This window comes from Pseudovibrio denitrificans JCM 12308 (genome assembly GCF_001310815.1).
In the GTDB taxonomy this organism is placed as follows: domain Bacteria; phylum Pseudomonadota; class Alphaproteobacteria; order Rhizobiales; family Stappiaceae; genus Pseudovibrio; species Pseudovibrio denitrificans.
Genome location: NZ_BAZK01000017.1, coordinates 1 through 109,738, shown reverse-complemented (window position 1 = coordinate 109,738; position 109,738 = coordinate 1). Strand labels below are relative to the sequence as shown.

Below are 109,738 nucleotides of genomic sequence, written 5' to 3'. Positions count from 1 at the left end.
AAAATTTTCACGGTAATTTACACAGATAAATCCAAATAAAAAAACGGCTCCGAACAGAACCGTTTAATCGCACAAATTACAAAAAGAAAAATACAGAGAAATTCTGCTTTGAATTGCTAATATTGAATGGTCATTCAATAAAAATATAAGAGAGAAACTTATAAGAAAAAAGGAAGTTGGCAGCACATGCACACCAACTTCCTTTGCTAAGCCTGCTTAGCTTTGCGTGGCTTCCATAACATCCTCAAGAGACCGCAAACCGGTCTTAGGGGAACATACCAAAACCGACATATTTCCTGGGGCGTGCTGGTTCTTCCACATTTTCATATGAGCCTGCGGAATCTGCTCCCATGAGAATACTTCACTCATGCAGGGGTCGATACGGCGATCAATCACGAACTTGTTCGCCTCACTCGCCTGCTTCAGGTGCGCAAAGTGAGAACCCTGAATACGCTTCTGACGCATCCATACGTAACGCGCATCAAAAGTGATGTTAAAGCCGGTCGTCCCCGCACAGAACACCACCATGCCGCCACGCTTAACCACTAGCGCGGATACTGGGAAGGTCGCCTCACCTGGGTGCTCAAACACCATATCGACGTCATTGCCCTTGCCGGTAATCTCCCAGATGGCCTTACCAAACTTACGGGCTTCCTTCGTCCAGGCATCAAACTCAGGCGAGTTCACCTTCGGCAACTGGCCCCAGCAATTGAAGTCCTTACGGTTGATCACGGCCTTAGCGCCAAGCGACATCACATACTCGCGCTTGCTCTCATCCGATATCACCCCGATCGCATTTGCTCCTGCAGCTGCAATCAGCTGCACCGCAAACACACCAAGACCGCCGGAAGCGCCCCAAACCAGTACATTCTGGCCCGGCTTCAGCTCATGCGGTGCATGGCCAAACAGCATGCGGAAAGCAGTCGCCAGTGTCAGCGTGTAACAAGCACTTTCTTCCCAGGTCAGATGCTTCGGACGATGCATCAACTGCTGAGACTGAACGCGTGCAAACTGCGCGAATGATCCATCAGGTGTCTCATAACCCCAGATCCGCTGGGAGCTGGAGAACATAGGATCACCACCGTTACATTCCTCATCGTCGCCGTTGTCCTGGTTACAGTGAACAACAACTTCATCGCCGACTTTCCAGCGCGTTACCTTGGAACCCACGGCCCATACGATGCCAGAAGCATCAGATCCCGCAATGTGATACGGCGTTTTGTGAACGTTCAACGGAGAAATCGGCTCACCAAGAGCAGCCCAAACGCCGTTGTAGTTCACACCAGCAGCCATCACCAGAATGAGTACTTCATGGCTGTCCAACTCCCATGTTGGCACCACTTCTTTGACCATTGCTGTATCAGGGGAACCATGGCGATCCTGGCGAATGGCCCACGCCCACATGTTCTTTGGAACATGTCCCAGCGGTGGAATTTCACCAATCTCATAAAGGTCCTTGAACTCAGAGCCTCCCTCTGACCCAGCTTCGACAACCCGTGCAACGGAACTCATGATATTCTCCTCCAAGTTTGCGTTGCGCCCTTCCCTCATGAGAGTGAAAGCATGTCCTTCTGCTAACGCTTCCAATCCACTATTTGCTGCAACGCAAAACAATACAACCTGTCAATATCGGCTATTTGAGAATTATCATTACAAAGAACTCACAAAATATATACAACTATTGCTTAACTTGCGAAGAATACTTCTTCTAATGTTGCATTGCACCAACCACTAAAACCTATGCAAAGGTGTGGGCAGAATAGAGATCTTGTCCCTTATAAAATGCTGACAGGATCAGGGAGGCAATAGACTATGAGTACCGGTTCACCTAAAGGTGCAATTAAAGACCGTCCGTGGATGTTCCGCACATACGCAGGGCACTCAAACGCTGCAGACAGCAACCGGCTCTACCGCACGAACCTGGCGAAAGGGCAGACGGGCCTTTCTGTCGCGTTCGATCTGCCGACACAGACAGGTTACGACCCAGACCACCCGCTTTCACGCGGTGAAGTTGGTAAAGTAGGCGTGCCAGTCTCGCACCTAGGCGACATGCGCACGCTCTTCAACGAGATCCCATTGGAGCGCATGAACACCTCCATGACGATCAATGCGACGGCACCGTGGCTGCTGGCGCTCTATGCCGCTGCCGCAGATGAGCAGGGCGCAGACCGTTCTTTGCTTGCAGGCACCACGCAAAATGATCTGATCAAAGAGTACCTCTCCCGCGGCACTTACGTCTTCCCACCTGCCCCGTCCATGCGTCTCACAACCGATGTGATTTCATGGACATACACAAATATGCCCAAATGGAACCCGATGAACGTGTGTTCCTACCATCTTCAGGAAGCTGGAGCGACGCCAGTACAGGAACTCTCCTTCGCCCTCGCCACAGCAATCGCCATTCTGGATAATGTCCGTGCCTCTGGCGTGGTGTCCGAAAGCGATTTCCCTAAACTCGTGGGTCGCATCTCCTTCTTCGTCAACGCAGGCATGCGCTTCATCACCGAGATGTGTAAAATGCGTGCGTTTACAGAGCTTTGGGACGAAATCTGTCGCGAACGCTACGGCGTTGAAGAAGAGCGTTACCGCCGCTTCCGCTATGGCGTTCAGGTCAACTCACTGGGCCTGACAGAGCAGCAGCCGGAAAACAACGTCTACCGCATCCTCGTGGAGATGCTCGCTGTTGTGCTTTCCAAGAATGCCCGTGCCCGCGCTGTCCAGCTTCCAGCATGGAACGAAGCCCTCGGCCTGCCGCGCCCATTCGACCAGCAATGGTCCCTGCGCATGCAGCAGATCATGGCCTACGAGACCGACCTGCTGGAATATGCAGACATCTTCGATGGCTCCAAAGAAATTGAAGCCAAAGTCGAACTGCTCAAAGAACAAGCCCGGGAAGAACTTGCCCGCATCGCAGAGATGGGCGGAGCTGTTGCAGCTGTCGAATCCAGCTACATGAAACAGAAGCTTGTGGAGTCCAACTCCAAACGTCTGGCAGGCATCGAGTCTGGCGACCAGATCGTTGTTGGCGTCAACAAATGGACTGAAACCGAACCTTCGCCACTTGCTTCAGACGAAGACGGCGGCATCCTCACCGTGCCTGAGCATGTGGAAGAAGAAGCAATCCAGCGCATTCAGGCATGGCGTAAAGAACGTGATGACAACGCGGTTCAGGCCGCGCTTCAGGAGCTGCGCGCTGCTGCTTCATCCGACGACAACATCATGGAAGCCTCCATCAAAGCGGCTAAAGCTGGAGCGACCACAGGTGAATGGGGTGCAGCCCTGCGCGAAGTCTTCGGCGAGTACCGCGCACCAACCGGCGTCGGCAAAGCAGCACCTGATGACAACGAAAACCTCGCAGACGTTCAGCAGAAAGTCTCTGCTCTCTCAGAAAAGCTAGGCCGCCGCCTCAAGTTCCTTGTTGGCAAACCGGGTCTGGACGGCCACTCCAACGGCGCTGAGCAAATCGCGGTCCGCGCCCGTGATTGCGGCATGGAAGTTGTCTATGAGGCATCCGCCTCACACCAGCACAAATCGTCAACGCTGCTCTGGAAGAAGGCGTCCACGTCATTGGCCTGTCCATCCTGTCCGGTTCACATCTGGCACTGGTTCATGATGTGCTCGACAAGATGAAGGAAAACGGCCTGGAAGACATCCCGATCATTTTGGGCGGCATCATTCCTTCCGAAGATGCGGAAGAGCTGAAAAAGGCAGGTGTTGCAGCTGTTTACACACCAAAAGACTTCCACCTGACGGAAATCATGTCAGACATCGTCCGCATCGTGGATGAGCAGGTCAACGAAACCGTCTAATCCCAAACGTAGTTACGCAGGTTGGGCAAGCTGAACAGGCTTTTGCCCAACCAACCGGATGCCAGCCGCATCCTTGAACCGCTCTATCATCGCTTCAATAAAAATCTCTGCCTTCCGCGTCATCGCCTCGCGGGATGGATAAACGAGATAGACCGGCTTTTCCTCGCATTGATAATCTGGAAGCAACCGCTGCAATTGGCCGGTTTCCTCATAATCCTGCATCATAAACAATGGCATACGTGTGAAACCAACGGAGTTCAAAAGCGCCTGCACCATCACCTGCGGATGCCCAGCGACAAACTCAGAATTCACCCTCACCTCATGCCGCTTGCCATGCCTGAAAAGGTCGAGTGAATCGATAAGTTTTTCGTTCCGATACTGAATGTAATTGAGTGCAGAAAGAGCCTCTGGAGTTTGCGGCACACCATGCCTGGCAAGATAATCCGGGCTTGCCGCCAAACAGGTCTCAACAATCGCAATCTTTCGGGAAACACCGGAGGTATCCCCTGTTGCGCCAGTGCGAATGGCCAGATCAATGCCATCCTCGACCACATCAATAAACTGGTCTTCCATCCTGATTGAGACCGTAAGATCCGGATACTGCTTTCGCAGATCAAAAATGAGCGGTGTAATTATATCGCCACCCATGGGTTGCGAAACAGAAACAACCAGTGATCCACTCTCAGCAGCCACCTGTTCCTGAACAGCCTCAAACATCAGAGCACTCTGACGCAGCATCTTCTGGGCATGCTCATAAACGATCTTGCCCGCCACTGTTGGCTTCACACCCTTGTTCGTTCGGAAAACCAGCTCCTGCCCCACCTGCGCTTCCAGCAAGTTCAACTGCTGGCTCATGGCAGGCTGGCTGATGTGGCGTTGACGCGCACCGCCGCTCAGCGATCCACTGTCGATAACGCGAACAAAACTCTCCAGTAAATTCAGAAGATCCATGATCTGCCCCATAAGCACTGCTTATATCCAAGATAAGGCTTGGCCCTCTGCACTTCCAGCATCAACCCAACAATATTGCTCCCATCGCTTGTAGATGAGGAGCCTTTCATGACACTTTCACGCCGATCTTTTTTATCCGCAGCCGCCTCTGTTGCAGGCGCAGGCGCAATTGCCCCTGCAATGTCGAGCATCGCATTGGCAGCAGCACCCAAAATTGGCGCACAAGTTCCTGGCATCTATCGTTTCTCGGTAGGTGACATTGAAGTAACGGCAATTCTTGACGGACACTTGGGATTAGATCCGTCATTGGTCGTGGGGTTTGACCAGAAGGTAGCGGAAGAAACTCTAAAGCAGAACTTTCGTAGCCCCAATACAGGGGACATGTCTATCTCTGTAAACGGATATCTCATTAATACGGGGGAACATCTTGTCGTTGTCGATACCGGCACCGCAGACCTGATGGGCCCAACTCTGGGCCGCTTCCACCAAAACCTGAAGAACGCCGGGTATAACGCCGCTGACGTCGACGCAGTCGTTCTGACACACCTGCACATCGACCATATCGGCGGTCTTGTCTCCAAATCAGGAGAGAAACTCTTCCCCAACGCAGAGTTCATTGTTCACGAGGTTGAGCATACGTTCTGGAATGACGAAAACACACGCGCACGCTTCCCCAAAGACCTACAGAATTTCGTAGATCTCGCACAGAACGCCTCAAAGCCTTACGACAATAACAAAACACTCATCAGCAAGGACGGTGAGTTCATCAAAGGGCTGGATGCCGTTCTTCTCCCCGGCCATACACCGGGCCACATGGGCATCCGCATTCACTCCAACAATGAGGAAGTACTGATCTGGGGCGATACAATCCACTCCTCGGCCCTCCAGTTCGCCAATCCGGACTGGACCATCGCCTTCGACATCGATCAGGACATGGCCCGAAAAACACGCCGGACGATACTGGATCGCGTCTCAGCCGACAGAACTCCAGTAATTGGCATCCACCACGACTTCCCCGGCCTTGGTCACGTCCGCAGAGATGGTGATGCCTTCGCCTATGTGGAAACCAGCTGGCAGCATAAGCTCTAAAAACAAAAGCTCACGAGGCACCTCGTGAGCTTTTTCTCATTGAGCAGGCGATAATGGCGTTGCCGGTACAGATGGCGGCGCGATTGGCTGTGCCGGCGTCAGCGGAATAGACGGTGTAACCGGCGGAGCGATCGGCTGCGCTGGCGTCAGGGGGATAGCTGGCACCGTAATTGGCCGTGAGGGCTGCAACGGATAAGCCGGAATCTCACGCCGCGGATGTGGGTAAGGACGCCAATGCGGATAGCGTGGGTAGATCGGATACCGCCGATAGATAAATGGCAGTCCCACATAAGGCGCAACATATGGAAGTGTTCGTGAGTAATGCGGTCCCTCTACGCCATAACGGATATACCGAGCAGAAACCCACCCCGGAGCACCACGGAAGGTCAGATCACACCATGAGCCATTCTTGGTGCAGTAGTTGATGAACACCACACCACCTGCCGGAATGGTCGTAATCACAGGATATTTGGTTCCCGGCCCTGTCCTCATGTTCACACCAGTTGTCGTGTAACCAGCATGACCACTCTGCGCAAAAGCGGCGTTGGAATAGATGATAACGGCCAGAAGAACGAGGCCAGCCAGCACCCAGGCTATAATCTTCATGATGACCCCTTCCTGTTGCTCTGAACAATCAACGGCCATAAGCCGGACCTCCATAAGAAGGCCCTCCAAATCCCGGCCCAGCGGGGGCACCACCAGCAGGTGGCAAACCAGTTATCGGCGGAGCGGGAGGCAGCGGACCGGATGGCCCCGGTATTGGCGGTGGCAATGAGCCCGGACGCGCAGAACCCGCAGGATAAGCACCGGGAGGTGGGTTGAAGGAAGGATAATCAGCATCCCGATCCGTTGGCAGATACGGCTGCGCCTGCCCCGGCCTCAGGCTATCACCCGGCTCAACAGGCCGATCCAAAGGTTTGATGGGTGGGATGATGTTGCTGCGCTCACTGAACTGAACCTGCCGGAATCCCGGATAATCAACGGAACCTGAGCGTGTCGACAAACTGCTGGCACTCACAGATTGAGCCACCATACCCGCTGCAAGACAACAGCCTACAAACATTGCGTATTTCATTTGACCCTGATCCTAACTGCAGGCTGGCCAAAACTTACAGCCAGCATAATTAGGAGAAGAGTGCCACCAAGGGGCTAACAACGTGGCCTGACAAAACATCGGGTTTTAAAAGCAATTTATGTCTTGCCTTGAAGAATATAACGTGAACAAAATCGCAGTTCATATCAGTTTTTCTGGCCAGAACCGCGCCTAACCCTTAGGTTTAGGCCATGATTCTCCAAAGCAGGTAAGAACGCCCCCATGACGAAGCGCCTCAAAATTGTAACGTGGAACATTAACTCAGTCCGTCTCCGTCTTCCGATCGTCGAGAAAATGTTACTGGACCACGCCCCGGATGTGTTGTGCCTGCAGGAAACAAAATGCCCGGATGGCAGCTTCCCGACAGCCGCGATCAACAAACTGGGTTACCGCCATGTAGAGGTGCACGGCCAAAAGGGTTACCACGGTGTTGCCCTGCTCTCACGCGTACCGCTGGAAAACGTTGAACGCAAAGAGTTCTGCGAAATGGGCGACACCCGCCACATCGCAGCTGATGTTGCATTCAATGGCGGCAAAGTCCGCATCCATAACTTCTACGTCCCAGCAGGCGGTGATGTGCCGGACCCAAATGTCAACGACAAGTTCGCCCACAAGCTCAAGTTCCTTGACGAGATGGAAAGCTGGTTCAAAGGCTTCGACGGCCAGTCCATCGTTGTTGGCGACCTGAACATCGCCCCTTATGAAAACGACGTATGGTCCCACAAGCAGCTCATCAAAGTGGTGTCCCATACCCCGCTGGAATGTCAGCGACTTGAAGACGTGCGTGAAGCTGGCAACTACGTCGACACCATGCGCAAGCACATGCCGATGGATCAGAAGATCTACACCTGGTGGAGCTACCGTGCCAAAGACTGGTCTGCATCTGACAAAGGCCGCCGCCTTGATCACGTCTGGATGACACCGGAAACAGCGCAGCACACCAAAGACGTCCAGATCATGCGTGATGCCCGCGGCTGGGAAAAACCATCCGACCACGCCCCAGTCATGGCTGTGCTGGAAGCTTAATCTTCCAGCATGCAATACGATGTGAGTAAGAAGCGGGAGCACCCTCCCGCTTTTTCTGTATCTACGCCTTACGGAATAAGCAGAACTTTGCCCTTGGCTCTGCGGCTGGAGATCTCCTCCAGTCCAAGAGCGATATCCTCAAACGGATACTCAGCGTGGATATGCGGCTTCAATTTGCCCTCAGCCACCCATTGGAACAACTGCTCACAATCCTTGTGATGCTCCTCAGGTTCACGAACCACCGCATCTCCCCAGAACACACCGAGGATGTCACAACCCTTCAGCAGCGCCAGATTAGCCGGGATCCTCTGAATAGTGCCGGACGCGAACCCGACAACCAGATAGCGTCCGCGCCAGCCAGTGGCCCGCAAAGCATCATCTGCATAGTCACCGCCAATCACATCATAAACGACCTCTAACCCTTTGCCGTCTGTCAGATCCTTCAGCTTCTGCTTCAACCCACCTTGGGAGTAATCAACCAGCTCATCAGCACCACAAGCTTTTGCATGGGCCAGCTTATCTTCAGAAGAAGCACAGGCAATCACGCGCGCGCCCATCAACTTGGCAACCTCAACAGCCGCCTGCCCGGCTCCACCGGATGCACCCAGCACAGCAACACTTTCACCCGGCTGCAAATGCGCTCTGCTTCGCAGCCCATGGATCGCCGTACCATACGTGATCAAAAGACCAGCGGCATGTTTGAGCGAAACGGCTTCAGGCACCAGAACCACTTCATCCTCAGGAGCAACATAAAGCTCTCGTGCTGCGCCCCATTTCGCATAGGACGCCACACGATCCCCAACCTTGAAGCGGGTCACACCTTCCCCCACAGCTTCAACAATACCGGCCATCTCACCTGATGGAGAAAACGGAAGCTCTGGCTTGAACTGGTATTTGCCCTGAATGATCAGCGTATCAAAATAGTTGAGTGCCGCTGCCTTCACGCGAACCAACACCTCTCCCGGCCCAGCACTCGGATCTTCCAGTTCCCGGACAACCAGATCACTCGGCCCACCAAGTTTTTCGCAGATAACAGCTTTCATGAAATACAGCCCTCTCTCTTACCCGCAAAATTACACGCGCTTCCGCCAAAGCTCAAAACCGCCATTGGTGTCACTTTACGTTTAAAACACTCAAGGCCACCCGCAGGCTTGCAGGAACACCGCAGTTGGAGGTATGAAGCGCACAACATCAACAACGAGAACAACTGGGCATGCGCGGTTATTTTGCTATTGGCTCTGAAGGGCTTTCCAAATCCATGAATGTTGGCACGCTGATGCGTACAGGTCATGCATTCGGAGCAAGTTACTTTTTTACAGTCGATGCGCACATCAAAGGGCTTGGATCAGCCATGAAGGCCGACACCTCCAAAAGCCCGGACCACTTGCCATACTTCGCCTGGAACTCGGTTGATGAAATGCAGTTTCCACGCGGCTGTAAACTCGTTGGTGTCGAACTCACCGACGATGCGATTGAGCTGCCAAGCTTCGGTCATCCTCTGCAAGCAGCTTACATCCTTGGCCCTGAGCGCGGCTCCCTCTCCAAAGAGATGCAGGAACGCTGCGACTACATCGTCAAAATCCCAACCAAGTTCTGTTTGAACGTTGGCGTCGCTGCCGCTCTGGTTTTGTATGATCGCTACATGGCGCACGGAAAATACGCCGAACGCTCTATAACCGCAGGGGCACCTAAAGACCCGCTATTGGAACACGTTCATGGCGCTCCTATCTTCCGAACAGGTCGAAAAGTTCCGGGCTTCGACAGCAACTCTTGAGTGATTCGAGATCAGGTTGCCATTTCTGATATGCATCCTCAAATGGCAATCTTTAATTCTCACCATGGCAAATGCCTTGCGTAAATTTTTAAATGATCGCGCTTGGCCCGACACAGCCTCTTAGCATTACAAATTCGTAATTCTAAACGGCCCTTTGCTTCGCATTTTCTCTCAATCTGTGAACACTATGTGGAAAGACGCCCATATTTTTTACTGGGCGAAATGCTGCCAATTAATTTGAAAAGACATCGGAAAATCTGAGCTTTTAAAGGCAATTAGCTCTTATTTACTAGCGCGTTAAATACAGCAAATAATCAACTTGCATATCTACTGTCTTCCATCACTTAAAACGGAAATTCATTAGTGGCTTTACGCTTGATATTATGGCTGTGCGTGCCACACTCCCGCCAGATTTCTGTTGCCAGCATTCATAGAGCGGTTCAAAGGCAAATAATTTTTTGCCTCTGTAAAAACAGGGTATCAACCCTTTTGTAACCATCTTTAAAGTAACCCTAACATTAAGTTTTATGGGTTTTCGCACAGAATCTCAGATTTTGTCGTACGCAACGCGGTTTGGAGAAGATGCAAGCACGTATCCTGATAACTGCCTTAATGGCTCTTGGTATCTCGGGCGCGACTGCAAATGCGCAGTCTCCTGCCCTCTTGAAAGAAAACAAGGATTGGGCAACCTACACCTTCAACACCCAGAGCGGTGGCAAGGTGTGTTATGCTATTTCCGCACCAACACAATCACTGCCGACTGATAGAAACCACGGTGAAGTCTTCTTCTTCGTTTCTACCCGTCCAAGTGAAGGCGTATCCAATGAGCCAAGCTTTATAGTGGGTTATCCATTTAAAGAAGGCTCTCTGGTCACGACCAATGTTGATGGTCAGCAGTTCACCATGTTCACCAAAGGTGACGGCGCATGGGTTCAGAACGCAGCGGAAGAGAAGCGTTTGGTTGACGCCATGAAAGCAGGCAGTTCCATGTCTATTTCTGGCGAGTCCGCTCGCGGCACCAAAACTTCCTACAAGTTTTCCTTGAGCGGCATCACTGCTGCTGTAAGGGATGCTACCAGCGCCTGCCAGTAAGGCGCTGACACTCAGAATTGTTTGAAAGCATAGAGATCTCTTGCCTGCGCCAGCTTGCCGCCACGCAATTTGAGATCTGGGATTTTCAAACTACGCGATTTCGGCTATAAGCGTGCCGAATACGTAGGCGGTTGCTGCTGGCGACCGCCTCTTCGCATTTTTAGCAGCGAGCAATGGGCACTCATTTCCCGCTTTTTCCTGCTAAACCGTATTGCTGAAGAGTGAGGCACATTCTTCGGGCTTGAATACGCAAAGAACATAAGCTTAAAGCCGAGCATCTAAGAACAACTGGTGAATGACCATGGCGGTATCGTTAGACATCGCGCACAAATCCGCTGATCCGGCGGCGACCAGCGCAGCAAATTCCACTCCTGCAACAGATCCTGTGCAGGAAGAAAAGCCATCCCTTATCGGCCTCAGCCGTGAAGAGTTGGGCAATGCCCTTGCTGCAGTAGGTGTCCCAGAACGTCAGATCCGCATGCGCGTGAACCAGCTGTGGCACTGGCTCTACGTTCGCGGCATCTCTGACTTTAGCAAGATGAGCAACGTTTCCAAAGATCTGCGCACCAAGCTGGACTTCGCATTCACCATCGCCCGTCCGGAAATCGTCACCGAACAGATCTCCGTAGACGGCACCCGCAAATGGCTGTTCCGCTTCCCGTCCCGCGGCGCTGGTAAACCGGTTGAGGTAGAAACCGTCTACATCCCGGAAGAAGACCGTGGAACGCTCTGCATTTCCTCTCAGGTTGGCTGTACCCTCACCTGCACCTTCTGCCACACCGGCACGCAGAAAATGGTTCGCAACCTGACCGCTGAAGAGATCCTCGCACAGCTGATGCTCGCAAAGGATCGTCTCAACGACTTCCCGGATGCAGATGCACCGGAAGGTGGCTTGGACGCATCCACATCCAACCGTCGCCGCATCACCAACATCGTGATGATGGGCATGGGCGAGCCGCTTTACAATTTCGAGAACGTCAAGAAAGCACTACTGATCGCCTCTGACGGCGATGGCCTGTCCCTTTCCAAGCGCCGCATCACTCTGTCAACATCTGGCGTAACTCCAGAAATTGCACGCACCGGTGACGAAATCGGCTGTATGCTGGCAATCTCCCTGCACGCAGTGAATGACGAGCTCCGTAACGTACTTGTTCCAATCAACAAGAAGTACAATCTGGAAACATTGCTTCAGGCATGCCGTGACTATCCGGGCTTGTCCAACGCAAAGCGCATCACCTTCGAATACGTGATGCTGAAAGGCGTTAATGACAGTCTGGAAGATGCGAAGAAACTGGTACAGCTGCTCAAAGGCATTCCGGCAAAGATCAACCTTCTGCCGTTCAACCCATGGCCGGGCTCTCCATATGAATGCTCCGATTGGGAGCAGATCGAAGAGTTCGCAGATGTTGTGAACCGCGCAGGTTACGCTTCTCCAATCCGTACCCCACGTGGCCGCGATATCTTCGCTGCCTGTGGTCAGCTAAAGTCCGCTTCCGAGCGTCTCCGCAAATCAGAGCGTGAAGCTCTTGAAAAAGCGCAGACCCAGGGCGACGCCTAACCAAGGCTCAGCAATAATTATTCAAAAGGCCGGTGCTTGAGACAAGCGCTGGCCTTTTTCTTTGCGTTCACTCCATGTGCACGGACTTCAGATATCGTGACCGTCAGGACAGATGCGATAACTGGACATCACCCCCATGACAGACAAAGCACATCCCTCACAAAAGAACGCCACAACCACTGGCATGAAGGCCAAAGGGTTCTACAACAAGAACTCTGCTCCCCAACAAGCCACCATTGCCTACGTGTACCCATGGCTTCACGAAGCCGTCGGCAACCTGCCTATGCCAACAAATAGATCACCACTCCGGTTTGTCGATTACGGATGTTCTGAGGGGGCCAACTCCATACAGATCATGGCTCAGCTCACTGAGGCCACCAGACAACATGGCACCAATCCAGTTCAGACGATCCATAGCGATCTGCCCAGCAACGATTACTCTACCCTGCTCCACACCATAGGAAACCGAACCCAACCGCCGTACACCGATCCATCTGTCTTCGGCAGCATCGTCGGCGGCTCCATGTTCAACCAGTTGCTACCTCCCGGCTCTGTGCATCTGGCAACATCATTCAATGCCACGGTATTTCTCTCAGAACGCCCTCTGGAACGCCTACCCGACTACGTTATGCCCAACGGCCCAAGTCTCTCAGATGAAAGAGGCTCTATCTCAGATCAGGATCGGGAAGTCTGCGAGAAACAAGCCGCCCATGATCTGGAAACATTTCTCAAAGCCCGCGCAAACGAACTCGCCCCCGGTGGCAAACTCATGCTGCAAACTGTCGGCAGAAATGAACATGTCTCAACCGCAGATGGGATCGTAAACCTATTCAACCTGTCTCTGCTCGACCACGTCGCCGACGGCTCAATCTCTCAAGACACCTATGAGCGCTACTATCATCCCGTTTACATACGCAGCCTGGAACAGCTCACAGCACCCGTAAAACCTGAGAGTGGGTCTTTGTCTCATCTGTTCACCATCGACAAAGCAGAATGCTACGAAACACCTGTCCCCTTCGTTGAGCAGTACAAGCAAGACAATGATGCTTCTGCCTATGCTCGGCAAATGGTGAACTTCTATAGGGCCTTCACCGAAGCTCCCCTGAGAGCAGCCCTTTCACACCTCCCAAACACCACCGAGCTCCTCGACAGCATCTACGCCCGCGGCGAACACCGCGTCCGCGAAGCCCCTCACCTCTACGACTTCCACTTCATCAGCGTCGCCATGCTACTGACGAGGAGGGAGAATGGGTAAAGTGATCGGTTGATTGCAAAGCACAGAGCAAACATGTGAGCACTGCTAACTCTCGCCATAGTCATGATGAATGGTTCTGACCACTCTCATATCCTGTTGGCTCCAATCATGTTTATTGCTCACTTGCCCGCTGGCTACCTGCTTGGAAAAGCAGCCACCAAACAGCTGAACCTGAGGTCCCGGCAACTCGTCCTCTGGACCTCAATCGGCGGTATTCTTCCTGATGCTGACATGCTCTACTTCTATCTTGTAGACAGCCAGAGCACCCATCACAGGCACTACCTTTCTCATTGGCCGATAACCTGGCTCGCGCTCCTTGCGTTAGCAACCATTCTGTTGTCGAAGAAATCCCGCTTAGGCGTTGCTTTGTTCGGTATCAGCATCGGCGGCCTACTACACATGATTTTAGATAGTGTCGCAGCACCTATCTTCTGGCTTGCTCCGTTCTCCAAACTCCAAGTCGAACTTATAGAAATCCCGGCTATCTACGAGAATTACATCTGGAGCTTCGTCCTGCACTGGACATTTGCAATTGAAATCCTCATTTGCTCAATAGCTATTGGTGTATTCTTGAAAAGCAGAAGACCACCGCATCAGATACAGACATAAAGGATTGTACAATGATCGACGGAACCAAGCTCTTTTTTCAGCTGCTCCGTATCGCCTTAGGCTTCTCATTGGCAATCATCGCAGCCGGTCTATTTTTGTCCTGGGGCTTCTTCAGAACACTCAGCGTGCATGGAGGACCTGAGGCCGATATCATTCAGCTCATTGCGATCACGTGGAGCACCATTATCTCCGCAAGCGTGATTGGAGCTCTGTCGCTCATCCCAAGCGGTTTCGCCATCGGCTTTGCTGAACTGATGAAGTGGCGAGGCGTCATCTACCACGTTTCCGCAGGCGGCCTCATCGCCTCGTACTCTGGGGCATCGGCGGCGCTCTCCCCGCTGACTTGTTCTACGCTTCAAACGAAGCAGGCAGCATCATCGCTTACTCCGCACCTGGAACCCCAACGCCACCAACCGAAGGCCTCCGCCCCGGCTCATCCGTAGCAGCCTCCGCAGGCTTCATCGCCGGTTTCATCTACTGGCTCATCGCCGGTAAAGCATCCGGCAGCTGGTGGATGAGCAAGCGATCTTCAAACGAAGATATGAGATAAAGAAAAAGCCGAGGCACTGACCTCGGCTTTTCTTTTGCTATTCTGCGCGATCTTTCAGCAATCGCAGGGCGTTGGTCACCACGATCAGCGTTGCCCCCACGTCCCCGAGGATCGCGGCCCAGAGGCTGGCGAAGCCCAGGGCGGTCAGGATCACCAGCAGGCCTTTCACGATAAACGCAAAAGCAATGTTCTGATGGATGATCTGAAGCGTCCGCTTTGAATGGTGGATGAGCCACGGCAGACGGGAAAGGTCATCTTTCATCAACGCGATGTCAGCCGTCTCAATCGCGGCATCTGAGCCAATCGCGCCCATTGCCACGCCGAAGCTCGCCCGGGCCATCGCAGGTGCATCGTTCACACCATCACCGATCATCGCCACAGTCTCATATTCATGAGAGAGCTGCTCAACAGCGGCTACCTTATCTTCCGGCAGCAACTCAGCGCGCACCTCGTCGATCCCAACAGAAGCCGCAACCCGCTCCGCCGTTGCCTTGTTATCACCCGTCAGCATCACCAGCTTCTCAACACCAGCCTTATGCAGCTGAGAAACCAACTCCTCTGCGGTGTCGCGAACGGTATCGGCCAGCGCAATCAGACCACAGACGTGAGCATCGGTGCCGACCGCAACCACCGTCTTGCCTTCAGCTTCCAGCTCACGAGCCTTGGCATCTGCTTCGCCAATGTCGAAGTCTTTTTCATTCAGGAACCGGCGAGACCCAAGCCAATAGCTCTTGCCATTACGCTGACCGGAAAGGCCACGCCCTGGCAACAGCTCAACATTCTCAGCGGCTGATACGCAACGCCACCTTCCTTCGCACGTGTCAGGATCGCTTCTGCCAGAGGGTGAGAACTGCGGGCTTCCAGAGAAGCTGCACGCACAAGAAGCTCTTCCACGCTATGGCCGGACAGCGGGTAAACATCCGTCACTGTTGGCAGGCCGTTGGTGATAGTGCCGGTCTTATCAAAAGCCAATGCCTTCAAACGAGCTGGCAGTTCAAGGAACACACCGCCTTTGATCAGTACGCCATTGCGAGCGGCAGAGGTCAAACCAGCAACAATGGAGACAGGCGTGGAGATCACCAGCGCACAGGGGCAGGCGATAACCAGCAGAACCAGAGCTCGATAGAACCAATCCATCCAGGCTGCCCCAAACAGCAGCGGCGGGATAACAGCCAGCAACACAGCCAGAACCATCACAGCTGGCGTGTAAACACGAGCGAACTTCTCAACCCACTGCTCAGCAGCGGCTCGACGCGCCTGTGCTTCGCTCACCATTCGGATGATACGGGCCAGCATGGTGTCATCAGCGCCCTTGGTCGCCTCTACCTCAAAGCTGCCTTCGCCATTGATGGTACCAGCATAAACGTCATCACCAGCCTCCTTCATCACGGGAACGCTTTCACCCGTAATCGGGGCTTGATCGACACTGCCGACACCTTTGCGCACCACGCCATCCAGCGGAATGCGATCACCGCCACGTACAACGAACACTGCACCCGGCTTCACGCTGTTGGCAGCAACTTCCTCTTCGCCGCCATCGGGCTTGAGCAAGCGCACGACAGTTGGTGCAATATCCATAAGCGCGGCCACAGCCTTGCGAGCGCGCCCAACACTCCAGCTTTCCAGATAAAGCGAGAGAGAAAACAGGAAGGCAACGGTCGCCCCTTCAAACCATTCACTAATGCCAATCGCGCCAGCAACGGCCACCAGCATCAGCAGGTTCATATCAGGTCGCAACGTCTTCAGGGCATACCAGCCCTTTGGAGCCACCAAACGCAGACCAGCAACAATGGCCAGCATGTACAGCACTTCAACCGGCCCGGAAGGAACGGAGTCAAAGACGCTGAACACATCTGTAGAGCTGGTGCTTGAGAAGAACAGAGTTGCCTGAACAATAATGGCAGCCGCCCAGAACAAGCCGCTGGCAATGGTAAAAGTGCCCAACCGCCGGTGCTGTTTAGCCCGCGCATCAGCCGCTTCCTGCTCAATGAACAGAGCAGCTTTCATCCCCGTGCTATCAACCGCCTTCATAATCTGCTCGTCTGTGACATCACGAGCAACGGGAGAAACAATCATCTTCCCGTTCAGCACATCAAACGCCAGATACTCGGGATCACCAACAACAGGGCCAACCACACGGCGAAGAATACCCATCTCCTCCGCACAGCACAGCCCTTCAACGCGGAACGAACGCGCACCTTTCCAGTTGGTTACATCGGGGATAGCAACTTCATTTTCGCTGGCACAGCCACATCCGGTATGAGCGTGAACATGCGTGTGCTTGTGCTCGTGGGCCGAACCACAGCACTCATCTGCAGAAGCTTCAGGCTTGGAAGAACAGCAAGAGCTCTCTTTCTCTTGCGCATCGCCTTGACCAGAACAACAGGAACTCTCTGCCTTTTGAGGCTGCTCAGCCTTATTGGAGCAGCAGCTTTTTGTAGCGTGATCCTGTGGCTCTTCTGGAGAGATATTTTGGCTTCGATCTTCCGCGTTGGACATGATCTGCTCCATGCAATTTTGTCATTGCAAGAGAAGATAAGACCTCTAGTCGCTGTAGCTTCAAGGGCAAAAATGCGATTTCTATGAATTTTCTTTTTGAAGACACGATCGGTTTTGATCAAGCCGAATAGCTAAGGCTTCAGATCTCATGGCTTTCCATGTTTTGTCTGAACGCTCTGCAGCATGCGTTCCAGCATCGGAAGCAGCATCTTCTGCTCTTCCTCAGTCAGGTCAGTCAGCAAAATCCCGTTCACATACCTATACATATCAATAAGGTGAGAAAGCCCCTGCCCTTTTTCCGTCAGGTGGATTTTCACTGAGCGCTTATCATCTTCAACTGCTGACCGTCGCACCAGTCCTTTGCTTTCCATCCGATCAAGCAAACGCGAAAGCGCAGCAGTTTTCTTGCCAGAGTAATCAGAAAGCTCCGAAACGCTCAGCCCGTCATGACGCCACAACGCAGAAAGCACCACCCATTGTGCCAGAGAAAGGTCATGGGGACGCAGATAGTCTTCAGCCAGGCTACAGGCCGCCTCAGACAAGGTGTTCAGCAGTCTACCCATAGACGGCAGGTATGAAATCGTCTCGGTCATCGAATTCCTGAAATTATTGCTTCTATTATATTATTGACATCTAATTTACATGTAAACTAAAATCAGATCATTCCTATCGCCAAAGGTAATTCTAATGTCTTCGCCACAAAAATATAGTCGCCCGACAATCATCCTGCACTGGCTGTTTGCCGCCACCATCATTGCTGTTTTCATTCTGGGCAAAGTCCTTGAAGGAACGGCTGTCTCACCTGAAAAACTCAACATCTTCATGGCTCATGCAGGCCTTGGAGCTCTCACAGGGCTGTTTCTGATCTATCGCATCGTGCTGCTCATCAAACACACACGACCAAAACCAGATCCGGATTGGGGTATTGTGATGATCAGCCTGTCAAAGCTGGTTCACCTGCTGCTCTACCTAGCCCCGTTGGCCCTCGTCATCTCAGGCATGGGCATGTCGCTGTTTGCTGGTCTGATGGAACTGGCAATCGCTGGTGACTGGCAGGCATGGCCGGAGAACATCACAATCCCACCAGCTGCACTTCATGGCTTCGCAGCACCTGTTCTGCTCGCCTCATTCGCATTGCACGTTATCGCAGCGCTCTATCATCAGTTTGTGCTGAAGGATAATCTGGTCGCCAGAATGAAGACGGCTTAAGCAGATCACTGCGTATCGCCGAAAAGTGGGAACCGGTTTTCGGATAAAGATACTCAAAGTTAAAGCCTAAAGCAGTCCATGTGTTTCAACGAAACCAAGGACTGCTTTACGGCATCTACAGCTTGTAGATGCCTTCCTTATCAGCGCAGGTTTCCAGCGCTTCAGCTGCAGTACGTCCATCCAGCAAAGGTGCTTCCGGCCAGATCTCAGTCAGCGGAATAAGCACGAACGCACGCTCGCCCATGCGTGGATGCGGAACCTGAAGTCCCTCTTCCTCAACGCTTGCGTGATCATAGATGAGCAGGTCGATATCGATCGTCCGCGGCCCCCAGCGCACATCACGCACACGGCCAAGCTGCTTTTCGACATCCAGCCCCGCATTCAGCAAGTCGCGCGGAGACAAAATCGTCTCCACCGTAATGCAACAGTTGCGGTAGTCATCCTGTGGCACTGGCCCCCACGGCGGTGTGCGATAGTCGGACGACTTCTTTAAAACAGATATTCCCTCGACAGCATTCAATGCGGCCACTGCACCGTCGATATTCGCTTTGGTATCGCCAAGATTTGAGCCCAAACCAAGTGCTGCAACAATCTTTTCTTGTGTCATTATTGGCTGCTGCCTAGTTCTTTCATTGCTTGGAAGATCCGCACAGCATCAGCATGCGGCTTCACATCGTGCACTCGCAGAATTTGCGCTCCGTTTTGTAGCGAAAGCGTGTGGACTGCAAGCGATCCAGCCATACGCTCTGGCGCTTCATTATTCAACACATATCCAATCATACGTTTGCGAGATGCCCCCGCAAGGATTGGCCGGTTAAACTTACGAAGCTCGGAAAGCCGGTTCAGGATCTGATAGTTCTGCTGAAGGGTTTTGCCAAAGCCAAAGCCCGGATCGAGGATCTGATGCTCTTCCGGAATGCCAGCATCAGAGGCCAGCTTGAGTGACTTTTCAAAGAAGCGCTCGATGTCAGCCATGATATCCAGCTGCTCATCAACCTCGGTGCGGTTATGCATCATGATGACAGGCACACCAGCATCAGCCACAACACCAGCCATGTCAGGGTCTTTCTGCAAACCCCAAACATCATTGACGATGTGCGCGCCAGCCTTGCAGGCGGCGGCGGCAACCTTGGCCTTATAGGTATCGATGGAAATCAGAACCGGTAGCTCTTTGATGAGATCCAGCACCGGCAGAACCCGCTCCAGCTCATCCAGCTCTTCAACCACTGTCGCACCGGGCCGCGTGCTTTCGCCGCCAACATCGATGATATCCGCCCCTTCGGCGATCATCTCAATCGCATGCGCAAGCGCAGCAGCGGGCGCATCAAACTGCCCACCATCAGAAAAGCTATCCGGGGTCACGTTCAAGATGCCCATGACAAGCGGCCGCTGAGAGCTTTCCAGCACTCGATGATCAAACTCTGCCATAAGGGTCCCTCCCACTTTCTGGTCCCTCATAGCCTCCCACTGCGCACGTTTCCAGCAAAAATCGAGAGATCCGAGAACAGTTCACCATCCTCAGACCAATCGTTAGCCAGCAAAAGCGAAGAGTGATCGTTACCCCACCACTCAGTTCAGTGCTTTTTACAGAACTTCACGCCCGTAATAAGTGATCACTGGCGCATCCTGCATGAAGGAGAGCAACTGGCTCATGACGCCGTTCTCCGAGATGAACTGAATGTAGGACTGGTGGTGCTCTTTAGACAGCCATTCTTCAAAGAGCATCAAATCCTGCTGCTCAGCATTATAAAAAACACCAACGCTCAGAGCACCGGCAAACCCGCGTACATTGGGAAGGTTGGCCTGCAGAAATTGCTGCAGCTCCGCATAGCGTGCCTCTTTAACCTTCATTTGCAATGTAACAGTGATAGACATGTTTTTCTCCTTTAAAAACAAGGAGAAATTATCCATTCATCTCATTCGCCTATACGCCCAAAACACCAAAAATGCCGTTTTCAGCTCACGAATTATTCGGCAAAACTATCTTGGTAGGAAAGCCGCGCCTGCTTCGGCGTCTCATCATATCGCCCTTTGAAGGCTTTGATAAAATGAGAAGTGTTGGCAAAGCAATCTGCATCGCGATCTCTGTCACGCTAAGCTTACTCTCAAAAACAAGCTCCCGTGCCTTCTCTAAACGAGTATCCAGCAGCCACTTGCTCGGCGTCACTCCGTTAAGCCGCTTGAAGTCCCGGTTAAAGCTGGAAACTGAACGTCCCGATAATCTGGCAAAGTCTTTCACTGAGAGATTGTAGGCGCTCCCGTTCCGCATCAGATGCTTGATGTTGCGACGTTTCCCGGCAGCGCTTGCCCCGATCAAAAAACTGAGCAAACGTTGCTCGTGCCCCAGCAAATCCACCAGATACAGCAGTTCAAGCAGCTTCATGCGCACCAGATCCGAAGGTGCCTTATTGAGATCCTTATAGATAGATTTCAGGCCCACCACATATTCGCTTATGGAAGCATTGGCCGCCACTTTAAACGGCTGATGTGCTGCTGCCTTATCACCTTCTGCGATGCGCTTGCGCCTCAAGAACTCTGCAATAACAGCAGTATCAAAGAAAAAGAGAACAGCTTCCAAAGGCCCATCTTCATTGGTGAAGTCTGAAATCATATGAAGATCGCGGCCCATAAAGAGCATCTCACCGTCATTCAGAACAAACTCTTCATGCTCAGCTGAAGAAAAACTCTCCCGCCCTGAGATCACGAAAGCTAGACAAGGTGTGCTCGTAAAGAACTCGATATCGCGCATGTCCTTGCGGATAAACTTATGAAAAACAGAGGCCTTCCCGCCTGACATGATCAAACGCGCATCAGCCATATCATGAAGCGATTCCGGAATGAGCAAAGTGTTGGCGGAGCAATATTCGGCGATCAGCTGGTTCATAATCATCTCATAAATTCTGCCCGTTAGGAACTGACAGGCTCTTCCACGCCTCGTTTCTTAACCGGCAAAATCAGCAAGAACAGCGCGATGAAGGCCATTCCCGGCATGACAACACCAAGCGCCGTCACAGGATCAGGCACCACAACAGCCGTGACAAGACTGCCAAAGAACCCACCCGCCATCTGAATGAAACCCATCAGAGCAGATGCAGCACCGGCAATCTCAGGAAACGGTTCCATCCCCCGCATGGAAAGCGCGGGCATCGCCATGGACGCCCCAAAAGCAAACACCCCAATCGGATCATGATGCTCAGGAAGCTCAAAAACTCAAGCTGAGTGACAACAAACAACGCCAGACCACCCAAACCGCAACAGATCAAAGCAGGCGCAAGCAGCACTTCTGTGCTGAACCGCCGAAGCAGCAGCCGCGTCACCACTCCACCCATAAAGAACGAGCCCGACTGCAGAACCATCCCCATGCCAAACTGCAAGGGCGTCAAGCCAATCCGCTCAATCAAAACAAACGGCAGCACCGTGGAGAGCGTATAGATCACCCCAATCGTGAACCCGAGGATCAGCGAGGGCTGCATAAACTCAAAAGAGCGCAGCAGCCTCCAATAAGACGCAAGGATCTGCTTCGGCCGAATAAGGCGGGCATCCCGATAGGCGTTCGTCTCCGGCAAAATAGTCAGCGTCAGCAACAGGATGAAACCGGCATACGCCACCATCAAAACAAAGATTGCCTGCCACCCAAACGCACTCAGCGTCAAAGCGCCGATGGTGGGCGAGATCGCTGGCCCGATGCCCAACATCACCGCCAGCAGGTTCATAATCCGCGCCCCTGCCTCGCCGGAGAACTGGTCCCGAACAATCGCCCGCGCCACAGCAATCCCGCTGGACGCGCCGATCCCCTGAATCAATCGCCCCAGCAACAGCATCTCAATATTAGGAGCCAACCAGGCAAGAAGACTGCCCAGCAGATAACAACTGAAGAACCCGAGAATGATAGGCCGACGTCCAAACGCATCCGAGAGCGGTCCGCAGAGCAGCTGAGCAAGCGTAAAGCCAGCGAAGTAAACCGTGAGCGTAAGCTTGGCGACGGCTTCCGTTGTTCCAAACACCTCGGCCAGCGTCGGCAAGGCAGGCGTATACAGCGCCATGGAAAGCGGACCGATTGTAACCAGCAATGCCCCGAAAACCGCAGTCCGTCCTGCAGAGAGCTGCAGCTCTGTGGGTGTACCCGTTGCCTTTTTCATTCCCAAACCCCAAGGCAAGGCACGTTGCTAACCCGAATGCGCTTCACCAGTTTTCTTGAAAATCACGTGTTGAGCGGCAACTCTAGGGAAATTGCTTAGAACGCACAATGAAAAACAGGTGCCCGATTATCCACCGGACACCTGTTCAAAATCAAAGAGCAGTGACGCTAGGCCTTAGCCCACAACGCGAAACTTCGCTGCTTCCTGCGTTGGAGAGCTGCCGAAGAAGCGCTTGAACTCGCGGCTGAACTGAGACGGGCTTGCATAACCAACCCGGTAAGCAGCCTGACTGGCGCTCATGTTCTGACTCAGCATCATGGAGCGTGCCTTATGCAGGCGGATCGACTTCACATACTGCAGCGGAGACAGGCCAGTTGCGCCCTTAAAGCCGGCATGGAAAGCAGAAATGCTCATGCATGCCATCTTCGCCATTTGGTCCACGCTCAGATTTGTTGAGAAATCCTCGTGCAAAACTTGAAGAACTCGCGCAATACCCTGGGACTTCTCACTGTTCTGGAAAAGCACGCGCAGGCTTGCACCGTACTCGGACTTGAGCACATGATACAGAAACTCTCGATAATATCCATCAGCGAGAATTTTCGTTTGTTCTTCGCTATTTAGCGTCTGCATCAGACGACATACGGAAAACAACGCTTCTTCAGAAAGGTGCGCTGGACGACCAAGCGTTTCGCCATACTCAAACTCGAGTGGCTCTTGCTCGATCAGCAGCATCAGTTCTGCCAATACGTTGATATCAATCGCTAAATTGACCGCGTAGAGAGGTTTCTCAGGCGAAGCTTCGACGATCTCGATCTCAAGTGGAATCGGAGACACAAGTGCCGCATAGCTCTGCTGGGAATAAAGGAAACTCTGGCTACCCAAATGGCCTCTGACCAGACCCTGAAAAACGATACGAATGCTTGGTGAATACATAACAGCGCGAGGCTTTGTCGCGGTTGTCATGCGAATCACTTCTACACATTCATGTCTGGTTGCACTCACGCCCTCGCTTGGGGCGAGAGGGGCAAACCATTCTTCTAACCACTGTTGGGTTGCAAATTGCATTGGTTTTCCAACAACTTTTGGGATTACGCGCACAGGGGGTATTCTATTGTCTTATAATCACCCACCACGAATAAGTTGGTGTAAATATTGGGGATTGCAATACCCAATATTGCGATATTGAATGGTATTAGATTGCCATATTCCTTTTTGTAGTCAAGCGACTGTCTACTGATGGTCCCGACCCATAATTTATTAGTTAGCCGAAGGTCTAAATTAAAGGAGCACTGCTTGCTTTTACCTGAACTGTCTAACCTTGAACAACAGAAACAGGAGCTTCAAGCAAGCTTTCGCGAACGTGGATACGCATTTCACCACCAAATTGACACGCCCGGACGGATCTGGAGAAATCTCTTTGCGGAGGCAGAAGAGATTTTCGTCGCCCTGACACCTGGCATGTCTATAGGGATCAATGGTCAGTTTATCAATTTAGAGCCCTTCGAAGAATTCTATATTCCTGCAGGCAAGAGCTTCGATATCGTAGGCCGTTGCCCGGATGAGTGCCAATGGATGCACGCGTATGACCTTGCTGAGATCGATGTGCGCTCAAGATTGGTGAGAAAATCCGGCCTGCTTTCTATCGACGATTACAACTTCCTCAATGAAGAGTAAGTGATCTGGCACACTTTTGCGCCGAAAGCCGCAATAAACCTCATTTTTTGATGCCTCAGTGAGAACTTGTCAGCTTATCGGAAGCTGAATTGCGTTCTTTTTCCGGCAAAATCTATCAAACCAGCCAATCTGACCTAGAAAAAAGCGTGCTCGACTAAATACTTAGCAGTTTTTTGGCGAGATGGTTTGAAATGACACAAAAATAGGATAGAAGAGCGCATCTTTCATTAGAGAAAAACCAGATTGAAGGAATGGCGTGGATCGGGCACCTCATGATCCTCCCACACGCCGCGACTTCCTATGGCCAGACGGAGCTCCATGAAACTTCGCAATATTGCGATCATCGCCCACGTTGACCACGGCAAGACAACCCTGATCGACGTCCTGTTGAAGCAGTCCGGCGTCTTCCGCGACAACCAGCGCACCGAAGAACGCATGATGGACTCCAACGATATCGAGCGTGAGCGCGGCATCACCATTCTGGCGAAGAACACTTCGCTTGTATGGAAAGACACCCGCATCAACATCGTTGACACCCCAGGCCACGCCGACTTCGGCGGTGAAGTTGAGCGTATCCTTCACATGGTTGATGGTGTTGTCCTGCTCGTTGACGCAGCTGAAGGCCCAATGCCGCAGACCAAGTTCGTGCTTGGTAAAGCGCTGAAGCTTGGCCTCAAACCAATCGTCGCGATCAACAAGATCGACAAGCCTGAGCAGCGTGCTGACGAAGTTCTGGACGAAGTGTTCGACCTCTTCGCATCTCTGGATGCAAACGAAGAGCAGCTCGACTTCCCAGTCGTCTACGGTTCTGCAAAGCAGGAATGGATGTCACTTGAACCAGCTGGTCCTCAAGACTCCATGGCTCCACTGTTCGACATGATCCTCGACAAAGTGTCCGAGCCACAGGCTGAAGAAGGTGAATTCCGCCTCCTGGCAACCACCATCGAATCCGATCCGTTCCTCGGTCGCATCCTCACAGGCCGCATCGCTTCCGGCGTTGCCAAGCCAAACATGGCTGTTAAAGCCCTGTCCCGTGATGGCAAGCTGATCGAAACCGGTCGTATCTCCAAGGTTCTCGCATTCCGTGGCCTTGAGCGTCAGGCAATTGACGAAGGTGAGGCAGGTGACATTGTTTCCGTAGCAGGCCTCACAAAGGCAACTGTTGCTGACACCATTGTTGACCCGCAGGTCACTGAGCCAATTCAGGCACAGCCAATCGATCCGCCAACCCTGTCCATGATGTTCCGTGTGAACGATGGTCCTCTGGCAGGCACCGAAGGCTCCAAGGTTCAGTCCCGCGTTATCCGCGAGCGCCTGCTGAAGGAAGCTGAAGGTAACGTTGCACTGCGCGTTGAAGAAACCGACGAACCAGATGCATTCATCGTTTCTGGCCGCGGCGAACTTCTGCTCGCAATCCTGATCGAAAACATGCGTCGTGAAGGCTTCGAGCTTTGCGTTGGTCGTCCACGCGTTGTTTATCAGGAAGACGAAGCAGGCAACCGCCTTGAGCCAATCGAAGAAGTTATCATCGACGTTGATGACGAGTTCTCCGGTGCTGTTGTTCAGAAGCTGACCGAGCGCAAAGCAGAACTGCTTGAAATGCGTCCGTCCGGCGGTGGTCGTACACGTCTCGTGTTCAACGCACCAACCCGTGGCCTCATCGGTTATCAGGCAGAACTGATGTCTGACACCCGTGGTTCAGCAATCTTCAACCGCGTGTTCCACGAATACGCACCGTACAAAGGTCAGATCCAGGGCCGCCACACCGGCGTTCTGCTGTCCAACGGTCAGGGCGAAGCAGTTGCATACGCGCTGTTCAACCTGGAAGATCGCGGTCCAATGATGATCGATCCGGGCACCAAGGTGTATCAGGGCATGATCGTGGGTGAGCACACCCGCGGCAACGACCTTGAAGTGAACGTTCTGAAGGGCAAGCAGCTCACCAACATCCGTTCTGCAGGTAAGGACGATGCGGTTAAGCTGACCACCCCAATGAAGCTGAGCCTTGAAGGCGCGCTCTCTTACATCTCAGAGGATGAACTGGTGGAAGTTACCCCAGAGTCCATCCGTCTGCGTAAAGCGCTGCTCTGCCCGCATGAGCGCAAACGCGCTGAGCGTGCTGCAAAAGCAAGCTAATCAGCTCGCATTTAGAATTTCAAAGGGAGGGCCTCGGCTCTCCCTTTTTTTGTTGCGCTTTAACAGCTCACTCAGCTGGCTCAACAGCTTTGGCAGCCGGATCATCCTCTCCGCTCGGAGACACGCTCTCCTGCGCCTTCAAACGCTCCTGCTTACGCTTCCAGTTCGCCTTCGCCTTCTTCGTGGTCATGCGAGACCCATCCGGCGTCCAGCCCGGCGTGCGGAACATATAGCCATACACATCTCTCAATGAGCGCGCGGTCTTCAGATCCTTCACCATCGCAATCCATTCATGGAATGCAACAATCAGCAGGTTGTTGGTTTCAAGGTTCTTGCCAATCCCATACCGCGGAGGATCTTCAGCGACTTCCGGGCTGAACGTGCCAAACATCCGGTCCCAGATGATCAACGTGCCTGCATAATTGGAATCCAGATACCGCGGGTTCGTCGCATGATGCACGCGGTGATGGCTCGGCGTGTTGAAGATCCATTCCAACGGCCCCATCCGATCCACCAGTTCCGTATGAATCCAGAACTGATAAAGCAGGTTCCACGCTGCAACGAAGAAGATCATTTCCGGCGGAAACCCAAACAGCGCAATCGGCAGGCCAAAGATGAAGGTAAGCGCAATGGTTCCCGTCCATGTCTGCCGTAAAGCAGTCGAGAGATTGTAACGCTGCGAAGAATGGTGGTTCACGTGGCTCGCCCAGAACCAGCGATACTCATGCCCAAACCGATGCTGCCAGTAGTAGGCGAGATCATAAAGCACAAAGCAGATCAGGATCGTCCACCAGTTGACCGGCACGTTTTCAATAAGGCGATGGCTGTAAACCCAGCTATGCGCCGCATAAGAAACAGCCGCCCCAAACACGATCTTTACGACAAGGCTCCCAATCCCCATCGCCAGACTGAAAAACGTGTCTTTGACGTCATACCCATCAATACCGCGCAGCTTCAAAGCCACGCCTTCGGCAATCATCAGAATAATAAAAAACGGCACCGCATACGAAATCGGATCAAAAAACTCCATTGAGATGGCCCTCCCCAACCAAACTCAATTGCCCGCAGCACTCCCAACACACACGAGCAACTTACCTTAACGGTAACATACTCCTGTATGTGTCATCAAACCCCGGCTAACGATCCCATAAAACGCCCGGAACACGCCCTTTGCAGCCCCTCTTCAAAAAACTTATTCCCCCTGGCAAAAACCTCCGTAAGCTTGTTCTCGTGCCCACGCATTCGGGCAGGAGCGGACCGTCCGCTCCGTGGCGTGGGCGGGGTTGGGCTACCGGTATGAGGTAACGTATCGTGTCGGGAGGTCCGGTGAAGCGCCATACCCTATTGAGACCACAGTGGTAGTAGGGAGCTTGGGGTCGTTCCGGAGGGCGTCCGGTGGTGACAGGAAACTGTCAAAGGCATGGAAGCGTATCTGTGATGCGCAAACGTGTCTGTCGTGTCTGTCCGAGAGGGAGCCCGCGTGTTCATGAGAAAAGGCCCGGGCGAGGCGAGCAGCCAATGCCGAAGAAACATATCTAACAAGTAGCGCAGGCAGAGCCTGTTCGCCTTGCTCCACCCGTGAAAAACGGGAACCTTCAGCACCAACACCGCATGGAAACCCACGCGGTGCTAAAACTACTTGGTGTCGCTTACTGGCTCTTCAGGATAGCTCTGGAAGCCATCTGCATTTTGCGTCACAGGCACAATCACCCCACAGGCAATCCGTCCACCTGCATCACCCGTTGGCTGACTGTGATAGTCATCAGGGTCCGCATGCACAATCAGCGCCCTGCCCGGTCCGCCAATCAGACTGTCCGGATCATCAGGTGCAAGGTCGAGCCTCTCCGTAAAGTACTCCACCACCAGCTTCCCGTTTTCCGGCACATGCAAGTTCGGCAAATCACCCGCATGCGGTCCACCAGCAACGCCGACGCCATGCTCATTCCCTTCTGGCGCGAAGTGTCCACCAGCGGCTGAGAAGGTTGGCTCACAAAGGCCGGTCTCATGCACATGAAAGCCATGCACCCCAGGAGGAAGCTCATTAAACGAAGCAGTGATATGAAGAATGCCGCTCGGTGTTTCATTCAAAACAACCCGGCCAACCTGCTTGCCATCCACGTCTTTCATAACAGCAACAGCAGTGGGACCAGCGGGAACCTGATCCTCTTTCGAAGCCATCGCAGCAAAACTTGCAACAGCAAAACCAGCAGCAACAACGGCTGCCAATCCATTCAGTTTCATCAGATGAAAACTCCTGAAAGCGCTCTATTCACGCTCAGAGTATTCAGCGCAGTGACCACCTCAAAATCACTCTTGAAACCTCGGTAAACCAACACCGCCTGCCTGATGAGAAGTTGATTGGTCTTGGTTACAACTCCAAAAGAAAACCCGGATCAAAAGCACTCTGACCCGGGTTGAATTCTCATAGATCTGGCAAAGCTTACTCTGCTGGCTCACCCTGTTCATTCTCACGGCCAAAGTTCGGAGCCGCAGATTCCTGACCTGCTTCAACCAGCTGATGGCGAATGCCTTTGGTGCGGGTGAACAGCTTGAACAGCGCATCCCCATCACTCCAGCGGATCGCACGCTGCAACGCAGACAAGTCCTCGGAGAAACGGGAAAGCATCTCCAGAATGGCCTCTTTGTTGTTCAGGCAAACATCACGCCACATGGTCGGGTCAGAAGACGCCAGACGGGTGAAGTCACGGAAACCAGAAGCGGAGTACTTGATCACCTCAGACTTAGTCACAGTCTCCAGATCATCAGCCGTTCCAACAATGTTGTAAGCGATGATGTGCGGAAGGTGAGACACAACAGCCAGCACCAGATCGTGATGCTCAGCATCCATGGTCTCGACCTGAGAGCCACACGCTTCCCAGAACGCAGTCAGGCGCTCTGTAGCACCCTGATCAGAGTTCGGCACAGGCGTCAGAATGCACCAGCGGTTCTCAAAGAGAGAGGCAAAGCCCGCATCAGGACCAGAATATTCGGTACCCGCAATCGGGTGGCCCGGAACAAAATGCACATTATCCGGCAGATGCGGCTGCATAGCAGAAATAACGGAGGCCTTAACAGAACCCACATCCGTCACGATCGCACCATCCGCCAGATGCGGCGCAATGGTTTTCGCAACAGCTCCACATGCACCAACTGGCACACAAACGATGACAAGGTCTGCCCCTTTTACGGCTTCTGCTGCGTCCAGATAATATCGGTCCCCAAGCTTCAACTCTTCCGCACGCTTCAGAGTAACTTCTGAGCGCGTGGATACAACAATTTCACCCGCCAGCTTTTCGCGGCGCATGACATGCGAAAGAGAGGAGCCGATCAGACCGATACCAATCAGTGCGATCCGGCCAAACAAGGGTTCAGACATGGAGACCTTCTATTAGAACTACTTCAGAAATTCAGTGAGAGCAGCAACAACATCCTTGTTCGCTTCCTCACTGCCGATTGACATGCGTAGCGCATTATCAAATCCATAGGCTTTCACCTGCCGCAACACACACCCGCGTTCCAGCAGGAAGGCATCAGCATCAACAGCCCGTTTGCCCTGTTCTTCAGGGAAATGGATCAAAATGAAATTGCCGACACTTGGCGTTACGTCAAGGCCTAGTTTGGTCAGTTCGTTAACTACCCACGGCAACCATTCGTTATTGTGGCTAACCGCCTGCTCAATGAAAGCCTGGTCCCGCACAGCAGCTGCACCAGCTGCAATCGCAGCAGCATTCATATTGAAAGGACCACGAATACGGTTCAGCGCATCAATAATGTGCTCAGGACCATACGCCCAGCCAACACGCAGCGCTGGCAAACCGTAAGCCTTGGAGAACGTCCGTGTCATCACCACGTTCTCGGAGTTCGCAACCAGCTCAATACCGGACTGGTAATCGTTACGACGAACATACTCAGCATACGCTGCATCAAGAACCAGAATGCAGTCCTTTGGCAGTCCGGCATGCAGGCGCTTCACTTCGTCAAACGGAATGTAAGTGCCAGTCGGGTTGTTCGGGTTCGCCACAAAGACCATTTTGGTCTTCTCAGTCACGCGCTCCAGAATAGCGTCCACATCAGTGGTCAGATCTTTTTCTGGCGCGATAACAGGCGTTGCACCCGCAGCGTGGATTGCAATCTTATAAACAAGGAAGCCATGCGTGGTATAAATAGCTTCATCACCTTCGCCCAGATAAGCATAGGCCAGCAAGCTCAGCACTTCATCAGAACCACAGCCGCAAATGATGTGATCTGGGTTCAGTCCATAGACCTCACCAATCGCAGTGCGCAGCTCACCGGCACTTCCGTCTGGATAAAACTGGAGCTCGGAGATGGTGCGATACGCTTCCAATGCTTTCGGGCTCGCACCTAAAGGAGATTCATTGGAGGAGAGCTTATGCAGTTTATGCCCACCGTTTGCCTTCGCCTTACCGGGTACATACGGATCAATCGCCAACACACCAGCACGAGGGACAGGGCGTACTACCTGCTCTTCCATCAACTCATTCCTTCATTCAAAAAACACGCAGTTTAACGGACTGCGTCTGCTTCACTATCAAATTCATCATCTAGGTCAAGCGGCGCGGGGTATCCACCGACATATCTAAGTTTATCCGGCGTCGCCTCAGCAGTTTCAAAGAAAGTCGCCAGCTCTTGCTCGGATATATTCCCCGGAACAGCTAATAGCGCATCTACGCCCTCAAAACTGCGATAAAAACTCAACACTTCTATACCTTTGTGCATCAATGAGCCCGGTATAGCCCCGGTCCAGCGCACATCGTAAACGCAGATATCCGGTTTCTCCGTCTCTGCGGTCTGCGCAGCAACAACAACAGCTGGCAAATCTGCCGGACGATCCTGAACCACCAAAAATGGGAGCCGTGCAATAATCGATGGACCGTTTGAACCATCCTCACGCAATCCCAGACCACGCCACCAAGGCGTTTCCGCACGCTCATCCAGCGCGATCACACCAAGATCGACCTGTGAATAATCAACCTCAGCAAGCACAGCAGAAGGGTCAATCTCGCGCCGCTGCTCAACCGCATATCCAAAATAGAACCGCGCCAGCTCACTCATAGCGACTCGATCTGCGCTTCCATCAAGATGAACACGATAAGTTGTCTGGGCTTTGGTCAGCGAAGAGATTATCTCACGCCAGATATGTTCCAATGACATAATTGGCAGAACACCCCGGTGGTTCTCAACCAGCCGCCGCATAATGTCTGCTTCACGAGACGGACGAAAAACAGCATGCATAGAACCTTGTTCAGCTTTTGCCGCAACAATATGCTCAATCAGATCCGCCCGTTCCATAAGCAGGGCATGGAGTTTGTCATCAACTTCATCCAGTTTATCGCGGACTTGAGACAAGCTCATTTTAGTATCCGTAACTGATGAAGACCCAGACATTGCACTAACCCACTCGAATTATTGAACAGAACCTATGTAAATTCATAGGAAACAACGCGGATGAAAGCAAAAGAAAACGTTGACACACTGCCAATAGACACCTAGCAAAAACTCTCTTGCAATCCCTTAGAGGAACACCCAATTCGCTTTCACGTACCTTGGAAGAAAACATGACTGAGACTGCCAAGCGCACAGCCGGAGAAAACTCCGATTACCTCGCCCTCAACACAAGCCAGTGTTGCAGCGGAGCAGATGGATATGCCTGCCAGCAAGCTCATGCGATTTGGACCTGAAAATCCTCTTCGACTGGATGAAGGCACAGAACTTGCGCCTTGGCAGATCGCCTACGAAACATATGGCGAGCTCAACGCTGACAAAACCAACGCCATCCTCGTCTGCCACGCTCTCACCGGCGACCAGTACGTTGCCTCCGAAAATCCGGTAACAGGCAAGCCCGGCTGGTGGTCTATGATGGTTGGTCCGGGCCAACCAGTAGACACCGACAAGTACTTCGTCATTTGCGCGAACGTGCTCGGAGGCTGCCTCGGCACCACAGGCCCTGCATGTACCAATCCGGAAACTGATGAAGTCTACGGGCTGGACCTTCCCGTCGTCACAATCGGTGACATGGTGCGCTCTCAGGCAAAACTGGTTGAAGCACTCGGCATTGAAACCCTGTTTGCAGTGGTCGGCGGCTCCATGGGTGGCATGCAGGTGCTACAATGGGCTTCTGCTTATCCGGAAAAGGTGTTCGCAGCTGTTCCAATTGCAACTGGCCCACGCCATTCCAGTCAGAACATCGCTTTCCATGAAGTCGGTCGTCAGGCTGTGATGGCAGATCCGGACTGGTGCCACGGTCAGTACGCCAAAGAAGGCAAACGTCCTCTGAAGGGCCTGTCCGTTGCCCGCATGGCAGCGCACATCACCTACATGTCTGACGAAAGCCTGCACAACAAGTTTGGCCGCAATCTGCAAGACCGCTCTGCCATCACCTTTGGCTTTGACGCGGACTTCCAGATCGAGAGTTATCTGCGGCATCAGGGTATGACCTTCGTGGACCGCTTTGATGCAAACTCATACCTCTATGTGACCCGCGCGATGGACTACTTCGACCTAGCAGCAGCACATGGCGGCAAGCTGGCCAACGCGTTCTTGCACAGCGACACACGTTTCTGCGTCATGTCCTTCACCACCGACTGGCTTTTCCCAACCTCGGAAAGCAAGGATATTGTACGCGCCCTCAACGCAGCCGGAGCAAACGTCTCCTTCGTCGAGATCGAAAGCTCTCGCGGACACGATGCATTCCTTCTTGATGAACCTGAACTGTTCAAAACAATGCGTGGCTTCCTGACCGGAGCTGCCAAAGCCAGAGGCATCCCTGCCCCCGGCAATGGTGACTGATCGTAGTCTTGAACAACCAGCTTCATCAGAAAGCAGATCTATTATGACAAAACTTGATTTGAGCGATGTACGCGGCGACCACCGAATTCTCTGCGATTTTGTAGCACCGGGATCTCGCGTACTGGATATTGGCTGCGGCACAGGCAACCTGCTAGAGCTGCTGATCAACACTCGCGGTGTCGATGGACGTGGCTTTGATACATCCCAGAAAGGCGTGAACGAAGCCGTTGCTCGCGGTCTTTCTGTTGTTCAGGGCGATGCAGACAACGACCTTGCAGCCTACCCGGACGATGCGTTTGATTATGCAATCCTGAGCCATACCCTTCAGGCCACAATGGACCCGAAACAGGTTCTGGAGCAGCTGCTACGTATCGGCAAAAAAGTCGTTGTGTCCTTCCCGAATTTCGGCCACTGGCGCAACCGCATGCAGTTGCTCTTCAAAGGCAGAATGCCGGTGACCGACTACCTACCGTATCAGTGGTACGACACCCCAAACATCCACTTCTGCACCATCCGAGACTTCGTGGCACTTTCAGAAGAAGTCCACGCAAAAGTCATCAAGGCAGAGGCACTGGACGCTAGAGGCAAGCGAATAGCCTTCAACGCGCCATGGTGGGTCTGGAACCTGATCGGCGATCAGGCCGTCTTCCTACTTGAACGGAAGTAATTGAGTAAATCTTATTGCCGGAAAGTGGAAACCGGTTTTCGGATAAGGATTGCAACAAGCAAAAGATTACAGCAATTTAAGTGAGCCGGATTAATGGCAGGCTGCTTTAAGTAACCAGAGATCAATTGGGGGGCGTCATGCTGCGTTTTGTTACAGGTGCACCTTTGTGGGTTTGGCCCCTACTCGCTCTTTTGGTTTATTGGGGCATAAAATCTTCGAAGCAACGAACGATCTCGCTAACTCAGCGTATCTACTGCCTTTCTTCGGTCTTATAACAATCAATGGAATTATTGCCCTGCCAAACCCTTCTCTCAGCTGGTCTGCATTTTTTATATTGTATGCACTCATAGCTGGGGCAACTTTCCAACTGCAAAAGCGCTGGATCATTGCAAGAGACGGAGATCAAGTCACACTTGCAGGCGAATGGTTCACTTTCTCTGTCCTCATGACCCAGTTCGTAATCAACTACATTGGCAGTGCAACACAGATAGCAAACCCTAACCTTTATGCGAGCCCGATATTCTTAACTCTCTTTGCATCTGTAATTGGAGCAACGTCAGGCACATTTCTGGGCCGGGCTTTGTGCATTATTCGCAGCTAGAGCGCGCCTGAGCCCCTGCTGTCTTGCCATTTGGTAGGAACACTGGACGCAGTACCCGTGTCACATGGCTCGCTTTGAGCGGAATACCACGATAAATCTGCTTCTCAGCTTCAGTGACCAAAAGCCCCGCAAACGCAGGCCAGGCCACAGCACCTAATCGCTCAAAGCTGCGCGCATTCTTCAGCACCAGCTTTGAGTTCGTCGGGGGAACGAACAAGGCTTCCTCCCGCGAAACGACCGAAAGATGATGATTACTCAGGAAGTTATCCAGTTGAGGCCGTGAGTAAGGCCGTCCATAACCAAACGGAGACACCTCAGACCGCGCCCAAGCCCCACGGCGATTAGGCACAATCACAATCACCCGGCCACCGGGCGATAAAACCCGATAGACCTCATCCAGCAACGCTCCTGGCTGCCCTGCCATCTCAAGCGAGTGCACAAGCAAAATGCGGTCGATGCAGGAATCCGGAAACGGCAGTTGCCCATCTTCCATCAGGAAGGCCTTGTTCGGTACTTCCACTTCCCGTGGCCACTTCACCACACCTTGCGCAGCGGGCATGCCAGCAAACACACGATTGGTCTTTTTCAGATAACCGCAGATAAGGAGCAGCATAACCAATCCCCAGCAAGCTCTGGCCACGCATTTCCGGCCACAGCATTTTCACGCGGCTTCCCACCAACACCCGGAGCATTCGTCCGAGTGGCAGATCGTAGAACTCTTTTAAGTGAGTAACATCAAGATACAACTGGTTCTCCGCGCGTTGCCTACTCTTATCATGGGGTGCCAAAGGCCCGGACGCAACGCTTCTTCAAGATGATTTGCAAGCTTAAATCAACCACTCCCAGAGTTTTGTGAGTTTGCAGTTGAATTTGACAGCGTGTCCTCCCATGATCCCACTAGGATTTATTGTGCGCTTGGGAGCTGGTTGATGATTGAAGTTGAAGTTCGGCAGTTTGTTTGTCTGAAAGATAATTTCGGCGTTCTCGTCCACCACCCAGACAGCGGCTGCACAGTTGCGATCGACGTTCCCGAAGCAGCACCCTACTTACAGGTTCTTGAAGAAACTGGCTGGAACCTAACCGACATCCTGATAACCCACCACCACTGGGATCACGTCGGCGGCCTTGCGGAGCTCGTTGAGAAAACTGGAGCCAAGGTCACCGGGCCTGAACGCTCTCGCCAACACATCACCACCATGACCCGTTTCGTGGAAGACGGTGACGACATCCTCATTGGCCCAATAGCCGTCAAAGCCATCGGCACACCGGGTCACACACTTGATCATATCTCCTGGTGGTTCCAGGAAGCAGGTATCGCCCACACCGGCGACACCCTCTTCGCCCTCGGCTGTGGCCGTGTGTTTGAAGGGGATGCGGAAATGATGTGGGCCTCCCTCAGCCATCTGGCCAACACGCTTCCTCCAGAGACAACAATCTACTGCGGTCACGAGTACACACTTTCAAACGCCAAGTTCGCATTGACAATTGACCCAAACAACCAGGCTCTTCAGGAACGCACCAAACGCATCGAAGCTCTTCGCGAAGTCGGACGTCCAACCCTGCCAACCTCCATGGCAGCTGAACTTTCAACCAACCCGTTCCTGCGCGTTCGCGATCCAGAAGTTCAGAAGAACCTCAACATGGTCAACGCAGAACCTGCTGACATCTTTGCCGAAATCCGCCGTCGCAAGGATAATTTCTGATGGCATTGGATCAGGTTACCACGGCAACAACAGCCGATGAGATCATCGCCGAACTGCAGATGAAAGAGCATCCGGAAGGTGGCTACTACACCGAAACCTTCCGCGATACAGAAGGCCCGGAAGGTCGCGGATACTCCACTGCGATTTACTATCTGCTCAAGAGGGGCCAGAGATCCCACTGGCACCGCATCGATGCAATCGAGACCTGGCACTACTACGGCGGCGCTCCTCTCAAGCTGTCCATCAGCACCGCAGAAAGCGAGCGAACCGACATCATCCTCGGCATGGATGTGCTAAGTGGCCAACGCCCTCAAGGCATTGTTCCACGTGAAGCATGGCAGTCTGCACAAAGCCTCGGTGAGTGGACACTGGTTGGCTGCACCGTTGCCCCCGGCTTCCTGTTTGACGGCTTCGAACTCGCCCCACCCGATTGGAATCCTTGAGCCCAAATCATCGAATCGAGCCTGTTTCGCACGACTAAGATTGACCAAAACTCAAAGAGAACCCCGCGCAAGTTTAGACAAAAGGCGCATAAGTCCTGCCGGGAAATCCTCGTAGATACAGGCACTTGTTGGTTAACAACGAAAGCCCGTTAAAATTTTCTGCGCATAAACTCTACGGTTTTTCCGCAGAAACAGTTGAGAGATAATGCAGTTTAGCAAGACCTAATACGCACCCAAAACGTGCAGATTTTGGAATATCAGGACATACCGTAGAGATCATTATCCTCGCGTTTTCAAAATCTTACCTACCTAACTGTTGAGCTGAGCAGTAGCTTTCACCCACAGCACTACTCAAGACACCTGTAAGTAGCTCAACTATCCCGATTAATAACTCATCACTCAATCCTGAATCACCACTTGCGTTGCGCGCTCTGCCCGGTAGATTGCCCAGCGTAGGCGCTTTTATGCGCCCGAACACACATTTGGAAACTAATCTATGGCCCAAGGCGACATCAAAAAAGTTGTGCTTGCCTATTCTGGCGGGCTCGACACCTCGATTATTCTCAAGTGGTTGCAGGCGGAATACGGCTGCGAAGTTGTGACTTTCACTGCTGACTTAGGTCAGGGTGAAGAGTTGGAGCCAGCACGACGAAAAGCTGAACTGCTTGGTATTCGAGAAATCTACATTGATGATCTCCGCGAAGAATTCATTCGGGACTTCGTTTTCCCGATGTTCCGGGCCAACGCAGTTTACGAAGGCGTTTACCTTCTCGGCACCTCTATCGCACGTCCGCTCATTTCCAAGCGTCTCATCGAGATCGCTGAAGAAACTGGCGCTGACGCAGTTGCACATGGCGCAACCGGTAAAGGCAACGACCAGGTACGCTTTGAGCTTGCTTGCTACGCACTGAACCCAGACATCAAGGTGATCGCACCTTGGCGTGACTGGACTCTGAAGTCCCGTACCGACCTGATCGAGTTCGCAGAACAGCATCAGATTCCAGTACCAAAGGACAAGCGCGGCGAAGCTCCATTCTCCGTTGACGCAAACATGCTGCATTCCTCTTCCGAAGGTAAAGTTCTGGAAGATCCGAATGAAGAAGCACCAGACTACGTCTTCCAGCGCACAGTTGATCCAATCAACGCGCCGGACGAAGTCACCGAGATCGAAATCGGCTTTGAAAAAGGCGATGCGTGCTCCATCAATGGCGTACACATGTCTCCGGCAACTCTGTTTGCCAAGCTGAACGACCTTGGCCGTGACAACGGCATCGGTCGTCTCGATCTGGTAGAAAACCGCTTCGTCGGCATGAAGTCTCGCGGCATCTACGAAACACCAGGCGGCACCATCCTCCTGTCAGCACACCGTGCGATGGAATCCATCACACTGGACCGTGACGCAGCTCACCTCAAAGACGAGTTGATGCCGCGTTACGCAAAGCTGATCTACAACGGCTTCTGGTTCTCCCCTGAGCGCGAAATGCTTCAGGCGATGATCGACAAGTCTCAGGAGTTTGTAACCGGTACGGTTAAGCTGAAGCTCTATAAAGGCAACGTGATCGTTGTTGGTCGTGCGTCTCCTTACTCTCTCTATTCAGAAGAGCTGGTGACCTTCGAAGACGACCACGGCGCTTACGACCAGAAAGACGCTGCAGGCTTTATCCGCCTCAACGCTCTTCGTCTGCGTACGCTTGCAAAGCGTGACCAGATGAACAAAGCGAAAGAACTGACAGACGCCTGAAAGGGTAAAAGCTCTTAGGCTTTACTACAGGTTACCAACCCGCAGTGGAGACACTGCGGGTTTTCTACATCCGCACAGATATAACTCATAAAAATCAGATAATTACTATAGCTGCATCCTTTTTGCTGCTAACAGAATGACTCACCGTTCCTTAATTTTTTCATGGCTCAATTATCCCAGTATTCAACGCTAAGGATACTGGCAGTCATGGATAACGATAAGAACGAAGAACAAACCAATCCACTCGAAGATATCCTCCGCCACTTCAAACTGTATGATCAGGCACTTGATCTGAAAGGGAGCAAGGAGTTCAACGCTGCCGCAGACCATCTGCTGAAAAGGCTGGAGCAAGACTCAGGAGAGGTTTCGGAGAATGAACCAGAACTCTCTCTTTATGACGCGCAGGCTGCAACATCTGAGAGTTTACCAACCGATTATGTCTCAGCCTTGTTTGATCAAAAAGCGGAGCTCTTTGACCTCAAGCTCATGGAGATATTGAAGTACAGTGTCCCGCGCAAAATACATCAGTCACTTCAGTCCAATAATCTTGGCCCCTTCAAGCGCCTCCTCGATCTAGGCTGCGGAACCGGCCTCGCCGCAGAAGCCCTACAAGAGCAAGTTTCTTACAAAACGGGTGTCGATATATCGAAGGAAATGCTCAAGCTTGCACAAGACAAGCACATCTACGATGAGTATCATCTGAGCGAAATCAACGCATTTCTCTATCAAAATCACGCGTATAAATGGGACTTGGTCGTCGCGGCAGAGCTGTTTCCCTACTTCGGTGCACTTGAAGAAGTCTTTGAAGGTATCAAGCGTAACATAGAAGAAGACGGTATCTTCGTGTTCTCCGCAGAAGCACTGCTGGAGCACACAGAGGAAGCGCCTGACTTTCGCATGAGTGATACCCATCGCTTCTCTCATACAGAACATTACCTGCACAACGTACTGAAGCAATTTGGGTTCACACCCGTAGAGTTCAGCCAGATCAACTTGCGCAATGAACAGGAAACCCCTGTTTCTGGGTACTTCGTCATTGCTCGCTATAAACCAACATAGTCCAAACAACAGGCGGGGCTCAAAGTCCCGCCATCAACGTGATCAGCACCACCACCAGCATGAAGATCGTGGGATAGAACGTCAGTGCAAAGCCCGTTCCGCGCCATGGAGCGCCTTTTTCATAACTGGCGAAAAACAAAACGCGCCCTAATGCGAAGAGCAATGCAGCCAGAAGCGGTACGGACATGGTAGAGCCCGGCATGATGGCCACCCAGCTACATAGACAAACCCAGCCAGAACAGCCTGCTCCAATGTATTTTGGAGGATGCTTTGCAGCATCTTAGCTTCCTCACTGCCATGGGTCAGTCCTCCGCCATCAATATCATCAGCATGATAAAACCGGCGCATTGCCAAGCGGCCTATAGAGACCATCAGCAACAAGGCTGGCGAGAGGATTGAGACGGCAGCAACCCAAAGCCGCTCTGAGGCATTCCAGTCCACGGCAAAGCCAAATGGATTAAGAAGCGCACCGAACAACAGAACGATTGCGGTCACCAAAGCACCAACGATCATCCGCTGAAACACACCCCGCTGTTTTTCTGCAAAGTCCAATACAACCTCCACTCAGAGAACATAATAGGAACAAACCCACAACTATCTGCTGCTAGTTGCTTGCGGCAAGGCGTTTGCTCTCCTAGCCTACGCACATCAGACGAAGCAGGAGAAGCTGATGACTATGGAAGCGCAGTTAGTTTTAAAAGTTGATAACACCGCTGCGCGCCGCTTGTTTCTGAGCAAACACGCCCTTCTGGAAACACCAACAGGCTCCTCAAAAGGCAGTGATCTCCTCAACCTCATTCACCGGATCGGCTTCGTGCAGGTGGACAGCATCAACACGGTTGAACGCGCCCACCACATGATCCTCTGGTCACGCCGTCAGAGTTATCGCCCCAAGCATCTGAAGAAACTCCTTGAGACTGACAGAAGCCTCTTTGAGCACTGGACACACGATGCTTCAATAATTCCCACCGAGTTCTTCCCCTATTGGAACTATCGCTTCCAGAAAAGCGCAGAGAGCCTCCAGTCACGCTGGAAGGTCTGGCGCGGTGCGGAGTATCAGGAGAAGCTCAACCTCATACTGCGCCATATCGAAGAAAACGGCCCTGCTGGCACCTCTGATGTCGGCAAGGATGAAAAACGCAGCAAAGGCGGTTGGTGGGAGTGGAACCCGTCCAAGACAGCCCTTGAGTATCTCTGGCGCACCGGACAAATCTCCGTTTCTCGCCGCGAAAACTTCCAGAAACTCTATGACCTGACCGAACGCGTTATTCCGTCCCAGCATCGCTCCTCCAAACCGTCAAAAGCCGAAACCATCGAGTGGGCCTGCAACTCTGCAATCGACCGCCTCGGGTTCGCAACGCCCAGCGAAATCGCAGCCTATTGGGACAAACTCGATCTTGCCGACGTGAAAGCATGGTGCGAGCGAGCCCGACAACGAGGTGAGCTGATCTCCGTTGAAATTGAAGCAGCCAATGATGGCAAACCCAAACTCTGTCTGGCGCGCCCACAAATCGAAGATGAGCTTGCATCGCTCGACACCCCTTCCCAACGCGTACGCATCCTCAGCCCGTTTGATCCGGCGCTGAGAGATCGTAAACGCGCTGAGTTCCTCTTTGACTTCAATTACCGCATTGAAATTTTCGTTCCAGAACCAAAGAGGCTCTACGGCTATTATGTCTTCCCAGTGATGGAGGGGGACAAACTGATTGGCCGGATCGATATGAAACGCGAGAAAGCTTCCAATGCACTTGCAGTAAAGCGCTTCTGGCCTGAAGCCGGCATGCGTATGGGCAAAGGCCGCCAGCAGCGGCTGGAAGCAGAGCTGGAACGCTGCGCCCTCTTTGCTGGTTGCTCAGACCTTCAGTATCTTAAAGCTTGGCAAGGATAGCCCGCTGGATGGCAGGGCTATCAGAAACACCAGCAAGCCCTAATACTGCTGTCAAGTTTCGCTTCTTCGTCAGCTTTATGAGAGCAAATGAGCCAACTCTCTCGAACTTTACTGCGTGTTCTGTTCTGCCTGTTGGCAATGCCCACTTCCACAAGCGTGGCTCAATCTCTTCCTGATCAGGACGACCGCTTCACCTTCAATCCTCAAGGAAAGTACCAGCCGCGCCTTATCGGTCTGTTTGAGACAGATCGGAACAACACATCTGGTGCAGCTGAAGTCATCACTCCCGTCTTTCAGGACAGTCAGAGCATGGCCTTCGCGGATGTCCGCGTGGGTAACTCATCTGAAGCAGTCTATCTCCTGAGTGCTGGCGGTGGCCTACGCCACTTCGTAAGCCCCAACCTGATCGGCAGCACCTACATCTTCATGAACTACAAGGAAGATTACAAACGCGGCCCGGAATCCGCGATTACCACAGGCATAGAGTTTCTCGCTCACGGCTATGAAGCCCGCTTCAACGCCCAATTCCCAACAAGCAAGGTTCGCATTCTGGAACCAAAGCCTGGGAGCACAGAACAACGAGAGAGCGTTCCACTTCTCAACCTCTCTGGAGAAATCGGTTACGACCTGCCGGGAACCGAAGACTTAGGCTTTGGCTTGCGCATCTACGCAGGAGGCTTTTACAGAACGGCAAACAACGTAGAAGAGATCAGCGGTGCGCAAGGACGCTTCGAAATCTCCCGGGCTGGCTGGTTCGGAGTACCCGGCCTGAAAACCACCTTTGTCGGACAAATCCGATATCACAGCGACATCAACTATCCCCTTGGCGTCTTTCAACTCCGCATCGGCCTGCCTCTCGTGAAGTACTGGAAAGGGATCGCAGTCGATAACTACAACACTCTCAGCCCCATCGAACGCCGCATGACAGAGCGTGTACGCCGCCCCCTCACCATTCACAATCTCACGCGTCCTATTCCCTAGAACACTGCTGAAAATGAAGGCACTAGAGCCCAAACCACTCGAAGCGTTACCCCTCCCGGTTTCAGGGCATCACAGACACCCAGCATTAGTGTTAATCTTTTCAGATAGGATACCGCTTCCAGCTCATCCGGGGACAACCACATGAGGACTATTCCACTCACGCTCATTCCATTCCTACTGTACAACGCAGTGGCTTTTCGATGGTTTGAAGATCTGGAGCCAGTGCTCGACCAAGGCTACAATGTTACGCCGTGGGCCGCCGTCCTCATCAACATCCCGCTCCCATCAGGCCTCGTGGTTCCGCTGGATGTCGCAACCGTCCTGCTTGCAGCTTCTCTCGTCCTGCTTTTCATCGAGATTATCAAAGCCACTCGCACCAGCACGCTCTCTCTGGTCGATCATAGCTTATCCCTGCTCATCCTCGTGGCTTATCTCATCGAGTTCCTCTCCGTTCAGGAAGCAGCCACCCCACTCTTCCTCTTGCTCATGACCATCACGTTTCTGGATGTCATTGCAGGCTTCATCATCACCTTGTCCGGTGCACGAAGAGATGTGGTCGTCGCCTCAGGCAACAGCTAATACTCAAGCCCCTGACGGAATACCGAAGAGAACCACCAGAGCGCACAGCAAACCAGTTGCGCCTGTAAACCAGAACATCCCCACCCGGTTTCGCATCCCCTTCAGTTGCCAAAGCGCTGTTAGAGCCACACAGCATTGAAGCATATAGAACAACGCAAAGGCTCTGGAAGACAGAGTGATGATATGCAGAATATCAGTACTCCAGATGAGGGTAACAGATACGAAGGTGATAAACGGATAGGCATGCCTTATCTTCACCCGCCTGTTGGTTACATCCTCCAGTAAACCAGCTGAGCCAATGGAATCCGCAACAGAGGCCCCAAACTGGCTGGCAACCGCTCCCAGTGTCAGCAGCAGTGGCAACACAATCGCCACATGCCCCACCAGCGTAATGATGCCAGAAACACTCTCGTCATTCTTCAGCAGCGGAAACAGCACTGTCAGCAATGCGAAGAAGCAGAGGTAAATCACGGCGGAGTACAGCTGCGCATTCCTCATCGTTTCAGCACGCATCTTGGGTGAGTACTCATCACCGATGAACTTCGAGGTCTCAAACCCCTGCACTACAATCAGCAGCCCCAGCATGATCTGAACCTTCTCCAGCCCAACAGCCTTCAGACCATCCGTCACTTCCCACTGCCCACTAAAAGCAAGCTCACCATTGTAAAACAGCAGCCCCACCAGCAGACCGAAGATCACCGTCAGGTTCAGAGAAACCGCATATTTCTCCACCCGCTCCACCAGATGCAAGCCACCGGAGAAGCCCACTAGCCCGATGAAGACCGTAAGCACAGTCCCAATCCAATTGGCTATCTCCCGATGTTCATACCCAAAGCCCTTGAGCAGAAAGTTCCCGAGTAGCACGAGGTAATAGGCAATCGAGATGAAATAAGCGAACGCCAGAGTTAGCTGCGAAAGCTTCTCCAGAGACGTGGTCAGACGAATACGCCCTTCCTGTTGCTGCTGCTCCACAATCTGCTCGGTGTACAGAATGTTGAACCGGATCACCGCCCCCACGCAGTACGCCGCCAGAATAAGGCCGCTTATGCCGATAATCGCCCAGTGCCCAATCTCCTTGGCGATAATCGGCACCGAGACCAGAAATCCGCTCCCGATAATCGAAGCCAGCGGCGTCACAGTTGCCTGCCATTTCTCCGAGGCCCGGACACGATGCGAGAACAGCACCAGCATTCCAAGCAGCATGGCAACAAACACGACAACGGAGTTGAGCATGGTTCTCTCGCAGGCAGAGGCACAGCACCCAACAGCCAAAAGCAAAAAGGGCACCAATTCAGGCACCCTTTCTAAGTTCAGAAGCAAAATTTGCTCTTAAGCCGTCTGTTAGCCCTTTAAGCTTTCCAGCGCACGAGCAACATCTTCCAGCAGATCATCCGGATCTTCCAGACCAACAGAAAGACGAAGCGTCTTGTCTGTGATGCCCAGCTCCAGGCGCGCATCTTCCGCAACACTCTGGTGCGTTGTGGTCGCCGGATGGGTAATCAGGCTCTTCGCATCACCCAGGTTGTTGGAAAGGCTGACAATATCCAGCGCGTTGGAGAACTTGAACGCAGCCTCTTTGCCGCCTGCCAGATCAAACGCCAGCATGGTGGACCCACCACGCATCTGCTTCGCTACAATATCCGCCTGCGGGTGATCCGCACGGCCCGGATAGATCAGGCGAGACACTGCAGAATGATCCGCAAGGAACTCCGCCAGTTTACCGGCTGTCGCAGTCTGACGCTCCACGCGCAGAGACAGCGTCTCCAGACCTTTCAGCAAAACCCATGCATTGAACGGGCTCATTGCAGGACCGGTATGCTTGAACGGATCATGGAACTCTTCCACGATCCACTTCTCATCGGAAAGCACGATACCACCCAGACATCGTCCCTGGCCATCAATGTGCTTGGTCGCAGAATAGATCACCACATCCGCACCCAACTCCAGCGGGCTCTGCCAGATGGCAGTCGCAAACACGTTATCTACGATAAGCCGTCCACCCGCTTCGTGAATAATATCCGCCACAGCCGGAATATCGATCACTTCAAGCGTCGGGTTGGTTGGGCTCTCAAGAAACGCCGCTGTCGTGTTCGGACGAACCGCAGCTTTCCATTGCTCAATGTCGGTGCCATCAATCAGCGTGGATTCTACGCCGTAGCGTGGCAGCAACTTTTCGATGATGTAGCGGCAGGAGCCAAACAGCGCCTTTGGTGCAATCACATGATCACCCGCTTTCACGCAGGCCATGATCGCAGAATTAACAGCCGCCATACCGGAAGCAGTGCCGCGTGCAGCCTCAGCACCTTCCAGCTCGCACATTCGCTGCTCGAACATTCCAACAGTCGGGTTTGCATACCGGGAATAAATATAGCCCGGATTCTCGCCAAGAAAGCGTGCTTCTGCCGCTTCTGAGCTGTCGTAAACATACCCTTGTGTAAGGAAGATAGCTTCGGATGTTTCACCAAAGCTGGAGCGCGTTGTGCCTCCATGAACAAGCCGAGTTGCTGGCTTCCAGTTCTTTGCGTCTGTCATCGCTCATTCCTGCCCGAAGAGATATTGCTCTACCCCTTCATTAAAAAACCCCGGCGCGGGCCGAGGTCTATACAAGAACCCGACCCTTTAGCTACTTGTTTTACGTGGTTGCAAGCCGGTCGACCAAATCACCACGGAATAGGCAGCGGTTTTACCGCGAAAATTCCATAGGGTCAATCAATCAGCTCTGGTTGCAGACTTGGCGTAGGATCAAACTTACGTTAATCAGTGTCAGAACGATTTGAGTACGAGTGGGGCGGGACCAACAATGACAGGCATTCTTCCGGCAAAAGCGATTGAAGCTATGTTTGCCAACAATGCAATTAAAGCAGACAGAGCGCCTGACGAGGACCAGATTCAGCCAGCAAGCCTCGACCTGCGATTGGGCGCAAAAGCATGGCGTGTTCGCGCCTCCTTCCTGCCCGGCCCGGATGCCAGGTTGAAGAGAAGCTGGACAAGCTGATCCTGCACGAAATCGACCTCAGCAAAAGCGCCGTTCTGGAAACCAACTGCGTTTACATCGTCCAGCTTCAGGAAGCTCTCAACCTGCCAGACGACCTGTCGGCTACAGCAAACCCGAAGAGTTCCACGGGCCGCATCGACGTTTTCACCCGTGTCATCACCGATCAGGGCAAAGCCTTCGACCGCGTTGAGGCAGGATACAACGGCCCGCTCTACGCAGAGATTTCGCCAAAGACCTTCCCGGTTCTGGTCCGCGAAGGCTCCCGTTTGTGCCAGATCCGCTTCCGTAATGGCGGTGGCTTCATTCCGGATGAACACCTGCTGCACATCCACAAGGAGCACACTCTTGTCTCCGGCGGCAATGATGAGCACGCCATCAGCAACGGCGTTCAGGTCTCTATCGACCTGAAAGGCAACGGCAAAGACAGCCTCATCGGCTACCGTGCCAAGCGCCACACCGGCGTGATCGATGTGGACCGCAAGGACGCACAGGACCCGGCAGACTTCTGGGAGCCAATCTACAATCGCGGTGACGCAACCTTGATCCTCGATCCAAACGAGTTTTACATCCTCGTCTCACAGGAAGCTGTTCACGTCCCGCCAAATTACGCCGCAGAGATGGTCCCGTTTGACCCGCTCGTCGGTGAGTTCCGCGTCCACTACGCTGGTTTCTTCGACCCCGGCTTCGGTCACTCCACCGTAGGCGGCACCGGCTCCCGCGCTGTTCTGGAAGTCCGCTCTCACGACGTGCCGTTCATCGTCGAACATGGCCAGACCGTTGGCCGACTTGTCTATGAACACATGCAGGAAGTGCCGGAAACCCTCTACGGCGAAGGCATCGGTTCCAACTATCAGGGCCAGGCTCTCAAGCTCTCCAAGCACTTCAGAGCGACACAGACGGAAGAGGCATAAGATCCATGCCTCTCTTCACCGTAGAGCGCGAGTTTTATGCAGAGCTGGAGGAGAAGAAGTCTCGCTTCCTCGCCTTTCTGCTCCCGCATGCTGACTTTGCTGAGCGCCTCGCGCAGCTACGGGATGAGCACAAAAAAGCCAATCACCACGTCACCGCTTTCCGCCGCATGCTTCCGGAAGGGCGCATCGATGAAGGCGGTAAAGATGATGGCGAACCTGCCGGCACCTCCGGCATGCCGACGCTGAAAACCCTCATCGGCGCAGATCTGGTGGATGTGGGCGTCATCATCGTGCGCTACTTCGGCGGCACCAAGCTGGGGACTGGTGGTCTGGCACGGGCCTACTCCGGTGCCTCAAACCTCGCTATTCAGGAAGCTGAGCTTGTGCCATGGCTGCGCACCAAAACCCGCTCAGTCTCCGCAAGCTTCGCCAGCAGTGCCGAACTGGAACGCCAGGTCATTCTGCTACAGCTGGAAATTCTCGAACGCACCTTCACAGAAGATGGTGTAACCCTTCTGGTGAGCGGACCTGAAGACCAGGTCGATCAGCTCTAACCCACTGCTGTTATAAAGCTTTCAGCTCTCTTAACCTCTTCTCCTGCAGTCAGATAATTAAAATCCTAATAAAAACTTAAGCGTTGGCACGCGCCTTGCGATGTGAATGTCAGGAAACGGCATTCGTCTCATTTTGAGACAGTCGGGGGAGTAAAGTCATGCGTGTCACCCGCACTGGAAAAGCGATTAACACTGGAACAGACGCTGATCGTCGCTATCACGACATCGGTTCCCGCCGTCACGCCAAAATCACCGAGCAGCGGGCAGAAAACGTCTCAAGACGAAACACCTACGGCAAAGCAGGTAAAGAGCTGCAAACCGCCGAAGATGTTACTAGCACACACACGCCCCACGATAACGACGCACAGTTTTACGATCTGCCGAAGCGCATCAACGTCTTCCGCTGCAATTCCGCTTTCCTCGCCCACCTCATCGGTATCAAGGAAAACGCCGCCCACCTGCGCGAACGCCGCCGCGTAGAACCCCAGGAAGGCGCCATCAGCTACACCACCACCGAAAAAGCCCCCCGCCTCATCGGCGAAGGCCGCATCATCGAATACAACGCGTAAGCTGACACCTCTTCACAAACACCAATAGCACCGCATGGCATCCCATGCAGTGGTGGAGCTGGAGTTCCCGATGATCGGGATGAGCAAGGCGGCAGGCAATACCTGCGCTACTTGTTAGATATGTTTCTTCGGCATTGGCTACTCGCCTTGCCCAGGCTTTCTTGGGATGAACAACGTCGCCTCTTTTGCCTATAAGGCACGATAGCCGGTTTCCCGGAAAGACAGTGGCTTATCCAGTCAAGTTTCCCTAGCCGGACAGTTCCTCCGTCTTTGACTGATACATTCGCAAAAGCAAGTCTCCTTGCCGGTGCTCGTGTATCCGTCACCGCGTGATACCCTATATTCCTGGGCCCTTCCCCTCAAACCATGCGGCCACGTTTGAAGTTCGGTTCACCGGACCACCGAAAGCTGCGTTACCTCTCCCGATAGCCCCGCCCAGCCTACGACACACTGACGGTCGCTCCGCCAGCAGCCCATTACGTAGGCATGCGATTAGTATGGGCATGGTTTCAGGCCAGGGGGATAAGTTATTTGAGACAAGAAGCCATCGCCCTCGGTGTCATCCCGGGCGAAGACCCGGGACCCATAACCCCAGTATCAAAGATTAATTGAACGCCTCAGCACAACAGAGAGGTAATGACACCATGGTGCGCCATTACCCCCTACCCCAATCAAACACCAGCGCTTAATAGCCCAGCGCGCAGCCGTCTTTGCGGGGATCGGAGCCACCAATCAGACCGCCGCCATTGGCACGGTCGAACATGATGGCCTGACCGCCGCCGATTGGAGAGGCTACGATAGCTACCTCATGACCCAGCGCTTTCAGGCTTCGACAGTTTCCGCCGGAACACTGGTTTCCGCCTGCAATGACAGGGACTTCTCGTCGATAAACATACGCGGACAATCAATCGCTTCCTGCATGTTCATGCCGTAGTCCAGATGGTTGGAAAGCACGTGGGCATGGCCGCATGGCTGATAGCCGCCCCCCATCACGCCAAAGCTCATGTAAGGCAGTCCATCTTTCAGCGCCATGGCCGGAATGATGGTGTGCATTGGCCGCTTGCCACCAGCAATCTGGTTGGGATGATCCGCTTCCAACGTGAAGCATGCCCCGCGGTTCTGAAGCAGAACACCAGACTTTGGCGCAGCAATGCCAGAACCAAACCCGTGATAGATGGAGTTGATGAAGGAAACGGCCAGACCATTCTCATCAACCACACTCAGATAAACCGTATCGGACTTTGGCGAGAGCACGTCTTCTGGCTGACGCGGCAAGATAGCATCCGTGCGGATTAGTTTTGCCAAACCATCAATGTAATCAGGATCAAGGAAGGCCTGCGGATCATGCTCCATGAACTCTGGATCAGCCAGAAAACGATCCCGGCCTGAGTAGGCAAGCTTGGCAATCTCCATCTGAAGATGGAAGCGCTCTGGCCCCATTGGATCCAGATCAGTCCAGTCAAATCGCTTCATCAGCTCCAGCATAACAAGCGCGATGATGCCCTGCCCGTTCGGCGGCAACTCAGCAACCGTCACACCGCGGTAATCCGTGGTCACCGGTGTCAGATCAACAGCTTCATGTGCAGCAAGGTCTTCAGCGGTCAAATATCCGCCTTTGGACTGCACAACTGCTGCAATCTCTTCAGCAATCGGACCGTGATAGAACGCATCTGCACCACCTTTGGCGATTGCTTCCAGCGTTTCTGCCAGTTGCGGGTTCCGCATCACCTCACCAGCAACAGGGGCATGTCCATCCTTCAGGAACAGCTCCGTCGCGCCCTCATCGCGCTTAAGAAAATCAACCGCCTCTTTCCAGTCAAAGGCCGCACGCGGGCTGACGGCATATCCATCACGTGCATAACCAATGGCGCGCTGAAGCACCTGCTCGAAGGAGAACTTCCCGTGATCCTTGAGCATCTTCTCCCAGCCACGCAGAGCGCCAGGAACGGTGATGGCATGGACAGAATGTGGTTCAATATCCAACAGACCATCTGCTATCAGTTTGTCAGCGCTTACGTTTTTAGGAGCACGGCCAGAAGAGTTCATGCCCGACAGCGTTCCATCCGGCTGCGCGACAATGGCAAAGCAATCTCCGCCAATACCCGTCATATGCGGCTCAGCCACAGCATACACTGCCATCGCAGCAACTGCAGCATCAGCAGCGGTACCGCCCTCCCTTAAAATTTCGAGCGCTGCATTAGTAGCCAATGGATGGGATGTCGCTGCCATTGCATGCGGAGCATAAACAGCAGAGCGACCTGGAGCATGAAAATCTCTAAACACGAAAAATCCCTCTTTGTATTTTGGCAGAGTATTTCCGCTCCTCCAACGAAGAATACCCCGCATCATCATCCTCTGCTAAAACAGGGTGATTCAGCAAAAACTATCAGGAAATACTTATGACGCAATTCAATCTTGAGCATGCCCGCACAATCATCTCCGCAGCGCAGACAAAAGGAAGTGAGCTTGGCCTCAAACCCCTTACCGTGGCTGTACTGGATGCTGGCGGCCATCTGGTTGCTCTCGAACGTCAGGATGGTTCATCCATTTTGCGTCCACAAATCGCAATGGGCAAAGCCTACGGCGCAGTTGCTGTTGGTGCAGGGTCCCGTTGGCTCAACGAAAACGCCCAGAGCCGCCCTCACTTCGTGCAGGCTCTCAACGGTGTAGCAGGCGGCGGCATTGTGCCAGTTCCAGGCGGTGTGCTGGTGCGCAATGCTGAAGGCGACATCCTCGGCGCAGTCGGCATCACCGGTGATACTTCCGAGAATGACGAAGCATCAGCATTGCAGGCATCGAAGCAGCAGCTTCACCGCCGACGCAGGCTGACACAACATTACCGCAGTTGCTGGATTATATTGCCCCGGCAACTGCTCACGCTCTTAGGTTCACTTCTTTTCAGGTTGGTTCCCATGCCCATTCGCTTTGTTATTTTTGATATGGACAATGTCCTTTACGATTACGACCATCCCTACCGTCTCAACATCCTTTCCAAGATGACCGGCAAACCTGCGGAAGAAATTGATGCCATCGTCTTCAAAGGGCCAGAAGAGAATGCAGCCGAGGCAGGCACACCTGACACTCCAGAGGAATATCTCTCGCAGTATCAAAAGCTTCTGGGCCATCCTATTTCACGTGAAACGTGGGTCAAAATCCGCCGCGATATGATGACCGAATGGCCGGATATGCTCTCTCACGTTGAGGCCATCAAGCAGAACCATGAAGTCGCCCTGCTGACCAACAACGGCATGATGCTCAAGGATGCTCTCTACGAAGTCGCCCCGGCACTAGAGCCAATCTTCGGCAACCGCGGCCATGCCTCCGCAGAATTCGGCACCCGCAAGCCTGACCCGAATATCTACCTCACAGTCTGCGAAAAGTATGGCTTCCAACCGGAAGAAAGCCTCTTCGTGGATGACCGCCTCGACAACGTGGAAGGCGCCCGCGAAGCCGGCCTCACGGCGTATCAGTTCACCACAGAACCAGCTTTCGCCAGCTACATTCGCACTCTGGGCCTGATCAACTAGTCTTGTTCTGCAAATTCGAAATATCCCACTAACCGGGTATTCAGCAGCCGAACAATCAGTTCGCCTCAAAGACGATTTCTCTCCTTAAGCTTGCAGATGTTGCGACACGCGCAAACCAAGTTGGAGAGAAATCTGTACCTGCGTTTGATCATAAGCTCAGCGGTTCTGGCCATATTCGTAGCACTGGCGATCATCCCATCCATCGCCTTCGCAGGCTCAACCCTGGCTTGGCCGCGTGGCTGGATGATTGTGGCGCTGGTCTATTTCGCTCAGGTCGGCGTCGGCCTTTGGCTCGCCCGCATCAATCCGTGGCTGTTCAAAGAACGCACCACACTGCCCACCAAAAAGCTCAGAGCAGACAAACGCGCCACCGGCATTCTCTTCGGCGCCGTCTTCATCTACTTCTTCCTGGCAGCTTTGGATGCCCACGTCTGGCAGATCCTGCCGCAAACAGGAGACGTGAAGCCAATCCTGAGAGGCCTGTTCCTCTTCCTCTGCGGTGTCGCCCTCATCGTCTGGACCTTCAGCAAAAGCCCATTCGCACAGCCCACACCACATATCGAGATCAACAAACAGCAATGCTTTGACAGTTGCGGCCCTTACGCGCTGGTCCGCCACCCCATGTATCTCGGCATCATGTTCTGCATCGCAGGGCTCTCCATGATACTGGCTCAAAGCTCTTCGCCCTACTGGCCATCCCACTGGTCATCCTTGGCTTCCTGCCCCTGATGAGACATGAAGAGAAAGCCCTCGCCGAAAACGTCGACGGCTACACCACCTACTCAGAAAATGTCCGCTGCCGCCTGTTCCCATGGATCTACTAAAAAAGCCGAAGGGTACCCTCCGGCTTCTGTAATCTCGCAATGATGTCAGCAGATCAGGCGTCTTTTTTGGCCTCTGCAAGCGCTGCAATCTGCTTCTGCATTTCCGCCAGCTGCTCTTTCAGATCAGAGATATCGCCGCTGCTTGGCTGAGGTTCAGCCGGTTTCGGCGCTGGCTCTGGTTCAGGAGCCTTCTGCTGTGCTGCACCTTCTGCACCCGCCGTCCCGTCAAACGGCAGAAACATCTTCATCGCACGATCAAACATATCCGCATTACGCTTCACCTGATCTTCCAGCACTTCAAACGCAGAGGTACCAAAGTTCTGGCTCATCTGCGAACGCAGCTTCTCCTGCTCACGGGTGAGCGAAGACATGGAAAATTCCAGATAGCTCGGCACAAGGTTCTGCATGCTGTCGCCATAAAAGCGGATCAGCTGCCGTAAGAAAGTGATTGGCAGCAGGTTCTGGCCCTTGCTTTCCTGCTCAAAGATAATCTGCGTCAGCACGGAACGAGTGATATCATCCCCCGACTTGGCGTCGATGACGACGAAGTCCTCTTCATCCTTCACCATCACCGCCAGATCCTCAAGAGTCACGTAAGTGCTGGTTCCAGTATTATAGAGCCGCCTGTTGGCGTACTTCTTGATGATAGTGGCTTCGCTTGTCTTAGCCATCAGATTTGAGTACCTCAATGCGCTATTACGGCTGATCAGGAACACTATCCCAAATTGCTCCAACCAGCTCCCCCCTTATCCCATATTTTTTACATACGGGATTAACTAGTAAGCCGCAGAGTAAGCCATATCCCACCTTTCACGCCAGCAGTTTCATAGGTGAACTATGGTCTTAATTGGATTTATCGAATTCATCTGGCTTTACCCCCTACAAATTGAATAGTCTGCCCATTAGGTATTCTACGAGTTCGAAGGACGTCTTATGCTGCAATGCACCAGCATGGCTGCCCGCCCTGGTGATTTGCGTGAGAACAAGAAGTCCCGCATTGCACAAATATTGGAGAATTGCTCATGACCTCGCCTAATGATGTTGTAATTGTAAGCGCAACACGTACCCCAATCGGGTCCTTCAACGGTTCCTTCGCCAACACCCCAGCTCAGGATCTTGGCACCGCAGTTATCAAGTCAGCTCTTGATCAGGCAAAAGTGGAAGCAAACGACGTCAACGAAGTGATCTTCGGTCATGTGCTCACGTCTGGTCTTGGTCAGAACCCGGCACGTCAGGCAGCACTCAACGCTGGCATGGCAGATGATTCGACTGCAATCGTCATCAACCAGGTTTGTGGCTCAGGCCTGCGCGCAGTCGCCATGGGCATGCAGCAGATCCAGTCCGGCGATGCAGACATCATCGTTGCAGGCGGTCAGGAAAACATGACCCTGTCCCCACACTGCCAGAGCCTGCGGGCAGGCGTGAAAATGGGCGACTATTCCATGACCGACACCATGCTCAAAGACGGCCTGATCGACGCGTTCCAGGGCTATCACATGGGTATCACTGCAGAAAACATCGCAGAAAAGTACCAGATCACCCGTGAAGCACAGGACGAGTTCGCTGTTTCATCTCAGAACAAAGCAGAAGCTGCGCTGAAGGCTGGCAAGTTCAAAGACGAAATCACTCCAATCACCGTGAAAGAGCGCAGAGCTGAGCGTGTGGTGGAAGATGATGAATACATCCGCGTAGGCGCCAACATTGAATCCATGCAGAAACTGCGTCCGGCATTCAAAAAGGAAGGCACCGTAACCGCAGCAAACGCATCCGGCATCAACGATGGTGCAGCAGCTCTGGTTCTGATGAGCGCAGAAGCAGCTGAAAAGCGTGGCCTCACCCCGCTGGCAACCATCAAGTCCTGGGCAACCGCTGGTGTTGACCCTGCATACATGGGTCTCGGTCCAATCCCAGCTTCCAAGAAAGCACTCGAAAAAGCTGGCTGGTCCATTGAAGATCTGGATCTGGTGGAAGCAAACGAAGCATTCGCTGCACAGGCACTGGCAGTTGGTCAGGAGTTGGGAATCGACTCAGACAAGCTCAACGTCAACGGCGGCGCAATCGCTCTGGGTCATCCTATCGGAGCATCCGGCGCACGTGTACTTGTTACTCTGCTGCACGAAATGAAGCGTGAAGAGAAGAAAAAGGGCCTTGCAACTCTTTGCATTGGTGGTGGCATGGGTATCGCACTGTGTGTTGAGAGAAAATAACCTCAACATAGGTAGTATTGTCACCCAATTGGAATAATTGAGCTTTATGGTCCCTGCGTAAAGTTCAAGTCAATTCCCTAACTAATGACGGAGTTGTCTTTGCTCCGTCATTATTATTACCTGTAGAGGTGGGTTCCAATATTTTATTCCTAAGGCGGGGAGTATATCGATGAGCAGGGTAGCGATTGTAACCGGAGGAACGCGTGGCATCGGCGCAGCAATTTCCAAAGGGTTGAAGGATGCAGGTTACACAGTTGCAGCAACTTATGCAGGCAACACGGAAGCAGCTGAAAAATTCAGCGCAGAAACCGGCATCAGTGTTTTCAAATGGGATGTAGCGGACCCTAAAGCCTGCGAAGCAGGTATTGCTCAGGTGACAGAAGAACTCGGCCCGGTCGAGGTTCTTGTAAACAACGCGGGCATCACCCGTGATGGCTGGTTCCACAAAATGGATTACGACCAGTGGTCCGCAGTGATGAAAACCAATCTAGACTCCATGTTCACCATGAGCCGTCCGGTTCTGGATGGTATGCGCGAGCGTGGCGCAGGCCGCATCATCAACATTTCTTCCATCAATGGACAGAAAGGCCAGATCGGCCAGACCAACTATTCCGCAGCAAAAGCAGGCGTGATCGGCTTCACCAAAGCATTAGCGCAGGAAACCGCACGCAAGGGCATCACAGTGAACTGCATCTGCCCGGGTTACATCGACACCGACATGGTGGCAGCTGTGCCTGAGAAGGTTCTGGAAAGCATTATTGGTCAGATCCCGGTTGGCCGCCTCGGCAAGGCAGAAGAGATCGCAGGCATGGTCTGCTACCTCGCCTCCTCCGCCGCAGCCTTCGTCACCGGCTCCGTCATGACCATCAACGGCGCCCAATACGTCGCCAACGGCTAAAACGGCGTGTTGTCGTGATGTAAGCTTTAAAGCCGCAGTTCTTTAGCTGCGGCTTTTTACTGCGTGCTGCCTTATCAATATTGATAATTCATTGTTTCTTGAGTGCTACCGCAGCCCACCAACTTCCCCTGCCAGATTCAACCGGATGTTCCATCCCTCATCCTCATACTTGCCTCGTCCATATCAACGTCAAGCGAGACGAAGCAATGAAACCTCTACACTTCTTCGCTGCCGTCGCCCTAATCGGCCTCGGGTGCAGCGCACTACCCCCAAATACAGCAGCTGCTGAGTACTGTGTGCCACTAGAGAACGGCGGATCAATTTGCGGAGAGACGCAATCTGAGGGCGGCAAAAACTACAGCGTCTTCAAAGGCATTGAGTACGCAACACAAAAGCGCTGGGAGCCCTCAATTCTCGTACCAAGTTATGCCCCCAAAACACCGGCAACCGACTTTGGCAAGTCATGTATTCAAATGGGATATGACTCGAGCAAAGATCCTGATCAAAGCGAAGATTGCTTATTCCTGAACATCTGGACGCCTCAAACAGAGGACAAAGCCAAAAAAGACCGCCCAGTCATGGTGTTCATCCACGGCGGCGCTTTCATCGCAGGTAAGAGCAACGACACATATCCGCCAAAAAAGAAAGGCTTCTCGCCACCGAAAGAAGAATTTCTACTCTACAATGGTGCTACTTTCGCAGCTGAGCACGATGTTATCCTCGTCACCTTTAATTACCGGCTAGGCGCTCTAGGATTTATGCAACTAACTTTTTCCGAGCAAGGCGATATTCCATACGGCGGCAACTACGGCCTTCAAGATCAGATGAATGCACTAAAGTGGGTGCAGGAGAATATCGACAAATTTGGCGGAAATCCGAACAAGGTCACCCTTTTTGGAGAAAGTGCCGGGGCAATGTCTGCCGGGCTTCACCTTTGGGGCACTACAGAGACCCAAGACCTTTTCAATGCTGTAATTATGGAAAGCAACCCTATCGGCTATCGCTATCGTAGCAATGAGGATGGCGCTAAACAGGCAAAAATGTTCGTTGGTTGTCTGGCTGCTGTAAAATCAAAAATAAAAGTCAACAAAGACTGCAACCCTGTTCTCACAACCGAAAATGTAGACCTGAATAACTACACTCTGGATGAAATCAGCAACGCACAATCACTGTACGCGACATACAACTCCATCCATTTGGATACAGGCATAGTGGGACTACCGGGTGCACTCCCTTTCACACCAATCATTGACGGGAAATTCTTAACGCAGCAGCCAGCAAATCAGCTGAAAGACGGCAGTAAAAAGCCGCTTATTTTCGGCTTCAATCAAAACGAAGGCATCTATTTTGCTCAGGCAGCTGAGCCTCAAACCAAGAAAATCCTTTATAAGCACATGGTTAAAGGCCTGTTCACGTGCGCATCTACAAAAGACAAAGGGTGTACAGCAACTGTTCTGGGAACTCCCGAATACAACCCCCAAACCGCTTTTACAGATGAGCAAAGAAGAGGACTGGCAAATGACAAGGTGACGGCCTTGTCAAACCTGATAAATGACTTCGCCTTCTCATGCGCGAACATGAGCGTCAAACCAAATGCTGACCAGACGAACATCTGGGCTTACTTCTTCAATCAACCAGATCAGGTTCAGATTTTGCCAGGTACAGGCAGCAATGCATGCGGCCCACAAAACCAATGGGACAACTCCTGTCATGCAGCTGAGCTTCCCTTCGTCTTCAACTCCCTGCCTCCAACAACCTCAGATGCCAACAAAAAGCTGGCCATGAGCATGAATACCATCTGGGCAACATTTGCCAAAAACTACGACACAACAGGCCCCGAACACGGCTGGGACAAATGGCAAGCTCAAACCAGCGCTCAACAGATGCGCCACCGCTGAATGTGCTGAACGACGATAACACAAAAATTTCGGAGAATATCTTCGAAACAAGGCACTGCACAAACTGGCTAAACGACTGGCCTGTCAAAGTACGCAACTACAACGCCGCAATGCAGATCATTCACGAAACCACTCAATAACTGCATCAATGCTAAAACGACAAAACCGCCTCACTTTGGGGCGGTTTTCACTTCATTGGAAAGCCCTAGGTTTTCTTGGAACACATATTCAAGAAAGGGAACAAACTGATCGCTTAACTCACTCATTCTATCGACCTGCCTGCACTCAGGATAAAGTCCTTTCAAACTGTGCTGTATTCCTACGCCATAAAGCCCTATCTTTTTTTCTTTCTGCATCTCTGAAATCACTTCTTTCAAGTGCTCATAAAGATAAGAAAGAGAGTTAATCGACAAAGTTGCATCATCAACTGGGGCCATCAGAAATAACCAACAACAACTGGCGTTTCTTGCCTAAGCATACCGACCTCGATACAGCCCATTCAATTGCCTCTCCATCAACATTCTCTTTAAAGATAGAGGGCAAGAACATTGCCGATATATCGGGCTTTTTCTGATCTTCAAAACTACTATAAACGATATGCCTCAAAGCACATACTCTACCTGGTGATCGAGGTTTCCCTGCACGGAGCCATTCTTCTCGTATCGGCTTCCCTTTCCACTCACGAGTAGTGAAACCCAAAACTTCAAATGGGATTCCAAGTTTCAGTGAAAGCTGAGAAAATGCTAGCATCATACAGGCCGCAATATGCGCTTTCTCACCCTTCATTGATCCAGAATGATCAATAAGCAAACTGACAGAGATATTTGAGAGGCCATCTTCGCCGTATTTCTTCAGAAGATTATCAGAAACACCAATTACTTCTGCAGTTAACCGAGTTAACTGAGGTGCATACGCATTCTCAAATGCTTCATATGCCTCCCAAGCTAAATCAATTGTTGCAATTTCTGGATTCGGGCTTTTGATTTTCTTCAAAAGCTTCACTGCATCAATAACTTGATCAGCAGCTTTCGAAAAAACTCGATAGCTTGTAGTTCGTTCATTAGTCCCTGAAGAGAGATTGTTCTTTTTCCAAAGGGCCTTTTTAAAAAACGACAACATTCGCGAAATTTACCAAATTAAGAAATATTGCCTATCTATAAGTGCTTATCTCTCACGAGTTCAAGTTAAAGCAACTACTTTCTCGACGCACCTGTTCAAGCTTAATCTCTACCACAAAAAGAAAAAGCCGCCCCAAGGGACGGCCTGATCTTTAAATCGCGATGATCGCTTCAGTCTTAGACGTCGTCTTTAGCCTGAAGGATCTGACGACCCCGGTACATACCAGTTTTCAGGTCAACATGGTGCGGGCGACGCAGTTCGCCGGAATCCTTGTCTTCCACGTATGTTGGTTGTGCCAGAGCGTCAGCAGAACGGCGGAAGCCGCGCTTCATACGCGTAACCTTTTTCTTAGGAACAGCCATCGTAGCTCTCTCTCTCGTCACATACGCACGCGCCACTCAAGCGCGGCGTCAACGTGCGAAATACACAATCTGTCAGAATGGCGGGGGTTATACAGGCAAACCGAAGGATTTGCCAGTCATAAAACGAAAATAATTTCGCACTACCTCTCCGTCGCCGAAATACAGCTAAGTACATCGCCGGCCACCTGAGCTCGGCTACGGTTTATACCGGCCAGCCTGCGATGTCCAGAGCTAGGTTTTGCGGGATTTCTGGCGATCGGATTCGGAAGCGCTGTCGCCAGCAAAGAGGCCTGAGTCGCAGAAAGTTTTGCAGCACTTTTCCCAAAGAAAGTTCGCGATGCTGCTTCCGCTCCAAAAATCCCCGGGCCCCATTCAGCCACGTTCAGATAGATCTCCAGCACCCGCCGCTTTGACAACACCGTGTCGAGCAGCATAGCCAGCGGAACCTCCAGCACCTTGCGCACATAATCACGGTCGTTCCAGAGAAACAGGTTCTTCGCAACCTGCATGGTGATCGTGCTGGCACCGCGCGGGCGCTTGCCCTCAAACAGTTTGCCCACCTGCCCACGCACCGCAGACCAGTCCACACCGCCATGTTTGCAAAAGGTAGCATCCTCCGACACAACTACAGATCGTTGTAAATTAACGGAAATTTCTTCCAGAGGAACCCACTCACGCCAAACGGGCTGTCCAGTCACAGTACGAAGCAGCATGAGACTGGAGTAAGGAGGAACCACCGTATACAGCAGTGTCAGCACCACTGGCAAAGCCACCAGCACCCCTAAAGTACGAAGCGCCCAACGCTTTATTCTGCGCTTGAGTGGCTCTGGTTTCTCCTTTGATCGCGCTTTCTTCAAGCACTCTTCTCCGATACATCTTGAGGAACCGAGACGTCTCTTTGAGTTTCAACCATAAAGCGTTCCAGAGCCTTGCAAAGTAATTTTGCATTTCCTTCAAAAGAAGATTTGCGCCTCCAGACCATTCCAATGGTCCGGCGCGCTTTGGGATCGGCAATCTTGATCAGCTTCAAAGAGGTCCCGCGGTCGATATCTGCATCTACTGCAATACGTGGCACCAAAGTGACGCCGATACCGTTATCCACCATTTGCACAAGTGTTGATAAAGATGTGGCTTGTACATCTTCATTTGCGGTCAACATGCGCCCTCCCGCTGCGGCAAGCACATGGTTTCGCAAACAGTGGCCATCTTCCAGCAGCAACAACACCTCATTCGCAAGATCTTCCATCAGCACTTCACCCAAGTCCGCCAGAGGATGCGCACCCGGCACAGCCAGATAGAAAGCATCGCTTCCGATCTCCGCAGATTCAAACCCCGTAGTGTCATAGGGCAGCGCCATCAGGGCCGCATCAATACGCCCTTCCCGCAAAGCAATCATCAGATTGCGGGAGATATCCTCACGCAGAAACAACTGCAACTCTGGATAGAGATCCCGCAACTGCGGCAAAAACCGCGGTAGCAGGAACGGAGCAACCGACGGGATCACCCCAAGCCTGAACCGACCACACAACGGCTTGTTCTGCGCCTGCACACCCTGAACGAGATCCTCCGCATCTCGCAAAAGCAGCGATGCCTTCTCCAGCACGCTCTCGCCAGCCTCGGTCAGCACCAGCGTGCGCCCGGAGCGATCCAGCAGCTCACATCCAAGAATGCCTTCCAACTGCTTGATCGAGGCAGAAAGCGTTGATTGCGTGATGAAACAAGCCTCCGCCGCCTTTGAAAAAGACAGGTGTTTGGCCAGCGTTTTGAAGTACTGAAGCTGTTTTAATGTGGGTAACATCGTGCGACCAGATGACACAGATCAAAGCCTGTAGATTAGAATTTCTCTAAGTTTTGGCGGAATTCGGCCAATCCCGATAGAACTTAGCATGCCCATCGAAAAAATCGATCGACTTCTTCGTTATTATCGTTTTGACCGATCAAATCAAGAGTTGCATAAAGACCCCAACGAAGACGTGTTTTTCTAGGTCTTCATGAGAATCACTAATCGACGCGCTCTGGCGTCATTCTATATTTAGGAGAGTACCATGCTCGGTATCGGCGAAAAGCTTCCAGAATTTGAAGTAGTTGGCGTTAAGCTGGTTTCAACAACCACGAAGAAAACGGCGAAAGCGCATTTGAAGCAATCACTGAAAAGAGCTTCGAAGGTAAGTGGAAAGTAATCTTCTTCTACCCAAAAGACTTCACTTTCGTTTGCCCAACTGAAATCGCTGAATTTGCTCGCCTCGCTGGTGAGTTCGAAGACCGTGACGCAGTTGTTCTCGGCGGTTCCTCCGACAACGAATTCTGTAAGCTGGCATGGCGCCGTGATCACCCAGATCTCGACAAGCTGCCAATCTGGGCATTCGCTGACACCAACGGTTCCCTGATCGACGGCCTCGGCGTTCGCGCTCCAGAAGGCGTTGCTTACCGCTACACCTTCATCGTCGACAACGAGAACACCATCCAGCACGTTTACGCAACCAACCTGAACGTTGGCCGTAACCCGAAAGACACCCTGCGTGTTCTCGACGCTCTGCAGACCGACGAACTCTGCCCTTGTAACCGTGAAGTAGGCGGCGACGTAATCGCAGCTTAAGTCCGGAAGGATCAGGGCCGGAGCATATAAAGCGAAAAATCGCAGGCTCCGGCTCCTCTAACGTATTCCCGAAAAACATAAAAACAGACCTCGGAAAAGAATACGCGCCAAATAAGTCAAAACATCACTTTGCACGTGGCCCATTGCCAAAATCATTAGGAGAAGCATCATGTCCATCGATACCTTGAAATCCCGCCTTGGCGACTTCGCTAAAGACGTACGTTTGAATCTTGGTTCTATGGCAACTGATGAATCTCTGACTGCTCAACAGAAGTACGGCCTGATCGTTGCTTGCGCCATCGCCACCCGCAACAACGACGTAAAGAAGGCCCTGATCGCAGAAGCTGCTCCGCACCTGTCCCCGGAAGCGATGAGCGCTGCCAAAGCTGCTGTATCAATCATGAGCATGAACAACGTCTACTACCGCTTCGTACACCTCTCCTCGAATGATCAGTACGGCACAATGCCTGCCAAACTGCGCATGAACGTGATTGGTAAGCCGGGCGTAGACAAAGTTGATTTTGAATTGTGGTCGCTTGCTGTTTCCGCCATCAACGGCTGTGGCATGTGCATCGATAGCCACGAAGCTATCCTGCGCAAAGCCGGAGTAACTGCCGAGATGGTTCAAACAGCTGTTCGTTTCGCATCAATCATCCAATCTGCTGCAGTCGCCCTTGAAGCATCAGAACTGGAATTGGAAGCAGCTGAATAATCACAAGCGCCTCTCCTAAGCGTGTCGCCCGGTCTGATCCCCTCCCAGGATTGTTCGTGCCCCGAATGACGGGCGATACCAAACTCGCTCTAAGAGCTCAGCCGAAGCCCCCCAGCTTCGGCTTTTTCTTTGCCAAAACCCTAGTGAGCCTCATCGTGATGGGCCGGTGCACTAAATACACCCACCAGAATGATCAGCAGATCAACCAGCGCCCAGGCGGACACAATCATCCCAAATCCCAAAGCCCCGCTAACAACCGCCAGCATCCCATTCGGCTCCAATGTTTCGAGCTGATTAAGGCCCGTGGCAATCAAAGCAAGCGTGATCAAAGAGAGAATGAGCATCACGGCGCCGCTGAGCGGCTTGCCCAGATAAAACCGATGCAGCCCGAAGCCACCCAGAAAGAGGGAGAGGAACACCGTCATCCCCGCAGACTTATGCGGGTTCTTGAGATAGAAAAAGCCTCTGTTGGCAGGCGAGATTGCGCTTCGATCGCTCATGACCACCTCAGCTGTGCTTCAGTCACACCCAAAGGCTGGCACGCCTTATCGATCAACACATCTCTCTATATTCAGGGCACCAATCTACCAGCTGAAACTTCTACCCAAGCAAAAGCATCAGGTCTTACACCCCTAAAAGCTCTCCCGCACCAGCAGCACGATCAGCACAATCAGATCCACGAACACCCATATGTTCGCGATCATCGCCATCCCGATGGCAACGCCGAAGCCGACCCATTCTCCAGTGGTGAGGCTTGTAATCAGATCACGCCCCTCCAGCCCCAGCAGAAGCGGAATGAGGATTAAGACAGCCGTGATGTTCAGGCAGTTGATGACAACGGCACTGCCCAGCTTGCGCAGATAAAAGCGATGGGCTGCAAACTGCCCAAGCAAAAGCGCAAACAGTATGGCATAGGCCGTGGATTTACCCGGTTCGGAAAAGTTGAAAATGCCTTCTCGCCGCCTTTGCGAAGGCAATGGAATATCATCAAACACCAACGACCTGCTTTCACCCATGCATTTGAAACATGCGGAAAGTAGCCAATGATTTCAGCAGGAGCAATGATCCAACCCAAGAAACCCCGGAACTTCTTCCGGGGCCACCTCTTGAAAGCACAGCAGCTTAAGCTGATTTTCTACGATCATCCCTATGAGAGATCATCGCCTGCTCATTGTCTCCAATAAAGTCACGAATGATCGGCACAGCATCCCGCTCTTTGGAGAGGATGAGCTGGAACACCATCAACCGGCCATGCAGAAAGTTCATTTCACAGCCTGACAGATAGAACTCCCACATTTTGCAGAAGCGCTCATCATACAGTTCTTTGATCTTGTCACGATTGCGTTCAAAGTTCAGGCGCCAGTCCCGCAGCGTGTAATAGTAATGCAGCCGCAGGATCTCGTTGTCACAAACCCAAAGGCCTGTTTTTTCAATATCTGCAAATGTTTCGGAAAGTGCAGGACAATACCCGCCGGGGAAGATGTACTTGGTCAGGAATGGACCCGTCACACCCGGAGGACCACTGCGGCCGATCGAGTGAATGACCGCATAGCCATCCTGCTTCAGACAATCTCTGACCTTGGTGAAGTAGGCACCCAGATTGCCGTGGCCTACATGCTCCATCATGCCAACGGAAACAACGCGGTCAAACTCGCCCTCAAACTCGTTGTAATCCAAACAGACAAACTCGACCTTGCCTTCAAGGCCAGCAGCTTTCACTCGTTCTTCAGCAATCTTGATCTGCTCGGTAGAAACATTAAGAGATGTCACCTGCGCGCCAGCTTGCGCCATACGAATGGCCAGAGAGCCCCAACCGCCACCGATTTCTAAAACAGTCATGCCCGGCTTCAGATCCAGCTTGGCAACAATATGATCCAGCTTGGCCTGTTGGGCTTCCTCAAGCGTATCTTCCGGCGTCCGGTAATAAGCACAGCTATAATTGAGCCCGTCATCAAGGAAAAGACGATAGAGGTCGGTCGAAAGATCATAGTGATGGCGCACCTGAGCTTTGTTCTTCTTCAGGTTCAGGCCAAGACGTCGCCGTGTGTGACCGTCTTTCATGAAAGTGAGAATACGCTGGAGCGGATGTTCTGTAAGCAGACCGTCGTTCGCCATGAACACGGCAACCAGATCATTCAGAGTGAACCCCGGCTCCATGGTGATCAAGCCATCCATATAAGCTTCGGCGGCTTTCAGTTCGGGATCAATCAGAAGCGTATAGGGAAGCTTCTTACTGTGAAAACGCAGAGCGGCGGAGGGACCGCTATCTTCATCACCAAAAACGTATTTTCGGTCTTTGGCATCAAAAATTGTAAGTTGTCCTTTCTGGACAAAATTCGACAAAATCTTCGAAAGTGCACGCATTTCTATTCCCCTATCATCTCTTATAGCTGACTTATTAGGGCGCCTTGTTGCGAGGCTCTTATTATATGACCTTAGGTAACTTTCGATTTAACCTAATGAAAAAAACCGTCACAAAGCAACTCCGCAGGAAATCTCACCCCAATATTCAAAGGATGAAAAACTGCAGAGCCCTTACGTAAACACGCCATTTTGCTTGACCTTTGGCAGTTTTCAGGACAAACGAACAAACTAATATCTGCCGCTTTGGTAAGCGCTTTCAATTCTGCTGTACTTTATTGCTCGTTTAGGATGGGGTTCTGTGTCTGTTGCTTTGAAATCGGTCATCACCGAAACCGCTCAGTCTCTTGAAGAAAAGCTCACCTCTCTTCTGGGAGAGAAAGTCCTTCCTCAGGAAGTAGCCCGCCCCGAACGTCTTCTGGAAGCGATGAACTATGCAGCCCTGTCCGGCGGCAAGCGCCTGCGCCCGGTTCTGATGGTCGAAGCAGCCCGCCTGTTTGGTCATGAGAATGAAGGCACACTGGTTGCAGCCTCTGCTTTGGAATGCATTCACTGCTACTCCCTCGCCCATGATGATCTGCCAGCAATGGATGATGATGATCTGCGCCGTGGCCGCCCAACAACGCACAAAGCGTTCGATGAAGCCACCGCGATCCTTGCAGGCGACGCCTTGCTTACCATCGCATTTGATTTCATCGCAGATGAGCAGGTCCATCCAGACGCAGCAATCCGCCTGCGCCTCTCTCAAGAACTGGCGCGCGCCTCTGGCATTGGCGGCATGGCAGGCGGTCAGATGCTTGACCTTGCCTCAGAGCACCGCGACAGAACCGAAGCAGAGATCCGCCAGCTTCAGGCCATGAAAACCGGCGCTCTCATCCGCTACGCCTGCCGCGCTGGCGCAATTCTGGCAAATGCCTCTGATGATGACATCGCCCGCCTCACCCGCTTTGGTGAAATCATTGGCCTGGCCTTCCAGCTAGCAGACGACCTGCTGGACCTGACTGGTGATGCTGAAGTAGTTGGTAAAGCAACGGGTAAAGATGCAGAGGCTGGCAAGGCAACCCTCGTCAGCCTACTTGGTGAAAGCCACACCCGTCAGGAACTTTCACGCCTGATCAGCGAAGCAGATGAACTGCTGGCGCCATACGGTGCAAAGGCCAACACCCTGAAGACGCTGGCCCGCTACATCGCAGATCGCGAGAGCTAAGCAGTCTCAGCCTGCGCAAACTCAACCTCAGATTCTGGCAAAACGGCAATGCTACCCTCATAACCACCAAGATAGATCAGCGTATTGTTGTGATGCTCTCTGATCTGCTTGCCAGTGGCATGGTCTTTGTCATGCGTGGTGTGCGCATCACTCACCAGCCGAAGATTATAGCCAAGAGAGGCCGCACGGCGGAACGTGGTATCCACGCAGAACTCTGAAGCAAACCCACAGATCGTCAGATCCGTAATGCCGCGCTCATCCAGCAAATCCTTCAGGCTGGTTTTGTAAAAAGAATCCGGCGCAGTCTTGCGCACCTTCAGATCACTCTCAGCCACCACCAGATCATCCGGCAGTTCCCACCCTTCAGTGCCATAGGCCAACGGATGGTTCTCCCGCTCGTGTTGAATAACGATAACCGGAACGCCCGCTTTACGCGCTTTCGCACTCAGGCTGTTGATGCGCGTGATCGTCTCAGTCCGTTCAAACGGCTGAGGTTCCACATCAAACAGCAGTTTTTGAACATCGATAATAATCAGCGCAGTGCTCATCGTTTCCTCATTCTGCAAGGAGAGAAAACCTCTCCCGATTCCCCTAAAAAATGCCCATGAATTAATCATAAGCATTTGTAATCAATAACTATTTTCTTTGACCTTTGTGACCATCAAACGGATAGTCGATACCGAAGCAGACGGACAGGAGGTCACTTTATGGATCATGAAATGATGATGGAAGCTTCGCCCTCTGGCAGGTCGTCATTATGATTGTCTGGATACTCGTTGTCGCCGTTCCACTGGCAAGGATCCTGAACCGGCTCGGCTTTTCAAGGATCTGGACCATTCTGGCCTTCGTTCCCCTGGTCAACCTGATCTTCCTTTGGATCCTCGCTTACACGCATTGGCCGATCGAAGACCGAATGTAGCCAGCTATTTCACGCAGATAACCTGATGCTCTCCCACAATGTCCGGCAGATTTCCGGGCATCATGAACACAGCATTCGGCGTGCCCGCAGCTGCCCACACTTCGTCAAAGCCCAACAGATCCTCATCCACGTACACCGTCAGCTGCTGCTTATGGCCCAGCGGAGGAATGCCGCCGATGGAAAACCCGGTGACGTTCCGGACGAACTTCGCATCAGGCCGCCCGATAGGCCCACCAACAAGTGCGGAGATTGCCTCTTCATTCACGCGGTTGGTCCCGCTGGCCAGCACCAGAATAGCTTCCTCACTATCAAGCTTCTGGAACACCAGTGATTTGACAATCTGCTCCTGCGCACAGCCCAGCGCCTGCGCTGCTTCCGCAGCAGAACGGGAGGAGTCTGGCAGCTCAACCACCTTCAGGCCAAGACCACGCTCATCCAGAAAACTCTGAAACTGCTTCGCTCGCTTACTTTGCAACATCACACCCCTCCTCTGGCATCTGTTCTTTTAGATAGTCACTGCGCCGAAATTCCAAACCGCTCTTTCAAAAACTTCAGAGCCAAGGCCTGCGCTTCACCATTGATGGAATGATCCAGCCCAGCCAGCTCATGCACTTCCACATCAAACCCTGCATGGGTCAAAGCGTCCTCCGCAGCACCCAAATAAGCCGCAGGTACCACGTCATCCTCACTGCCATGCAGCAACATCACCGGAGGCCGAACCACCATCTGCTCCACTAGGTGCCCTGGCCCACCCAGAACACCAGAAAAGCTCAGCAATCCAGCTGCTTCAGAAAACCGACGTGGCCCAACGTGCAGCGCAACCATGGCCCCTTGAGAGAAACCACCCAAAACCATATCCCGCTCCAGCAAGCCATAATGCTCCAGCTCAGCATCCAGCACCCGGTTGATCAATGGCGCAGCAGCCTGCACTCCAATCCAGACTTCCCGCGCATCAAACTCAGACGCAGCAAACCACTGCCGTCCTTCCACCCAATGCGCGCAGGGTTCAGGACCATTCAGGCACACCACAGCGGTTTCCGGCAAAGCGTCACGCAACACCTGCGCCGTCGGCTCCATATCACCTGCATCCCCGCCATAGCCGTGCAGCAACACCACCAGCTTACGGACCGGCGCATGGCTAGGCTCTAGACGAATGCACTCAAGATCATGAGGCATAGGTATCTCCTTAAACCGGCAGGGTCTCGCGCCCTTCTTTCATCACACGGTAATAGGACCAGAACAATCGCGCTGCTGTCCCACGGTGAGGAGACCACGCTCGGCAATTTCGGCAAGCACCTTTCCTTTGGGGCGCTCGTCCAGACCAAACGCATGCTGCACAGCAGCCTGCAACGCCACATCCCCAACCGGAAACACATCTGGGTGCCCAGCGCAAAACAGCAGGAAGATATCGGCAGACCACGGCCCAATGCCCTTGATCTCACAAAGCCGCTTGTGCGCCACCTCACCCGGCCAGCCCACCGCTTCGCTCAGGCATAGCCCAGCCTTCAGCTCTTCAGCGATGGCCTTCAGCGTGCGCAGCTTGGCATTGGAGAGACCAACACCCAGCAGCTCTTCATCACTCTTGGAAAGCAGCACGTCCGGCTCAAACGGCACCACCAGCGCTTCCAGCCGCGCCCAGATGCTTGCGGCAGCGGCGACAGAAAGCAGCTGCGCCACAACAATGTTGCAAAGCCCGGCAAAGTCCGCAGACCGGCGTCGCAAAGGCACATCTCCCGCAACATCCACCACACGAACCAACCGCTCATCAAGCTGCACAAGGGACGCCAACTCCCGCTCAATATCCTCAAGCGTATCTATGGGTTTCAACGCCCCCTCCTCAAATCGGCAAAGATGCTCTAAAACAGGCTTTCCATATTCCAAGTAGAACCATTTCGCAAATGAACTTGCCTGTCTATCGCTTTGCTCCTTCTCCCAACGGCCACCTCCATCTCGGCCACGCCTATTCGGCTATCCTCAACGATGAAGCCGCAAAGCAAAACGGCGGAAGGTTCCTGCTGCGCATCGAGGATATCGACACCGTCCGCTGCACACCACAGCTGCAGAAAGATATGTTGGAAGACCTGAAATGGCTTGGCCTGCATTGGGAAACACCAGTCCGCAAGCAATCAGAGCATTTCGGCGAGTACGCCAAAGCGCTGGAAAAGCTTGAAAGCATCGGCCTAGTCTACAGGGCCTACCTCACCCGCGCCCAGATCAAACGCTTCGTTGCAGAAAAAGACGCTTCAGGCACCCTATGGCCAAGAGATCCAGACGGCGCCCCGCTTTATCCCGAAGACAACAGCGTCCTCTCCGAGCAAGAGCAGGAAGCCCTCCAGAACTCGGATGCCCCGTACGCCCTGCGCCTCAACATGGCCAAAGCCATCAAGCTGGCAGGCACATCTCTCACCTGGAACGAAGCACATCACGGAGCAATACGGGCAGAACCAGCTGCCTGGGGCGATGTTGTGCTGGCCCGCAAAGATACGCCAACCAGCTATCACCTGTCAGTGGTAGTGGACGATGCTCTGCAAGGCATCACCCATGTCCTGCGCGGCAAAGACCTCTACCACGCCACCAGCGTCCACCGCCTGCTGCAAACCTTGCTGGACCTGCCAGAACCTCACTACGAGCACCACGACCTCATCCTCGACAAAACAGGCCGCAAACTCGCCAAATCCGCCAAAGACACCTCCCTCCGCGAACTAAGAGCCAGCGGCGTCACACCACAGCAGATCAGAGAGAGATTAGGGCTTTAAGCTCAATACCCCTGCACCTGAATGAACCAGAGCCAGAAGCTGACTGTGAAAACGGAGATCGCGGTGGTGATGGCGATGCCGTTGGTGGACATGGCGTGACCAGTGCCGAACTGGTTAGCCATGATGAAGGAAAACACGCCAGTCGGACACGCTGCAATCAGTGTCGCAACGCCCACCCAGACGGACGGCAACCCAATCACATGAGCGGCAACAACAAACACCACAAACGGCATCAGGATCGATTTGATAATCGCCAGAACACCGCCAATCGCCAGATTACCGCGGATGCCATAGTTCACCATGCTCATCCCCACAGCAACCAGCGCAACCGGTGAGGCAGCTTTCGCGAGTGGGGCTAAACATCATCTGCAAGCTTTGGTATTTCCAAACCCGACACATTCCAGAGCAACCCACCCACAACTCCATAAAGGATCGGGTTCGCCAGCAATCCCTTACCGACAGCAATCAATAGCTCCTGCTTGGAGCGCGGCGCCTTGTGTCCATCAATCACCACAGCCCGTTCCATCAAAATGGAAGAGGTCAAAGCCGTCAGAGGGGCATGAAACACGATGAGCAGCGAAATCAGCAGTGTGCCCTCAGACCCATAAACCGCATCAATCAAGGGAATGCCAACAAGCACAGTGTTGGAGAACGATGCTGTCAGCCCAGCAATCACTGCCGCACGTGCCTCACGCCCAAACCCGACACGAACAAGCAGGCCTCCCAGAAAGGCAACCACGATCATGGACCCGTAATAAGTGGCCCAATACCCCCATGGAGAGATGCCATTGAGGTTTGCAGAGCCAAGGCTACGGAACAACAGGATCGGGATCAGCAGGTTCACACAGAACTTGCTGAGAATATCGCCCAGACCACGGTCCAGATACCCAACACTGGCAACAACATAGCCAATGCCAACAAGGGCAAAGATCGGAAAGACGACAAAGAAGACCTGAACAATCATGGGAAACTCGAAAGAGATGGCAAGCCCCTCTTAGTAGCCCAGAAAGTTTAAGATCCAAAGCCAGAAGCTCATTGTGATTATTGAGAAAATGGTCGTCAGGCTGATGGAGTTCGCGCTCATCGCATGCCCGGTTCCAAACTGGCTGGCATAAAGATACGCGACAACACCGGTCGGGCACGCCGCCGCCAAGGTCGCCACAGCCACCCAAAGCGGTGAAAGCGGAAACACATAAGCCCCCAAAACAAAGACCATTGCTGGCATCAGCACAATCTTCAAAACACTCAACACACTGCCAATGGCAATGTTCCCACGCACCCCGTAGTTCAGCAGCGTCATGCCAACCGAAAACAGCGCAACCGGGCTCGCCGCTTTTGCCAGCGGATGCAACACACCATCTAGCAACACGGGCAGATCATAGCCTGAGAAGTTCCAGCCAACACCCAGCAAAATGGCGATCACCAGCGGGCTTTTGATCAGCGTGTTGAACAACGAGTGCATCACATCTTTGAAAGGCCGCGCCTCCTGATAGCCATCCACCACCACGGCCCGCTCCATAGCCAGCACAAACACCAGCGTCACAGACGGTGCGTGGATTGAGATAATCAAAGAAATCGGAACCAGTGCCTCTTGCCCAAAGGCAGATGTAATCACCGGAATGCCAACCAGAGACATATTGGAAAATGCTGCGGAGAACCCGCCAATGCAGGCAGCCCTGGCCTCTCGCCCAAACACCTTGCGCACCATGTAGCCACCCAGCACAGCACTGGTCGTAAGCGCGGTGTAATAGGTGCCCCAAAGCGCCCAAGGGCTCAACCCGGCAAGGTCAGCTGTTGCAAGCGTGCGGAAAATCAGAACCGGAATAAGCACGGTGATGCAGAAGGTGCTCAGGTTATCGCCAACCTGCTTGCTCAACAGGCCAATGTAACCAAAGCCATAGCCCACACCCACTGTCGCAAAAATGGGAAACACCACTTGCAGCGTACTAAACAGCATTCTGTGTCCGCTCTCTTTCCACCTTACAGCACTATCCCAGAGCACAAGCAGAAAGGCTTGCAGGCATCAAACAACAAAATCTCGGTGGATCCTTGCCAGAACTGGGCGAACTTTTACCGTCAGTGTTTTAGGCTCTTCTTCGAGGATTGATCAAGGAGTTATCTCATGCCTGCGCCCAAACCGGCCCCAAAGCAGGATATTGCGAGACTGGTGCACGACCTGAAAACACCGCTGTCCGCCATGAAAACGGCTTCTGACCTGATTGCCCAGGAGCCGCTCAGCGATCAGCAGCACCATCACCTCAACACCCTGCAGAAAGCCATTGGCTCTCTGGAAGAGCTGACAGGCATCATCCTGCAAACGCATACAGAGCCAGAGACATACCAAACAGCTACACATCCAATTGAGCCGGAAGCCAAACCACTTCTGGAACAGCTCACCTACATCGTGGATCTGTTTTCACCACAGGCAGAAAGCTCAGGGCACACGCTCATCCATCGCTGGTCTCGTGATGCCATGTCGGCCTATCAAACGCACTCAGATGAGTTGCAACGCATTCTGGCAGTGCTGGTTGATAACGCCATCCTTTACAGCAACACCGGCACCATCACTCTCAGCGCTCACATCAAGTTCTCAAACCACGAACCCAACATTGTGGTCACACTCAAAGACGCTGGCCCGGGTCTTTCTTCAGAACAAGCCTCTCATCTGGATGCAGCTCCCACACCGAAACGGAAGTCCGACGGTCATGGCCTCGGCCTCTGGAGCGCACGGCATCTGGCTTGTGAAAATGGTGGCGACCTACGGCTCATTACAAACTCCGAACATGAAGCCAGCTTCGAACTCATCTTGCCTATTCAGGAAGTTGAAAAGAACAGGCAGCAGGCCCCTGCCTCGCAGAACATCACCCGCTCAGCGCTATCCGGGTCTGTGCTGGTCGTGGATGACAATGAGCCGAACCGGGAACTGCTGGCAGCCATCTTCTCTTCATTCGGCCTGATGGTGCGCACTGCTGACAGCGGCAAACAAGCGCTGAAGATGCAGGAAGAAACACCGTCAGATCTCATCTTTCTCGATCTGAACATGCCAGAAATGAACGGCGCCGAAACCCTCACTCAAATGCAAACAAACGGTTACACCAGAGCAAAAGCTTGCTTTGCAATCACCGCCAGCATTGCACCAGAAGACCGCCCAGCCCTCTTCAAACAAGGCTTCGCGCAAATTCTGGAAAAACCCATAAACCCGTCAGCACTCTACAGCCTGCTGGAAAGCACGCTTCACAGCAACGGTTAGCCGATCCGCACAAAAGAGGCGTCCAGCGCTTCATCAAGCCGGTCATTGCCCCAATAAAGCTCACCCTTCTCAGTGATCATGCTCGGCGCCCCAAACACGCCAAGAGCCTCAGCTTCGGCAACCGCAGCCCGCAAGCCGATCTTCACTTCCGTGGTTTCCGCCTGCCGCATAATCTTATCCGCATCCAGATCCAGCTCTCGCAGCAACGCAATCATCAGCTCCGGTTTGGAGATGTCTTCATCCAGCGCAAAAGCCATATGGAACACCGCCCGGGTAAACGCCCCGATCCAAGGCTCCTTACGACCGGCAAATGCGATGCGTGAGGCCAGCAAGCTATGCTGCGGAAAGATGCGCGGCTTCTTCCATGGCAATCCAAGATTGGCAGCAATGCGCGCCACATCCCGCCACATGTAAGCGCCCTTCTTCTGGTTCGCGACAAAGGGAGAGCTCTCAAACCCCTGTCTGCGGAAGATCGGTCCCAGCAAAATCGGGCGCCAATCCACCTCAATCCCCCGATCCTTTGCAAGCTGCTCAATACGTGCTGCAGTCAGGTAGGAGTATGGCTGGCAAATTCATAATAAAACGCGAGCCGAGGCATTCTTTCTCTTTCTGATCCAACAGACCGGTAAGCCGCAGCCTATGGCAATGGATGCAATTTGTAATTATCTCGCAGGCCCCTATATGGGAATTTGGCGATGCGAGACGTAATCTTGCTGAGCACTGATGGAATTTCAAGGCAGCACATTGGCGCAACGCTCAAAAACAAGTATACCGCCTTGTAACTCACAAGAGAGAACTCAGGAATTCCCGTGGTACAAGACGGCCCAAAGACTTCATTCTTTAAGAAGACCATCAATTTCTGCAGTGAACGACCTTTCACAGCAGTCCTGACCTACATTCTTATCGTCTCCGCGATATTTCTGATCTTCCCGGGGCTGGATGTCAGGGCTTCCAACTTCTTCTACAACGGCGAAGGCAGTTTCCCGGTCTCCAAAGACCCGTTCTGGCGCAGCGTACGTTACTTCGGCGTCTATCTCTTTCAGTGGGTCGCGGGCCTGTCGCTGCTGGTGATGCTGATCAAGCTGGCCTTCCCCAAAATCAAAGCCCTAATGGATCTGAGGCACCCGATTTTCGTGGTGTCCACGCTCATCCTCGGCCCAGGCCTTGTCGTCAACGCGTTCTTCAAGAACTTGTGGGGCCGCCCACGCCCAAGGCAAACAGACATCTTTGGCGGAGACCTGCCATTCATCGGCGTATGGCAGCCTACTAACCATTGTGATAGTAACTGCTCTTTTGTATCGGGTGAGGCCTCAGCTCCATCTGGCTGTTCACGCTGGTCTTCATCGCCCCAAAAGCCTGGCGCATTCCACTGGCAACAGCAATCGGAGCACTGGTGTTCGTTCTCTCAGCCAATCGCGTGGCCTTTGGCGGACACTATTTCTCAGACACCCTGCTCTCCTGGGGCATCACCATGCTCGTGATCATTGGTGTCTATCACTACCTCTACCAGCGCACCCCAAACTGGCTCAGCCGAATAATCTGGAAACCTCGTTCACCAACGGTGGCAACTGGCTGCGCACTAAGATCGGCAGTGCAGCATGCTGGTGCGCTCGCGGCACAAAGAGCTTCTTCCGCAAGTTCAAATAAGCAGCCCAAAACGAAAAAAGCTCCGCAACCGCCTGCGGAGCTTTTCTATATGACCTGAAGAGAAGCCTAGATTTCTGTCGGCTCCATCTCCTCACGGATTTCCTGAAGCAGATTGTAGGTGCCGTCCCGCACCAGATCATATACCTCATCAAACCCTTCATTCGCACCGTAATACGGATCCGGCACATCCTTCTGCTCATCCTGCAGCAGCAAGCGAATATTCGCTGTATGCAGATAAGGCGCTTTGGCCTGAATGTTAGACAGGTTGCTGGCATCCATCGCGATGATGTAGTGGAACTTCTCAAAGTCCTCATCTTCCAGCTGGCGCGCTTCTTGATTAGAAATATCAACGCCATGCTTCTGCGCTGTTTGGATGCTGCGGATATCCGGCTTCTTGCCAGTGTGCCAACTCGCGGTTCCTGCAGAATCCACATAGATCTGCTCTTCCAGCCCAGCCTGCTTCACATGATGGCGGAAAACGCCCTCTGCCAACGGGCTTCGACAAATATTGCCAAGACACACAAACAGTACACGACGCTGCAACAAGACCACTGCTCCCTCCAAATCTGACTGCCTGGATATTTATCCCAGCCGAAATCTTTGCTCCAGAATTTCGCGCGGGTCTACCCAAATATCCATGGATTTTGCGAGTCAGAAAAACCTACTAAATCTGAGACACCCCTTGCAACAAAACCAAAGGTGGTCTTGTGCCCGAGCTGCTGTCCTCTACCGCAAAAGAATTCGCCCTTGCAGAATTACCGCATTGGACCTTGTCCGAAGATGGCAACTCCATTGAGCGCACCTTCACCTTCCGGTCCTTTGCACGCGCATTTGGCTTCATGTCCAGCGCTGCAATTCTGGCAGAAAAGCTGAACCATCACCCTACATGGACGAACACCTACAACAAAGTGGAAGTGTTACTTACCACCCATGATGCAGGTGGGCTCACTGAGTTGGATTTCAAGCTCGCCCGCAAACTGGACAAGCTGTTCGAGGCCTAGCCCCGCAAGAGTAGAGCGCAATCAGCATTCAATCTTGAACTGACGCACGTCACCTACCATCTTACTCTCAATCAACACATGGCCGTCTTCCTGGCACATATGTGGAATATCGATTGCAGACATTGGGTCCGTGGCTTTCACCACAAGCTGATCCCCCTTCGCCATCCGCTTAAGGTGCTTGCGCGTCTTCATCACCGGCAATGGGCAGTTAAGACCTCTCAGGTCCAGAATGTTTGAATCGTCCACCAATGTTCCACCAGGTACTTGAATGTGCCACTGTGTTTGTTGCTGGGCTAACGGAACTTTGCGCAACAGTAAAGCAAATATTGGGGAGTGGAGCATGGCACTAATGGAACTCGACGGAAAATCAGAGACCAGTAAAGCACTCGAAATTCTGGATTTCTGGTGGACCGCAGGCGGCCCCAAATGGTTCAACGGTGGCGAAGCATTCGATAAGGAAATTCGCGAGAAGTTTGAAGCCGACGTAGAGGCTGCCAATCGCGGAGACTACGACGACTGGACCCAAACCCCGCACGGCACGCTGGCTCTCCTTTTGTTGCTCGACCAGTTCCCCCGCAACATCTATCGCGGCTCACCCAAAGCATTCGCGTCTGATCCGAAGGCCGTCAAAGTCGCTCTGGAGTCCCTCAACAAGAACTTCCATACCGCCTTCCCGATGGGCTATCGCATGTTCTTCTTCCTGCCTTTCGAGCATTCGGAAGAAATGGACATGCAGGATCTGAGCGTGGATCTGTTCCGCGGTCTGGGTGATCAGGACACCTATCATTACGCACTGATCCATATGGACGTCATCCGCCGCTTTGGCCGCTTCCCACACCGCAACGAAGTGCTTGGCCGCACCTCAACACCGGAAGAAGTCGAGTTCCTGGCATCGGGTGGTTTCAGAGCATAAACACACTGATTAAAAATTAGACATACATTTCTAGTGATTATAAAATAGGCAGAGTCAATTTATGGCTCTGCCTATTTTAGTGACAGCCACTTTCTGCGCATGTCCGCCTGATCTACCCTTCATCAAGAAAATTTAATTTCAATCAAGCCGCTGAATTTTCAAGTTTATTCCAACGCCTCTCGCACCCGAAGTCTACGTAAAAATCGATATTTTCCAAAACTGGCACGCTCTTTGAAAGAGGAAGGGCAAGCGTGCCGGCCGGGCATACTGAGAAAGACCAGATAACTGGCAATTTCCCGGTCCCAAAGAGGTCTCCAGAACTCTTTGCGGCACACTCCATGCAAGAGGGGAACGGGAATCTGACATGAAAATCGTTATGGCAATCATCAACCCTTTAAACTGGATGAGGTGCGCGACGCACTCACCACTCTGGGCATTCAAGGGCTCACAGTCACCGAAGTCAAAGGCTATGGCCGCCAAAAGGGCCACACAGAAATCTACCGCGGCACAGAATACGCTGTCACCTTCCTCCCAAAACTAAAGGTCGAAGTCGCAGTCGCATCCGACATGGCAGACAAAGTGGTCGAAGCCATCGGAAACGCAGCTCAGACCGGCCAAATCGGTGACGGCAAAATCTTCGTCTACTCCATTGATCAGGTCGTCCGCATTCGCACCGGCGAAGCAGACGCAGAAGCAATATAATCAAGTGAAGGGGATAGAGAATATGAAACGCGCCTCCACCCTTGTTGCCGCAAGTTCACTACTGGCACTCTCCACTGGCCCAGTCATGGCAGAAGAAAAATACGCTCTTGCTGTCGACACCGCTTACATCTTCAACACTCTACTCTTCCTGATTGGTGGCTTTCTGGTGATGTGGATGGCAGCGGGCTTCGCCATGCTGGAAGCAGGTCTCGTCCGCACCAAAAACGTCTCCATGCAGTGCCTCAAGAACATCGCGCTGTACTCCATCGCTGGTCTGATGTTCTGGATCACCGGTTACAACCTCATGTACACCGGCGTTGACGGCGGCTTCATGGGGTCCATCGGTCCATACTCTTTTGACCCTGTCGGCGGTGACGCTCTGGATACAGGCTACTCAACAGCCTCTGACTGGTTCTTCCAGATGGTGTTCTGCGCAACCACAGCCTCCATCGTGTCCGGCACCATGGCAGAGCGTATCAAGCTCTGGGCTTTCCTGATCTTCGTAGTTGTCCTCACTGGCGTACTTTACCCAATCACCGGTTCCTGGCAGTGGGGCGCTGGCTGGCTCTCCGAAATGGGCTTTGCTGACTTTGCTGGCTCCACCCTCGTCCACTCCGTTGGTGGCTGGGCTGCGCTGTCCGGCGCAATCATCCTAGGTGCACGTAAAGGCAAGTACGGTAAGAACGGCCAAGTCTTCGTAATGCCAGGCTCCTCCATGCCGCTGGCAACTCTGGGCACCTTCATCCTGTGGCTCGGCTGGTTCGGCTTCAACGGCGCGTCTCAGCTCGCTATGGGCACCATTGGCGATGTCACAGACATCTCCCGCATTTTCGCAAACACCAACATGGCTGCTGCAGGCGGTGTGGTCGTAACAATTGCACTGACACAGGCTCTCTATAAGAAAGTCGACGTCACCATGGCCCTCAACGGCGCACTGGCTGGCCTCGTTTCCATCACCGCAGAACCACTGGCGCCGAGCGTGCTTCAGTCCGTTCTCATTGGCGGTGTTGGGGGTGCCATTGTTGTCTTCGCAGTGCCAATGCTCGACAAGCTGAAGATCGACGACGTGGTTGGCGCCATCCCGGTTCACCTGCTTTCCGGCATCTGGGGAACGCTAATCGTGCCACTGTCCAACTCAGACGCATCTTACGTCACCCAGTTCATCGGTGTAGCAGCCATCGGCATCTTCACCTTCGTTGCCTCCACCATTGTCTGGTACGCAATCCAGATGCTGGTTGGCCTGCGCGTGACAGAAGAAGATGAAGCCATGGGTCTCGACAAAGCAGAGATCGGCGTAGAAGCCTATCCTGAGTTCGGCACCGGCTCTCAGCGCCTCTGAACCTTGGCAAATCTGGGAGGATCAATTCCCCCTCCCAGAACTGAAAGATGAAATCACAAAGCCCGGCAACCACCGCCGGGCTTTTTCTTTAAGTGCAATTGCCAGCCTATCATTTTCCTTCAACAGATAGCTCTGTGCTCAAACGCTAAACACTACAAAATCAAAGCAACCCAAAAGCTTAGGAAAGTTGATACCCCAGCTTACTAGTCGGTTCAAATCCGCCTACCACATTTGAAAGACGGACTTCACCTTTCATAGGTGGTACTTTCAGGAATGCCCTATACGTCCATTTCTAATCAAGATTCGCTCTTCATCCTACGTCCAAACAAAGAGGCGCAAACGCCCGAGCTTTGGAGTCCGACGATGAACAGTGAACTGGAAGCAGCAGTGAAAGAAGCCAGTCAACAGTGGCAAAACGCGTTCAACGCGGGTGATGCTCAAGGCTGCGCCAACTGCTACGAAGCCAACGCTGTTATGGAAGCCAAACCCTTTGGCACCTACCATGGCCGAGCGAGATTCTCGAGTTCTGGCAAATGCTCATTCGAGAAGGTTTCTCAGAGGTCGAATACCTCAACCCCAAAATCGTCGCTTCAGGCGAAAGCTCGGCCATCCTCTCTTCCGATTGGAAGATGAACAAAGCCCACGGCAACATCTCCAAGGAGCTCTGGGTCTTGCAACCTGACGGCACTGCCCTTCTGAGAGAAGACTATTTCAGCGCAGCCTCCTGAGGCTCCAACACCACAAGCAAAAAGCCCGGCACAAGGCCGGACTTCATCAGGATATCGCTTAACAGTCGCGGTCGTAAAAATAGTCGAGGCGATCTGCGATATCATCCAGAGCGAACGAATACCCGTTCCAGTCCTCATCAATCCAGGCATCTTCCAAACGATCCACGGCACGATCTAACTTGCCGTCACCCTCAAGCTCAGCAAGCAGGCGCCCCACATCGATCAGATGGCCAAGAGCACCATCAACATTGGAACCAGCCCGAACGCCGCCCTCAAAGAAAACTTCATCAGAGATATCGTCGATGTCGATAATGGTCGCATTCAGCTCTGAGCAGCTCAGTTCACCCATGCATAAGCTGCATTGGGAGCCGCCAAACCAGCAAAGCCAAGTGAAGCAACAACAGCAAACGCCTTCAAACCACGCAACATCATACCAAACCCTTCTTCCATGAACGTATCTGCCATTGAGCAGGCAGACCTCTGTAATCCTCACATGGATATCAGCCCTACAAAGCGGTGCTGTTTCAAAGAAGACAGGTATTATGGTTTCTTTGAGGCTTCTGAGAAGTCTACTGACGTCCATCCGTCAGCCCTTTCACAAAGGCTTTCTGACAGAAGACCACCAGCAGGATCGGTGGCAACATGGCAAGCACAGCGAGCGCCAACCCTTGCGGGCTTGTACGACCAATCAGACTCAGCCCCTGCACTAGTGTCATCCTGGTTTCTTCGCTGGAAACCATCACCGGCCACAGATACTGGTTCCAACCTTGCACAAACATAAGCAGGCCAAGCGCTGCAATCATAGGTGCAGAAGCAGGAACCAGAATGTCCTTCAGAAACTTGATCGGCCCTGCCCCATCAATCCGCGCAGCCTCAGAAAGCTCTGTCGGCACTCCGAGAAAGAACTGACGGAAGAAGAACGTTCCAACCGCAGATGCAAGCAAGGGCAGCATCAAACCCGGATAGGAGTTCACCAGCCCAAGCTGGCTGGTCACCGCATAAGTTGGCAGAAACCGGGATTCCAGCGGCAGCAGCAAGCTACACAGGATCACCCAGAAGAAGAACGTGCCGAAACGAACGCGGAAATACACCAGCGCATAAGCCGCAAGCAACGAGATCCCGACCTTAGCCAATGCAAACCCAACCGCCAGATACAGAGAGTTCAGCGCCATGGTCAGGCCCGTCACTCCCCTAGAAAACCCACGCCCCTCGAACAAAGCCTTGCTGTAAACCTCAACCCCATACGGCCCCGGAAGGAACTGCAGTCCATCCTGTCCAAGTGTTGCGCCGGAGTGTGTCGAAGAAAATGCAATGATCAGCACTGGCCCGACAATAACGAACACACCGATAAGCAGGATAAGATGGTCGAGGTAATGAGAGCGGGGCATAACTATCTCTGAAACACAGCGCAGCCCCGAACCACAGCAAAAGCGAAGGATCACGCAACCAAACGAAAGGCAGCCTGTGTGGCCCTGAAAACAGGCAAACTGCACCGGGAGATCATCTCTGAGAAACGGCAGACACCATCAGACCCAATCCCCATAGGAATTAAGGTGACACCGTAAAACTACGCAGGTCAGGTTTCAAGCTCTGTAAGTGCCTATAAAACCACAATTCCTGAATGCTTGGCATGATTTTCCGGTTCCACGTGGATCGTCACACGTGCACCCGGCATCTTTTCTGCGATGCCTTCCTCAATGCGATCGCAAATCGCATGGGCATCCAGAACGCTCATTTCACCCGGCACCACCAGATGAAAATCAATGAAAGTCACGTGGCCCGCATGGCGTGTCCGCAGGTCATGAGCTTCCAGCGCACCATCACCAAATTTGGAGATCAACGCCCGAATTTCTTCCTGCTCCTCTTCCGGCGCAGCCTCATCCATCAGGCCACCGACAGACTCACGCACCAGCTTCCAGCCAGACCACATAATGTTGACTGCAACGATGCCAGCAAGGATCGGGTCAAACATCTGCCAACCCGTCACCCACACAGCCGCGATACCAACCAGCACGCCAAGGGATGTATAAACATCGGTCATGATGTGCCGTGCATCCGCCTGCAAAGCCGGAGAGCGATGCGCCTTCCCAATCCGCATCAAAGCAATAGCCCAGACGCAGTTGATCACGGAAGACAGCAGGTTCAAGCCAATGCCCTGAATGTTCACATCCAGCTCATACGGCTCAGTCAAACCCATATAGGCTTTGCGCAGAATGAGGATTGCCGCCAGAACAATCAGAACACCTTCCAGAACAGCAGCAAAATATTCTGCTTTGTAGTGGCCGTAAGGGTGGTTCTGGTCAGCAGGTTTGCGCGCCAGATACAAAGCACCGGCAGCAGCAGAAGCACTCGCGATATTGATGGAGGTTTCAAGGGCGTCGGAATAGAACGCAATGGAGCCTGTCATCACAAAGGCAAAGTATTTGAGCGCAAATACCAATATGCCAATGACGATGCTGCCCAGCGCAAAGCGCATGCTCTGGTCCATGTGCCACATCCACCCTAATTCAAACTCGACGACTGCTTAGAAAGTTATCGTCCTCTATCAGGTTTCAGTGGCATATTAAACAATGGAACGCGCTCAAATAGCCAGTTTTTATGCTTATTTGCACGCAATGTTTGCAAATGAAAATCACTTGCAGAATATCAGCTATTTCTACTTGTCGTAAAAAGCGGCACCGATGATTTCACCCGGCATTTCGCCAGAGTTCGTCTGAACCAGAACAGCCCAGTTCTTGGAGTCGAACATCTTCAGCGCAGTGCGTGGCAGACGGAACACTTCAGCTGCACCAGACCACATGCCAATCGGCATAATGCTGCGCACAACATTCTTGTAGGTTTGCGTCGTACCAGCGTTTTCACCGCGCTGAATCTCAACCACAGCTTCCTTATCGATACCAAGAAGATAAACGTCCGCCTTCTTGCCCGGCTCTTTCAGGGAGCCAGAGAGCTGAACTTCAAGCGCATTGTCATCCAGCATCGCTTCCACCTGCACAGTCATGCCGGAGGACTTGCGGATAGCATTTTTGACGGAGCGACGGTCACTGCCAACCATATGCCCGCGGCCATTCACGACAACCTGAGGCGTATAAATCTGCGCATCACCGCGGCTTTTGGCATAATCCTTCTGGCGCTGGGTGAACACAGGCGAACCAAGCGTGTCCTTCCAACCGAAGTAATCCCAGTAATCAACGTGATAGGAAAGCGTCACAACGTCTTTCTGATCAGAGACAAGCTCTTCCAGAAATTGGTCTGCAGGTGGACATGACGAACAGCCCTGGCTGGTGAACAACTCAACCACAGCCTTTGGAGTTTGTGCCTGCGCAGAGAGTGAAGTCGCAAGACCCAGCCCTGCTGCGAGAACAACACCCGTCAATCTATTTAAAGAAAACCACCGCATTTCGGCCCTTCGCAATTGTTTAAGTCATCGCTGATGCAGCGCTAACCTAAACAATAACCAGATAACTGTAGAATCACATCCCAGTGAGCCCCTGAAAACCCAAGGAATCAGGGGCGCTGGTATTATTTGGATTCATTCAGCACTTTTTCAAGCTCTGGTAGGAAGACGTCCCGATAGCTGGCCTCACTCAGTGGACCAACAAATTTGTAGCGGATCTGAGCCTTCTCATCGACGATAAAGGTCTCAGGAACCCCGTAAACGCCCCATTCAATGCCTGCGCGGCCAGTGTCGAACCCAACGCGGTCATAAGGGTTGCCAAGCTCTGCGAGGAATCGGTTCGCCTTCACGTCCGTGTCCTTGTAGTTCAGGCCAGCGATCTCATAACGATCATCCTTGGCCAGATCCATCAAGTATTTGTGTTCAGCGCGGCAAGGCGCACACCAGGATGCGAAGATGTTCACAACGGTCACCTGACCAAGCAGATCACTACGCTTGAACCCTGGAACCTGCTTGCCATCACGCTCCAACCCATTCACAGGCGGCAGATCAAACTCAGGTGCTGGCTTATCGATCAGGGCAGATGGCAGCTCTTTGGAGTCATGACCAGAGAGCATCATGAAACCCATCAGAACCGCAAGAGCACCAAAAACAATCAGCGGAAGAAGAAAAAGCGGAGAAATGCCTGACTTCTTCTCCTCGTCTATTTCACTACTCATTCCTGTTAGCTCTCACTCTTATCGTCTGCTGAAGAGGAAACCACCTGACTGACGGAAGGACCAGGACGGCGGGAAGAACGGCGACGAATGCCACTTGCTTCCAGTGCCTGCATCTCTTTTTCCAGTTGGGTTTTGTCCATTCGCACCCAAACAATCAGGATGCCGATGACCAGTGCAGCCATAGCATAGGCAGCAATCACATATTCAGCGTGACGACCAAACTCTGAAAAGTCCATGATCCTTACCTCGCACCTGCTGGAGCTGCTTTAGTCACTGTGTTGCTGGATGCAGCCGGTGCAACAGAAGCTGCACGCATCCGCATCGCTCTGATCCGACGGCGCATAATCTCGTTACGCATGCTCATCAGGTGCAAAGTTACAAACAGAAGCACAAAGGCCAGAGCCATCAATCCAAGTGGAATGAGAATGGAAGAGTGAATAGCAGGACCACCGCTGCGGATAATGCTCGGCGGCTGGTGCAGCGTGTTCCACCATTCAACGGAAAACTTGATAATGACCACGTTGATCACACCAACCAGCGTGATGATCGCGTTCACTTTTGCAGCCTTGATAGGATCTTCAATCGCCTTCCACAGCGCGATGATGCCCAAGTACATGATGAACAACACCAGGAAGGAAGTCAGTCTTGCGTCCCAGACCCAGAAGGTACCCCACATCGGCTTACCCCAGATCGCACCGGAAAACAGCGCCAGAAAGGTAAATGCAGCACCGATTGGAGCGGAAGCTTTGGCCGAAACATCAGCCAGCGGGTGCTTCCAGACCAGAGAGCCAATCGAAGACAACGCCATCATCGCATAACACATCAATGCAAGCTGGGCAGCAGGCACGTGCACGAACATAATGCGCACTGTCTGGCCTTGCTGGTAATCTTCAGGCGCAACAAAAAACGCGAAGTACAAGCCAACTGCAAGTGCAGCGACCGTCGCAACGATAAGCCATGGAAGCAGAACTTTCACAAGCTTCAGGAACCGGGTTGGGTTTGCAAGATCGTATAAGGTCATAGAGCCGTTCTAAACTGAGAATGACGAAGCATCAATGTGTACATAGTGTCACGGACCTATCAAGGTCATTGATTACGCGCAATTTGACACTTCACTTCTTCGGGAATTCACCCATTTTAGACGATTTTACATAGACTTAACGCTTCAGGGAATTTCAGCGGCCATATAGCCGCATCCATCAGTCGCCTGAAACGCGAAGCGCTGCAGCTGCTGCAAGAGGTCCAACAACAAGACCAAAAAGTGTCAGAGCACACAAAAACAGGAACGGAACGAGGAAGTTATTGGAGTCGATCGCTCCCGCTGTCGCGGCACTCACACCAAAGATCAGAATTGGAATTGCCAGCGGAATAACCAGAATGGAGAGCAGCACCCCACCCCGCCGCATGGAAACAGTAACACCAGCGCCAACCGCACCAACAAGGGTGAGAGCAGGCGCACCAACAAGCAAGGTCAGGGTCACCAGAACAATGCTCTGGAAGTCGAGACCCACAAACAAAGAAAGAACCGGCGTAGCCAACACCAGCGGAAGACCCGTCGCCGCCCAGTGCGCCGCGCACTTGATCAGCACAACCAGCTCCAGCGAACGGCCTGACATCACCAGCAGCTCAAGAGAGCCATCTTCACGGTCAGCCTGAAACAGACGATCAAGCCCCAACAGCGTCGCCAGCAAAGCACCAATCCAGAGGATCGCAGCACCAATGCGCGACAGCAAGATCATGTCCGGGCCAACACCAAACGGAAAGATCGTCACAACAGCCAGAAAGAACAGAACGCCAATCAACGCGCCACCGCCAACGCGGTTCGCCAATTGATATTCGCGGACAAAAAGACACTTCATCCAGTTCATGATCAGCCCTCGTCCTGCTCGTCTTCGTCGAAATAGTCGTCCAGATCCTCACCCGCAAACATATGCTCGCTCTCTGTCGTCACTGGCGACAGGTTGAGGAACTTGGTGTTTGGCAGATTCAGAGGCAGGTGGGTCGCGGCAATCACAACACCGCCAGCGTTGATGTGGTCTGCAATCAGTCCAAGCAACACTTCTTCAGAAGCCTTATCAAGTGCGGAAGTCGGCTCATCAAGCAACCAGATTGGGCGTGGAACCACCAGCAGGCGCGCCACGGAAAGACGGCGGCGTTGTCCAGCACTGAGATAACCAGCAGGCAAGCTGGCTGTATGCTCGATACCCAGGGTCTCCAGCGCTTCCATCTCGCTCATGCTCTCACGCACTTTGCCATCGCCAAAATCGGCAGGTTCAAAGAAGTTACGCCAGAAACTGAGGTTCTCCAGCACGGTCTGCAGCGGCTTCAAGGCATCAAGGTGCCCAAAGTAATGGGAGTGTTCGGCAACAGAGCGCTCAGCCATGCCACCTTCCAGCTCAAGCGAACCATGCGCTTTTGCCACCAGCCCGGCGATCACGCGCAGCAGACTGGATTTACCGACACCGTTGGGGCCTTGCACAATCAGAGCTTCACTGGAGCCAACTTCAAAGTCGACGTGGTTCAATACTCTGCGGCCACCACGATCACATGCAACGCCCTGGCAGACTAACTTCAATTGGTTCATCGCGCCCGAAACCACTACAGCAGCTCTCACTGCTTACCAAACTGACGGCGTATCCCGAAAAGTGGATCCGATTTCCGGATAAGATACGCTCCAACAAAGAATTAAAGCAGTTTGCATGATCCCGTCTTTGCGCAAACCACTTTATTCAGGAGGCCGTATCACATTCGGCAAATCCTTTGCTCCCATAAACACGGCTAGGATTCGCGTTGGCACTGTTCCGGTATTCTTGCCGAAGTGCCAGGTGTTGACGGCCTCAATAAACGCCTCGCCCTTTTTGAAGGTCAGAGGAGCCTCTTTCTCATAGGTGATCGTCAGCTCACCATCAAGTATATATCCGTAAAGAGGAATAGGGTGCATATGCTCTTTAACAGCCTCACCCGGTGCCAGCGTAATGACCAGAGAGGTCACCTGCGCCTGCCGTCCTTCGGGGTAAACCAACGGCTGCTTCGTGATCGTCGTTTCGCTCTTATCAAGCAGAACCTCGACGTCAGAATATGCATTTCCGTTGTCCTGAGCCAGCGCACCAGCCGCAAACCCACCTAGAACCAGACAACACGTACCAACCAAAACTGCAGATTTCATAGGAATCGCCTTCCTGTTGTTTTCAGCTGTTCTCTGCGCACTTTTACGCCATACCCGGCAGTTATTCTCGTGCGAAGCAAACGCATCCTAACAGCGATCCCCTTCCGAGCCTTTAAAACCACACAGGGCCAGAAACATAGGATAGACACATTGTATACACCTGTATATAATGCGATTCATACAAACCCCATCCCGCTTGATCGGGCACCCTACTCCGGCCTAACCTCACCTATGGTAAATTATTAGCCTTCCGCTGCGGTTCAGCTGGAACCTGCGTCAGAAAGACGCTATAGGGTCGACAACTATAAGCTGATTGAATTTCAAGAAGCGCTTTTAATGCATTTGTTAAATGATCAAGCCAACGCCATGACGGCGAGCCACAAAACTCCGGGAGGAACTGGAGAGGTTCGTCAGTTCAAAGCTTAGTTTCCGGTTCTGAGCGGGAAACGAAATAAGGAGATCGCCGAATGACACAATCTCTAGACAGTTTTAAGGCCAAGCAAACGCTGCAAGTCGGCGGCAAGACCTACACTTATTTTTCCATTCCTGAAGCAGAAAAGAACGGCCTGACTGGCGTTTCCAAGCTTCCATTCTCATTGAAAGTCGTTCTGGAGAACCTGCTGCGCTTTGAAGATGGCCGCACGGTGACTGCGGATGACATCAAGGCCGTTGCAGAATGGCTGACCACCCGCACCTCCACCCACGAAATCGCCTACCGCCCTGCCCGTGTTCTCATGCAGGACTTCACCGGCGTGCCTGCTGTTGTTGACCTTGCTGCCATGCGCGATGCTGCTGTCAGCCTCGGCGGTGATCCGAAAAAGGTGAATCCGCTGGTTCCCGTTGATCTCGTCATCGACCACTCCGTGATGGTCGACTATTTCGGCACCACCTCCGCCTTCGCCCTCAACGTGGAACGCGAGTATGAGCGCAATAATGAGCGCTACGAGTTCCTGCGCTGGGGCCAGTCCGCGTTTGATAACTTCCGCGCTGTGCCTCCAGGCACCGGCATCTGCCACCAGGTGAACCTTGAGTACCTCGCCCAGACCGTCTGGACGAAGGAAGAAGACGGCGAAACCATCGCTTATCCGGATACCCTCGTCGGCACTGACAGCCACACCACCATGGTCAACGGTCTTGCCGTGCTTGGCTGGGGTGTAGGCGGCATTGAGGCGGAAGCGGCCATGCTCGGTCAGCCGATCTCCATGCTGATCCCGGAAGTCATCGGCTTCAAACTCACCGGCGAGCTGCAGGATGGCATCACCGCCACCGACCTTGTACTCACCGTGGTTGAGATGCTGCGCAAGAAAGGCGTTGTCGGCAAGTTCGTGGAGTTCTACGGCCCCGGCCTCGACAACATGTCTCTGGAAGACGCCGCCACCATCGCCAACATGGCCCCGGAATACGGCGCCACCTGTGGCTTCTTCCCGGTGGACGACGACACGCTCCGCTATCTGAATGCCACAGGCCGCGACAAAGACCGTATCGCACTGGTGGAAGCCTATTCCAAGGCGCAGGGCATGTACCGCGATACCCACACGGAACCAACCTTCACCGACACGCTGGAGCTGGACATCTCCACCGTTGTGCCATCCATCGCCGGACCAAAACGCCCGCAGGACCGTATCTCCCTCGCTGATGCGGCGGAAGGCTTTGCCAAGACCATGGCGGAGGAGTTCAAGAAAGCAGGCGAAGAAACTCGCCGCGCACCGGTGGAAGGCCGCGACCATGACCTTGGCAACGGCGACGTCGTCATCGCCGCGATCACCTCATGCACCAACACCTCCAACCCATCCGTGCTCATCGGCGCTGGCTTGGTGGCCCGCAAGGCGCGCGCCAAAGGCTTGCATGTAAAGCCATGGGTGAAGACATCACTGGCGCCCGGCTCTCAGGTGGTGACGGATTATCTGGAGAAAGCTGGCGTCCAGGAAGATCTCGACGCCCTCGGCTTCAACCTCACCGGCTACGGCTGCACCACCTGTATTGGTAACTCAGGCCCGCTGCCGCCGGAAATCTCCAAGTCCATCAGTGACAACGACCTCGTGGCCTGCTCCGTCCTCTCCGGCAACCGCAACTTCGAGGGCCGCGTGAACCCGGATGTGCGCGCCAACTATCTGGCCTCACCGCCACTGGTTGTCGCTTATGCCATCGCAGGCTCGCTCAACATCAACGTGGCCAAAGACCCGCTCGGCAAGGATCAGGACGGCAATCCCGTCTACCTGAAGGACCTGTGGCCAACAACGGAAGAGATCACCGACCTCATCCGCTCCTCCATCACGGAAGAGATGTTTGAAGAGCGCTACGGCGATGTGTTTAAGGGCGATGAGCACTGGCAGAACATCAAGGTCGAAGGCGGCATGACCTACGGTTGGCCACCAGCGTCCACCTACGTGCAGAACCCGCCTTACTTTGAAGGCATGACCATGGAGCCAACACCCCTCACCGATATTGAGGGCGCGGCAGTCATGGGTCTGTTTCTGGATTCCATCACCACCGACCACATCTCCCCGGCAGGGGCCATCAAGGCAGACAGCCCGGCAGGCCAGTACCTGACCTCACACGGCGTTGAGCGCAAAGACTTCAACTCCTACGGCTCCCGCCGTGGCAACCATGAAGTCATGATGCGCGGCACCTTCGGCAACATCCGCATCAAAAACCAGATGGTGCCGGGCGTGGAAGGTGGCTACACCACCAAGGACGGCGAGCAACGCTGGATCTACGACGCTGCATGGAATACAAGGCCGCAGGCACTCCACTTGTGGTGTTTGCTGGTAAAGAATACGGCACTGGCTCCTCCCGCGACTGGGCGGCAAAAGGCACCAAACTGCTCGGCGTGCGCGCTGTGATCGCTCAAAGCTTCGAGCGTATCCACCGCTCCAACCTCGTCGGCATGGGCGTCCTGCCCTTCACGTTTAAGGATGGTGAAAGCTGGCAGTCCCACGGCATCGATGGCACGGAAAAGGTCACCATCAAAGGCGTGGCAGACCTCAAACCCCGCCAGATGGTCGACATTCAGGTCGAATTCGCCAACGGCGAAACCAAAACCATCGAAGCCCTCTGCCGCATCGATACCGAGGACGAACTCGAATACATCAAAGCCGGCGGCATCCTGCACTACGTCCTGAGAAACTTAGTCTCCGGCTAAAACACTTCAACAAGCAGACTACCCAGTCCACCACAAACACAAAACGGGCCCACCAAGGCCCGTTTTTCTTTGGCAGCTCCGCCTTCAGAGCCCACCAACCTCACCAAATCCATCCCAAGCCAGCACAACACCCCACAGCCATTCCAACCCCAGAGCAGCTCCCCTCAGTATCATCCCACCCAAGCAAAGCGCGATGCGGGACCCAGAGCCACGTGCCCAGACCTCAGCCACCCCCACGCCGTCATCCCGGCCCCCGAGCCGGGATCCAGAACACCCCACTGGATCCCGCATCAAGTGCGGGAAGACGGCGGAGATTGCCGCATCGATACCGAGGACGAACTCGAATACATCAAAGCCGGCAGCATCCTGCACTACGTCCTGAGAAACTTAGTCTCCGGCTAAGACACCTCAACAAGCAGACTATTCAGTTCCCCACAACGACAAAACAGGCCCCCCTAGGCCCGTTTTTCTTTGGCAGCTCCACCTTCAGAGCCCACCAATTTCATCCCAAACTCAGCTCAACACACCACCGTCATCCCGCACAAGCAAAGCGCGATGCGGGACCCAGAGCTACATCTTCCGCACTTTTTGCAAAACAATCGCAAGGACTACATTCTGGAATAGAAAGGGCAGATAAAAATTTAATTATTGTGGAAACCAGCGCGCACTCTGATATCTCACTATTGACGGTTTAATTTTTTACTCCTCAAATGAGGTCGCAAAAATTAAACGGACCTCTCCTCCTATGAAACAGTTTAATACAGCAATTATTGAAAACCCAACAGACGTTGAACGTCGATTAGCAGACTTCAATTTAACTATCGAGCAAGTCACAACCATTCGAGATGTAGCTCGAGCATATGCAGATGATGCAAGCCCGTTAATGCCATTAAATGCCCCTGGAACACTTGCCTACATCTTTGGTGTTGAAACACTACGAGAGCAAGTTTTAGGCGAAGGTTGGGTAATTGATCGAACTTCAGGTATCGAAGCAGTAGTCAATCATTCTCTTGGTATTAGAATTGGTTTTCAAAACGTTGATCAAGCTTGCGACAGAATATTCAAACCTCTCCCGAGATCTGAAAAAGGTCCCGGAGCAGAAAAAATGTGTAACCTTCCATTGTTTGAGTTCCATGGCATAGATGTTGGAATACCTGAGGTACCTGAGAACCAACAAAAAACGAGTGATCCTCACTCTGAGACCATAGCAACCTACTTTGTAATGATCGGAGAAGATGGCAGTGTTGAGTTATCTTGCCCGATAATCGAGAAGAAACGCTACAAGGATTTCCGAGAACGAATTTTCATTGACGGTCCTAAAGAACAATGGGATATGCAAATCGAAGACGACACTGGTCCAGTGGATGACTTCGAGATTGTAATTTCACCAAAAGAAACCGCGTGATGTTCAGCGCAAAGCGATTAAAATTAGCTCGATATAGAAGAAAGTTATCCGGTAAAAGGTTGGCGGAAATCGCTGACCTAACCCCGATAACGATATCTAAAGCCGAAAATGGCCATCAACCAGATGACGCGACAATTGTTAAGATTGCAAAGGCTTTAAACTACCCATTGGATTTCTTCTATTTAGAAGATCCAGAACTTCTTGAAACAAAAGCCGTTTCATTCCGTAGCTTAAAGAAGATGAGTGCAGCTGAACGTAATGCTTCTCTCGCAGCAGGATCAAATGGCATCGCGCTTTACGATTGGATAGATCAACGTTTTAATTTACCAACTCCAGATTTAATTGACTTGAGCAAAGAACGAGAAAGACCTGAAACTGCAGCCCGTCTTCTACGTCAACATTGGGGCCTTGGCGATCGCCCTATTGGAAACTTGCTTAAACTGTATGAATCAAAGGGCATTCGGATACTCTCGCTGTCAGAAAACACACCTCATGTTGACGCATATTCTTTCTGGCATTCTGATAAGCCCTACATCTTCTTAAACCAACAGAAAACGGCTGAACGTTCCAATTTTGATTCAGCACATGAGTTGGCTCATCTAGTTTTGCATTTTCATGCAGCTCGAGAATCCGCACCCATTGAAGATGCAGAAAAGCAGGCAGATCAATTCGCTTCCGCCTTCTTAATGCCGGAGGCTGATGTTAAAAGTACTTTGGGTCTTACTCACAGCGCTGCCCAGATAATTAAGGCCAAAAACCGATGGAAAGTTTCTGCCATGGCACTGGCAACTCGGTTACATGGCTTAAACATGATAAGTGATTGGATATATCGTTCTCTAATTATAGAGCTTGGAAAAAGGGGCTATAGAAGAGGTGAACCTATTGGCGTTGAAAGAGAATCCTCAATTGTTCTAGAAAAAGTTCTAACAGCTTTATGGAAAAATGGCCTAACTAGGAAAGACATTGCTTCTGACTTAAATTTGCCATGGGAAGAAGTTGAAACGTTGATTTTTGACCTTTCAGGACACCTTCCCCCCCGCCCACCAAAACCAAACTTATCAGTAGTTAATTAGAGTCATCCCGGCCCCCGAGCCGGGATCCAGAGCGGCCTGCACACACCGTTAGCCGCCGCCCAGCTGGGTCCCGCATCTAGTGCGGGATGACGGTGGTGGGGTGGTTGGATGAGGTGTGGGGCACGGGCAGTGTTGGGGACTGTGAGGTCTCTCAGGCACAGCGCAAACGCACCACATCCCCCACCATCCACACCCTCGTCAAAACCGACAATTTGACAACCTCAGGTTTTCATTCCACATTCATACGTGAGGCCTAGAAACCTCCTATAAGACAGCGGTTACCGCTCCCGTTAACTAGCGGATTTTTTGTGCCTGCTTTATAGGTAGCGCGCAAACCCTTTGCTATGAGCGGGAGGGCGGTGAATACAATACCTTCTTCGGAGGGGAATAAACTCGCCTGTCTGTCTTACAGGTTTCTAGCCTCCCGCTCGCCAGTGGGCCCTAGAAAGTCCGCCTGTCGCGCGGTTATTCAACACCCTCAAGACAAAGGGATTGAGAATGACCGACTCCGCATGTGCCTGTGGCACCACAAACACTTTCCAAAACGAAATAGACGAAGTCATCATCGCTGTCTCAGACCTGCAAAATCTCAGCTATATGCAGCACTTATTGCTGACTGAGAGACTGCAGCACAGCAGCGAGCGCGATGCTTTGTTCACTTTGCATCATGCCTTCCGCGACCGACTGGAAGCACTACAAAAAGCTGCGGAACTTTAGAGCGGGTCGCTCATCCGCAGCCGGTAAATATAAACGTTCCGCTTCCTGATTAAGCCCGCCCAGCGCTCCACACAGCAAGGGAACCTGCCCGCGTGGAGCCGTGCTGGCCCCTGAGCATTTGGCAACAGCCATCCGCTCCGGTGCCGGAAGCGAGAACGCAGCTACACCCCGCACCCTCGCCACGGCGCCCTGCTGGTCTGCGGAACATACCATCCCCCCGCAGGCCAGCATCTACTTGGCGGAACAGATGCCTGTTTTGGCGAGGGAAACCTGCCATGCGTCGCTGGCGTCAAACGGTGTCACCAGCCCGTTACCACCCTCTTTCTTCAAGCCGCCCATGCCATGGGCCACCATGTATTTAGGGTAATAGTCCGGCGCGCCTGAGGCCTGCAAAAAGCTGCAAGCGCCGCTGATGCCATCCTTGCTGTACGCCTCTAGCGCTTTGCCAAAGGCTTCGCTCTGCTCCTTGCTCAGCTTCTGAAAAGTCACCAGTCGCAGAACGGAAATCGCCTGATGCGCGCTCTTGTCCTTCACGCGCAGCATATCAAAATACCCACGCGCAAACGCCATCACATAAAGATCAACCGCCGTTTGGTACTGCTCTTTCTCAATACAGGCAAAGATGGACTGATAAAGGTCTGCCGGTGTGTAGCTCGTCTTGGTCTCTTCGCGCGCCACACAGCCCACATTGTGGGTCACCTCAAGGTTTCCCTCACTCTGGTAATGAGTGATGGTTCCCTGCGCCTGTGCACCACTGGCAACCATAAAAGCGCCCCCGAGAAGGCCGAGGGTCAGATACGAAAGTTTCAACGAAAACACCTCTCTGTTATCCGGAGGGTACACATCCCGGCACCTCACCACTGCATTCCGCAAGCCCCAGTCATACACCCAGCACGCCCCCCATCACTTGACCGTTGCAAAACCCACCCCCTCTTATCCGCAGAGCCCGCAGCATTCTCCCCGATGATCTCCTGGGCAGTCTCTCTGGCAATCTTCCGGGCCATCCCTCCGGCGCCATCCCAAACCATCCCGAGCCATCCCTCTGGTGTCATCCCGGGCGAAGACCCGGGACCCATACCCACCGGCCCCTCGGCTCCTTCTTCCACCCTCACCACATGCCGCAACCATCCGTGGATCCCGGCTCAGAGGCCGGGATGACACCGAGGGGCAACCGCTCGTTGAATTAACCACCTGCACCTTCACGCGGCTGCTGACGGGGTGGCGCGGTTTATAACTGGATTACATCAAGGAAAGCCGCTCACTAAGAAAACTCCCCGCACCACATGCTTCAGCGCCCCAAACACCATCAGCCATCTTCCCCGGCATCCCCCAAGATGTCATCCCGGGCGAAGACCCGGGACCCATAACCACCAGCTTCTCAGCTCTTCCTTCCATCCTCACCGCATACCGCAACCATCCGTGGATCCCGGCTCGGAGACCGGGATGACACCGTGGGGCGACTGCTCACTTTAAAAATCACCTGCGCCTCATGCGGTAGCTGGCGGAAGGACACCAAAGGCAACCGCTCGCTAACATAACCACCACACTGCACGCAGCACCCAGAGAAAGGACATCAAAAGAAACCACTCAATCATCCCAACGATTGCCAAGCAGCTGAGAGGAATATTAAGCGGCTTCAGAAAAACTTATCCCCCTTGGCGAAAGATGGTTCCATACTAATCCCGTGCCCACGTAACGGGCAGCTGGCGGGCCGTCCGTCGGCGTGTCGTGGGCTGGGTGGGGCTTTTGCAAGGGGTAACGCATCTTGCAGAGGTCCGGTGGCACCGATTTTCAGGCGTGACTGCATGGCCTGAGAGGAAGGGCCCAACCTGAAGGGCATCACGCAGTGGCATTTGCTGGTCATAGCAGCACATGTCAGGGGCAACGGACCTATCAGAGCAAGGAAACCTGCTCAGATGCAGCCATTGTCCTTCCGGGAAACCGGCTATCGTGTCTTTCAGGATAAGAGGCGATGTTGGCCATACCAAAATGCCCGGGCAAGGCGACCAGCCGATGCCGAAGACTCGTAACCAATAAATAGCGCAGGCACCGCCTGCTCGCCTTGCCCTCCCCGTACCGGGAGTTTCACGTGAAAACACCGCCGGAAATTTCCAGCGGTGCTAAAGCTGCTTGCAGAACGGGATGAGGCGTAATTTACGCCGCCGCCTTCCCCTTCATCATGTGAAGCCGGTCCGCATCCTCCCGCAAAAGCTTATAGCCAAGCTGCTCAATGAACACCTTCGCCGGATGCGTCCTGATGGGATTGAACGTCCAATGGCTGAAGCCTTTTTTCCGGATATCCTCCTCCGTACGTTCAAGCAAATACTTCGCCAGTCCGTAGCGGCGAAAATCCGGATGCACATAAACGTTGAAGATATGAGCACCGTCGTTCTGGAGCCCCCAATAGCAATAGCCTCTGATCTCATCGGCCATTTCAGCCGCAAAAGTACGCGCCAGAACCTCTTCCATCCGCTTGCGATGCACGGCCTCACATGCCTTCCACCGCTCAAAGTTCTGCGGTTCCAGCTCTGCCATGTAATGAGCCTCAAGCTCCAGCAAAGCCGGAAGATCCTTTGCTTCAGATACCCTGACTATGGGAACAACCATCTGCGATCCTCTTATGTCACCAGCGTTACCTTGCCCGTATCAAGGTCATACACCCCGCCAACAACCTTCAGCGTTCCCGCCTTGAAGTGCTTATCCAATATGGGTGATGCCTGCTGCAAAGCGGTCGTCCCCCACTGCACATTGGCTTTGATCGCGTTGACGAGGATATCCCCCTTCTCCGCCTGCGCCTGCTGCACAGGAGGACGAAGAAGCTCAACAAGCGTCTGGATATGTCCGGGGAACTGGTTGCCACTTTGCACGGAGGAAATCGCCGCTTTAACCGCACCACACTTCTCGTGGCCCAACACCATGATCAGCTGCGTGCCCAACACATCAACACAAAACTCAAGGCTGGCAAGCCCTTCTGGTGTCACAACATTACCGGCCACACGCACAACAAAGAGATCTCCGCGCCCCGTATCAAACGCAAGCTCCGGCGCCACACGGGAATCCGCACACCCAAGGATCGCGGCAAACGGGTTCTGCCCAGCAGCCAATGCAGCACGTGTGCTCTGGAAATCAGCGGGAGAGATATTCCCCTCAACGTAACGCTTGTTACCATCCATCAGACGCTTAAGCGCATCATCACCGCCAATCTCGTTTTTAGGGATAGGCGGCTCCTGCGCTCCGGCAGAAGAAACAGCACCAACACCACCCGTTGCCAGGGCAGCACCAAATACACCTGCCGTTTTCAGGAACTTGCGACGCTCCGGTGATCCAACCAGACCCGCTTTTTCATTGCACATCCAACACATAGGCTTCTCCTGGCCAAACAAACAAAAGTTGCCGCCAGCCTAAAAGCCCATTCTGGACATTCTGTTGTTGAATTGAGGGAAACAGCCCTAAACGAAAAGAACTCGCAATCGCACCTAAATTTCTCTTTCCAGCCGCGGCCCAATTTCTCTGAATTCGTTATTAAGATAAAAACTCAGAGTGGTCTTCCAGGCCGGCTGATGCGGCGCTCCTACTTCTAAGTAAGGCCAGTCCATCTCCTGCCCCTTCAACACCGCATGCTGCAACAGGCACTTGCCAACACCAGCACACCTGCCAGAGGGCACAACGTAAAACTCGACGATCTCACCAAAGCGCCCACCAGCATAAATGGCCTTCTTCTCCGCCAGCGTAATCAACCCCAGCAGCTCCCCATGGGATCTGGCCAGATAAGCCCAGTAGCGGGAACCATCATCGGTCAGAATATCCTCCGCCGTACTGCGGAACTCCCTCACATCCAGCTCATCATCCGGCCAAAGCTCACTCTCCATCGCAAAGACAAGTTCCCCCAAGCGATGGGCATCTGCTTCTCGGGCAGGCTCAACGGTAATCTCATCGAATATCACGGACCAATCTCCCTGATCTCAAATCGCCAGCAAGAGCCTAGCAATTTTGGGAGGGCCTACCCATTCTCAAAACTGGGAGAACCTGAACGCAAATTGGCATCATTTCAGGGAGGCCTGATCACTTCCCTCCACAATGATGAAGCTATAATCGAACGGGTATTTGGACCAGTGATGATAAGGCGCTGCTTCTATATGGATCTCACTGGAGGGGAGCGGTTTCCCTTTCAGCTTCTCATAAAGCGCTTTCATATTCTCCGGCACAACCTTCGTATGCCCCTTCCAAAGCACGGCAACAGGATAGGCATAGTTGATATCGATGCCGGAGTACTCAGGAATAGTCACCGCCCAGTTCGGTTTCAGATCCCCGATATTACCGGCAATACTGTGTGAGGTCGTAAGCACACTGCGCACCCCATACTGCGCAAGCGTATCTACAATAGCCTGCGACGGCAGCGAATGCGCACTCGGCTTCTTGAAGCTGCCATAAGCAAAGTTGAAAGGAATGAGCACAACGATGACCACAGCTAGAATACAGGCTGTTCCAAGCACAATCTTGGCCTGTCGCATGGAAACTTCAGCAAACAGCCATAGCGAAGCGACAAGCGGTGCCAGGAACAGGATCGGTTGAAGCCACCTGTCCTTCACATTGGTCGCCCCGCTGGCAATCACAGAAACCGCAGCAATAATGAGCCCAAACACCACCACAAGCGTCAGCAGTTTCCGGAGAGGCTCATTCACATACTGATCATGCTGTTCCTCATCCTTCCAGTAAAAGCTCGTCGCCCAGGCACAGAAGAACAGAACCACAGCTACAATAACGAACTGAAGCGCAGCATTAATCAGAGAGAAAAACCCAGTCAGGAAATGCCGCTCAACCTTATCAATCCCAAACTTATGAACCCGCGCATAAATCAGATCCTGATTATCAAACATCCAAAATACCGGCGGAACCAACAAGACCAAGGCCACACCAGCAGAAACAGCAATGTACTTGGAGCACAAAAAGCGCCGGCCTTGCTCAATGCAAAACCCCGCCGCAATCAAAGCTGCAAACAGAAAGAGGTAATTGTATTTGGAAAGCGCTCCAGCCGCGATCACCAACCCAAACACAACAGCCCGCCACCAACTCGGCTTTTGAATGCAGGAAATGAAAAGATAAACTGTCCACGCTGAACAAGCGAACATCAAAACCGAATGGCTCAACGCTCGCTGTGACTCCCAAGAGATCTGCGGTAAAAACAGCAACGCCGCCGTCCCAATCGCCGCTAGTGTCTTATCCGAGACTTTCCGGGCAGTCAGCCAAACACCCAGATACCCAAGGAACAACAGGGAGTTCTTCAGCAAAGCCGTTGCAAAAAGCCCTTTGCCAAACACCGAAAAGAAAATGATCGTCAACCAAGTATAAAGCGGCGGCTGCGGCCCATACCCAAGCTGAAAACTCTGCGCCGCAATAATCTGCTCCGCCTCATCCAAGCCAAGGATCGGTGAGGCAAAATATCGGACTATAGTCTGGACAACAAAATATCCAGCCAGAAGCCAAACAAAGTTATCTGTAATAAACTCGGCCCAATCATTCGATTTACAAAACTGCTTGGTTCTTGAAAAGGCTGCCTGAAACTGCTGCATCTGTTCCGCTTTGTTATTGGGGCTTAGAATATGCCGCTCACCTGTAACATATTGCCCCTAAGTAGATGCTTGTTGATTTAAGTAAAATAGTAAAAACATTAAAAAAGCCCTCGCAAGCATTACCTGCGAAGGCTCAGAACAATTAGATTACGTCGCCTGTCAGTGGCGGAAGTGACGCATTCCAGTGACGACCATTGCCAAACCAGCTTCATCAGCCGCTTTGATCACTTCGTCATCTCGCATGGAACCACCCGGCTGAATGACAGCTGTTGCACCAGCTTCAGCAGCAGACAGAAGACCATCAGCGAATGGGAAGAACGCATCAGATGCAACCACACAGCCTTTGGTGAGAGGCTCAGCAAGGCCGGCCGCTTCAGCCGCATCCTCAGCTTTGCGCGCTGCAATACGAGCGCTATCCACGCGGCTCATCTGACCTGCGCCGATACCAACTGTAGCGCCGTCTTTCACGTAAACGATCGCATTGGATTTCACATGCTTGCCAACACGGAAGGCCATTTTAAGATCAGCCAGCTCCTGCTCAGATGGTGCACGCTTGGTCACCACTTTCAGATCCAGATCATCAACAACACCGCTGTCGCGATCCTGAACCAGCAAGCCGCCGGAAACTGTCTTCACATAAAGACCTTTGGCGCGAGGATCAGAAAGACCACCGGTCAGAAGCAGACGCAGGTTCTTCTTCTTGGCAACCAGCGCAATCGCTTCCTCAGTCGCATCAGGAGCGATGATAACCTCGGTGAAGATCTTGGTGATCTCAGCCGCAGCGTCTGCATCCAGAGTTCCGTTCAGCGCAACAATACCACCAAACGCAGAAACCGGATCACAAGCCAGAGCCTTCTCATAAGCTTCTTTCAGTGTAGGTGCTTCAGCAACACCACACGGGTTTGCGTGTTTGATGATAGCAACAGCTGCTGTACGAGCCGGATCAAACTCGGAAACCAGCTCAAACGCGGCATCCGTATCATTGATGTTGTTGTAAGAAAGCTGCTTACCCTGCACCTGACGAGCAGTTGCAACACCTGGGCGCTGCTCGCCGGTCACATAGAAACCAGCTGCCTGATGCGGGTTCTCACCATAACGCATCACTTCATTCAGCTTACCGCCAATCGCGCGATAGTCAGGCGCAGCTTCATCAATCTGCTCTGCCATCCAGTTGGAAACGGCAGCATCATAAGCAGCGGTCCGGGCAAATGCCTTCTGCGCCAGCTTCTTACGAAGAGCAATTGGAGACTGACCATTATGTGTATCCATCGCTACGATCACAGCAGCGTAGTCAGCTGGATCAACAACAGTGGTCACATAAGCATGGTTCTTAGCCGCTGCACGGGTCATCGCCGGGCCGCCAATATCGATGTTCTCAACACCATTTGCGTAATCAGCACCAGAAGCGACAGTGTCTTCAAATGGGTAAAGATTCACACAAAGGAGATCGATACCGGTAATGCCATGCTCGTCCATCGCAGCAACGTGCTCAGCATCATCACGAATGCTCAGCAGGCCGCCATGAACCATAGGATGCAGCGTCTTCACGCGGCCATCCATGATTTCAGGGAAACCAGTAACCTCAGAAATGTCTTTAACTGGAAGGCCAGCCTCAGCGATGGTTTTGCGAGTCCCACCTGTTGAGATCAGCTCAACCCCACGTTCGGAGAGAGCTTTTGCAAATTCAACAAGACCGGTTTTATCGGAGACAGAAAGAAGCGCGCGCTTAACCGATACGAGTTCAGGTATCGGAACGCCTTTGGAGACAACGGCCATGGGTAAAAGCCTTATTCTCTGAAAGAGGAAATAGAAGGGTTTGACGCCCGCCAAATAACACTTATTCACAGCCGTGGGAACCCATTTAATAGGGTGCAAGGCGGGTTTGACGGGTAACCTTTAGGAGCAGTTTACATCCCCTAAAGGGCATGGGAATAAATGACGTTAGGTCTTCCGCCGTCCCTTCGCAGATGCTGTCTTTCTCAACATCCACGTCACGCTCTGCGCTTCTTTCACACCAAGCGTAATTACGATCTGCTGCGTCTGGCGATGGCCGAAAACGTCAGACAGATAGATTGATTCTTCAACGGAGAACTCCAGCCCTTCAGCTGTAAACTCCCACGCCTCACCATCAGCACATTGCAAAACAGCAGCATCGCCCATCGGCAACATGGTGCAAGTGACCTGCGGATGAAGATGGAACCGAATGGTCACCGCCTCTTCCTCGCCCTTGTCAGATGTAGGCTTGAAGCGATCAATACCGTCCAGAACCGTACCATCGCGTGAAAGCGTCAAATCGCGTTCGTGAACAATACCATAGCGATCCACATACCCATCATGGCTCGCAATCACACGGTCAGAAAGATCAGTATCCTGCCGCTCAGCAGAAACATCTTTCGGGCCGGATAGAACCGGATTTCCCAGTACCTTATCGAAACGGGATGATGTCAGAAAACGGCAAGAAGAAGCATCACCAATGCCTGCAGTGGAATGAGCAGCGGTCGAACGTGCCACCATCTTCCACGCAACCTGCTCACGTGTAGAGACCCCGCAGTTCACCACAATACGATTGCGCTTTGAAGAGAACTCGAAAGACAAACAGCCAGCGTGTGTGCTGTTAGAAAAGCGTGTCGGCGGCGGAGCACCAACATCCATCACCACTAGGCTGTCACCACCAGTCAGACGCTGATAGCCGGAATGAGGCGCACTCACTGGCGGCGTTCCACGAGCATCATCATAAGCTAGGATCGTTGCAACCACATCACCCGGCGTGGAAGCCATGCCGTTGAAGTGGGCGAAGGAACCATCACCATGACGGAAGAAGCGGATCATCGGCATCATGCGATCGATGGATTCCATCATAACCGGAGAAACCGTTTGCCCTTGCATCACAAGTGCCTGACGGATTGGTAGCAGATCAACCAGGATCTCGATGATGGCACCCGGATGCCGGGAGATATGTCCACCATCCGGAAGGATCTGTCGTTTCAGCTCCTGATCAAGCCGCTTCAACGCCTGCTTGATGTGGCGCCCCTGCCCGTCCATGGAAACAGTCGCACACGCATTTGCCATAGCAACGGTTAAACGCGGCAGCCCATCCGGGGCCTTGTTCATGGTCCGGCGAAGAAAACGTACCTGACGGAACAGCGACCGCATGAAGGCGCGATAGAAATCAGCCTCACAGCCGGTCAACAGCAACGGAGATTGCGCCATCCAGCTCAGAACACGGCGAGCAACAACTTCCTGCTTCCAGCCAATGTCATGCCAGCGACCACAGGTCTTGATCCAGTCTTCAACCAAAGCACGAGCATTTTGCTGTGCCATCATGGTTTCCGCAGCACGCAAATGACGGAGCCAGGAAAATCCATGCAGAGCTTTCGCCCATTGCAGATTCGGAGGCTCCACATCAAACGGAGACTGCCCCCCAACCTCAACCAGATGCCCTGCAAACAGGAAGCGTCCGGCATAGATATCAGCGGCATTCGTAGCGTCTGCAGTGCGAAGATCCTGAGGAGCAATAAGAAGACGCGATGGCGCACTCCCGAACGAGAACATGCGGAACATTGATCCCCCGCGTGCCCAGTTCAGGCTGTTTTGAGCCATGTTTTGTGTCAAAAGGCTAAGGATTCTGAGCCTTTCGGACACCGTTGCGCCCGTCATACCCCTTCAGCTCTCCGCTATAGCGTATTCCTGAAAACCAAAGGCCTTCAAATAAGGAAACGCGTAAAAACAAAGATTTAGAGCGTGATCTATAAATGCGTTTTGCAACCGCACGCTCTAAACCAAACTTAATAAATGGTTTGCGCCCAAGCTCTTTAAATCTCGTTAACCATGCTCAATTTGCGCAAATCCTTAGTGACATTCCACCACCTCTTTTTACGAGATGCGCAAACGAGCAGCGAAGAAGCCGTCCAATCCACCGGATGTTTTGCCAGAAGATGGGTTCTGGCCCGGCATCGCACGGAAGTCACCTTGGGAGTTGATCGCCTCAGCCACGCCGCCGAGTTCTTCTGCCGTCACAGGCACGCGCTGCACCTCTGGATGCTCCAGCAGCAAGCGTTGAATTTGCAGCTCGCCCTCTTCCTGTTCCAGTGAACAGGTGCAGTAAACCAGCGTGCCGCCTGGCTTCAGCCAACCCAATGCCTTCTCAAGCAATTCGTACTGTAGATCAGCCAGCTTGAGCACATCATCTTCACGCTTCAGCCAAGCCACATCAGGGTGGCGGCGAATGGTTCCGGTCGCAGAACACGGCGCATCAAGAAGGATCGCATCGAACAGATCAATCGGCACAAATTCACGAAGATCAGAGACTTCAGTCTCAGCTTCCAAACCAACGCGCTTCAGATTCTGCGTGAGACGCTGCAAACGACGCGCTGAGATATCGACAGCGGTAACATCTGCGCCAGCCGCTGCCAGCTGCATGGTTTTACCGCCCGGAGCAGCACACAGATCAGCAACCACTTTGCCTTTGATGTCGCCCAGCAAACGAGCAGGTACAGCTGCCGCAGCATCCTGAACCCACCATTTACCGTCATCAAAACCCTCAAGCTTTTCAATTGGACCATCTGGCTGAAGACGTACGGAATAGCCAAGCTGCACTTCACCGCCCAGCTTCTCAGCCCACGCTTCACGATCAGCAGGTACAGTCAGGTCCAGATATGGTTCTGTCATATGCGCAGCGGACATCGCGCGCGCAGCCTCTTCACCGTAAACTTCGCACCAACGCGCAAACATCCACTCAGGCGCATTCAGCTTCTCAGCATCCTGCTCTGCAATAATAGCAGCACCTTCACGAGTAGCCCGACGCAGAACCGCATTGACGAGGTTCTTGTATGGCTTCGCACGTCCGTCACGACCAGCGAGCGTCACTGCGAGAGACACAGCCGCATGATCAGGCACAGACATAAAGAACAACTGCGCCATGGCAACATGGAGAATATCGAGAACACGACCAGTTTTTTCAGGGATTGGGCGATCAAGGAAGCGATCAATCACATCCTGTATCTGACCACGACGGCGCAACGCAGTGCCAATAATCGCACGAACCAGTGCCCGATCATTCGGCTCAAGACGCTTGTAGCCCGGATGACCATTATTCAGATCAAGCTCACCGTCCAACGGCATACGCTTGCTGAGCACTTTGCCCAAAAGGTCCGTCGCTGCCTTACGCGCTGCATAACCGGGATCTTTGAAAGTGCCCTCTACGCTATCCGCTTCAGCAGCTTGGTCATTACCTTTTGGAGTCTTCGGTGCTCCAGAACGCTTTCTCCCCTTGAACTTGGAGTTTTTGCCCTGAGAAGATGTGTTCTTACGCTCTGCGCTCATCGTTGATCCATGTATTCCAGAATGTGTCGCCAGATCCTCGGCGCCAGCTATTCTTGTAAAGATGCATTCTTGCGTGAAAGGCTTCTGTCAGAAACCGGAGTGGACCATCTGGTTCCACTAGAAGTTTTGGCGGATTACTGCCAATTGTCACCATAGGAGAACTGTCAAATCCCGCTCGGCTAACCACAGAACCTTTAATATTGCAAAGACAATTTGGGAAGCTCGAATAGTTATTCAGGTAAACACGGCACAATCAACAAAGCAAATGCGGAAGACGCCCCGCATTCGCAGTTTTCTCTTGCTTTTTAGCCTTCTCGCTTACCCCCAAGGCCCTTTAGGCTTGCGCGGTTCATCGCGGCCAGATTGCTCACCACCACGGCGCTGCCCGGTGTTACCAGCAGAACCCCATGGACCGCTTGGACGACGGGCATCACGCTGCGGCTGCGCATTGGATGTTTCACGAACACCAAAATGACCGTCACCAGAACTCCGCATTTCAGAAAAACCACCTTCTGAGGCCATCTCACGAAGCGCAGCAATACGGTTATCCGTGTTTGGGTGGGTGGAGAACAGGTTGTCCATGTTCTGGCCAGAGAGCGGGTTGATGATGAACATATGCGCCGTTGCCGGGTTATGTTCTGCATCCTCGTTCACCACGCGCGCCGCACCACCTGCAATCTTATGCAGGGCAGAAGCGAGCCACAGCGGGTTACCACAGATCTGCGCGCCCATACGGTCAGCCGCATACTCACGCGTTCTGGAAATCGCCATCTGAACCAAAGCAGCCGCCATCGGCGCCAGGAACATCATCAGGATCGAACCAATCAAACCAAGCGGGTTATTACGGTTTCCACCAAAGAAGAACGCGAAGTTTGCCAGCATAGAGATCGCACCAGCAATCGTCGCCGTGATCGTCATGATCAGTGTGTCACGGTTTTTCACGTGCGCCAGCTCGTGCGCCATCACGCCAGCCACTTCTTCTTTTGTCAGGCTGTTCAGCAAACCGGTCGTCGCGGCCACCGCTGCATTTTCAGGGTTTCGACCCGTTGCAAACGCGTTTGGTTGCGGATTGTTGATCACATAAACCTTTGGCATCGGCAGTTCAGCACGTGCCGCCATGGTACGAACCATACCATAAAGCTCCGGTGCCTGACGCTCATCCACCTCCTGCGCATGGTGCATGGCCAAAACCATGCGATCCGAATTCCAGTAGGAGAAGATATTCATGCCACCGGCGATCAGAAGCGCAATCAGCATGCCGGTTTGGCCGCCAATCATGAAGCCAATACCCATAAACAAAGCGGTCATCGCCGCAAGCAGCATGCCGGTCCGTACATAGTTCATGGTTTCAACGCTCCAATCTGTTCTCTAATTCGCCAATTTCGACAGTCGTCTATCAATGAACGCAGTGCCCATTGCAAAACACAGGCTCTCGCGCCTATATCTAAGCCTACGCGATCATTGTGAAACTACCACTACCTGCTTAAGTGGTAGCTCCAAATGGCAAACGCAAGCTTACAGAAGCGATAAGCAGCATCAGCCAACGGGGATTGAAATGGAAAAAGAGAACAAATCAGCCGTCGAAAACTTCAAAGCACAAGAAGTTGATATGTCTGAACAGGTCGAAGAAGCACCCAAAAAACGCCGGTTCGAAGACCTGCCCCCGGCAGCACAGCGCGCTCTGAAAGAAGCTGAAGAACGCCGCGCTGAAATCGATGCCGCACAAGAAGCAATGCCAAAAGAACTCAATGGCCGCGGAGGCCTGGACTGCCCGCTACAGCGACTGGGAAGTTAAAGGTATCACCAGCGATTTCTAAAACATCTTAAACCATCGGACGATCATAAACAGAACCAGTCCGATAAGAACCAGCAGCGCCGTGACCACTGTAAATGCAACAGGGTCATGGCTTCCGGGAATGCCCGCAACGTTAATGCCCAGCAATCCAGTAATGAAGCTGAGCGGCAGGAACACAACAGCAATCGCTGCCATCATCAACATAGAGCGATTGGTTGTCTCAGAGCGTTTGAACATAATCTGATCGTGAACAATTTCAGCACGCTCTCGGATAGCATCCATCTCTTCTGCAATTCGAAGAGCACGATCCCCGGCTTCACGCACACGTCGTTTATTCACGCGATTAACCCAGCTGAAATTCTCAATTTCAAAGTTTCGAATGGTATCCAGAAACGCCAGCATGCTGCGGCGAACAATTGTTGCAAAACGCCTCACCCTGGCCAGCTCACTCTCCCATGGATGATCACCGGTTTCCAAAACCACATCTTCCAGATGATCAATCCGGTCTTGAAGCTCCTCAACCATATCTTCTGCACGCTCAGCAATTGCCAGAACCAATCGCGCCCAGAACTCCGCAGTGCTTTCAGGTGGTACGCGCTTGTTGAAGCTTTCAACCAGACTACGAAACACCTCCAGCGGCTCATGCCAGACACAGATGATCCTACGCTCATCAACCCAAACATGGGCATATTCCATATCGCCGCTTTCCTGGCTGGGCAGTTCATTGAAGGAGTTGATCGCAATAAACACCCCTTTCGAACGCACATGACAATGCGGACGCACCTCTCGCGCAAGCAGCTCATCAATATCGCTGTGCTCTAACCCCGCCTCTTCGAGAAACTCTCTGTTCTGAGCGGCAACCCGTTGCAGATAAGCCCAATAAAATTCATCGGGCTCCAGCTCATAGTCACGTAGCTCTGCTAGTGTGAATCTGCGCATGCCTTTGGATTTGGAGAAAACAACAACAAACGAAGAATCCAGATGGATGTGGCTTGCTTCAATGTTTTCTGTGGTTTGCGCCATTTCGACAAATCCCGGCCCAAGTTCGATCCTAACTCAGCCAGCACATCAAAACCCACACTTCTAAAAAATCAGATGACAAACCCCAGAAGAAACACCTATTCAGCTTAGCGCACAGTAAATTGGTTAACAGCCAATTTACCAAAAAACACTAGAGTTTTGGTGCTCTGAGCAATTGTTGTAAATCATTCCTGCGAGAATTCTTGTGTCCACAAAAGAAGTTGAAAAAAAATCTAGCGGAGGAAACCCGTTTCAGCGGCTGAATCAACAGCTCGCTGGCATCGAGCCGGGTCTGGATCCAATCGTCATGACCATCGGCGAGCCGCGTCATGAACCTCCAAGCTACGTCATTGAAGTACTTGAAGAAAACAAGGATGGCTTCCGCAAGTACCCAGCTATCCGTGGCACAGATGAATTCCGCGCAGCTGTCGGCAAGTGGCTCAAAAACCGCTTCAGCCTGTCCGATGCTTTTAATCCGGACAAGAGCGTTATTCCGCTCAACGGATCTCGCGAAGGCCTCGTGTTCGGCTGCGTCTCCGCACGCGACTATCTGAAAAAAGACGGCAAACCGGCTGTTATTTTGCCGAACCCGTTCTACCAATCCTACGGTGCTGGCGCTCATATTGCGGGCGCAGACGAAATTCTTTTGCCAGAACCAGCTGACGGAGTTCTGCCTGATCTGGATGCAATTGATCCGGATCTGCTGGACCGCACTGTCGCGTTCTATTTTGCCTCTCCTGCGAACCCTCAGGGCACCGTCGCACCAATGGAGTACTGGCAAAAGCTCATCAAGCTGGCACGCAAACACAACTTCATGCTCTTCGCGGATGAATGCTATTCTGAGATTTACCGCGACACTCCGCCAACCGGCATTCTGGAAGCTGCTGAAGCAATTGATGGCACACTGAAAAACGTGGTGACCTTCAACTCCCTCTCCAAGCGCTCCAACCTGCCGGGCGCGCGCTGCGGCTTTGCTGCTGGTGATCCTGAGTTCATCCAGTTCTTCGCTGATTTCCGCAATGTTGCCGCCCCTCAGGTTCCAATGCCTATTCAGGCGCTGGCTGTGCGTGCATTTGGCGATGAAGAGCACGTGATCGAAAACCGCCGCCTCTACAATGAAAAGTACGATGCAGCTGAAGAGATGCTCGCGCCTCTCTTTGGTTCCGTACGCAAAGATGGCGGCTTCTTCCTTTGGCTGGATGTATCCCGCTGGGGCTCTGGCGCCGAAGTCGCTGAAAAGCTGTGGCGTGAAACCGGCGTCAAAGCTCTTCCGGGTGCTTACATCGCCTCAGACATGCCGGACGGTTCCAACCCCGGTGACAAATACATCCGCCTCGCCCTCGTTGAATCTTTGGAAACCAGCAAGGAAGCGTTCCGAAGAATTTTGGACTCTCTGGAGTAATTGAATGCGTCAGGCTGCTGCAATGCAACGACCAAAAGCAAACTCTGTTTCACTGGCTGATACAGAGAGCCCGATAAAGCGCTTTATCAAAAGCAATCTGATCGTCATTGGCGGTGCGGTGATCCTTGTCATCGGCATCTGCGTGGCGGCAGCACTAGCAACATGGTCCACAGCCGACCCAAGCTTGAATCACGCAACCAATGCGGAGATCAACAACGCTTTGGGTCAAACTGGTGCCATTGTTGCTGATGTTTTGATGCAGACCATCGGGCTGGCAACAGCCGTGTTCTTGGTGCCCATCTTCATTTGGGGCTGGCGCCTGTCGCTCAAATACACCTCTGGCGTCACCCGCAAACGTTTTCTGACATGGTTCGTCGGAACAGTGCTGTTCGCGGGTGGACTGGCAGCAATTCCAGTCCCAACAAGCTGGCCACTACCAACTGGTCTTGGCGGCTTCCTTGGTGACTGGGTGTTCTCCATCCCATCCGCAATTCTGCCTGAACTCTCAACCGGCCTGCGCACCCTCACCGGTGCAGTCGGTCTCGGCCTGCCGTCCATTGCTCTGTTGGCACATGCTGCTGGCCTGATCGGCAAAGAGTCTTCTCCAAAAGAGATCACAGAAGACGAAGCGGTTGAAGACGAGTACACACCTCACGAAGCTCTTCCATTCTCTGAAGATTCCGAGGACGACTACGAAGGCGAAAACAACCGCTATTACGCAATTATTGGTGCCCTCAGCCACTGGAAGCTGATGGCAACCAGCGCAATCCAGCGGACCCTCTTCAAGCGCAAGCCTGCTGCTGAACAGAACTGGCAGGAAGAAGAAGAGTACGCTCAGGCACCGCACGATCCAAACCAGCCACAACAGCAACAGGAATACTACGAAGACGACCAGTACGACCCACAAGCTTCACAGCAATGGGAAGAACAGGAAGCCTACGAGGAAGAACCGGAGCAAAAAGGTGGTCTGGTTTCCCGTCTGAGACGCAAGGTGGCAGCGAAGCTGATGCCGGATGAAGACGACGGCCTCAACGATTATTATCAGCAGGAAGCTCAGCCTGCGCGCGATGATGTGCAGTTTGATCCACAATACGACAACACACAGCAATACGCGCCGCAGAATGAGCCATACCCTGAAGAGCAGTGGGAAGCCGCACCAGCTGGCCAACCTGCTTATGACGAGCAAGGCTACGAACTCGGACCTGACGAGTACTACGAGGACGAAGACCTCCATCGCGGACCTCAGCCAGAAGCTCCAGTTGGCCCGATCGGCATCGCCAGCCCAGACGAACCAGAGCCACAAATGCAGCCGGTTCCGCAGCCACAGGCGCCACGCCCAACTCCGGGCCGCATGGTTCCACGCCCATTCGCGCAAGAAAAACAGTCTACTGCAATCGTCAAACAGAAACCGTTTGAACTACCAAGCATCGAGCTACTGGCAGAACCGCAGGCAGATGGCAAACAGCGCCTGAGCAAAGACGCACTGGAGCAAAACGCCCGCATTCTGGAAGGTGTTCTGGGCGACTTCGGTGTACGCGGTGAAATCATCGCGGTTCGTCCCGGCCCTGTTGTTACCCTTTACGAACTGGAACCAGCGCCGGGCATCAAGTCCTCCCGCGTGATCGGTCTGGCAGATGACATCGCCCGCTCCATGAGCGCGATCTCTGCACGTGTGGCCGTTATTCCGGGTAAGAACGCAATCGGTATCGAACTGCCGAATGCCAAACGTGAAACCGTTTATCTTCGCGAACTGCTGGATTCTGAGGATTTTGATGAGTCCAAGGCAAAACTGGCTATGTCTCTCGGTAAAACCATTAATGGTGAAGCCGTCATCGCCGACCTCGCCCGCATGCCTCACCTGCTCGTGGCCGGTACGACCGGTTCTGGTAAGTCCGTATCTGTGAACACCATGATCCTCTCTCTGCTCTACAGGCTCACCCCTGAGCAATGTAAGATGATCATGATCGATCCAAAGATGCTGGAACTGTCCATCTACGACGGCATCCCGCACCTTCTCACTCCAGTTGTGACCGATCCAAACAAAGCTGTTGTGGCTTTGAAATGGACCGTCCGTGAGATGGAA

Annotated in this window: 109 protein-coding genes, 10 pseudogenes and 1 riboswitch; of the genes and pseudogenes, 52 read left to right on the top strand and 67 right to left on the bottom strand. The window is 52.9% G+C overall.

The window, feature by feature from the left end; translation table 11 throughout:
• Window positions 1-216 precede the first annotated feature (216 nt).
• The gene (ccrA, locus tag JCM12308_RS20290; RefSeq protein ID WP_054784898.1) at window positions 217-1,512 is read right to left on the bottom strand and encodes a crotonyl-CoA carboxylase/reductase; all 1,296 of its coding nucleotides are present in this window, start codon (window positions 1,510-1,512) and stop codon (window positions 217-219) included.
• 300 nt (window positions 1,513-1,812) lie between these two features.
• Here ccrA and JCM12308_RS20285 point away from each other — a divergent pair.
• Window positions 1,813-3,809, top strand: a pseudogene (locus JCM12308_RS20285) (methylmalonyl-CoA mutase family protein).
• A gap of 12 nt (window positions 3,810-3,821) precedes the next feature.
• Here the strand turns inward: JCM12308_RS20285 and JCM12308_RS20280 are convergent.
• Window positions 3,822-4,760, bottom strand: coding sequence for a LysR family transcriptional regulator (locus tag JCM12308_RS20280; RefSeq protein WP_208608877.1), 939 nt, complete (start codon window positions 4,758-4,760; stop codon window positions 3,822-3,824).
• Window positions 4,761-4,868: 108 nt separating this feature from the next.
• Between JCM12308_RS20280 and JCM12308_RS20275 the strand changes: the two genes are divergently transcribed.
• Window positions 4,869-5,849, top strand: a complete 981-nt coding sequence (locus JCM12308_RS20275) for an MBL fold metallo-hydrolase (protein ID WP_054784891.1) — start codon at window positions 4,869-4,871, stop codon at window positions 5,847-5,849.
• Window positions 5,850-5,885: 36 nt separating this feature from the next.
• Here JCM12308_RS20275 and JCM12308_RS20270 read toward each other — a convergent pair whose 3' ends face one another.
• Both JCM12308_RS20270 and JCM12308_RS20265 read right to left on the bottom strand, forming a co-directional pair.
• Window positions 5,886-6,455 (bottom strand): SH3 domain-containing protein, encoded by a 570-nt coding sequence (locus JCM12308_RS20270; RefSeq protein ID WP_208608878.1) that lies wholly within the window; start codon window positions 6,453-6,455, stop codon window positions 5,886-5,888.
• A 28-nt stretch (window positions 6,456-6,483) separates the two neighbouring features.
• Window positions 6,484-6,924 (bottom strand): hypothetical protein, encoded by a 441-nt coding sequence (locus JCM12308_RS20265; protein ID WP_054784889.1) that lies wholly within the window; start codon window positions 6,922-6,924, stop codon window positions 6,484-6,486.
• A 240-nt stretch (window positions 6,925-7,164) separates the two neighbouring features.
• Here JCM12308_RS20265 and xth point away from each other — a divergent pair, with 240 nt between their 5' ends.
• Window positions 7,165-7,968 carry an exodeoxyribonuclease III gene (gene xth, locus JCM12308_RS20260; protein ID WP_174519206.1) on the top strand — a complete coding sequence of 268 codons (804 nt, stop codon included), beginning with the start codon at window positions 7,165-7,167 and terminating at the stop codon, window positions 7,966-7,968.
• 68 nt (window positions 7,969-8,036) lie between these two features.
• Here xth and JCM12308_RS20255 read toward each other — a convergent pair whose 3' ends face one another.
• A complete protein-coding gene (locus tag JCM12308_RS20255) occupies window positions 8,037-9,011 on the bottom strand; it encodes an NADPH:quinone oxidoreductase family protein (RefSeq protein WP_054784888.1) in 975 nt (324 codons plus the stop codon).
• A 170-nt stretch (window positions 9,012-9,181) separates the two neighbouring features.
• Here JCM12308_RS20255 and JCM12308_RS20250 point away from each other — a divergent pair, with 170 nt between their 5' ends.
• From JCM12308_RS20250 to JCM12308_RS20225, 6 genes are all read left to right on the top strand, one after another.
• A complete protein-coding gene (locus JCM12308_RS20250) occupies window positions 9,182-9,742 on the top strand; it encodes an RNA methyltransferase (RefSeq protein WP_014283098.1) in 561 nt (186 codons plus the stop codon).
• Between the two features lie 612 nt (window positions 9,743-10,354).
• Entirely contained in the window at window positions 10,355-10,834 is a 480-nt protein-coding gene (locus JCM12308_RS20245; RefSeq protein ID WP_008550537.1) for an invasion associated locus B family protein, read from the top strand.
• 301 nt (window positions 10,835-11,135) lie between these two features.
• Window positions 11,136-12,392, top strand: coding sequence for a dual-specificity RNA methyltransferase RlmN (rlmN, locus tag JCM12308_RS20240; RefSeq protein WP_037037405.1), 1,257 nt, complete (start codon window positions 11,136-11,138; stop codon window positions 12,390-12,392).
• A gap of 136 nt (window positions 12,393-12,528) precedes the next feature.
• Window positions 12,529-13,647: a class I SAM-dependent methyltransferase gene (locus tag JCM12308_RS20235; RefSeq protein ID WP_054784887.1), complete on the top strand. Its 1,119-nt coding sequence runs from the start codon at window positions 12,529-12,531 to the stop codon at window positions 13,645-13,647.
• Between the two features lie 66 nt (window positions 13,648-13,713).
• Window positions 13,714-14,256 (top strand): metal-dependent hydrolase, encoded by a 543-nt coding sequence (locus tag JCM12308_RS20230; RefSeq protein ID WP_244271966.1) that lies wholly within the window; start codon window positions 13,714-13,716, stop codon window positions 14,254-14,256.
• Between the two features lie 11 nt (window positions 14,257-14,267).
• The gene (locus JCM12308_RS20225; protein WP_208978803.1) at window positions 14,268-14,699 is read left to right on the top strand and encodes a hypothetical protein; all 432 of its coding nucleotides are present in this window, start codon (window positions 14,268-14,270) and stop codon (window positions 14,697-14,699) included.
• A 144-nt stretch (window positions 14,700-14,843) separates the two neighbouring features.
• Here JCM12308_RS20225 and JCM12308_RS32505 read toward each other — a convergent pair whose 3' ends face one another.
• The 3 genes from JCM12308_RS32505 to JCM12308_RS20215 form a co-directional block, all read right to left on the bottom strand.
• Window positions 14,844-15,575 carry a heavy metal translocating P-type ATPase gene (locus tag JCM12308_RS32505; RefSeq protein WP_208978802.1) on the bottom strand — a complete coding sequence of 244 codons (732 nt, stop codon included), beginning with the start codon at window positions 15,573-15,575 and terminating at the stop codon, window positions 14,844-14,846.
• Entirely contained in the window at window positions 15,506-17,305 is a 1,800-nt protein-coding gene (locus JCM12308_RS32500) for a heavy metal translocating P-type ATPase (protein WP_208978801.1), read from the bottom strand. Before JCM12308_RS32500 ends, JCM12308_RS32505 begins: the two co-directional genes overlap by 70 nt.
• 146 nt (window positions 17,306-17,451) lie before the next feature.
• Complete coding sequence (locus JCM12308_RS20215) at window positions 17,452-17,898, bottom strand: MarR family winged helix-turn-helix transcriptional regulator (protein WP_054784885.1); 447 nt, start codon at window positions 17,896-17,898, stop codon at window positions 17,452-17,454.
• A gap of 94 nt (window positions 17,899-17,992) precedes the next feature.
• Between JCM12308_RS20215 and JCM12308_RS20210 the strand changes: the two genes are divergently transcribed.
• Entirely contained in the window at window positions 17,993-18,514 is a 522-nt protein-coding gene (locus tag JCM12308_RS20210) for a cytochrome b (RefSeq protein ID WP_054784884.1), read from the top strand.
• 115 nt (window positions 18,515-18,629) lie between these two features.
• On the opposite strand, the gene folK is transcribed toward JCM12308_RS20210, so the two are convergent.
• The 7 genes from folK to JCM12308_RS20180 form a co-directional block, all read right to left on the bottom strand.
• The gene (gene folK / locus JCM12308_RS20205) at window positions 18,630-19,121 is read right to left on the bottom strand and encodes a 2-amino-4-hydroxy-6-hydroxymethyldihydropteridine diphosphokinase (protein WP_054784883.1); all 492 of its coding nucleotides are present in this window, start codon (window positions 19,119-19,121) and stop codon (window positions 18,630-18,632) included.
• The gene (gene folP, locus JCM12308_RS20200) at window positions 19,121-19,942 is read right to left on the bottom strand and encodes a dihydropteroate synthase (protein ID WP_054784882.1); all 822 of its coding nucleotides are present in this window, start codon (window positions 19,940-19,942) and stop codon (window positions 19,121-19,123) included. Before folP ends, folK begins: the two co-directional genes overlap by 1 nt.
• Before the next feature lie 156 nt (window positions 19,943-20,098).
• On the bottom strand, window positions 20,099-20,389 hold the full coding sequence (locus JCM12308_RS20195) for a putative quinol monooxygenase (protein ID WP_054784881.1): 291 nt from the start codon (window positions 20,387-20,389) through the stop codon (window positions 20,099-20,101).
• Window positions 20,390-20,474: 85 nt separating this feature from the next.
• On the bottom strand, window positions 20,475-21,398 hold the full coding sequence (locus tag JCM12308_RS20190) for a helix-turn-helix domain-containing protein (RefSeq protein ID WP_208978800.1): 924 nt from the start codon (window positions 21,396-21,398) through the stop codon (window positions 20,475-20,477).
• A 23-nt stretch (window positions 21,399-21,421) separates the two neighbouring features.
• A complete protein-coding gene (locus JCM12308_RS30605) occupies window positions 21,422-21,637 on the bottom strand; it encodes a hypothetical protein (protein ID WP_208978799.1) in 216 nt (71 codons plus the stop codon).
• Entirely contained in the window at window positions 21,595-22,653 is a 1,059-nt protein-coding gene (locus JCM12308_RS20185) for a multidrug effflux MFS transporter (RefSeq protein WP_208978798.1), read from the bottom strand. The genes JCM12308_RS30605 and JCM12308_RS20185 overlap by 43 nt, the downstream gene beginning before the upstream one ends.
• Before the next feature lie 174 nt (window positions 22,654-22,827).
• Window positions 22,828-23,655: an AraC family transcriptional regulator gene (locus JCM12308_RS20180; protein WP_268877690.1), complete on the bottom strand. Its 828-nt coding sequence runs from the start codon at window positions 23,653-23,655 to the stop codon at window positions 22,828-22,830.
• A 291-nt stretch (window positions 23,656-23,946) separates the two neighbouring features.
• On the opposite strand from JCM12308_RS20180, the gene JCM12308_RS20175 reads away from it, so the two are divergent.
• The gene (locus tag JCM12308_RS20175; RefSeq protein WP_008550598.1) at window positions 23,947-24,327 is read left to right on the top strand and encodes a hypothetical protein; all 381 of its coding nucleotides are present in this window, start codon (window positions 23,947-23,949) and stop codon (window positions 24,325-24,327) included.
• 318 nt (window positions 24,328-24,645) lie between these two features.
• On the top strand, window positions 24,646-26,463 hold the full coding sequence (typA, locus tag JCM12308_RS20170) for a translational GTPase TypA (RefSeq protein ID WP_008550498.1): 1,818 nt from the start codon (window positions 24,646-24,648) through the stop codon (window positions 26,461-26,463).
• Window positions 26,464-26,530: 67 nt separating this feature from the next.
• Here typA and JCM12308_RS20165 read toward each other — a convergent pair whose 3' ends face one another.
• The 5 genes from JCM12308_RS20165 to JCM12308_RS20145 all read right to left on the bottom strand — a co-directional run bounded on the left by JCM12308_RS20165 (window position 26,531) and on the right by JCM12308_RS20145 (window position 31,836).
• On the bottom strand, window positions 26,531-27,493 hold the full coding sequence (locus tag JCM12308_RS20165) for a sterol desaturase family protein (protein ID WP_054784880.1): 963 nt from the start codon (window positions 27,491-27,493) through the stop codon (window positions 26,531-26,533).
• Between the two features lie 605 nt (window positions 27,494-28,098).
• The gene (locus tag JCM12308_RS20160; RefSeq protein WP_054784879.1) at window positions 28,099-28,704 is read right to left on the bottom strand and encodes a superoxide dismutase family protein; all 606 of its coding nucleotides are present in this window, start codon (window positions 28,702-28,704) and stop codon (window positions 28,099-28,101) included.
• Between the two features lie 199 nt (window positions 28,705-28,903).
• Entirely contained in the window at window positions 28,904-29,839 is a 936-nt protein-coding gene (locus JCM12308_RS20155; RefSeq protein WP_054784878.1) for a prephenate/arogenate dehydrogenase family protein, read from the bottom strand.
• 18 nt (window positions 29,840-29,857) lie between these two features.
• A complete protein-coding gene (gene hisC / locus JCM12308_RS20150; RefSeq protein ID WP_014283120.1) occupies window positions 29,858-30,955 on the bottom strand; it encodes a histidinol-phosphate transaminase in 1,098 nt (365 codons plus the stop codon).
• Between the two features lie 32 nt (window positions 30,956-30,987).
• Window positions 30,988-31,836 carry a chorismate mutase gene (locus JCM12308_RS20145; RefSeq protein WP_054784877.1) on the bottom strand — a complete coding sequence of 283 codons (849 nt, stop codon included), beginning with the start codon at window positions 31,834-31,836 and terminating at the stop codon, window positions 30,988-30,990.
• 203 nt (window positions 31,837-32,039) lie between these two features.
• On the opposite strand from JCM12308_RS20145, the gene JCM12308_RS32495 reads away from it, so the two are divergent.
• The 4 genes from JCM12308_RS32495 (at window position 32,040) to JCM12308_RS20130 (ending at window position 34,538) form a co-directional block, all read left to right on the top strand.
• Window positions 32,040-32,162 (top strand): hypothetical protein, encoded by a 123-nt coding sequence (locus tag JCM12308_RS32495; protein ID WP_280138408.1) that lies wholly within the window; start codon window positions 32,040-32,042, stop codon window positions 32,160-32,162.
• On the top strand, window positions 32,122-33,270 hold the full coding sequence (gene metX / locus JCM12308_RS20140; RefSeq protein ID WP_054784876.1) for a homoserine O-acetyltransferase MetX: 1,149 nt from the start codon (window positions 32,122-32,124) through the stop codon (window positions 33,268-33,270). Before JCM12308_RS32495 ends, metX begins: the two co-directional genes overlap by 41 nt.
• Window positions 33,271-33,313: 43 nt before the next feature.
• Window positions 33,314-33,937 carry a methionine biosynthesis protein MetW gene (gene metW / locus JCM12308_RS20135; RefSeq protein WP_054784875.1) on the top strand — a complete coding sequence of 208 codons (624 nt, stop codon included), beginning with the start codon at window positions 33,314-33,316 and terminating at the stop codon, window positions 33,935-33,937.
• A 166-nt stretch (window positions 33,938-34,103) separates the two neighbouring features.
• Window positions 34,104-34,538: a hypothetical protein gene (locus JCM12308_RS20130; protein WP_054784874.1), complete on the top strand. Its 435-nt coding sequence runs from the start codon at window positions 34,104-34,106 to the stop codon at window positions 34,536-34,538.
• Here the strand turns inward: JCM12308_RS20130 and JCM12308_RS20125 are convergent.
• Complete coding sequence (locus JCM12308_RS20125; protein ID WP_208978797.1) at window positions 34,525-35,151, bottom strand: class I SAM-dependent methyltransferase; 627 nt, start codon at window positions 35,149-35,151, stop codon at window positions 34,525-34,527. The genes JCM12308_RS20130 and JCM12308_RS20125 overlap by 14 nt on opposite strands.
• Window positions 35,152-35,470: 319 nt before the next feature.
• Here JCM12308_RS20125 and gloB point away from each other — a divergent pair, with 319 nt between their 5' ends.
• The 4 genes from gloB (at window position 35,471) to JCM12308_RS20105 (ending at window position 39,484) form a co-directional block, all read left to right on the top strand.
• Window positions 35,471-36,241, top strand: coding sequence for a hydroxyacylglutathione hydrolase (gloB, locus tag JCM12308_RS20120; RefSeq protein WP_208608950.1), 771 nt, complete (start codon window positions 35,471-35,473; stop codon window positions 36,239-36,241).
• Entirely contained in the window at window positions 36,241-36,684 is a 444-nt protein-coding gene (locus JCM12308_RS20115) for a cupin domain-containing protein (RefSeq protein WP_054784873.1), read from the top strand. The genes gloB and JCM12308_RS20115 overlap by 1 nt, the downstream gene beginning before the upstream one ends.
• Before the next feature lie 496 nt (window positions 36,685-37,180).
• Window positions 37,181-38,425, top strand: coding sequence for an argininosuccinate synthase (locus JCM12308_RS20110; protein ID WP_008550711.1), 1,245 nt, complete (start codon window positions 37,181-37,183; stop codon window positions 38,423-38,425).
• 207 nt (window positions 38,426-38,632) lie between these two features.
• Window positions 38,633-39,484 carry a class I SAM-dependent DNA methyltransferase gene (locus tag JCM12308_RS20105; RefSeq protein ID WP_054784872.1) on the top strand — a complete coding sequence of 284 codons (852 nt, stop codon included), beginning with the start codon at window positions 38,633-38,635 and terminating at the stop codon, window positions 39,482-39,484.
• Between the two features lie 19 nt (window positions 39,485-39,503).
• Here the strand turns inward: JCM12308_RS20105 and JCM12308_RS33095 are convergent, their stop codons facing one another.
• Together JCM12308_RS33095 and JCM12308_RS20100 are read right to left on the bottom strand one after the other, a co-directional pair.
• Window positions 39,504-39,671: an MAPEG family protein gene (locus JCM12308_RS33095; protein WP_373282393.1), complete on the bottom strand. Its 168-nt coding sequence runs from the start codon at window positions 39,669-39,671 to the stop codon at window positions 39,504-39,506.
• Complete coding sequence (locus tag JCM12308_RS20100) at window positions 39,632-40,036, bottom strand: hypothetical protein (RefSeq protein ID WP_208978796.1); 405 nt, start codon at window positions 40,034-40,036, stop codon at window positions 39,632-39,634. The genes JCM12308_RS33095 and JCM12308_RS20100 overlap by 40 nt, the downstream gene beginning before the upstream one ends.
• A 124-nt stretch (window positions 40,037-40,160) precedes the next feature.
• Here JCM12308_RS20100 and JCM12308_RS20095 point away from each other — a divergent pair, with 124 nt between their 5' ends.
• The 3 genes from JCM12308_RS20095 to JCM12308_RS20085 all read left to right on the top strand — a co-directional run bounded on the left by JCM12308_RS20095 (window position 40,161) and on the right by JCM12308_RS20085 (window position 42,932).
• Entirely contained in the window at window positions 40,161-41,372 is a 1,212-nt protein-coding gene (locus tag JCM12308_RS20095) for a winged helix-turn-helix domain-containing protein (protein ID WP_054784871.1), read from the top strand.
• 87 nt (window positions 41,373-41,459) lie between these two features.
• Window positions 41,460-42,353, top strand: coding sequence for a hypothetical protein (locus tag JCM12308_RS20090; protein ID WP_208608882.1), 894 nt, complete (start codon window positions 41,460-41,462; stop codon window positions 42,351-42,353).
• 141 nt (window positions 42,354-42,494) lie between these two features.
• Window positions 42,495-42,932, top strand: a complete 438-nt coding sequence (locus tag JCM12308_RS20085) for a hypothetical protein (protein ID WP_037037293.1) — start codon at window positions 42,495-42,497, stop codon at window positions 42,930-42,932.
• Window positions 42,933-42,935: 3 nt separating this feature from the next.
• Here the strand turns inward: JCM12308_RS20085 and JCM12308_RS20080 are convergent, their stop codons facing one another.
• On the bottom strand, window positions 42,936-44,165 hold the full coding sequence (locus JCM12308_RS20080) for an Aq_097 family APC-type transporter (protein WP_054784870.1): 1,230 nt from the start codon (window positions 44,163-44,165) through the stop codon (window positions 42,936-42,938).
• Between the two features lie 108 nt (window positions 44,166-44,273).
• The gene (locus tag JCM12308_RS20075) at window positions 44,274-45,464 is read right to left on the bottom strand and encodes an O-succinylhomoserine sulfhydrylase (RefSeq protein WP_008550496.1); all 1,191 of its coding nucleotides are present in this window, start codon (window positions 45,462-45,464) and stop codon (window positions 44,274-44,276) included.
• A gap of 67 nt (window positions 45,465-45,531) precedes the next feature.
• Window positions 45,532-45,609: riboswitch (SAM riboswitch) on the bottom strand.
• A gap of 123 nt (window positions 45,610-45,732) precedes the next feature.
• Here JCM12308_RS20075 and JCM12308_RS20070 point away from each other — a divergent pair.
• The 3 genes and pseudogenes from JCM12308_RS20070 (at window position 45,733) to JCM12308_RS20060 (ending at window position 47,961) form a co-directional block, all read left to right on the top strand.
• Window positions 45,733-46,838: pseudogene (locus tag JCM12308_RS20070) on the top strand (2'-deoxycytidine 5'-triphosphate deaminase).
• A 5-nt stretch (window positions 46,839-46,843) separates the two neighbouring features.
• Window positions 46,844-47,392, top strand: coding sequence for a YigZ family protein (locus tag JCM12308_RS20065; RefSeq protein WP_054784869.1), 549 nt, complete (start codon window positions 46,844-46,846; stop codon window positions 47,390-47,392).
• A 158-nt stretch (window positions 47,393-47,550) separates the two neighbouring features.
• Window positions 47,551-47,961 (top strand): hypothetical protein, encoded by a 411-nt coding sequence (locus JCM12308_RS20060; RefSeq protein WP_054784868.1) that lies wholly within the window; start codon window positions 47,551-47,553, stop codon window positions 47,959-47,961.
• 685 nt (window positions 47,962-48,646) lie between these two features.
• Here JCM12308_RS20060 and ggt read toward each other — a convergent pair.
• Window positions 48,647-50,313, bottom strand: a pseudogene (ggt, locus tag JCM12308_RS20055) (gamma-glutamyltransferase).
• 47 nt (window positions 50,314-50,360) lie between these two features.
• Here ggt and JCM12308_RS31745 point away from each other — a divergent pair.
• The 3 genes and pseudogenes from JCM12308_RS31745 to JCM12308_RS20040 all read left to right on the top strand — a co-directional run bounded on the left by JCM12308_RS31745 (window position 50,361) and on the right by JCM12308_RS20040 (window position 52,217).
• A pseudogene (locus tag JCM12308_RS31745) lies at window positions 50,361-50,790 on the top strand (GlcG/HbpS family heme-binding protein).
• An 83-nt stretch (window positions 50,791-50,873) separates the two neighbouring features.
• On the top strand, window positions 50,874-51,488 hold the full coding sequence (locus tag JCM12308_RS31740; protein ID WP_054784894.1) for an HAD family hydrolase: 615 nt from the start codon (window positions 50,874-50,876) through the stop codon (window positions 51,486-51,488).
• Window positions 51,489-51,632: 144 nt separating this feature from the next.
• On the top strand, window positions 51,633-52,217 hold the full coding sequence (locus tag JCM12308_RS20040) for a methyltransferase (RefSeq protein ID WP_208978794.1): 585 nt from the start codon (window positions 51,633-51,635) through the stop codon (window positions 52,215-52,217).
• Between the two features lie 148 nt (window positions 52,218-52,365).
• On the opposite strand, the gene phaR is transcribed toward JCM12308_RS20040, so the two are convergent.
• On the bottom strand, window positions 52,366-52,983 hold the full coding sequence (phaR, locus tag JCM12308_RS20035; protein WP_174519205.1) for a polyhydroxyalkanoate synthesis repressor PhaR: 618 nt from the start codon (window positions 52,981-52,983) through the stop codon (window positions 52,366-52,368).
• 351 nt (window positions 52,984-53,334) lie between these two features.
• Here phaR and JCM12308_RS20030 point away from each other — a divergent pair, with 351 nt between their 5' ends.
• From JCM12308_RS20030 to JCM12308_RS20020, 3 genes are all read left to right on the top strand, one after another.
• Window positions 53,335-54,519, top strand: a complete 1,185-nt coding sequence (locus JCM12308_RS20030) for an acetyl-CoA C-acetyltransferase (protein ID WP_008550599.1) — start codon at window positions 53,335-53,337, stop codon at window positions 54,517-54,519.
• A gap of 169 nt (window positions 54,520-54,688) precedes the next feature.
• Window positions 54,689-55,417 (top strand): acetoacetyl-CoA reductase, encoded by a 729-nt coding sequence (gene phbB / locus JCM12308_RS20025; protein ID WP_008550593.1) that lies wholly within the window; start codon window positions 54,689-54,691, stop codon window positions 55,415-55,417.
• Between the two features lie 206 nt (window positions 55,418-55,623).
• Window positions 55,624-57,315, top strand: a complete 1,692-nt coding sequence (locus tag JCM12308_RS20020; RefSeq protein WP_128647447.1) for a carboxylesterase family protein — start codon at window positions 55,624-55,626, stop codon at window positions 57,313-57,315.
• 170 nt (window positions 57,316-57,485) lie between these two features.
• Here the strand turns inward: JCM12308_RS20020 and JCM12308_RS33090 are convergent.
• The 4 genes and pseudogenes from JCM12308_RS33090 to JCM12308_RS19995 form a co-directional block, all read right to left on the bottom strand.
• Window positions 57,486-58,101, bottom strand: a pseudogene (locus JCM12308_RS33090) (cobaltochelatase CobT-related protein).
• Window positions 58,102-58,610: 509 nt separating this feature from the next.
• On the bottom strand, window positions 58,611-58,796 hold the full coding sequence (rpmF, locus tag JCM12308_RS20005; RefSeq protein ID WP_008550278.1) for a 50S ribosomal protein L32: 186 nt from the start codon (window positions 58,794-58,796) through the stop codon (window positions 58,611-58,613).
• 140 nt (window positions 58,797-58,936) lie between these two features.
• Complete coding sequence (gene mtgA / locus JCM12308_RS20000) at window positions 58,937-59,653, bottom strand: monofunctional biosynthetic peptidoglycan transglycosylase (RefSeq protein WP_037037287.1); 717 nt, start codon at window positions 59,651-59,653, stop codon at window positions 58,937-58,939.
• The gene (locus JCM12308_RS19995; RefSeq protein WP_208978793.1) at window positions 59,650-60,612 is read right to left on the bottom strand and encodes a hydrogen peroxide-inducible genes activator; all 963 of its coding nucleotides are present in this window, start codon (window positions 60,610-60,612) and stop codon (window positions 59,650-59,652) included. The genes mtgA and JCM12308_RS19995 overlap by 4 nt, the downstream gene beginning before the upstream one ends.
• Before the next feature lie 229 nt (window positions 60,613-60,841).
• Between JCM12308_RS19995 and JCM12308_RS27920 the strand changes: the two are divergent.
• Both JCM12308_RS27920 and ahpD read left to right on the top strand, forming a co-directional pair.
• A pseudogene (locus tag JCM12308_RS27920) lies at window positions 60,842-61,392 on the top strand (peroxiredoxin).
• 169 nt (window positions 61,393-61,561) lie between these two features.
• The gene (ahpD, locus tag JCM12308_RS19985) at window positions 61,562-62,104 is read left to right on the top strand and encodes an alkylhydroperoxidase, AhpD family (protein ID WP_014283149.1); all 543 of its coding nucleotides are present in this window, start codon (window positions 61,562-61,564) and stop codon (window positions 62,102-62,104) included.
• Between the two features lie 140 nt (window positions 62,105-62,244).
• Here ahpD and JCM12308_RS19980 read toward each other — a convergent pair whose 3' ends face one another.
• From JCM12308_RS19980 to JCM12308_RS19970, 3 genes are all read right to left on the bottom strand, one after another.
• Window positions 62,245-62,604 carry a TM2 domain-containing protein gene (locus JCM12308_RS19980; RefSeq protein WP_054784861.1) on the bottom strand — a complete coding sequence of 120 codons (360 nt, stop codon included), beginning with the start codon at window positions 62,602-62,604 and terminating at the stop codon, window positions 62,245-62,247.
• 132 nt (window positions 62,605-62,736) lie between these two features.
• On the bottom strand, window positions 62,737-63,099 hold the full coding sequence (locus JCM12308_RS19975; protein WP_208608884.1) for an NINE protein: 363 nt from the start codon (window positions 63,097-63,099) through the stop codon (window positions 62,737-62,739).
• A gap of 127 nt (window positions 63,100-63,226) precedes the next feature.
• Window positions 63,227-64,468: an SAM-dependent methyltransferase gene (locus JCM12308_RS19970; protein WP_008550129.1), complete on the bottom strand. Its 1,242-nt coding sequence runs from the start codon at window positions 64,466-64,468 to the stop codon at window positions 63,227-63,229.
• A gap of 298 nt (window positions 64,469-64,766) precedes the next feature.
• Here JCM12308_RS19970 and JCM12308_RS19965 point away from each other — a divergent pair, with 298 nt between their 5' ends.
• Window positions 64,767-65,672: a polyprenyl synthetase family protein gene (locus JCM12308_RS19965; protein ID WP_054784859.1), complete on the top strand. Its 906-nt coding sequence runs from the start codon at window positions 64,767-64,769 to the stop codon at window positions 65,670-65,672.
• On the opposite strand, the gene JCM12308_RS19960 is transcribed toward JCM12308_RS19965, so the two are convergent.
• The gene (locus tag JCM12308_RS19960) at window positions 65,669-66,220 is read right to left on the bottom strand and encodes a cysteine hydrolase family protein (RefSeq protein ID WP_054784858.1); all 552 of its coding nucleotides are present in this window, start codon (window positions 66,218-66,220) and stop codon (window positions 65,669-65,671) included. The genes JCM12308_RS19965 and JCM12308_RS19960 overlap by 4 nt on opposite strands.
• 209 nt (window positions 66,221-66,429) lie before the next feature.
• Between JCM12308_RS19960 and JCM12308_RS28380 the strand changes: the two genes are divergently transcribed.
• On the top strand, window positions 66,430-66,591 hold the full coding sequence (locus tag JCM12308_RS28380; RefSeq protein ID WP_164845338.1) for a hypothetical protein: 162 nt from the start codon (window positions 66,430-66,432) through the stop codon (window positions 66,589-66,591).
• A 4-nt stretch (window positions 66,592-66,595) separates the two neighbouring features.
• Here the strand turns inward: JCM12308_RS28380 and JCM12308_RS19955 are convergent, their stop codons facing one another.
• The 3 genes from JCM12308_RS19955 to JCM12308_RS19945 are packed head-to-tail and all read right to left on the bottom strand — an operon-like array spanning window position 66,596 to window position 68,418.
• A complete protein-coding gene (locus JCM12308_RS19955) occupies window positions 66,596-67,069 on the bottom strand; it encodes a YbaK/EbsC family protein (protein ID WP_054784857.1) in 474 nt (157 codons plus the stop codon).
• A gap of 35 nt (window positions 67,070-67,104) precedes the next feature.
• Complete coding sequence (locus JCM12308_RS19950; RefSeq protein WP_054784856.1) at window positions 67,105-67,767, bottom strand: alpha/beta hydrolase; 663 nt, start codon at window positions 67,765-67,767, stop codon at window positions 67,105-67,107.
• Window positions 67,768-67,809: 42 nt separating this feature from the next.
• Window positions 67,810-68,418 carry a DNA-3-methyladenine glycosylase family protein gene (locus JCM12308_RS19945; protein ID WP_306303362.1) on the bottom strand — a complete coding sequence of 203 codons (609 nt, stop codon included), beginning with the start codon at window positions 68,416-68,418 and terminating at the stop codon, window positions 67,810-67,812.
• A gap of 71 nt (window positions 68,419-68,489) precedes the next feature.
• Here JCM12308_RS19945 and gluQRS point away from each other — a divergent pair, with 71 nt between their 5' ends.
• Window positions 68,490-69,347, top strand: a complete 858-nt coding sequence (gluQRS, locus tag JCM12308_RS19940; RefSeq protein WP_054784855.1) for a tRNA glutamyl-Q(34) synthetase GluQRS — start codon at window positions 68,490-68,492, stop codon at window positions 69,345-69,347.
• Window positions 69,348-69,349: 2 nt separating this feature from the next.
• Here the strand turns inward: gluQRS and JCM12308_RS30595 are convergent, their stop codons facing one another.
• From JCM12308_RS30595 to JCM12308_RS19930, 3 genes are read right to left on the bottom strand one after another with little or no spacing between them, the layout of a single operon-like run.
• Window positions 69,350-69,649, bottom strand: coding sequence for an AEC family transporter (locus tag JCM12308_RS30595; protein ID WP_244271965.1), 300 nt, complete (start codon window positions 69,647-69,649; stop codon window positions 69,350-69,352).
• A 53-nt stretch (window positions 69,650-69,702) separates the two neighbouring features.
• Window positions 69,703-70,311, bottom strand: coding sequence for an AEC family transporter (locus JCM12308_RS30590; protein WP_208978791.1), 609 nt, complete (start codon window positions 70,309-70,311; stop codon window positions 69,703-69,705).
• Between the two features lie 30 nt (window positions 70,312-70,341).
• Window positions 70,342-71,304 carry an AEC family transporter gene (locus JCM12308_RS19930; RefSeq protein ID WP_054784854.1) on the bottom strand — a complete coding sequence of 321 codons (963 nt, stop codon included), beginning with the start codon at window positions 71,302-71,304 and terminating at the stop codon, window positions 70,342-70,344.
• Between the two features lie 165 nt (window positions 71,305-71,469).
• Between JCM12308_RS19930 and JCM12308_RS19925 the strand changes: the two genes are divergently transcribed.
• Window positions 71,470-72,597 (top strand): hybrid sensor histidine kinase/response regulator, encoded by a 1,128-nt coding sequence (locus JCM12308_RS19925; protein WP_054784853.1) that lies wholly within the window; start codon window positions 71,470-71,472, stop codon window positions 72,595-72,597.
• On the opposite strand, the gene JCM12308_RS19920 is transcribed toward JCM12308_RS19925, so the two are convergent.
• Window positions 72,594-73,100: a 2-hydroxychromene-2-carboxylate isomerase gene (locus JCM12308_RS19920; RefSeq protein WP_244271964.1), complete on the bottom strand. Its 507-nt coding sequence runs from the start codon at window positions 73,098-73,100 to the stop codon at window positions 72,594-72,596. The two genes, JCM12308_RS19925 and JCM12308_RS19920, sit on opposite strands and share 4 nt — an antisense overlap.
• Before the next feature lie 306 nt (window positions 73,101-73,406).
• Between JCM12308_RS19920 and JCM12308_RS31735 the strand changes: the two genes are divergently transcribed.
• Both JCM12308_RS31735 and JCM12308_RS32655 read left to right on the top strand, forming a co-directional pair.
• Complete coding sequence (locus JCM12308_RS31735) at window positions 73,407-74,078, top strand: hypothetical protein (RefSeq protein ID WP_244271963.1); 672 nt, start codon at window positions 73,407-73,409, stop codon at window positions 74,076-74,078.
• Window positions 73,961-74,302: a phosphatase PAP2 family protein gene (locus JCM12308_RS32655; RefSeq protein WP_306303363.1), complete on the top strand. Its 342-nt coding sequence runs from the start codon at window positions 73,961-73,963 to the stop codon at window positions 74,300-74,302. Before JCM12308_RS31735 ends, JCM12308_RS32655 begins: the two co-directional genes overlap by 118 nt.
• 8 nt (window positions 74,303-74,310) lie before the next feature.
• Here JCM12308_RS32655 and JCM12308_RS19910 read toward each other — a convergent pair whose 3' ends face one another.
• Window positions 74,311-74,796: a low molecular weight protein-tyrosine-phosphatase gene (locus JCM12308_RS19910; protein WP_041767775.1), complete on the bottom strand. Its 486-nt coding sequence runs from the start codon at window positions 74,794-74,796 to the stop codon at window positions 74,311-74,313.
• 155 nt (window positions 74,797-74,951) lie between these two features.
• Here JCM12308_RS19910 and JCM12308_RS19905 point away from each other — a divergent pair, with 155 nt between their 5' ends.
• A complete protein-coding gene (locus tag JCM12308_RS19905) occupies window positions 74,952-75,245 on the top strand; it encodes a 4a-hydroxytetrahydrobiopterin dehydratase (protein ID WP_014283165.1) in 294 nt (97 codons plus the stop codon).
• Window positions 75,246-75,266: 21 nt separating this feature from the next.
• Here JCM12308_RS19905 and JCM12308_RS31730 read toward each other — a convergent pair whose 3' ends face one another.
• On the bottom strand, window positions 75,267-75,491 hold the full coding sequence (locus tag JCM12308_RS31730) for a sulfurtransferase TusA family protein (protein ID WP_014283166.1): 225 nt from the start codon (window positions 75,489-75,491) through the stop codon (window positions 75,267-75,269).
• Between the two features lie 94 nt (window positions 75,492-75,585).
• On the opposite strand from JCM12308_RS31730, the gene JCM12308_RS19895 reads away from it, so the two are divergent.
• The 3 genes and pseudogenes from JCM12308_RS19895 (at window position 75,586) to amtB (ending at window position 78,199) form a co-directional block, all read left to right on the top strand.
• Window positions 75,586-76,158, top strand: a complete 573-nt coding sequence (locus JCM12308_RS19895) for a DUF924 family protein (protein ID WP_054784852.1) — start codon at window positions 75,586-75,588, stop codon at window positions 76,156-76,158.
• 364 nt (window positions 76,159-76,522) lie between these two features.
• A pseudogene (locus tag JCM12308_RS19890) lies at window positions 76,523-76,860 on the top strand (P-II family nitrogen regulator).
• Between the two features lie 22 nt (window positions 76,861-76,882).
• Window positions 76,883-78,199, top strand: a complete 1,317-nt coding sequence (gene amtB, locus JCM12308_RS19885; RefSeq protein ID WP_054784851.1) for an ammonium transporter AmtB — start codon at window positions 76,883-76,885, stop codon at window positions 78,197-78,199.
• A 315-nt stretch (window positions 78,200-78,514) separates the two neighbouring features.
• Here the strand turns inward: amtB and JCM12308_RS30580 are convergent, their stop codons facing one another.
• On the bottom strand, window positions 78,515-78,703 hold the full coding sequence (locus tag JCM12308_RS30580; RefSeq protein ID WP_208978790.1) for a hypothetical protein: 189 nt from the start codon (window positions 78,701-78,703) through the stop codon (window positions 78,515-78,517).
• Window positions 78,704-78,732: 29 nt separating this feature from the next.
• On the opposite strand from JCM12308_RS30580, the gene JCM12308_RS30575 reads away from it, so the two are divergent.
• Complete coding sequence (locus tag JCM12308_RS30575; RefSeq protein WP_208978789.1) at window positions 78,733-78,927, top strand: hypothetical protein; 195 nt, start codon at window positions 78,733-78,735, stop codon at window positions 78,925-78,927.
• Window positions 78,928-78,985: 58 nt separating this feature from the next.
• Here JCM12308_RS30575 and JCM12308_RS19875 read toward each other — a convergent pair whose 3' ends face one another.
• From JCM12308_RS19875 to JCM12308_RS19830, 11 genes are all read right to left on the bottom strand, one after another.
• On the bottom strand, window positions 78,986-79,276 hold the full coding sequence (locus JCM12308_RS19875) for a hypothetical protein (protein ID WP_208978788.1): 291 nt from the start codon (window positions 79,274-79,276) through the stop codon (window positions 78,986-78,988).
• Complete coding sequence (locus tag JCM12308_RS32490; protein ID WP_280138407.1) at window positions 79,264-79,392, bottom strand: hypothetical protein; 129 nt, start codon at window positions 79,390-79,392, stop codon at window positions 79,264-79,266. Before JCM12308_RS32490 ends, JCM12308_RS19875 begins: the two co-directional genes overlap by 13 nt.
• 104 nt (window positions 79,393-79,496) lie before the next feature.
• Window positions 79,497-80,315: a carbohydrate ABC transporter permease gene (locus JCM12308_RS19870; RefSeq protein WP_054784850.1), complete on the bottom strand. Its 819-nt coding sequence runs from the start codon at window positions 80,313-80,315 to the stop codon at window positions 79,497-79,499.
• A 212-nt stretch (window positions 80,316-80,527) separates the two neighbouring features.
• Window positions 80,528-81,415, bottom strand: a complete 888-nt coding sequence (locus tag JCM12308_RS19865) for a cation diffusion facilitator family transporter (RefSeq protein ID WP_008550623.1) — start codon at window positions 81,413-81,415, stop codon at window positions 80,528-80,530.
• A 168-nt stretch (window positions 81,416-81,583) separates the two neighbouring features.
• Window positions 81,584-82,327: a DUF1223 domain-containing protein gene (locus JCM12308_RS19860; protein ID WP_054784849.1), complete on the bottom strand. Its 744-nt coding sequence runs from the start codon at window positions 82,325-82,327 to the stop codon at window positions 81,584-81,586.
• Between the two features lie 122 nt (window positions 82,328-82,449).
• Window positions 82,450-83,043 carry a DsbE family thiol:disulfide interchange protein gene (locus JCM12308_RS19855; protein ID WP_008550575.1) on the bottom strand — a complete coding sequence of 198 codons (594 nt, stop codon included), beginning with the start codon at window positions 83,041-83,043 and terminating at the stop codon, window positions 82,450-82,452.
• 5 nt (window positions 83,044-83,048) lie between these two features.
• The gene (gene ccmD, locus JCM12308_RS19850; protein WP_008550536.1) at window positions 83,049-83,279 is read right to left on the bottom strand and encodes a heme exporter protein CcmD; all 231 of its coding nucleotides are present in this window, start codon (window positions 83,277-83,279) and stop codon (window positions 83,049-83,051) included.
• Between the two features lie 5 nt (window positions 83,280-83,284).
• On the bottom strand, window positions 83,285-84,064 hold the full coding sequence (locus JCM12308_RS19845) for a heme ABC transporter permease (protein ID WP_054784848.1): 780 nt from the start codon (window positions 84,062-84,064) through the stop codon (window positions 83,285-83,287).
• Window positions 84,065-84,242: 178 nt separating this feature from the next.
• Window positions 84,243-84,902 carry a heme exporter protein CcmB gene (ccmB, locus tag JCM12308_RS19840; protein WP_037037391.1) on the bottom strand — a complete coding sequence of 220 codons (660 nt, stop codon included), beginning with the start codon at window positions 84,900-84,902 and terminating at the stop codon, window positions 84,243-84,245.
• An 11-nt stretch (window positions 84,903-84,913) separates the two neighbouring features.
• Window positions 84,914-85,618, bottom strand: coding sequence for a heme ABC exporter ATP-binding protein CcmA (ccmA, locus tag JCM12308_RS19835; RefSeq protein ID WP_208608885.1), 705 nt, complete (start codon window positions 85,616-85,618; stop codon window positions 84,914-84,916).
• A gap of 150 nt (window positions 85,619-85,768) precedes the next feature.
• Window positions 85,769-86,209: a cupin domain-containing protein gene (locus tag JCM12308_RS19830; protein WP_008550446.1), complete on the bottom strand. Its 441-nt coding sequence runs from the start codon at window positions 86,207-86,209 to the stop codon at window positions 85,769-85,771.
• A gap of 467 nt (window positions 86,210-86,676) precedes the next feature.
• Here JCM12308_RS19830 and acnA point away from each other — a divergent pair.
• A pseudogene (gene acnA / locus JCM12308_RS19825) lies at window positions 86,677-89,351 on the top strand (aconitate hydratase AcnA).
• An 84-nt stretch (window positions 89,352-89,435) separates the two neighbouring features.
• Here the strand turns inward: acnA and JCM12308_RS19820 are convergent.
• Window positions 89,436-89,723, bottom strand: a complete 288-nt coding sequence (locus JCM12308_RS19820; protein WP_054784846.1) for a hypothetical protein — start codon at window positions 89,721-89,723, stop codon at window positions 89,436-89,438.
• Between the two features lie 373 nt (window positions 89,724-90,096).
• On the opposite strand from JCM12308_RS19820, the gene JCM12308_RS19815 reads away from it, so the two are divergent.
• The 3 genes and pseudogenes from JCM12308_RS19815 (at window position 90,097) to JCM12308_RS19805 (ending at window position 92,599) form a co-directional block, all read left to right on the top strand.
• The gene (locus JCM12308_RS19815; RefSeq protein ID WP_054784845.1) at window positions 90,097-90,756 is read left to right on the top strand and encodes a hypothetical protein; all 660 of its coding nucleotides are present in this window, start codon (window positions 90,097-90,099) and stop codon (window positions 90,754-90,756) included.
• Complete coding sequence (locus JCM12308_RS19810; RefSeq protein WP_054784844.1) at window positions 90,756-91,829, top strand: helix-turn-helix domain-containing protein; 1,074 nt, start codon at window positions 90,756-90,758, stop codon at window positions 91,827-91,829. Before JCM12308_RS19815 ends, JCM12308_RS19810 begins: the two co-directional genes overlap by 1 nt.
• A gap of 498 nt (window positions 91,830-92,327) precedes the next feature.
• Window positions 92,328-92,599 (top strand): annotated as a pseudogene (locus JCM12308_RS19805) (hypothetical protein).
• Between the two features lie 178 nt (window positions 92,600-92,777).
• On the opposite strand, the gene JCM12308_RS19800 reads toward JCM12308_RS19805, so the two are convergent.
• From JCM12308_RS19800 to htpX, 9 genes are all read right to left on the bottom strand, one after another.
• On the bottom strand, window positions 92,778-93,356 hold the full coding sequence (locus tag JCM12308_RS19800) for a hypothetical protein (protein WP_208608886.1): 579 nt from the start codon (window positions 93,354-93,356) through the stop codon (window positions 92,778-92,780).
• 1,344 nt (window positions 93,357-94,700) lie between these two features.
• Window positions 94,701-95,153, bottom strand: coding sequence for a GNAT family N-acetyltransferase (locus tag JCM12308_RS19790; RefSeq protein ID WP_008550120.1), 453 nt, complete (start codon window positions 95,151-95,153; stop codon window positions 94,701-94,703).
• Window positions 95,154-95,164: 11 nt separating this feature from the next.
• On the bottom strand, window positions 95,165-95,908 hold the full coding sequence (locus JCM12308_RS19785; RefSeq protein WP_235861646.1) for a carbonic anhydrase: 744 nt from the start codon (window positions 95,906-95,908) through the stop codon (window positions 95,165-95,167).
• 114 nt (window positions 95,909-96,022) lie between these two features.
• Window positions 96,023-96,490, bottom strand: coding sequence for a GNAT family N-acetyltransferase (locus JCM12308_RS19780; protein ID WP_014283183.1), 468 nt, complete (start codon window positions 96,488-96,490; stop codon window positions 96,023-96,025).
• Window positions 96,491-96,589: 99 nt separating this feature from the next.
• Window positions 96,590-98,116, bottom strand: a complete 1,527-nt coding sequence (locus JCM12308_RS19775; protein WP_054784841.1) for an ArnT family glycosyltransferase — start codon at window positions 98,114-98,116, stop codon at window positions 96,590-96,592.
• A 159-nt stretch (window positions 98,117-98,275) separates the two neighbouring features.
• Entirely contained in the window at window positions 98,276-99,892 is a 1,617-nt protein-coding gene (purH, locus tag JCM12308_RS19770; RefSeq protein WP_054784840.1) for a bifunctional phosphoribosylaminoimidazolecarboxamide formyltransferase/IMP cyclohydrolase, read from the bottom strand.
• A 165-nt stretch (window positions 99,893-100,057) separates the two neighbouring features.
• On the bottom strand, window positions 100,058-101,716 hold the full coding sequence (locus JCM12308_RS19765; protein WP_054784839.1) for a heparinase II/III family protein: 1,659 nt from the start codon (window positions 101,714-101,716) through the stop codon (window positions 100,058-100,060).
• 273 nt (window positions 101,717-101,989) lie between these two features.
• Entirely contained in the window at window positions 101,990-103,438 is a 1,449-nt protein-coding gene (rsmB, locus tag JCM12308_RS19760) for a 16S rRNA (cytosine(967)-C(5))-methyltransferase RsmB (RefSeq protein WP_083416798.1), read from the bottom strand.
• 318 nt (window positions 103,439-103,756) lie between these two features.
• Window positions 103,757-104,782: a zinc metalloprotease HtpX gene (htpX, locus tag JCM12308_RS19755; protein WP_054784838.1), complete on the bottom strand. Its 1,026-nt coding sequence runs from the start codon at window positions 104,780-104,782 to the stop codon at window positions 103,757-103,759.
• A 265-nt stretch (window positions 104,783-105,047) separates the two neighbouring features.
• Here htpX and JCM12308_RS19750 point away from each other — a divergent pair.
• Window positions 105,048-105,255: pseudogene (locus JCM12308_RS19750) on the top strand (DUF1674 domain-containing protein).
• Here the strand turns inward: JCM12308_RS19750 and JCM12308_RS19745 are convergent.
• Complete coding sequence (locus JCM12308_RS19745; RefSeq protein WP_054784837.1) at window positions 105,252-106,256, bottom strand: CorA family divalent cation transporter; 1,005 nt, start codon at window positions 106,254-106,256, stop codon at window positions 105,252-105,254. The pseudogene JCM12308_RS19750 and the gene JCM12308_RS19745 sit on opposite strands and share 4 nt — an antisense overlap.
• A 202-nt stretch (window positions 106,257-106,458) precedes the next feature.
• Here JCM12308_RS19745 and JCM12308_RS19740 point away from each other — a divergent pair, with 202 nt between their 5' ends.
• Together JCM12308_RS19740 and JCM12308_RS19735 are read left to right on the top strand one after the other, a co-directional pair.
• A complete protein-coding gene (locus tag JCM12308_RS19740) occupies window positions 106,459-107,655 on the top strand; it encodes an aminotransferase class I/II-fold pyridoxal phosphate-dependent enzyme (protein ID WP_054784836.1) in 1,197 nt (398 codons plus the stop codon).
• A gap of 4 nt (window positions 107,656-107,659) precedes the next feature.
• On the top strand, window positions 107,660-109,738 hold a 2,079-nt coding region (locus JCM12308_RS19735), incomplete at its 3' end, for a DNA translocase FtsK 4TM domain-containing protein (RefSeq protein ID WP_054784835.1).

Coding starts and splice junctions, on each gene's coding strand:
- ccrA (WP_054784898.1), bottom strand. CDS start 1,512: ATGAGTTCCGTTGCACGGGTTGTCGAAGCTGGGTCAGAGGGAGGCTCT.
- JCM12308_RS20280 (WP_208608877.1), bottom strand. CDS start 4,760: ATGGATCTTCTGAATTTACTGGAGAGTTTTGTTCGCGTTATCGACAGT.
- JCM12308_RS20275 (WP_054784891.1), top strand. CDS start 4,869: ATGACACTTTCACGCCGATCTTTTTTATCCGCAGCCGCCTCTGTTGCA.
- JCM12308_RS20270 (WP_208608878.1), bottom strand. CDS start 6,455: ATGAAGATTATAGCCTGGGTGCTGGCTGGCCTCGTTCTTCTGGCCGTT.
- JCM12308_RS20265 (WP_054784889.1), bottom strand. CDS start 6,924: ATGAAATACGCAATGTTTGTAGGCTGTTGTCTTGCAGCGGGTATGGTG.
- xth (WP_174519206.1), top strand. CDS start 7,165: ATGACGAAGCGCCTCAAAATTGTAACGTGGAACATTAACTCAGTCCGT.
- JCM12308_RS20255 (WP_054784888.1), bottom strand. CDS start 9,011: ATGAAAGCTGTTATCTGCGAAAAACTTGGTGGGCCGAGTGATCTGGTT.
- JCM12308_RS20250 (WP_014283098.1), top strand. CDS start 9,182: ATGCGCGGTTATTTTGCTATTGGCTCTGAAGGGCTTTCCAAATCCATG.
- JCM12308_RS20245 (WP_008550537.1), top strand. CDS start 10,355: ATGGCTCTTGGTATCTCGGGCGCGACTGCAAATGCGCAGTCTCCTGCC.
- rlmN (WP_037037405.1), top strand. CDS start 11,136: ATGGCGGTATCGTTAGACATCGCGCACAAATCCGCTGATCCGGCGGCG.
- JCM12308_RS20235 (WP_054784887.1), top strand. CDS start 12,529: ATGACAGACAAAGCACATCCCTCACAAAAGAACGCCACAACCACTGGC.
- JCM12308_RS20230 (WP_244271966.1), top strand. CDS start 13,714: ATGAATGGTTCTGACCACTCTCATATCCTGTTGGCTCCAATCATGTTT.
- JCM12308_RS20225 (WP_208978803.1), top strand. CDS start 14,268: ATGATCGACGGAACCAAGCTCTTTTTTCAGCTGCTCCGTATCGCCTTA.
- JCM12308_RS32500 (WP_208978801.1), bottom strand. CDS start 17,305: ATGTCCAACGCGGAAGATCGAAGCCAAAATATCTCTCCAGAAGAGCCA.
- JCM12308_RS20215 (WP_054784885.1), bottom strand. CDS start 17,898: ATGACCGAGACGATTTCATACCTGCCGTCTATGGGTAGACTGCTGAAC.
- JCM12308_RS20210 (WP_054784884.1), top strand. CDS start 17,993: ATGTCTTCGCCACAAAAATATAGTCGCCCGACAATCATCCTGCACTGG.
- folK (WP_054784883.1), bottom strand. CDS start 19,121: ATGACACAAGAAAAGATTGTTGCAGCACTTGGTTTGGGCTCAAATCTT.
- folP (WP_054784882.1), bottom strand. CDS start 19,942: ATGGCAGAGTTTGATCATCGAGTGCTGGAAAGCTCTCAGCGGCCGCTT.
- JCM12308_RS20195 (WP_054784881.1), bottom strand. CDS start 20,389: ATGTCTATCACTGTTACATTGCAAATGAAGGTTAAAGAGGCACGCTAT.
- JCM12308_RS20190 (WP_208978800.1), bottom strand. CDS start 21,398: ATGAACCAGCTGATCGCCGAATATTGCTCCGCCAACACTTTGCTCATT.
- JCM12308_RS30605 (WP_208978799.1), bottom strand. CDS start 21,637: ATGGAACCGTTTCCTGAGATTGCCGGTGCTGCATCTGCTCTGATGGGT.
- JCM12308_RS20185 (WP_208978798.1), bottom strand. CDS start 22,653: ATGAAAAAGGCAACGGGTACACCCACAGAGCTGCAGCTCTCTGCAGGA.
- typA (WP_008550498.1), top strand. CDS start 24,646: ATGAAACTTCGCAATATTGCGATCATCGCCCACGTTGACCACGGCAAG.
- JCM12308_RS20165 (WP_054784880.1), bottom strand. CDS start 27,493: ATGGAGTTTTTTGATCCGATTTCGTATGCGGTGCCGTTTTTTATTATT.
- JCM12308_RS20160 (WP_054784879.1), bottom strand. CDS start 28,704: ATGAAACTGAATGGATTGGCAGCCGTTGTTGCTGCTGGTTTTGCTGTT.
- JCM12308_RS20155 (WP_054784878.1), bottom strand. CDS start 29,839: ATGTCTGAACCCTTGTTTGGCCGGATCGCACTGATTGGTATCGGTCTG.
- hisC (WP_014283120.1), bottom strand. CDS start 30,955: ATGGAAGAGCAGGTAGTACGCCCTGTCCCTCGTGCTGGTGTGTTGGCG.
- JCM12308_RS20145 (WP_054784877.1), bottom strand. CDS start 31,836: ATGAGCTTGTCTCAAGTCCGCGATAAACTGGATGAAGTTGATGACAAA.
- JCM12308_RS32495 (WP_280138408.1), top strand. CDS start 32,040: ATGACTGAGACTGCCAAGCGCACAGCCGGAGAAAACTCCGATTACCTC.
- metX (WP_054784876.1), top strand. CDS start 32,122: ATGGATATGCCTGCCAGCAAGCTCATGCGATTTGGACCTGAAAATCCT.
- metW (WP_054784875.1), top strand. CDS start 33,314: ATGACAAAACTTGATTTGAGCGATGTACGCGGCGACCACCGAATTCTC.
- JCM12308_RS20125 (WP_208978797.1), bottom strand. CDS start 35,151: ATGCTGCTCCTTATCTGCGGTTATCTGAAAAAGACCAATCGTGTGTTT.
- JCM12308_RS20115 (WP_054784873.1), top strand. CDS start 36,241: ATGGCATTGGATCAGGTTACCACGGCAACAACAGCCGATGAGATCATC.
- JCM12308_RS20110 (WP_008550711.1), top strand. CDS start 37,181: ATGGCCCAAGGCGACATCAAAAAAGTTGTGCTTGCCTATTCTGGCGGG.
- JCM12308_RS20105 (WP_054784872.1), top strand. CDS start 38,633: ATGGATAACGATAAGAACGAAGAACAAACCAATCCACTCGAAGATATC.
- JCM12308_RS33095 (WP_373282393.1), bottom strand. CDS start 39,671: ATGTCCGTACCGCTTCTGGCTGCATTGCTCTTCGCATTAGGGCGCGTT.
- JCM12308_RS20095 (WP_054784871.1), top strand. CDS start 40,161: ATGGAAGCGCAGTTAGTTTTAAAAGTTGATAACACCGCTGCGCGCCGC.
- JCM12308_RS20090 (WP_208608882.1), top strand. CDS start 41,460: ATGAGCCAACTCTCTCGAACTTTACTGCGTGTTCTGTTCTGCCTGTTG.
- JCM12308_RS20085 (WP_037037293.1), top strand. CDS start 42,495: ATGAGGACTATTCCACTCACGCTCATTCCATTCCTACTGTACAACGCA.
- JCM12308_RS20080 (WP_054784870.1), bottom strand. CDS start 44,165: ATGCTCAACTCCGTTGTCGTGTTTGTTGCCATGCTGCTTGGAATGCTG.
- JCM12308_RS20075 (WP_008550496.1), bottom strand. CDS start 45,464: ATGACAGACGCAAAGAACTGGAAGCCAGCAACTCGGCTTGTTCATGGA.
- JCM12308_RS20065 (WP_054784869.1), top strand. CDS start 46,844: ATGCCTCTCTTCACCGTAGAGCGCGAGTTTTATGCAGAGCTGGAGGAG.
- JCM12308_RS20060 (WP_054784868.1), top strand. CDS start 47,551: ATGCGTGTCACCCGCACTGGAAAAGCGATTAACACTGGAACAGACGCT.
- JCM12308_RS31740 (WP_054784894.1), top strand. CDS start 50,874: ATGCCCATTCGCTTTGTTATTTTTGATATGGACAATGTCCTTTACGAT.
- phaR (WP_174519205.1), bottom strand. CDS start 52,983: ATGGCTAAGACAAGCGAAGCCACTATCATCAAGAAGTACGCCAACAGG.
- JCM12308_RS20030 (WP_008550599.1), top strand. CDS start 53,335: ATGACCTCGCCTAATGATGTTGTAATTGTAAGCGCAACACGTACCCCA.
- phbB (WP_008550593.1), top strand. CDS start 54,689: ATGAGCAGGGTAGCGATTGTAACCGGAGGAACGCGTGGCATCGGCGCA.
- JCM12308_RS20020 (WP_128647447.1), top strand. CDS start 55,624: ATGAAACCTCTACACTTCTTCGCTGCCGTCGCCCTAATCGGCCTCGGG.
- rpmF (WP_008550278.1), bottom strand. CDS start 58,796: ATGGCTGTTCCTAAGAAAAAGGTTACGCGTATGAAGCGCGGCTTCCGC.
- ahpD (WP_014283149.1), top strand. CDS start 61,562: ATGTCCATCGATACCTTGAAATCCCGCCTTGGCGACTTCGCTAAAGAC.
- JCM12308_RS19980 (WP_054784861.1), bottom strand. CDS start 62,604: ATGAGCGATCGAAGCGCAATCTCGCCTGCCAACAGAGGCTTTTTCTAT.
- JCM12308_RS19970 (WP_008550129.1), bottom strand. CDS start 64,468: ATGCGTGCACTTTCGAAGATTTTGTCGAATTTTGTCCAGAAAGGACAA.
- JCM12308_RS19960 (WP_054784858.1), bottom strand. CDS start 66,220: ATGAGCACTGCGCTGATTATTATCGATGTTCAAAAACTGCTGTTTGAT.
- JCM12308_RS28380 (WP_164845338.1), top strand. CDS start 66,430: ATGATTGTCTGGATACTCGTTGTCGCCGTTCCACTGGCAAGGATCCTG.
- JCM12308_RS19955 (WP_054784857.1), bottom strand. CDS start 67,069: ATGTTGCAAAGTAAGCGAGCGAAGCAGTTTCAGAGTTTTCTGGATGAG.
- JCM12308_RS19950 (WP_054784856.1), bottom strand. CDS start 67,767: ATGCCTCATGATCTTGAGTGCATTCGTCTAGAGCCTAGCCATGCGCCG.
- gluQRS (WP_054784855.1), top strand. CDS start 68,490: ATGAACTTGCCTGTCTATCGCTTTGCTCCTTCTCCCAACGGCCACCTC.
- JCM12308_RS30595 (WP_244271965.1), bottom strand. CDS start 69,649: ATGGTGAACTATGGCATCCGCGGTAATCTGGCGATTGGCGGTGTTCTG.
- JCM12308_RS30590 (WP_208978791.1), bottom strand. CDS start 70,311: ATGATTGTTCAGGTCTTCTTTGTCGTCTTTCCGATCTTTGCCCTTGTT.
- JCM12308_RS19930 (WP_054784854.1), bottom strand. CDS start 71,304: ATGCTGTTTAGTACGCTGCAAGTGGTGTTTCCCATTTTTGCGACAGTG.
- JCM12308_RS19925 (WP_054784853.1), top strand. CDS start 71,470: ATGCCTGCGCCCAAACCGGCCCCAAAGCAGGATATTGCGAGACTGGTG.
- JCM12308_RS19895 (WP_054784852.1), top strand. CDS start 75,586: ATGGCACTAATGGAACTCGACGGAAAATCAGAGACCAGTAAAGCACTC.
- amtB (WP_054784851.1), top strand. CDS start 76,883: ATGAAACGCGCCTCCACCCTTGTTGCCGCAAGTTCACTACTGGCACTC.
- JCM12308_RS30580 (WP_208978790.1), bottom strand. CDS start 78,703: ATGGTAGGTGCCAAAGGGTTTGGCTTCCATAACAGCGTTGGCTTCGTA.
- JCM12308_RS30575 (WP_208978789.1), top strand. CDS start 78,733: ATGCTCATTCGAGAAGGTTTCTCAGAGGTCGAATACCTCAACCCCAAA.
- JCM12308_RS19875 (WP_208978788.1), bottom strand. CDS start 79,276: ATGGGTGAACTGAGCTGCTCAGAGCTGAATGCGACCATTATCGACATC.
- JCM12308_RS32490 (WP_280138407.1), bottom strand. CDS start 79,392: ATGGCAGATACGTTCATGGAAGAAGGGTTTGGTATGATGTTGCGTGGT.
- JCM12308_RS19870 (WP_054784850.1), bottom strand. CDS start 80,315: ATGCCCCGCTCTCATTACCTCGACCATCTTATCCTGCTTATCGGTGTG.
- JCM12308_RS19865 (WP_008550623.1), bottom strand. CDS start 81,415: ATGGACCAGAGCATGCGCTTTGCGCTGGGCAGCATCGTCATTGGCATA.
- JCM12308_RS19860 (WP_054784849.1), bottom strand. CDS start 82,327: ATGCGGTGGTTTTCTTTAAATAGATTGACGGGTGTTGTTCTCGCAGCA.
- JCM12308_RS19855 (WP_008550575.1), bottom strand. CDS start 83,043: ATGAGTAGTGAAATAGACGAGGAGAAGAAGTCAGGCATTTCTCCGCTT.
- ccmD (WP_008550536.1), bottom strand. CDS start 83,279: ATGGACTTTTCAGAGTTTGGTCGTCACGCTGAATATGTGATTGCTGCC.
- JCM12308_RS19845 (WP_054784848.1), bottom strand. CDS start 84,064: ATGACCTTATACGATCTTGCAAACCCAACCCGGTTCCTGAAGCTTGTG.
- ccmB (WP_037037391.1), bottom strand. CDS start 84,902: ATGAAGTGTCTTTTTGTCCGCGAATATCAATTGGCGAACCGCGTTGGC.
- JCM12308_RS19830 (WP_008550446.1), bottom strand. CDS start 86,209: ATGAAATCTGCAGTTTTGGTTGGTACGTGTTGTCTGGTTCTAGGTGGG.
- JCM12308_RS19815 (WP_054784845.1), top strand. CDS start 90,097: ATGAAACAGTTTAATACAGCAATTATTGAAAACCCAACAGACGTTGAA.
- JCM12308_RS19810 (WP_054784844.1), top strand. CDS start 90,756: ATGTTCAGCGCAAAGCGATTAAAATTAGCTCGATATAGAAGAAAGTTA.
- JCM12308_RS19790 (WP_008550120.1), bottom strand. CDS start 95,153: ATGGTTGTTCCCATAGTCAGGGTATCTGAAGCAAAGGATCTTCCGGCT.
- JCM12308_RS19785 (WP_235861646.1), bottom strand. CDS start 95,908: ATGTGTTGGATGTGCAATGAAAAAGCGGGTCTGGTTGGATCACCGGAG.
- JCM12308_RS19775 (WP_054784841.1), bottom strand. CDS start 98,116: ATGCAGCAGTTTCAGGCAGCCTTTTCAAGAACCAAGCAGTTTTGTAAA.
- purH (WP_054784840.1), bottom strand. CDS start 99,892: ATGGCCGTTGTCTCCAAAGGCGTTCCGATACCTGAACTCGTATCGGTT.
- JCM12308_RS19765 (WP_054784839.1), bottom strand. CDS start 101,716: ATGGCTCAAAACAGCCTGAACTGGGCACGCGGGGGATCAATGTTCCGC.
- rsmB (WP_083416798.1), bottom strand. CDS start 103,438: ATGAGCGCAGAGCGTAAGAACACATCTTCTCAGGGCAAAAACTCCAAG.
- htpX (WP_054784838.1), bottom strand. CDS start 104,782: ATGAACTATGTACGGACCGGCATGCTGCTTGCGGCGATGACCGCTTTG.
- JCM12308_RS19745 (WP_054784837.1), bottom strand. CDS start 106,256: ATGGCGCAAACCACAGAAAACATTGAAGCAAGCCACATCCATCTGGAT.